The sequence below is a fragment of the Nocardiopsis alborubida genome (assembly GCF_012396365.1).
Classification (GTDB): domain Bacteria; phylum Actinomycetota; class Actinomycetes; order Streptosporangiales; family Streptosporangiaceae; genus Nocardiopsis; species Nocardiopsis alborubida.
Genome location: NZ_JAAXPG010000020.1, coordinates 1 through 115,343, shown reverse-complemented (window position 1 = coordinate 115,343; position 115,343 = coordinate 1). Strand labels below are relative to the sequence as shown.

Below are 115,343 nucleotides of genomic sequence, written 5' to 3'. Positions count from 1 at the left end.
AACACGCTCTTCGAGTTCGTGGTCCCGGTCCCGCTGTTCCACTCCGGGTTCGAACTGTGGAAACTCACCACCTTCCAGCAGATCACCGACCGCTACCCGGTGGTGGTCTCGGCCTCGGAGCTGCACACGACCCTGTTCCAGGGGGCGGAGCCTTCCTCCGACGACGCCGGGAACGCCTTCCACAGAAACGCCGCCCTCAGGGAACGGTGGAACGCCCTCCAGGCCCGGGGCAAGGCCGGCGCGCAGGTCCTCACCTGTGTCGGGACCACCGACCGCATGACGACCAAGCGCAGGCTCAACGCCCGCGCCGACAAGCAGGCGCTGGTCCACTCCACCCGTGCCCGGTTCCCGCAGATCGAGGGCGCCCTGGACGCCGGTGTGCCGATCATGCTCCTGCCGCGCCGGGCCTGCGACCACGACGACCACGACGGCTGCTCCGGCGCACGCCGGGCAGGGCAGCTCAGGCACCTGGTCGAAGGGACTCCGTTCGACAAGCTCGCGGACAGGGTCCGGCACGTGCGCAGGCAGGCACTGGGCGAGGAGGGCGAGGACCACTGCGGCCACGAGCTCTCCCTGATCGTGAACGACCCCGGCCGTATCGGCCGCAACACCGAACCGCCCATGTACATGGGAAGCGAGGATCCGGCATGACGGACTGGAGAATCTTCCGGGGCACCCGGGAACCCCACGAGTTCCGGGGGCTGCCGGATCCTCCTCCGTGGCGCGCCTTCGACGGGGGCCCGCCCCTGCCCCACCCCGAGAACGAGGACGAGCCCCACGCGGCGATCTCCTACCTCGCCTCGGAGGAGGCCGTCGAACAGGTCAACACCGCCCTGTACCTGCGCCGCCCCCTGCTGGTCACCGGCCCGCCCGGGGCGGGCAAGTCGGCCCTGGCCGAGGCGGTCGCCCACGAGCTCCGGCTCGGACCGCTGCTGTACTGGCCCATCACGAGCCGGGTGACCCTGCGCGACGGCCTGTACCGCTACGATCCCCTCGGCCGCCTGTACTCGGCGAGCCGTGCGGGCGGGGTCCGAGAGGGGAGCGGCGGCCACGCGCCGGAGGAGCACATCGGGGACCACATCCGCCTGGGCCCGCTGGGAACGGCGCTGCTGCCCTTCGAGAAGCCGCGGGTGCTTCTCATCGACGAGATCGACAAGAGCGACATCGACCTGCCCAACGACCTGCTCACCGTCTTCGAGAGGGGCTCCTACGAGATTCCCGAGCTGATGCGTGTGCACGCCTCCGGCCCGGGGGCACCCGCGAAGGGGGCGGAGGGCGTACGGGGCTCCGGAGGGAGCGGCCGAAGGCCCGCGGAGGCGGACGGCCCCGCTCCACGGTCCGCCCACGCCTCCGGCGTCGAGGTGCTGACCGCCGACGGTGCCGCGTCCGCGACCATCCGCTCCGGCCGGGTCCAGTGCCGCGCCTTCCCCCTGGTCGTCATGACCAGCAACGGCGAGCGCGCGTTCCCCCCGGCCTTCCTGCGCCGCTGCGTCAAGCTGGAACTGCGCCTTCCCGAGGAAGCCGGGGAACTCGCCGCCATCGTGCACCAACACCTCCAGGACCTCCCCCCACACCTGCACGATCAGATCGACGCGCTGGCCAAGGACTTCCTCGCCGCTCACCGGGGTGGTGGTGTGCTGGCCACCGACCAGCTCCTCAACGCCGCCTACATGCGCTGGCACACGGTCGGGGACCCCTCCATGCCGAGGGAGGCGCTGGCCAGGAAGCTGATGCGGCCCCTCAACGGCCAGGACTGAGCCCGGTGCACCACGACCGGCGCCTGTACTCGCTGCTGCACGAGGCACCGCCCTCCGAACTCGGCGGGCCCACACCTCTGGAGATCGCCGAGGTGCTGTGGCTGGGTGCCCACACCGGTCGACCGGCCGTCTCCCCCACCGGCCCGGAGGAGCCCGTCCCGGCACCGTCCGTCCGACGGTCCCCGGAGGTCACGTCCCGTGCGAGGCACGAGGAACCGGAGCGACCGGACCGAACCGGCACCTCCACGCCCGCGTCGCGGCCGAACGCGCGCGACCTGCCTCCCGTGGAGGTGGGGAAACCCCCGGAAACAGCGGGAGACCACGACGCCTCCCGGGCCCGGGAGGCGCCCGGCGCCCTCCCGGGCGACGACGGGATCGCCGACACAGCCGAACGCCTCCTGGCCCTGCACTTCCCGCCCGCGCCCGGGTCGGGAAGGGGTTTCGCCGCCACCAGCACACGGGTGCCCGTCCCGCCCATGATCGACGAACCCCTGGCGTTGCAGCGCGCACTGCGCCCGCTCAACCTGCGGGTCCCCACGGCCACGGCCGAGGTCCTGGACGAGGAGGCCACCGCCCACCGCATCGCCGACCGGCGTCCGACGGACTCCCGCCCGTGGGCGCCCGTGCTGGTGCCCGGGCAGGAGCGCTGGCTGAACCTGCTCCTCATCGTGGACACCGGGCCGAGCATGGGACTGTGGCGCCCCCTGGCCGAGGAGCTCCACACCCTGCTGCACGGCATGGGGGTGTTCCGAGACGTGCGCGTGGGTTACCTCGTGCACGGCTCCGCGTCCTCGGGCGCGGAGCTGGGCGTGGCGCCGACACCCCACGGCCCGCCCCAGGACGCGGCCACCGCGGTCGACCCCTCCGCCCGCCGGGCCGTCCTGGTCCTGAGCGACTGCTCCGGACCGCACTGGTGGTCCGGGCTGGCGGGAGCCGTGCTGCACCTGCTGGCGCGACACGGTCCCACCGCCATCGTGCAGCCCCTGGCCGAGGCGCAGTGGCGGCGCACCGGCGCTCCGGTCCTGCCCTCCCTGGCCACGAGCGCGCGGCCGGGGGCACCCAACACCGAACTGCGGCTGACTCTCGCCCCCGGGGCCCCCGGGCCCGCGTCCGACAGCGTGCCCGTCCCCGTTCTGCGCTGCGCACCTCGCTGGTTCGGTGACTGGGCCGAGCTCGTGGGCTCGGGGAACCGCGCGGTCCCGGCGGCGGTGACGTATGTGAGCGGGCGGGCTCCGCGCACGGCCCCCGCCCCGGTCTCCTACGAGCAGCCGCTGACGGTGCGCCAGCGGGTCCACCGGTTCCAGGGCGCCGCCTCCCCCGCCGCCGTCGCGCTGGCGGCGCATACGGCGCTGTCCACCCCGGCCCTGCCCGTCATGCGGATGATCCAGCACGAGGTCCTGCACGACGCGGACTCCGGGGTGCTGGCCGAGGTGCTGCTCAGCGGTCTCCTGCGTCCGGTGGACCACGAGCAGGGCCTGTACGCCTTCGTGGAGGGCGCCGCGGAGGCGCTCAGGTCCGTGCTGCCCCGCTCCACCGCCCAACGGACCGCGCGGCTGCTCGACGCGTTGTCGGACGGTGTGCGCAGGCAGGCGGAGGGGAACGGCGGGCGCTTCCCCGCCTACCTCGTCGGCGGGGGCGGGGATCGCTTCACCGGCCCGGCGAGCGCACCGTTCGCGTGGGTCAACCCCGACACCCTGCGCCTGCTGGACCCAAGGGCGGCCAGGTCGGTGGCGGCGGTGGAGAAGCCCCCGCGGAAGGCAGCCGGACACGTCCTGGTCCCACGCCTCGCGCACGGGGACAGGCAGCGGGAGGCGCCGTCGCGGTCGCTGCTCACGTTCTTTCTGGAGCAGACCGTGTCCGAGGGCCGGGGACCGGTCGTTCTCGGAGAGGTACCGCCCAAACCCAGACGCTTCATCCCGCGACCGGACCTCAGAAGCCGCCTGGAGTCGCTGGAGGAGGGCCGCAGCCTGGTTCTGGCGGGCGAGGGGGGAACGGGTAAGACACTGCTCGCCTCCGACCACGCCACCCGGGCGGCACGAGGGGGGGACGTCGACCTGGTGCTGTGGGCGAACGGCGCGGACCTTGAGAAGGTCCTGACCTCCTATGCCAGGTCCGTGCCCGTCCTGGCCCCCGCTCTGTTCTCCCCCGAGGGCGACCTGCGCACGGAGTTCCGGAACGGCCCCCACGCCCTGACCCGCGAGTTCTGCGGCTGGCTCACGGAGACGTCCGTGCGGTGGCTGCTCGTCCTCGACGGCCTGGACCACCCGGGCGACGTCCTCGGCCTCCTCCCGATGAGAAGCCGCCGCGGACGGGTCCTGGCCACCAGCCGCCACCATGACGTCCTCGGCGGGGCTGTCCCGAAGCACGCCGTGGTCGAGGTGGGCGGGTTCGCCCGGGAGGAGGCCGTCGAGTACCTCTCACAGCGCTTCTTCGGCACTCCCGCCTTCAGCTCCTCCGCGGGGATCGGGATACTGGCCGACTACTTCGGCCACCACCCGCTCGCCCTGTCCCTGGCGGCGTCCACCGTCGTCACAGAGGAGCTGGCCCCCCTGGAATACCTGCGGGGAAAGGGGGAGCGCACCGCCGCCCCCGTCCAGGAAGCGGTCCACCTGTCCCTGGTCAGCAACAGCCGGGTACCCTACCTGAGCTCGATGCCCCTGCTCCTCATGATCCGGCTCTTCGGGCACACCGATGTCCCTCTGCGTCTGCTCGCCACGTCCACCGTCCGAAGGCACCTGGACAGGCAGCTGCCCCGGACAGCGAAGGAGACGAGGTCGGTGAAGGGCATCGGAGGCATCCTGCGCAACCTGGAGAGCCTGTCTCTGATCCGGATCGAGGACAGCCCCGACGGTCTCGACAGCACGGTCTGGGTCCACGACAGCGTCCGCCCGCCCGTCCACGACCTCCCGGTGTTCCTCACCGCGTCGAACACCGCGGTCGCGGCCGTGGAATCCCTGTTGGAGGCCTGGCAGACGGCCGGTGACCGCCCCGAGTGGAACGGACGTCTGCGCCGGAGCGCCATCGCCCTGCGCCGCAGCAGCGAGGAGGTCTTCCCTCCCGGGAGAACCCTCCCGGGCGCGATTTCCCGCAGGAGGGAGGCCGCGCATTTCTACGCGCGGCTGGTCCGCGCCCTGGAACGGATACTGGGGCCCGACCACGAGGAGACCCACCTGGCCCGCACCACCGAACGGTTCTGGTGGTGACCAACCGAAACCGACATTTCCCCCCTTAGATTACGAATCACACGTTTCTCTAGCACCACAACACTTCAAAAAGATCCAAAACCCCCAAAAATTACAAACAGAACAAGAAGCAGAAAACAGACGTTCCCCCTTCACGATCCCCGATTCCTCCCTAAGCTGGAAACGTGACCTCCGAAGAACACGCGCAGCACGCCTCCCCCACCCCCCTCACCGACAGCAGGGCGGCTGCCGAACACCTGTGCCGGAGGAGATCCGCGTACGAGGACGCCGCGGTGGATGACGGCCTCCGGGACGACCTGGACGCGCTCGTGGCCCAGGTCGCGGAACGGGGCCGCCTCTCCTACAGAGACCTCCGAGCCCTGGAGGACCGGCTGGGGCCGCTGCTGGACCCCGGGGACGCCTTCTTCCGCAACGGATTCGTCGGCCCGGGTCCGGGCCGCGACCCCCAGGAGCCGGTGGGCGGCCTGCCCGGGGTGGGTCCCGGCCCCGCGCCCGCCGTCCGCGAGGTGTGCCCTCTGTCCGCCCCCTGCTCCCGCGTCAGAGGCGCTGGGGAGTCAGGCGCGGCGGGCGGCCACTGCGCCGTCGCGGACAGGCCCCTGCGGCTGCGCACGAAGGGGTCCTGACCGGTGAATCCCCTGCTGGTCGAGATCGGCAAGAGGGCCGCCGAGCACTGGTGGACGCACCTGGCCCTGCCCGGTGTGCTCTTCCTGGCCGCGTTCACCGCCAGCGCGCTGCTGACCCCGGCGGACCTGACCGATGCCGCGCGCCTGACGGAGCTGGCCGCCGACGCCCGGTCGCTGCTGGGCTCCCCCACCGTGGCCGTCACCGTGGTCCTGCTCGCGGCGGTCCTGCTCCTGGGCCTTCTCCCCGGGCTGGTCGTCCAACTGCTCGGCGCCTGGTGCGGGCGCTGGTGGCTGGGCGAGAGCGTGCTGTCCCCGCTCGTCTTCTGGAACCCCCGGTGGCGCAGGCGCCGCTGGCAGGCGGCCAGGCGCAGAGCCGGGACGAAGAGGGCGCGCGAGGCGGCCGCGGCCAGCGGGCGGGACCCGGACCGCAGCCACCGCATCTCGCTCACCGAGCCCACGCGGCGCACCTGGATGGCCGACAGGATGGCCTCGCTGACAGCGAGGGTGCGTGACGCACACGGGCTGGACGTGTACTGGACCTGGCCCCGTCTGCTCCTGCTCCTGCCCGAGGGCGCCCGGGAGGACGTCGGACGGGCACAGGACTCCTTCGCCCGGGCCCGTGCCCTGGGCGGCTGGGGCGCGCTCTACCTCGCCGCGGCGGGCGTGTGCGCGCTGCACCTGGCCGCCGCGGCCTGGGGCGCGGGACCCCTGTCCCGGCTCCCCGAACCGCCCTGGGACCCCTGGCTGCTCCTGCTGCCCGCGGCTGCCGGGGCCGTGACCGGAGCGGTCGCCCACCAGCGGGCGAGGACCGCGATCGCCTCGCTGGCCGACCTCGTCGAGTCCTGCTACGACCTGCACGCACGCGGGTTGGCTGTGGCCGTGGGGGTCGTCGGTCCCGAGCAGGCCAACGGCCAGGGCAGGGCCCTCTCCCCCGACCTGGGCGAGCAGGTCACCTATCTGCTGAGGAAGTCCGGCCCCTCCTGACGCCCGGCCCGTCACCACCGCCGATAAGGACAAAAGTCCTCAAAGGCCCCAGGGGATATTTCCTCCCCCTCAAGAAACAAATCTCACACAGCACCGCACTCTTTCGCAAAACACCCACAAAGCACCCCGGGTTCCACCCGTGCGAAGCGAAAACACCACTGCGGGTAACCGAGGTCAACGGACATTCAAGAATCCGTTGAAGCACCTTCCGGAAAGCAGTACAGTAAGCCCTCCGTCCGCTTTTCGGACAATGGTCGAATGGTGTACGCAAACCCACCTGCGCACTCTTCTTCCGAAAACAACAAGACACAGGAAGGGCCAGGTGGCGTGGCACTGACCCCATGCGCGACGACGGCGTGGAGGCGAGCGGCGCTCGCCGCGGCCTGTCTCCTCTTCCTCCTCCCGCCCGTCCCGGCCTCGGCCGCGGCGCCCACGCCCCGGGCCGCGGACGAGACGGACCGGCCCGAGGCGGACGCGGCCCCCACCGCCTCCCCCCTCGACATCGTGATCCTGGTGGACGAGTCCGGCTCCCTGAGCGAGGACGACGTCGAACAGGAGACCAGGGCGGCCTCCACCATCGCGCAGAGCGTCCTGGACCCCGGATCCCGGGTGACGGTGGTCGGTTTCGGCAGCAACAACGGGCAGGCCGACCAGATCGCGGCCCGGGAGGTGTGCCGCCCCACCCTGGTGGACGAGGGGTCGGGACGCCAGTACCTGGCCGACTGCGTCTCGGACCTGCACCGGCGGGACTCCTCCGAAGGCGACGACACCGACCACGCCGAGGCTCTGGGCACGGCCCTGCACTACCTGGAGGGGCCCGAGGCCCCGCGGGACGCGACCGGGATCGTCTTCCTGCTCACCGACGGCGAACTGGACGTGCGCGACAGCCCCCACTGGGGCGCGCGCCCCGAGGACCGCGACGACAACGCCGCGGCCAGGATCGACGAGCACCTGGAGACCGCGCGTGAGGACGGCGTGCAGGTCTGGCCGCTGGGTTTCGGCAGCTCCATCGACCGCGACCAGCTCGACGCCTTCGCCGAGGGCGGCTCCCAGGAGACGTGCAACGACCTGGAGGTGGCCACGCCCAACGCGCGCGTGGTCGACGACTCCGCCGACGTGGTGCGCTCCCTGCGCGAGGCACTGGCCGCCGCCTCCTGCTCCGTGGCGGGCGGGCTCGACAGCGACACCCTCTCCGGCGGCGGCAGCACCACCCTGTCGGCCTCGATCCCGGTCATCGCCACCGACGGCGCGCTCGTGGTCACCAAGAACAACCCGGCGATCAGCGTCGAGTACACCGACCCCGAGGGGGACACGGTCGACCCCGACGGCGGCGACCACAAGGACTCCCGGATCAGCCTCAGCGGCGCGAACGGCCCGGTGGAGGTGCTCCACGTCGTCGACCCCCTGCCCGGCACCTGGCAGGTGCGGCTCACCTCCCCCGACGGCACCCCCGAGGAACTGGTGACGGCCACCGTCCAGTGGCAGGGCCGCGTCAACACCTTCCTCACCGTCGAACCCGCCGACCACTCCGGTCAGGAACTGGTGGTCAGGGTGGACATCCGCACCCGCCGCGGCCCCGTCACCGACCCCGAGGCGCTCGCCGAACTCGACTTCTCCGCCGAGGTCGCCGCCCCGGACGAGACCGCCGAGCCCATCGAACTGAACGACGGGGGCGAGGGCCCCGACGCCACCGCCCAGGACGGCCAGTACGCGGGCACGGTCGCCGTCCCCGAGGGAGCCGGCACCCTGCTCTTCACCAGCCGCGTCCAGGGACCCGGCGTCCCCGACGACGTGCGCGAACTGCGCTACACCATCGACCCCGGCGGGGCGGCCCTGCAACCCGGCGTGCGCTTCGACGACCCGCCCGGCGAGGTCTGGGCCGGCAGCCGCATCGACGGCACCCTCGACGTCGACAACCAGGACTCACAGGAGGGACAGGTGGAACTGCTCCTCCAGGCTCCCGAAGGGGTCCTGGCCACCATCGAGCAGGACACCACCGCCTTCAGCCCCGGCACCAGCAGGACCGGCTTCACCGTGCGCTTCGAACAGGGCTCCGCCCTGGGACGGGCGGTCCTGCACGTGCAGGCCGTGGACGCCGAGGGCGCGGTCCTGACCACCTCCGCGCCGCTCACGGTGACCGTGCGCACCCCGCCGGGAGTCCTCGAACGCTACTGGTGGGCCTGGCTCGCGCTGCTCCTGGCCCTGGTCGCCGCCGGACTCCAGGCGTGGCTGGTGTGGCACAGGAGGCGGGCCGCCAGCAACGTGCAGGGCCTGGTCGTCGAACTCCACCGGGACGCGCTCTCCCTCCAACAGGAACTGCGCGCCCCCAGCAGGTGGAGCACCTCCTTCGCCTTCACCGTCCGCGACCCCCAGGGACCGGCGCCGCGCCTCGAACACGGCGGGGCCTCCGGCGCGGGACCGGTCTACCGGGCCTCCCGCGACCCCAGGGGCGGTGTGCGCCTGCGCACTCCCCACGGCACCGAGACCCTGCGCCTCGGCGGCCACAGCCAACCCCTGACCGACGGCCTGACCGTCTCCTTCCGCGACGAGCAGCGCCCCCGCAGGAGCCCGCGCCAGAACCCGGACCCGGCACAGGCCGCGCCCGGACCGGGCACGCGCGAGGAGGGCCCCCCGCTCTCCGGGATCCGTCTCGACTGAACGGCTCCCCGCTCCCCGCCCCCCATACCGCAGAAGAACGACCAGCCTGAAGGGCCTTCGACACCCCATGACGATGAAGCTCTACCAGCCGCTGCTCTACGTCGGCCTCGGCGGTACCGGCTGCCGTATCGGCGCCGAGCTCGAACGCCGCATGCGCGAGGAGCTGTGCGGCCCCGACGGGACCGAGTTCCAGCAGCTGCGCCCCGGCGCGAACCTCCTGCCCTACCAGCTCCCCGCCTGCGTGCAGTTCGTCTACGCCGACGTCAACCGGGGAGAGCTGGACAGCCTGCCCGAGCGGGTGGTGCCCGGACGCCACCACCACGCCGCCGCCGAGCGCACCGCCCACTACGTCCGCGACCTGGTCCCGGAGGTGCACACCTACCCCGAGGCCGCGCGCAGCCTGCGCCTGAGCGCCAGCGAGTCGGTGGACCACTGGCTACCGCCCGCGGTCGGCGAGCCCCGGGTGGCCCCGCTGGACAAGGGCGCCGGACAGTTCCCCACCGTGGGGCGGGCGGCGCTGTTCGAGACCTTCCGCACCGGGACCGGCCCGGCGGTGGCTCCGCTGCACGAGGCCATCAACCGCATCGCCACCTCGGCGGGCGACCTGGCCGCGCTGGGCGGCACGCTGCCCAGGTCCTGCGACGTCTTCGTCTCCTTCTCCGTGGCCGGGGGCACCGGGACCGGGATCTTCTACGACTACCTGCACCTGATCGCGCACACCTTCCAGCGCTCGGGGCTGCGTGTGAAGATCTACCCGCTGGTCCTGATGCCCTCGGCCTTCGACGAGGGCTTCGGCGGCGGACGCAACGCCAAGCTCAACGCCGGGCGCGCCCTGCTGGACATGTTCCGCCTGGTCGACGACCAGAACGGCCGCGAGGCCTCCCTGGAACTGGTCAACGAGGTCCGGCCCGGGCTCCGCCGCAGGGACGACACGGCCGTCTACTACCCGGTGGAGGGCCGCGTCCAGATCATGCCCTCGACCGTGCAGACGGCCTTCCTGTTCAGCCGCCCCACCGGGACCGACCGCGACGACCTGCACCGGTCGGTGGTCTCCCTGATGCTCTCGCTCGCCAGCACCGACATGGACCGGCGCGCCGAGGCCGAGTCCGCCAAGCAGGAGAACCACCAGTCCTTCGCGGACAGCTTCATCAACACCCAGGCCGACCGCGAGTCCTCCGCCGAGACGGGGATCGGCAACCGCGGGGTGTCCACCGCGCTGGTCGCGTCCATGACCGTCCCCGTGGACGAACTCTCCGACATCATCGGCTCCCGCCTGCTGCGCTCGGCGGTCGAGGACATGCAGGCCCCGCTGCACACCAGCGCCGAACAGACCGGGAGCCTGGTCCACGACTTCTTCTCCGCGGCCAACATCCACCCGGTCCTGGCCCGTGCGGGCACCGACTTCGCCGAACCGCAGCCGGTCACGGGCGCCGACGCGATCGCCGCCGCTCTCTACGACCGCAGCGACTCGATGAAGCGCAGCCTCCACGCCCTGCGTGCCAGGCTCGGCCAGGAGATCCCCCAGATGGCCCAGAACTTCGACCACCGGGCTGGCGTGCGCGCGCTGCTGGGCAGGGTGGACCCCTTCCACGCCCTGCGCGTCATCGAGGGCGACCCCCACGACAACGACAGGGTGGGGCGGCTGGGCGTCCTGGGCATCCTCCAACAGCGCCGCAACGCCCCCGCTCCCCCCGAGGGGCTGGCCGCGCCGCCGCCCATACCGCAGATGCGGGACCGTCTGGGCGGCGTGATCAAGGTCAGGTACACCGACCCGGTGCCCGCCCAGGCACGCCAGGACCAGGAGCGGTGGTACGACTGGCAGACCGGCGTGGTCTGGAGCGAGTCCTGGGCTCCGACGGTCCCGCGCTGGAACCGGACCTCGACCCAGCTGCGCAACGACCTGGCCGTGTTCACCCAGCAGCTGGACGAGCACGCCCGCACCGACCGCGCCCGCTTCGAGCGGCTGTCCCGGCAGCTCTACCGCCCGCGCACGGGCATCTCCTACCTCCTGCCCCCTTCGGGCGGGGACCTCGAACCCTTCTTCGTCCGGGTCCGTGACCACCTGGCGCGCTCCCTGCACGAGGCCGGACGCCTGCACGTGTCCCCCACCGACGCCGAACTGGTCCAGGCGGTCGTGGGCGGCCAGGGCTGGCGCACGGCCTACGACGTCTGTCTGGACCGCGGCCCGGCCGAGGCGGTGGGCTTCCTCAGGGAGACCCTCAAGTCCGCGATCAAGCGCTTCCTGCGGGAGACGGGCCCGGCGCAGTCCCCGCTGCTGCCCCGCCTGGCGGACCTGCTCTCGCAGGCCGCCGAGCAGGGCGGCGGAGGCAGCGTCGCCGACGAGGACCTGTCCCAGTTCCGCGCCCAGGTGGCCGCACTGCTGCCGGTCGGCTACGTGCCCCAGGGCAACGGCCCGCTCAAGGTCCTGATCACCTACCACTCCCCCGCCGCCAACCCCCGGATCGAGCAGTACCTGCGGGAGTCGGTCAACCTGCCCAGCGGCGGCGGGCACACCTACGAGTTCCGCGCGGTCAGCGCGGAGAGCCTGAGCGTGGTGCTGTTCCGCAGCTCCATGGGCATCACCGAGGTCCCCGAGGTCAGGGAGGTGATGCGCCTGTGGTCCGACGCGCTGACCAACCAGCAGCCACAGGACTACCTGCTCTGGCGCCAGCGCCTGGGCTACGACTTCAGCTACCTGGCCACCACCGAACGGCACCGCGTCCAGATCCTGCACCGGCTGCTCAACGCCCTGTGGAACGGCCGGGCCACCGTGGTCGGGGACGCCACCTCCCCCGACGAGGTCCGCTTCACCCTCGGCGGCGGCGTCACCATGCCGCTGCGACTGACCCCGCTGGGACGGACCTCCTCCTGGGGCAGCCTGCTCCAGGCCTACGAGCACTGGGCCTTCAACGGCGAGGACGGCATCACCGGCCAGTTCTGCGCCCAGCTCATGGCGGAGCTGCCGCTGGGGGTGGAGAGCAGGCCCGTGGAACCCCACGCGAGCTACCGGGCGCTGTGCCAGTTGGCCGACAAGGAGGTCGAACGCCTGGACCGCATGCTGGAGGACCTGCGCGGCAACTCCCGCAACCGGGCCCTGCAGATCCAGGACTTCTGGGAGAACACCCTGCCCGCCGCCCTGGAGACGGAGTTCCGGGGGGTGGCGGCTCCGCTGAGCGCCAACCTCAACGCCCTGGAACGCGAGGTCGGGTACTACGGCAAGGACGGTGACAGCTTCCGATGAGCGTCCACCACCTCGACCTGCGGGGCGCCGACGCGGACGAGGCCGTGCGCCGGGTCGTGCGGGAGTTCGGGGAGGGCACCCCCCTCACCGGCTCCGACCGGGCCCTGGTCCTGGACGAGACCGGCCTGCTGGTAGACCACGGCCCCGCCTACCTGGAGGTCTTCACCAGCGGGCGCATCCGGTCGCTGGTGTGCGTGGTCTGCGGCCCGCCGTCCGGCGGCGGCGGGCACCGGATCCTGGAGCGGCCCGGCCAGCTGGGCCCCGAACGCGACGTGGCCACCCTGTGGGTCAGCAACGAGACCGGGGTGGACTGGGGTCTGCGCCCCCGCGGGACGGCCCGCCCCCACCCCGAGGCCGCCCCCGGCTCCCGGACCGGGGTGGAGCGCCTGGTCGAGGCCCTGCTCCAGGCCGAGGTCTTCGACCGCGTCGTCGAGCTCAGCCGCCAGCTGCCCGAGGCAGCCGCCTCGCCCGGCCTGTCCTGGACCGGGCCCGAGGGCGGCGACGGCGCCGTCGCCGCGGCCCTGGCCCGGACCGTGCACAGGTTCACCGACGCCGCGGGGGCACCGGCCCCGCCGCCCGCCACGGGCACCGGCGCGCGCGGGGGCATCCTGGTGGAACTGGTGGAGGACACCCACCGGGCGGCCCCCGGGAGCAGCCACCCGGGCTCGGGGGAACTGGCCGCGCACGAACACCGCCTGCGCGACCGCGTGGCCGCCGCCGAGGGCGCGCTGGACGCGGTCTCGGGTCTGGGCGGCGCGTTCTCCCCCGCTTCCCCGGCCCGGGTCCGCGAGGAGGAGCTGTCCCAGGTGGGCGGCGCGCTCCTGTCCTACCGCGACCACGTCGCGTCCCTGCTCTCCCGCCTGGGCTCCCTGAACGGAGGCCAGCTGGCCTCCGAGCTCGCGCGCGCGGGACTGGGCGGCCGCTCGCCGGGGCCGGAGGAGGTCGACGAGGCCGTCGGGGCCCTGGTCCGCCGGGTGGACGGCGAACTGGAACGGGGGGAGCCGGTCACCCGCGTCGCCGCGGGCCTGGACCGGATCGCCGAACGCCTCTCACCCCGGGGAAGCGCCTCCGCCCTGCCCCGGGTCCAGCAGGCCGCCCCCGACCACCTGGTCTCCTCGCTGAGCTCCCCGCCGCCCTTCCCCCTGCCCGGACCGCTCTCCTGGCTGCTGCCCGTGGCCTTCCTGCTCCCGCTGCTGCCGGCCCTGACCGGCGGCTGGCTCGGGCTCGCCGGGGCCACGGCCCTGGCGCTGGGCTGGGTCGCGGCGCTCGCCGCGGGCCTGCGTTCGGCCCGGGGCGCGGAGGCGGGCGCCGGGCTGCCGGTCCTGGCGGTGCACGCGGTGGCGGCCTTCGCGGGGGGCTTCACGGGCATGTGGGCGGGCGGCGTTCTGCGGCTCGACCTGCTCCTGTCCCTGCTGCCCCAACCGCTGCTGCTGGCGACGGCCCTGCTGACCGGCGCGGCGCTGGGCGCGTACGCGCTCCTGCGGACCTGGGCGGGGCTGGCCCGCCGCTGGCGGAGCCAGATCGGCCTGGAACGCGCGGGTTCGGCCGCCTCGGCCCTGACCAGCCTGGTCAACGAGGCGGCTCAGGAGGAGTGGTACCCCGGCACCCAGCGGCGCCACCTCGCCGACGCGGCGCGCGCCGCCGCCAGTGCCGCGCGCGCGGTCGCCGACGCCCTGTCCGGAACCGTCGGCACCGCCGGCACCGCCGCGGGCCCCTCCCTGCCCGAGCTGGAGGCGGTGCTGCGCTCGGACATGGCGGCGCTGACCCGCACCGCCATGGGGGACCTGTGGAACGAGCTGCGGGCGGGAGGCCCGGTCAAGGACCCCTACGAGCACACCCGCGGCACGGCTGACGACCTGATGCAGGAGTACCGGTCGCACCTGGAGCGGATGAGCCCCCACACTCCGCCGCGCTTCGCCGACTCCGGCCTGCCCCGGCGGGTCTACGGCGCCTCCGGCATGGAACAGGCGATGCGTTCCCTGCTCACCGAACCCGGAGGACGCATGCTGCAACTGTGCGACCCCAAGCACCTGCACCTGCTCAGCGACACGGTCTCGGCGGTCGGCACGGTCCGCTTCGCGCCGCGGTCGCTGCGCGAGCAGCTCGACCGCGCGGGCGCGGGCCCGGCCTCCGAGGCCGCGCAGAGCGCGGTGTGGACGCACGGAGGAAGGCTCGCGGGGCTGGTGCGCCTGGTGCCGCTGCGCCCGGGCGTGGTGCGCACCCAGTGGTTCGGCTCCGAGGAGCCCGACGGCGCGAACGGAACCGGGGCGTCCCCGGGCGCCCCGTCCGGCCCCGGGCGGTGCGCGGAGGACACGGAGGAACACGGGACGGGCACCGCGAACGTCGGCGCCCCGCCCTCCGCGTTCGAGGAGGACTACTTCCGTTGAACGAGAACAGCTCCCCGGACGGCGTCTACCTGACCCCGCTCCGGGAGGAGGTGTCGTGCCGTCTGTCGCGGATCCGGACCGAGACCCCGGACCCGCGCACGCACCCGCTGTTGGAACGCGACCTGGTCCGCGACGAGGTGAGCGGGCGCGAACTGCTGCGGATCCGTGTGCGCGCCACGCAGCGGGAACGGCCCCAGGAGCGGGTGCGGGCCTTCGCCGCCCTGGACAACGAGATCCTCGCCGGTGTCCGGCTGGCCCGGATCGCCAACGGCTCCCCTCCCGCGGAGCTGAGCAGGCTGGTGGGCTACCACGACGACCCCGGTACGCCCTTCGCCCTGCTGGAGCCCTACCGCGGTGAACCGCTGGGCTCGCTGCTGCGACGGCGGCAGCTCTTCGAGGCGGAGCAGTCCGCCTTCCGGGAGGGGCTGCTGCGGGCGCTGAGCTGGCTGCACTCCTGCGAGGTGGTCCACCGCGACATCAGGCCCGGCACCGTGCGCTGGGACACCGAGCTCAAGAGCGTGCAGCTGTGCGGCTTCTCCCACGCCACCGTGGCGGGCACACCCCGCGCGGCGGTGGGCAGCGAACCCTGGGCCTCCCACGAGCAGCGGCTGGGCACGGGGACCTGCGACCCCCGCGACGACGTCTGGTCCGCGGGCCTGGTGCTGTTCCAGGCCCTGAGCGGGCACGACGTGGAGAGCGGAGGGGTGCTGCCCCTGGCCGCCTTCCCGGGACTGGCCGCGGACCTCCAGGACGTCTTCGCCACGAACGCGCACGCGCGCCCCGGCGCCGACGACCTGCTGGAGCGGTTCTCCGGGGGCGCGGTCCCCTACCGGCTCAGGATCGACGCCCACCTCAAACCGGGCCGTGCGCGCTTCGAGGAGGGCCGTGCGCGCAAGCGGGCCGCCTCCGGCGAGCCCCCGCCCGAGCGCGGGACGGCGACCGCGACGGTCCCCCCGCCGGGGTCGGAGAGGATCCAACCCGCGCCACCCGCGCCGGTCCCGTCGAACGAACCCCCGTCCCCGAGCCGCTGGGGCGGACTGGTGCTGCTCCTGGTGGTGCTGGTGGGCGCCGCCGTGGCCCTGTTCGCCTACTTCGGGTGAGAACGGCATCCCTGATCGAGAGGCGGTCCCCGCGATGAGCGAAACCGACACCGCACCCACGGGGGTGCGCTGCCCGGTGTGCCTGAGCCGGGTGGTCCTGGACCACGGCGAACTGTGGCTGTGGAAGGACGGCGAGCACCGGAAACTGGACGTTCCGTCCGACGCCACGCCGGAGCAGAGGCGCAGGCTCCTGCTCCACGCCCAGGTGCGGTGCCCCAACCACGTGGGGGAGTTCCCCGAGCACCACCTCCCCTACCAGTACGTCAGCGCGGACAGCGATCCGGTGGTGATCGCCCTGGTCGGCGCGCCCCGGTCGGGCAAGACCCACCTGCTCGCGGCGATGATCGGCTCGATCCAGAACCAGGGCCTGGAGCAGTTCGACCTGTCCGTCTCGCCCCTGGACGTGCGCGGGTACGAGCAGTTCACCAACACCAAGGTCCGCCCCCTGCTGGACCGCGACGAGATGCTCGCCCGCACCAGCCAGGACGTGTGGGACTTCGAGGTCGGCCTGATGGTCAGCGACCTCGGGAGGCCCTCCTCCCCGCCCAGGGCCGTGGCCTTCTTCGACGTCTCCGGAGAGGTCCTGGCGACCACGGGCACCGCCTCCGAACAGGCCTTCCTGGACACGGTGGACGGCTTCCTCTTCGTCTTCTCCCCCGACGACATGGAGGACGACCGCCCCGACAACACGTTCGCCACCGTGCTGGACATGGTCGGCGGCAAACAGGACAAGGCGGCGGTGCTGGTGATGGGCAAGGCGGACCTGTACCGGTTCGAGCACCCCGTGGACCGGTGGCTGCGCGACGGCGTGCGCGCCCCCGACCCGGGCCGGGTCGAGGCCGAGACCGGCGACCTCTACGCCTTCATCAGCCAGTACGACAAGGGGGAGACCTATCTACGCCCCTGGCGCGAGTTCGGCCGGGCGGCCATCCACGTGGCCTCCGCGACCGGCGGGAACCGCTACCCCGACCGTAAGAGGTACGAGCGGCCGGTGCGCCCCCAGCGCGCCCTCCAGCCCTTCCTCACCCTGATGGCCGCCACCGGGGTGCTGGGGACCCCCGGGGCGCGGAAGGTGGGCCGCTGACATGGCGGAGAACTCCGACGAGGTCCTGCACCGGATCTCCTTCGGCTTCCAGGACAGCGGTCTGACGGGCCAGGGACTGGGCCCCGACGGGACCTCCTTTCCCGAACAGGACTACACCCGGGTGACCACCTGGCGGGGTCGGCTCGGCCGGGTGGTCGCTCCGGAGTTCCCGCACGGGCACGTCGCACCCAGCTACTGGTACCGCAGGTTCGCGGACGGCCAGGGGGCGCTGCTGCGCCGCACGCCCGAGGAGAACTCCCTGGACGGCCGCGGCAGCAGGGCTCAGGCTCTGGTCGGCGCCCAGCTGAACGCGCCCCGTGCGCTCCTGGCCGCCCTGGGCGTGTGGCCGGACCTGCACGCCTGGTTGGAGGAACCGGGGACCACCCCTCCTGGTTGGGCCACCGTCGGACCCTTCGTCCCGTCCAGGGTCGGAGAGGCCGCCGTACGGCGGCTGAACCTGGACGCGGCCTCGCAGCCAGGGCTGGTCAACCTGGTCGCGGAGGTGCTGCGGGTCCCGACCGGGCCCGTGGACCTCCTCGCACCCGACTTCGGTCCGTTGCCGGAGGAGCGGGAACGGCTGCTGCTGCTGTGGGGCCTGTACCAGGCCCTGCTCGACGTGGTCGGCACCGAGGAGAGTCCCCAGTACGAGGGGGTCGGCTGGTCCTTCGCCACCCACGAGCCCTGGCCGGTGAGGCGCGGCACCCCCTCCGAGCGACCGCGCATCGCCTTCCGGACCGCGCCCCCGCGCGCCCAGGCCGAGCCCCCGGTGCTCCTGGACGTCCTGGCGCCCGAGCAGGACACCGTGTACCACGAGGTCGCCCGGTGGCTCGTCACCCTGCTGGGCGCGGGCGACGGAAGTCTCGGCGAGCTCGGGAGGGAACTCCGCAGCCTCGACGCCGCCGACCACGGCGAGGTCATCGAGTACCTGGCCCGACGGGCCCGACCGGCGGCGCGAACCCGCGTACCCGCGCCGTCCGCGCCCTTGGGAGCCGGGCCCGGGGCCGCCCGCGCCTGGACGGTCGGGTCGGGGAGGGCCGCTGCCGAGGAGGACGTTCCGGGAACGGCCGGTGACGGGGGCTCCGGCATCCGGGCGGAGGATTCCGAGGCGGCGCCCGCCGCGGCGGACACCGCACGGACGGACGACCCCTTGGCGCATCCGCTCTCAGGCCTGGACGGCGAACCGGAACGCGGTGCGTTTGGGGCCGCCCCGCCGAACGCCGCCGACCGTCCGGGGCGCACCGGAACCGGGACCGGGGAACGTTCCCGGGAGGCCGCGCGGCACCGCTCCCCCGACCAGCGCCCCTGGTCGGCTCCCGGGCAGCACCCCCGACCGGGCTTGCGGGCAGCGCCTCCGGACGGGTATGCCGTGGACGCCGCCGTGGACGCCCGCGGAGTCTTCCCCCCGCCGGACGTCCCCTCCGAAGCCCAGGTCCAGGACCTCCTGGACGCACTGGGCCGCGAGCACGACCCGCACCGGATCGCCGCCATCGCCACCCGGCTCGTCCGGCAGTACCAGCCCTCCTTCAGCCAGCACCTCGTGGTCCGGGGCTACCCGAGGAGGATGGAGCTGCGCACGGAGGTGGTCCTGGTCTTCGCGGCGGGACTGGCGCTGCTGCTCGTGCTCCTGCTGGCGGCGAACCTGCTGCGCTGAGCCGCACCGCGCACGGAAAGGCGCGGACCGCCGGTCGGTTCCACTCGCTCTCCGACCGGCGGTCCGCTGGAGACGGCCCCCGTCCGGGCCGTCCGCTACCCCACCTCGGCGGTGTAGGTCTCACCCAGACCGAGGGGTCCGCCGAACTCCACGCTGGCGGGGGTGAAGGCCCCCTCGGCGGTGACCACGCCCTCCGCCCGCTGGCCGGGGCTCAGGGTCAGGGTGTCGATCTGGTTCTCGTCCTCGCCCAGCCCGCCCGAGGTGTCGTGCTTGGTGCCGTCGTCGGCGACGAGCGCGAAGTAGAGCGGGTTGACGTCGACGTTCTCATCGCTGTTGTTCTCGACGGTGACGTACACACTCGTGAAGTCGCCGCCGTCGTGGAGGATGCTCGGCGTGAACTCGGTGACCTCCGCCGTCAGGACGACGTCCTGCTCCTCCGCGGCCGGTTCCTCGGCAGCGGTCTCCTCGGCGGCCTCCCCGGCCTCCTCGCCACCCGCCTCCTCCTGGGTGGCGGCGGGCTCCGGGGCCCCGCTGTCGAGGTCGTCCCCGCTCAGCGCGGCCATGCACCCGCCGAGCAGAAGCAGGAAGAGGAGGACGCCGAGGCATCCGCCGCAGCCGAGTCCGATCTTCTTCCCGGTGGACATGCCCGGGTTGGCGGGCGGTGGCGGCGGGCCGTAGGGCGGCTGGGGCGAGGTCATGGTGTGCTCCGGTCTGTGTGCAGGGGGCAGCACGGGGCGCTGCCGGAATGTGCGCCGCCCACCGGGCGGATGCGCTCGGCGGGCAGGGGCGGAGACAGAAACGCGCATACACGCCCGTCTTCGCGAGACCCGTTGAGCTTCGCTGTGTTCTCACCATACACAGAACTTGTGAATAGAGCCAACCACTATCGCGTGCGCTTGCGATCACAGCCGGCCATTCGTGCAGTGGCCACTGAGATACGGAGCGTGTTCGACCGCCACAGGCAGTTCACGTCCGCACGAAACCGCAAGGATCCATGGACGGTCCCCGCCCCCGCCAACACCCCCGCGCGGCCCGCCGCGGCAGCACGCGACCCCGGCCAGCCCCACGCCCCACCCGCACCCGCACCCGCACCCGCACCCGCACCCGCACCCGAGCACACCCAGGAGACCGACCGGGTCTTCACCGAGGGGCGGATCCGGCGGAGGCCGGTAACGACGCACCGCCGACAAGGTTCACCTCTCAGCTGGTGCGGGTGTCGGAGAGTCAGGCAGCGGGGTGGTCGGTGACGGGCGCGGTCCGCGCGGTGGCGTCGAGGTTCGCGCGCAGGGCCTCGACCTTGTCGGTGACGAAGGCGTACGCGTCCGAGCCGAGCACCTGGCGCAGCGGGCCCTCGGCGTCGCTCACGACCCGGTCGATGATCGCCGTGGCGCCCTTGACCGGGTCGCCGAGCTGGCTGCCCTGTAGGTTCAGGTGGTTTTCGACCATTTCGCGGATGCCCGGGTAGGCGTCGGTGGTCTGGGCGGGCAGCGCGAGGGAGTCCCGGGTGAGGAAGTCGGTGCGGAAATAGCCGGGCTCGACGATCGTGACCTTGACGCCGAAGTCGGCGACCTCACCGGCGAGGGCCTCGCTGAGGCCTTCCAACGCGAACTTGCCGGCACAGTAGAGCGCCCACCCCGGAAGGGAGACCAGCCCGAGCACCGAGGAGACGTTGACGATGTGACCGCTCTTCTGCTGCCGCAGGACCGGCACGGTGGCACGCAGGACGTTCCACACGCCGACGACCTGGACGTCGAGCATGTCGCGGACGTCGGCGGGGTCGGTTTCCTCGACCGCGGCCAGGTAGCCGTAGCCAGCGTTGTTGACGACGGCGTCGAGGATGCCGAAGCGGGCGACGGTCTGGTCGACGGCCTGCTTGACAGCAGCATCGTCTCGCAGATCGACGGCCAGGGGGAGCAGCCGCGACGTGTCGACGCGATCGCCGATCGCCGACAGCAGCCGGTCGGTGGATCTGGTGGTCGCCGCGACGTTGTCGCCGCGCTCGAGCAACTGGGTGACCAGCTCGAGGCCCAGGCCGCGAGAGGTACCGGTCACGAACCAGGTCGACGGACGATTCGACGGAAAACTCATGGTCATCCTCAATCTCGGAGTTCGGGGAGACGCCGTCGGGTGGTGTCCCGTGCCGGCGTGACTCCAAGACTGGTTCACGACACAAGGCCGCGGGGGCTGATCTCGGGTCCTGTGCGACCTCGCACGCCGGAACCTAGGACTCGGAGGTCCAGGCACAAGCGGCCCAGGCGAATTCTGTCGACCTCGTGGACAATGGGGTTGTGGCACAGACGAATCGCGAACTCGCCGATTTCCTACGCCGTGCTCGGAGCCAGGGCGACCCGTCACGTGCGGGGCTGCCGCCCGACGGGCGCATACGCCGCGTCCCCGGGCTGCGGCGCGAGGAGGTCGCACTGCTGGCCGGGGTGTCCACCGACTACTACGCCCGTCTCGAGCAGGGTCGGCGTATCACGCCCTCCCCGGCCGTGATCGAGGCGATCGGTCACGCGCTCGGACTCGACGCCGCAGGACGGACACACCTGGAAGACCTCATCGGGGTGAGGGTGGCACCGACCCGGCGACGGGCTCCTGGCGTCCAACGCGTGCGTCCAGGGCTCCACCAGCTCCTCGACGCTCTCGACGGCGAACCCGCGCTCATCCTTGGACGTCGCACCGACGTATTGGCGGTCAACAGGATGGGCGCGGCGCTTTTCGCCGACTTCGAAGGCATGCCTCCCGCCCACCGCAACTACGCGCGCTGGATATTCCTCGACGAGGAAGCCCGCGCGCTGTTCGTGGACTGGGACGACCAGGCCCGCGCAGCGGTCGAGAGCCTGCGGTTCGAGGTCGGCCGCGATCCCGACGACCGCGCCACCATCGCGCTCGTCGCCGAGTTGCGCGAACACAGCCGCGAGTTCGACCGGTGGTGGGAGCAGCACCGGGTGCACCAGCGCACCCACGGCTCGAAGCGGCTTCGCCACTCACTCGTCGGTGACCTGACCGTCGAGTACGAGACCCTCAACCCGCCCGGCGACACCGACACCACACTGTTCGTCTACACCACTGAGGCCGACTCGCCGTCACGGCGGGCTATGGACATCCTCGCCAGCTGGACCGCGTCCAGCTCGGGAATCGGGATACGGCGCCAGAACCAGGGCACCGACAGCGTCACCGACCAGGACTGAGCACCGCCTCCCAGAACCCGGAACCGCGCTGCCCTCCTCACAGCGTCCCGACGCTCTCCCAGGTCTCGGGGTCGAGGAGCCGCACACCCGGTTCCTCCGTCTTCACCGCGACGACCTCGTCGGTCCCCCGGATCGGCGCGAACACCCCGTCCGCCACCGGACGGACCGTGTGCAGCCGTTCGCCCGTGCGCACGTCCCAGGCCGTGATGCTCCAGTCCGAGGAGCCCGCGGGGTTCCTCAGGGCCAACCGTCGCTCATCGAGGAAGACGGGGGTTTCCCCGTCGCTGTCGATGGTGTTCACGGCCGGAGGCCGCTCCGCAGGGGTCCCGCTGGTCGAGCCCCCGTTCCCGTACCCGGTGACCGTGCCCGAGACCAGGTCGAACCCCTGCCCCACCGGCGCCGGGTACTCGTTCCCGGGCCGCGGTCGCGGTTCCATGGCGACGGCCGCGATGCCGCATCCCTCGGGCAGGAAACCGAAGCCCGCCAGCCTGTCGAGGGTCGCACTGGGACGGGCGACCTCCCGGCCCTCCCTCCAGTCCCACACGCTCAGTTCGTCCTGGAGGGTGTGCGCCACCAGCAGGTCGCCGTCGGGGGAGAACACCCCCGCGGAAAACGCGGCTGTTTCTCCGGACCCGCACGGAACACCGACGGGAGCTCCGCGCTCCCGCAACCCGTCAAAGGAGACGAGCCCCTGACCGCCGGGCCCGCGGCCCAGAAGGCTCCACACCGTGATCACCTCCGATGTCGGCGACATCGCGCGACCGTCCGCTCATGGTGTCGGCACCGCTCGTTCCCGGCTCAGCGTCTGGGCAGGGCGAAGGCGAAGAGGGCGAAGGCGATCGCGAACACGGCCTGGACGATCATGCAGATCGCGAGTGCCGTCATGTAGGCCTGCCCGAGTGGGGCGGTGGAGCCAGCCATCGCGGTACCCAGAACCCCTCCAGCGACCGCGACCCCGAGCCCCATGGCGGCCTGCTGCGTGGTCTGGATGACCCCGGAGGCCGCTCCAGCCGAGGAGGGCGCGACGTCGGCGATCATCGCTCCGACCAGCGGCCCGAACATGAGCGCCTGACCGACCCCGACGCCGACCAGCAGAGTGCCCAGCATCCACCCGCTCATGCCCGGGCCCTGCACGAGCACCGATGCCGCGGTCGCCACCAGCATCGCCGCCTGGACGAACCCGCCGATCGTCAGCAGACGGCGGAACCCGAAACGGGGTGCCAGCCTTCCCGACCAGATCGACACGGCGAAGAAGCACAGCGCGAACGGCAGCAGCACGAAGGCCGCGCTCATCGGGGACCAGCCCAGACCCGTCTGTGTGGAGAGCGCGTAGAGGAACGTGAACGCACCGAAGGCCGACTGGAGCAGGAGGGCCATGACGAGGCCGAGTCGGTACGACCTCAGACGCAGGAGCGGAGGAGGCACGAGCGGGACCAGGTCACGGCGGTGCAGACGGAGCTGCCGCGTCCAGAACGCCGCGAACGCCACCGGACTGGCCGCCAGCAGTGCCCAGCACCACCCGGGCCAACCGAGCGCACCGCCCTGGGACAACGGGATCATCAGCGCGAGCAGCGATGCCCCCAGCAACACGGTACCGATCAGGTCCAGCGAACGATCGCCCGGCGCGTCGGTACTGGGCATCCAGCGCAGAGCGGCGAGGAACGCGACGGCGCCCATGAGGACACTCATCGCGAAGACCGTGCGCCAGGGGGAACCGAGCAGTGGGACCGACAGCAGGACGCCGCCGAGGACCTGGCCCACCGCCGTCGCGCCGCCCGCGGTCGCCCCGAACAACGCCACCGCCCGGGCACGCTCGCGTCCATGCGTGGAGGCCGTGATCGTCGCGAGCACCTGAGGCACCATCGCCGCCGCCGACACACCGGTGAGCGCGCGGGCGACGATCAGCACGGCAATGGTCGGCGCGAGCGTCGCCATCAGCGAGAACGCGGTGAATCCGGCCATGCCGAACAGGAAGAGCCGCCGCCTGCCGTACAGGTCGCCCAGACGTCCACCGACGACCATCGGCGCTGCGAAGCCCAGGGAGTAGACCGACACCACCAGCGACTGCTCGGAAGCTGAGGCCTGCAGCGAGGTTCCGATACTCGGTACGGCGATGCCCGCCGCAGCGAAGCTCATCACCGACAGCAACAGGGCGGACAGCGCGGTCAGGAGTCCGGCCATGCCCAGTGTCGCGGGCGGCGCCCCTTCCACAGCCGATGACCGGTCCAGCGTGGTGGCACCGCGGGACTCACGGTAACCCTCTGTCTGCGCAGAGGACGTCTCGCTCCGCGGTTTCGATTCTCTAGTCACGTCTCGACCCTGGCAGGGACCTCATCCTGGTACCAGGTGCCTGTTTATGGGGGTACTGAGCGAACCTGGCTACTGGTCCGCATGTGAGGCATGGTGGGAACATGACAGGTTCCCGTCCCCCCTCGATCAGACGCGATCTCGGCGCCTTCCTGCGCACCCGACGCGAACGGCTCACCCCGGACCAGGTGGGGCTTCCCACCACCGGACGCCGTCGCACGCCCGGTCTGCGGCGCGAGGAGGTCGCGGTGCTCGCCGGAGTGGGCGTCACCTGGTACACCTGGCTCGAACAGGGCCGACCGATCAACGTCAGCGCACAGGTCCTGACCGCGGTCGGCAGGGCCCTTCGCCTGGACGACACCGAGAAGCGACACCTGGAACACCTGGCCGGCGCGCGCACCCAGTCGACCGCTCCGCTGGCACTCGACGCGTCGCTGTCGGCGGCGTACCAGCCGGTACTGGACAAACTCGACCCCTACCCCGCCTGCCTGCAGACCAGCGTGTTCGACGTGGTGGCCTACAACCCCTCCTACCGCTTCCTGTTCACGGACATGGACCAGATACCGCCCGCCGAGCGGAACTGTGCGTTGCAGTTCTTCACCAACGCCGACTGGCGCAGCCGTTACGTCGACGACGACATCGTCGCCGCCCGGATGGTCGCGCAGCTGCGCGCGGTCGCCGGCACCGACACAGGCCACACCGCGAGCACCACGGTCAAGGAGCTGCGGCAGCGGTCGGAGGAATTCTCACGGCTGTGGAACCGGCACGACGTCATGCTCCAGCACCTCGAGACCAAACGACTGGACAGTCCACGCGTCGGCTTGCTGCGACTCAATTTCGTCTCGACCAACGTCGCGGAGACCGGTCACCGCCTGACCGTGATGACACCGGCCGACGAGACCACCGCACAGCGGCTCCTCCAGCTGTCGGAACCGAACACCGGTGCCCCCGCGCGTGGATGACGGCCGCGACCGCAGGTGACGTCAGCGGACTGCCCGCAACGTCCGCCAGCAGGCTCCCCGTCCGGGTACGCCCTCGCACAGGGGCCCGGCTCCCTTCGCCACCGCGGGTCAAGACCCCCGCGTCACACCAGCGGCGTCCTCGCCCAGCCCACGTCCAGCACCTACCGGCGGCCGCTCACAGCTCGATGACGGTCTTGACGTGGTCGCCGCCGGGCTCGAACGCCTCGTGTGCGCGCTCCAGCGGCAGCCGCCGGGTGATCACCCGCTCCAGCCAGGAGCGGTCGGCCCGCGCCAGCGCCTTCGCGGCCGTCTCGTAGTGCCGCAGGTTGGCGTTGACCGACCCGAGGAGCACGTCGTTCTCCAGGACCAACCGACGGTTGATCGCCCCGGCGTCGACGTCGATCGTGCGCCCGCCCGACGAGATGCCGGTGAGGCAGACGATCCCGTAGGCCGCGTTGTGGGTCATCGCGTCGAGGATGACGCCGGAGGCGCCGGTGGCCTCGATGACCACGTCCGGCTCGCCCGCGGCCGCCACCTCCGCGACGCCGCCGGTGTGGTAGGTCGCCCCGAGGGCGGCCACCAGCTCGGGCTTGACCCCGTGCTCCACCCGGTCCAGCACGTGCACGTCCAGGCCGCGCTGGACGCCGATCATGGCGGCGAGCAGTCCGATCGGCCCGGCACCGGTGACGAGCAGACGACGCGGCTCGAACCAGGCGCGTCCGCCGATCCGGTCGATCTGCTCCCACGCCTTGGCCACGACCGTGGTCGGCTCCATCAGCACGCCGACGCGCTCCAGCGACGGATCGAGCCGAACCGCGTAGTCGGCCTCCACCGTCCACTGCTGGGAACCGTAGCCGTGGATCTGCTTGATGCCGCGCTCGGTGAACCTGCCGTTGCGGCACATGTCGAACTCGCCGTGCGCACAGGCCCCGCACGGCACGGGGTCGGGCCTGCGCACCACCCCCACCACCAGGTCGCCCGCGGAGAATCCACTGTCCTCCGGGGCCTCGCGCACCCGGCCCAGCGACTCGTGCCCCAGGACCAGACGCTCGTGACCGGGCGGCGCCTCGCCGTACTCCCCGCCCGCGATCTCGCGGTCGGTGCCGCAGATCCCCAGCGCGATGCCGTCGACGAGCAGCTCCCCCGGCCCCGGCACGGGCGCCTCCACCTCGCCGACCCGCACCGAACCGGCCTGTGACGGCACCACTGTCAGAGCGCGCATGGCTCTCCCCCCTCACCTGACGCACGTGTTGGCCCCGGTTCCGCGTTCCGGGGCACCCCGGAACGCGGGACCGGTGGTCGGGAACGGCCCCCGGCGCCCGCCCCGTCCCCGGGGATTCTGCCAAGCGGCTACCCGGACGCCGCGTCCGACACACGAGACGGAGCGCGGACGGAGGCAGGGCGCAACCGGCGCGGGACCTGTACGGGTCGGGACGGGAACAGGCCGAGGCCGCCCCCGCACCGACCCTGTGGTGTACTGGCCGACTGGACAGGACACGACAGGAAGGGGCGCGAGGTGCTGCTGGGTTCGGGCGCGGGCGAGGGGGCCGCGGTGAGCGTCGGCGGAGCGGAGCTGGACCGCGAGGAACTGTGGTCGGCCGCGGCCGCCGTGGCCGAACGGGTGGCGGGCGCCGACGCCGTCGCCGTGCACGGCGAGGCCTCGCTGTCCACGGTCGTCGCGGTGGTCGGCGGCCTGCTGGCCGGGGTGCCCGTGGTCCCGGTCCCCGCGGACTCGGGGACCGCCGAACGCCGCCACATCGTGCGCGACTCCGGCGCCTCGCTGTGGCTGGGCGCCCCGCGGGAGGGCGTCGACCTCCCGGTCGTCCCCGTGGACCCGGCCGAGCGCTCCTCGTTCGCGCTGCCCGAACCGCCGCCCGACTCCACCGCGCTGGTCATGTACACCTCCGGGACCACCGGACCGCCCAAGGGCGCCGTCATCCCGCGCCGGGCCGTGGCCGCCGACCTGGACGCGCTCGCCGACGCCTGGGACTGGACGCCAGACGACGTGCTGGTGCACGGCCTGCCGCTGTTCCACGTGCACGGCCTGATCCTGGGCGTCCTGGGGGCCCTGCGCGTGGGCAGCCCGCTGCTGCACACCGTCCGCCCCACCCCCGCCGCCTACGCCGCCGCGGCGAGGGGGGCCCGACGCGGGACCCTGTTCTTCGGCGTGCCGACCGTGTGGTCGCGGACCGCCCGCGACCCCGACAGCGCACGCGCCCTGTCCGGGGCGCGGCTGCTGGTCTCGGGCAGCGCCCCGCTGCCCGACACGGTGGCCGACGGCCTGCGGGAGGCGTGCGGCCACAGCCCCGTGGAGCGGTACGGGATGACCGAGACGCTGATCACCGTGGCGGCGCGCGCCGACGCGCCGCGGCGCACCGGCTGGGTCGGGACGGCGCTGCCCGGCCTGGAGACGCGGCTGCGCGGAGAGCACGGAGAGCCCGTCGCCTCCGACGGCGAGAGCGTCGGCGAACTCCAGGTCCGCGGCGCCACCCTGTTCGGGGGCTACCTCGGGCTGCCAGAGGCCACGGCCGCGGCGTGGACCGGGGACGGCTGGTTCCGCACCGGCGACGCGGCGGTCCGCGACGGGGACGGCTGGCACCGGATCGTGGGCCGGATGTCGGTGGACATGATCAAGACCGGCGGCTACCGGGTCGGCGCGGGCGAGGTCGAGGCGGTGCTGCTCGGCCATCCCGGGGTGGCGGAGGCCGCCGTGGTGGGCGAGGCCGACGACGACCTCGGGCAGCGGATCGTCGCCTACCTGGTCGGTGAGGGCATCTCCCCCGAGGCCGTCATCGACTTCGTCGCCGAGCGCCTGTCGGTGCACAAGCGCCCGCGCGAGGTGCGCGTGGTGGACACGCTGCCGCGCAACGCGATGGGCAAGATCCAGAAGAAGCTGCTGGGGAACGCGCCCGCCTGAGTGCCGCGGCGAAGCGTGGACGGCCGTGGTTCGGTTTGGGGCGTCTCCCCTCCCGTCGGCGTATTTCACAACGCGCTACTTTTACGACGTAGATCTCAAAATGGGTATTCTGCGAGCGATCGGCGGACACCCCGGGGTGCGCCGGGGCCCGCCGCACGCGGACCGGAGCGGGGTTAGGCACCCCTTTGTTGGAATCATTCCAGAAAAGTGGTTCAATGGGCTCATGCACCAGACGGAGACCGAGGCCCTCCTCCGGGGGGCTTCGCTACGCGTGACCCGGCCCCGAGTGGCGGTCCTGGAGGCGGTCGGGGCTCATCCGCACGCCGATGCCAGCACCGTGCTCCAGGCGGTCCGCGGCCAGCTCGGTGCGGTGTCCACACAAGCGGTGTACGACGTGCTCAAGGCTCTGACGGACGTCGGACTCGTCAGGCGGATCGAACCGGAGGGGTCGCCCGCGCGCTACGAGCGCAGGGTGGGCGACAACCACCACCACGTGGTCTGCCGCAGCTGCGGCACGATCGCGGACGTGGACTGCGCCACCGGAGCCGCGCCCTGCATGACGGGTTCACAGGACCACGGTTTCGCCATAGACGAGGTCGAGGTCACCTACTGGGGCGTCTGCCCCGACTGCCAGAAGGCCTGACACACGCCCGGTGCCCTGACCGCGGCACCGAAAGATCCCACCTTAGGACCGAGGAATTCATGTCTCAGGACAACACGAAGCCGCTGACCACGGCCAACGGCGCCCCGGTAGCCGACAACCAGAACAGCCTGACCGCCGGACCGCGCGGCCCGATGCTGCTTCAGGACCTGTGGTTCCTGGAGAAGCTCGCGCACTTCGACCGCGAGGTCATCCCCGAGCGTCGGATGCACGCCAAGGGCTCCGGGGCCTTCGGTACCTTCACGGTCACCCAGGACATCACCCGGTACAGCAAGGCCGCGATCTTCTCCGAGGTCGGCAAGCAGACCGAGATGTTCGCCCGCTTCTCCACCGTCGCCGGTGAGCGCGGCGCCGCCGACGCCGAGCGCGACATCCGCGGCTTCGCCCTGCGCTTCTACACGGAGGAGGGCAACTGGGACATCGTCGGCAACAACACCCCGGTCTTCTTCTTCCGCGACCCGCTGAAGTTCCCCGACCTCAACCGCGCCGTCAAGCGCGACCCGCGCACCAACATGCGCTCGGCCGAGAACAACTGGGACTTCTGGACCAACCTGCCCGAGGCCCTGCACCAGGTCACCATCGTCATGTCGGACCGCGGCATCCCCGACGGCTACCGCCACATGCACGGCTTCGGCTCGCACACCTTCTCGTTCATCAACGAGGCGGGCGAGCGCTTCTGGGCCAAGTTCCACTTCCGGACCCAGCAGGGCATCAAGAACCTCACGGACCAGGAGGCCGCCCAGGTCGTGGCCGAGGACCGCGAGTCCGCGCAGCGCGACCTGTTCGAGGCCATCGAGCGCGGCGAGAACCCCAAGTGGACCTTCTACGTCCAGATCATGCCCGAGGCCGAGGCGGCGGACTACCGCTTCCACCCCTTCGACCTGACCAAGGTCTGGTCCAAGAAGGACTACCCGCTGATCGAGGTCGGCGAGTTCGAGCTCAACCGCAACCCGGAGAACTACTTCGCGGACGTGGAGCAGGCCGCCTTCACCCCGGCCAACCTCGTCCCGGGCGTCAGCTTCTCGCCCGACCGCATGCTCCAGGGCCGCCTGTTCTCCTACGGTGACGCCGCCCGCTACCGCCTGGGCGTCAACCACCACCAGATCCCGGTGAACTACCCGCGCGGCGCCAAGCTGGTCAACACCTACCACCGCGACGGCACGATGCGCGTGGACGGCAACCAGGGCGGCGTGCCCGGCATCGAGCCCAACTCCTACGGCCGCTGGCAGGAGCAGCCCTCCTACGCCGACCCGGCGCAGGCCATCGGCTCGACCGCCGACCGGTTCGACTACCGCGAGGACGACGCCAACTACTTCGAGCAGCCGGGCAACCTGTTCCGCCTGATGAACGCGGACGAGCAGCAGCGCCTGTTCGAGAACACCGCGCGTGCGATCGACGGCGCCTCCCAGGCCACCATCGAGCGCCACATCGGCAACTGCACCAAGGCCGACCCGGCCTACGGCGAGGGCGTGCGCAAGGCCGTCGAGGCCCTCCAGTCGGGCAAGGTCTCCGCGACCGACCCCAACTCGGACGCCGTCTGAGCAACGCCTGAAGCCCCGAACAGGGCGTGAGGACCCGATCCCGGGTTCGATCCACCGAGCCGACGCGGCCCCGACCGCGTCGGCTCGGCCTGTCGCGGGACCCTGGCACGCGGGTCCCCGGGCGCACTCGGGCCCGGGGGCCGCGACGGCGCGGCCCCCGGGGCGGGATCAGGGCAGCAGGTGGGCGCGGCCGAACATCTCGGCCGCGGCGCGGGCGCTCGGCGTGCCCGCGTCGAGGTCGGCGCCCGCGGCGACGAGCACCGCCACGATCCCTTCCTCCCCCTTGAACAGCGCTCCGGCCACGGGAGTCTGGTCCCGGTCGTTGCGCAGGTCCACGTCGGCGCCTCGGTCGACGAGGGCGCGGACCGCGGCCTCCTGGCCGTGGTAGGCGGCGAGCATCACCAGGGTGTTGCCCTGCTCGTCGCGGGTGTCCACGGGAAGGCCGTGGTCGAGGAACTCCAGCAGCTCCTCCGTGCGCCCCTCCCGGGCGAGGTCCATGGCCAGGGCGATGACCCGGCCCGTCTGCTCTGCGGAGAGTTCGTTCATGGGTTCCATGCTAGAAGCACGCTCCCACCTGGCCGGACGCGCACACGCGGACCCGGCGGGAACGGGACGCGACCGGCCCGGGGCCGTGTCGAGGCCGTGCCGGGGCCGTGTCGAGGCCGTGTCGGGGACGGGTCCGGGCCGTGCCGGGGACGCACGGGGACAACCGGCGACACGAATCGTCGCCCGGAAACCCCTGTGACGCAAGGGTTTCGTGGTTGCGGTGGTACCTACCGGGCCAGGACAATTGCAGCGCTACGCCCACTTCCCCGAAAGGACACCATGACCACCACTCCCCCCATCGACACGTCGGTCCCCCACTCCGCACGCGTGTGGAACTACTGGCTGGAGGGCAAGGACAACTACCCCGTCGACCGGGAGCTGGGCCAGCAGATCGCGCAGGCCTTCCCCGAGATCGTGGAGGTCGCCCGCGCCGACCGGCAGTTCCTCGTCCGGTCGGTCACGCACCTGGTGCAGGAGGAGGGCGTCCGCCAGTTCCTGGACATCGGCACCGGGCTGCCCACCGCCAACAACACCCACGAGGCCGCCCAGGCCGCCGCGCCCGAGTGCAAGGTCGTCTACGTCGACAACGACCCCCTGGTGCTGACCCACGCCCGCGCCCTGCTCACCAGCAGCCCCGAGGGGTCGACCGAGTACGTCGACGCCGACCTGACCGACCCCGGCCCCCTCCTGGAGCAGGCCCGCCAGTACCTGGACTTCTCCCAGCCGATCGGGCTGACGTTCATGGGCACCCTGGGCCACTTCCCCGCGGACGAGGGCACCTACGCCCTGGCCCGCGCCTACGTGGACGCGCTGCCGTCCGGCAGCTTCCTGGCCCTGTGCGACAGCACGAGCACGAGCCCGCAGATCATCGAGGCGTCCAAGGCGTGGAACGAGGGCGCGAGCCAGCCCATCCACCTGCGCACCGTCGAGGAGATCGAGCGCTTCTTCGACGGTCTGGAACTGCTGGAGCCCGGCGTGGTCTCGGCGTCCCTGTGGCGCCCGCTGCCCACCGACCTGGGTACGCCCAAGGAGGTCGCCCAGTACGGCGGCGTGGCCCGCAAGCCCTAGCCGAAGGCGCGTGCGCGGGGCCGCCCGGCCGCCGGAACCCGGAACGGGGGCCCGGGGGCCGGAGCCGGGCGCGCGGTCCCGTACCCGGCGGACGGCACCGGGGAGTGAGCGGTACGCGGCGCGAGCGACCGGTACGCGGCACGGACCGCCTCCCCCGGAGGCCGACCTGCGCACCGTGCGCCCCGCGGACGGCCGCCGAGCGGCTCCCCGCAGAGGAATCCGATCTCCCCGCAGAGGAAACCCGGTCTCCCGCGATCAGGCCTGTGGACAACCCGATCCGGCCGCGTCGGCGCGCGCATACTCAGAGCATGCTCTCCTCACACGCCCACGCCCTGCTGTCCGCCCTTCTCGACGACCTGCCCGGCACGAAGCACCTCCTGACCCTGCACACCCGACGTGTGCTGGTCACCTCCGTCGAACGCCGGGAGGAGGGCTTCGAGGTCGAACACCCCGCGGTGGTGGAGCGGCTGTGCACCGCCGTCACCAGCGGCGGCCTCGCGGCGGTGGTGCTGCGCAGCCCCACCGACCGGATCTCCCACACGCTCCCCGACGGGGTCGACGTCCCCGTCACACTGGTGCGCGGCTGGACGGTCACCGACCGGACCCTGGTGCCCCTCGACGAGGCGCGGATGTTCGACGCCCACTGCACCGACTCCGCTTCGGGCGAGCCCGTCCCGCCCGAGCGGGGCGTGGTGTACACGGACGCGCCCGCGGTCGACCTCACCCTCTTCCACGGCACGTGAGGGTTCCCGGCGCCGCGCGGTGCGGCGCCGGGAACCCTCACGTGCCGCCCCGGGTGGGGGGGGGGGGGGGGGGGGGGCCGCGGCCGCCGCGCCACGGGCGGGGTGCCGGTGGTGTCGGGGGTCAGTTCGCGTTGCAGGAGACCGTCGGCCAGGTCCAGTTGCCGTTGTGGTCGATGGTCACGCCCCAGTTGTTGCCGTTGCCGTTGGGCCTGGCGGTCAGCACCTGGGAGCTGGGGTAGTCGGCGCTGATGTTCCACGTGGAGCTGATCCTGGCCGGGGACGGCACGTTCATCGTCACGGTCCAGTCGCTCGAACCGCTGACCGAGACGTTGAGGTTGTACCGGTCGCTCCACTGCTGGCCCGCGGACAGGGTCGCGGTGCAGCCGCCGCCACCGGGGTTGCCGCCACCGCCGCCGCCACCACCGCTGGAGCCCACCGTGATGTTGGAGCTGCCGCTGCTCTGGTAGCCCTCCGTGGCCATGATCATGTAGTCGTGGTTGCCCAGGTTCATTCCGGCGCGGGCCCACGCGTCGAAGTGGTTCCCGGAGGTGATGGTTCCGCCCGTCCGCCTCGACTGGCGCACGCTCCAGTACTGGGGGAAGGTCTGGATGCCGTCGATGGAGGGGGCGTCGTAGCGCATCGTCCGGTAGATGTCGTACGTGCCGCCGTCGCTGGTGACCGTGCCCATGTGCGTTCCGGTGGGCCGGTAGGTGCCCCAGTTGTCGACGACGTAGTACTCCACGAGCGGGCTCCTCGTCCACCCGTAGAGCGTCAGGTAGGAGTTTCCGGACGGGTTGAAGCTGCCCGAGTAGGTCACGGTCCTGCGTCCGCCGGTGGGCCAGCCCTTACCGGCGACGAAGTTGCCGGTGTTCCTCCATGAGGTGCTGTAGTTGCCGCCGGAGCCCAGCTCCATGGAGACGGTCCCCTGGCTGTCGGTCCAGAAGGAGTAGAAGTAGCCGTTGTGGGTGCCGGTCTGGTTGGTGGTGATGGCCGCGCTGGCGGTGCCGGGCAGCAGTGCCAGGGTCGTGACCAGCGCGACAGCGATGGCGCAGACCCGGCCGACGAGCGTTCTGGCGCGGCCTGGTCCGCGGTCGCGCGGGGGTGCGGGGGAATCGTTCATGAGTGCTTCCTCCTCGTGGTTCGGGGGGTCAGGAGGCGTGCGGAGGACCGGACCGGGGGTGATCCGACCCGACGGGGACCGTGAGCCCCGTCACAGGCTCAGTGTCCGTCCGGCTCCGTTGCGTTGTCAATAATTTCCGGAAGATTCCGGACAAGTTGCAGGGCCCATGTCCTTCCGTGCGGCGTATCCCCTGTTCAGTGACCTGGAGATACGACGTGCTCGCGGTCGACAGCCCTTGGTTCCGGAAGGCTTCCGGATCATGGCGAGGGAGTACGCCTGCCACGAGCGCGTCAAAGGCCCGGCACGTGCGGGCAGGGCCGCCTCGCACCGGCCACGGCAATTCGCTCCGGCCTCCCTCCCGGGCCCGACTCCGTGCCATGCTGGGAGTCATGGAGGTCAAGGAACCGCGGCTGGAGATCGAGTACTGCACCCGGTGCCGGTGGCTCCCGCGGGCCACCTGGATGGCACAGGAACTGCTGACCACGTTCGAGGCCGAACTCGGCGAGGTCGCGCTCATCCCGGGCACCAACGGCGTGTTCGAGGTGCGCCTGGACGGGGAGAGCGTGTGGTCGCGCCGGACCGACGCGGCCTTCACCGACGCCGCCGAGCTCAAGCGCCTCGTCCGGGACCGGATCGCCCCCGAACACCACCTGGGGCACTCCGAACTCCCCTCGGACGGCTAGGGGCCGGGACCACGCCCGTTCGCGCCCGGCGCGAACGGGCCCCTTCGGGAGCGCCGGGAGACCGGAAGCGGGCGGCGGCCGCTGCCGGGCCCGGACCCTTCAGGAGCGCCGGAACGGCCGGCGGCGCCGGAAGCGGCCTCCGAGCCGGGCGCGCACCCGGGGCGCCAGCGGCAGCCACGGCTCACGCGGCGGGTGGGCGACCCGCGTCTGTTCGTCCTCTCCGGCCAGCGCCCGTTCGGCCCCCTCGGGTTCGAGGCCGGCGAACAGCATGATGTCGGTGGCGACCATCCGCACGTACAGGTGGGCGGCCCCGGTCACCGGGTCGTCCGCCGCGTCGTCGAAGGGCCCGACCAGGGCGAGCACCCGGTCCACCGCACGCTGGCGCGCCGCGCGGTCCCCGAGGTCCGCGGCCAGGACGTCGAGCACGGAGGCCATCTCACACACCACCGGCGCCAGGCGTCGGCGCTCGTCGGTCCCGGTGGCGGCGGTGGTCCGTGCGAGCGACAGGGAGCTCTCCCCGAGGATGATGAGCCGGTCGACCCTCTCGTCCTCGTACCGCAGCGGCTCGGGATCGGTCCACCTCGCACTGGACCAGCGCACCGCGCGGTGGCTGTTCTCGCGTGCGCGGCTGAGGTCGGCCATCGGCCTGCTCAGAGCGCCCAGGCGGTCCACCGTCCACAGGGAGGGGTCCTCGTCCTCCTCCAGCGCGCGGCCGGTCGCGCCGAGCAGGCGGACCATCTCCGCCAGCGCGGCCGCCTCGGCCCGGCGCAGCCGCGAGACCACGCGCGCGGGGAACAGGACCTGGCTCACCACGAGCGCCACGCCCGCCCCGATGAGGGCGTCGGTGAGCCTGCCGAACCCGATGTGGCCCTCGGCGAAGGCCACGGTGAGGATCGCTCCGGCCGCCGCCTGGGCGATCACGAGCCGGGCGGCGCCGACGGCGACCGCGATCGCCATCGCCACGCCGGTGGCGGCGGCCAGAGCCCCGTAACCTCCGCCGGTGACGGCCAGGGTCAGTTCACCGACGACGATGCCGATGACCACGCCGAGCAGCATCCGCACGGCGTTGGTCCCCCGCTCCCCGCCCGTGGAGTTGAGCGCGATGACCGCGGCGATCGGCGCGAAGAACGGGGAGTGGTCGCTGACGAGGCCGCCCGCGATGATCCACGCCGCGGTCGCGGCGACCGTGGCCTGCACCACCGACCCCCCGTCCGCGGACAGGCGGTCCAGCGCCGCCGACCCCGCGCGGGCCGCCCACCGCAGCCCGGCGCGGACGAGACCGCTCAGAGACCGCATGCCCCTCCCGACGCCTCCGGGTCCGGCAGGCTCCGCACGCCCGCGTGGACACAGCCACTGTCGCCACAGATACTCATGAGGATCACATGATCACCCTGCGAAAACAAAAGCCCCGCGCGTCACTTGAGTAGAAGCCGACCGCACCATTTCCCTCTCAGCGGCACGGGCTCCCCGCCGGAACCGGTTGGGTCCGCGTGGGAAACGGTCGGCCCCGGACGACGGACCGGCCGTCCAACCGCGCACACCCCTGGCCGAGCGGGCGCATGTTACGTACGCTTACTCTCGGTGAAGGAAAGCGCGCCTCCTCCGGGCCCCGCTCACCGGGCGCCTCTCCCCTCGCCCGCAACCACCCCTGCCACCGGGAGAGACGTGAGCAAGAGGATCGGTATCGTCGGCGCCGGGACGGCGGGCCTGCACCTGGGCCTGCACCTGCTGCGGCACGGTGTGGAGGTCACCCTCTTCACCGAGCGCTCACCGGACGAACAGCGGCGGTCGAAGGTGCTCAACACCGTCGCCCACCATGCCGTGACAGTGGAGCGCGAGCGCGCTCTGGGCGTGGACCACTGGCCGGTGCGGGAGTTCGGCTACCCCGGACACGAGTACCGGGTGGGCCCCGGCCCGGAGCCCACCGCCTTCCGGGGCCGCTTCCGCGCGCCCAGCCGGGCCGTGGACTACCGGATCTACCAGCCCCGGCTGACCGAGGACTTCGCCGAGCGCGGCGGGGAGCTCGTGCTCGGCCGCCTCTCCCCCGACGACCTGCCCTCCCTGGCCTCACGGTTCGACCTGGTCGTGGTGTGCACCGGGCGCGGCCCGTTCGCGGAGGTGTTCGAGCGCGACCCCGCGCACCCGGTCTTCGCCCGCCCCGGGAGGGCGCTGTGCGCCGGTCTGTTCACCGGCGTCGCCCAGCAGCCCGTCCCCCAGGTGACCTTCCACGTCTCCCCGGGCGCGGGCGAGATGATCGAGTTCCCCACCTGGACCGACGGCGGGCTGGTCATGGCCCTGGTCATCGAGAACCACCGCGGCTCCGCCCTGGAGGCCCTGGCGGCCACCCCCTACGAGGAGGACCCCGGGGCTTTCCGCGACCTCGCCCTGGGGCTGCTGCGCGAGCACTACCCGGACTGCTTCGAACGGATCGACCCGGCGGAGTTCGGCCCACTGGACGGGCCGCGCGGCATCGTCCAGGGCGCGGTGACCCCCGTGGTGCGCCGCACGCACACGGTGCTGGACGACGGCACCGTCGTGCTCGCCCTCGGCGACGCGCACGTCACCGTGGACCCCCTGCTCGGCCAGGGAGCCAACATCGCCTCCCACGCCGCGTGGGTGCTCGCCGAGGAGATCGTCCGCCAGGACGTCCTGGACCGCCGCTTCGTCGAGCACGTGAACATGCGCAGGCAGGACCGCGTCCTGTCGGCGTTTCGCACCACCAACCTGCTGATGGAGAACCTGGAGGCGCTGCCCGCGGACTTCGTGGAGTTCCTGGGGGAGCTGAGCCGCAACCGCTCCCTGGCCGACGAGTTCACCGAGTGGTTCAACTACCCCGAGCGCTTCTGGGACGACCTGGCCGACCCCCGGCGCACGGCGGCCTGGATCGCCCGGCACACCGCCGCCTCCGCGTGAGACGCGGCGGCCCTCACACCGGGCCGAGGTCGGCCAGCAGGCCGTCCAGGACCGTCTCCTCCTTGACCCGTACGCCGTGCGCGGCCATCTCCTCGGCGAGGAGCGGATCCCAGCCGGTCGGGGCGGCGGCACCCGATAGCGGCCCCGTGCCCGCTCACCCAGGGAAGGAGCGGTAGTCGGCGGCGGGGAGCCGCCACGAGGAAGCCCATGAAGGCGCGGGCGTTGTCGGCCAGGTCGGTGAAGCGCTCCACGAGGCCGAGCAGGGTCAGGTGGACGACCGCCTCGTCGGAGCCCTCATGCGCGGTCAGTTCCAGCAGGGCGCGCAGCTGGGTGGCGGTCGGCCAGGGCGACGGCCTGGGGCGGGCCCTTCTGCCCCAACGCCTCGTCGTAGACCGCGAGGGCCCGTTGCCGCCTCCCCCTCCCGTGTGAGCTGGTAGATGTGGCGGTGGCGGTAGAGGTCCTCCACGGCCGTGACACGCTCGGTGTCGGGGTCCTGGCGCAGGTTGCCCCACGTGTAGAGGCTCTCCAGGGCCTTGGCGACCGGTTCGACGGCGGCGGGCGCCTCCTCCGGCAGTCCGGTGTGGACCTCCTCGGGACGAAGGTGCACGCGGAACTGCTCCTTGGCCCGGACGAACATCCCCATCACCGCGCGGTAGAGGTCGTTGTTGAACGCGGTGAGGTGGGCGAAGACCACGTAGGGCGTGTGGTCTTCGGGAGGACGGGAGGGAGCGGTCCCCTCCGAGAGCGGCCCGGGTTCAGAGGGAGGAGTCATCTCTTCCAGTACCGGCCTTGTGGGCTGCGCCCGGTGCGCCTTCGTGCGGGTTGTCCGCCCGGCTCCGCGGTGACGGTCCCGCGCACAGACGACGCTGCCGGGAACGACAGCCCTGCGTACAGAAGGCGCGGACGGGGGCGACGGCCCCGCGTACGGGCAGCGCGACCGGGAGCGCCGGGTCACGTGGCCGGAAGCGGACAACCGCCCCGTGGCCAAGGGCCACCCGAGCGGGTCGGCCCCTTCATCGTGATCTTGTACCTATAGCGAGGTTCGACGGCCCAAACTCGCCATAAGTACAAGATCATCGCAGGTCAGAACCCACGAATCGCACCTGCAACATTTCCGGCCAGGCTACCTGGCGGCCCCGAATCCAGCGCGCCCCGACGTCCTACCCGTGACCGGTCAGGTCCCGGGCCAGGGCGAGCAACCGCTCGCGCCGCCCGGGCACGGGCTCACCCCCTCCTCCGCCCGACGCCCTCTCCACGACGGTGTCGCCGGTCGCGTCCTCCGTGACCGGCGCGTACCCCTGGGCGCGCAGCACGGCCAGGGCGGTCTCGGACGGCTCGGCACTGACCAGGACCGTCTCGGCGACGGCGCGCAGCCCCAGTCCGCGTAGGCCCCGGTGTCCGGCGAGCTCCTCGGCCAGGGCGGCGTCCTCGCAGCGCACGACGCACCCCGCGGGCAGAATCCTCATCCTGCCGTGGCCCCGGGCGGTGTCGCGGACCAGGTACTCCATCGTCTGGGGCAGGGAGCCGCCCGAGGCGATGCGCGACAGCCGCTCCACCAGTTCGTCCGCGGTGTGTCCGGCGTCCAGGGCCCGGCGCACCGAGGAGGCGGTCAGACGCCAGGTACTGGCGTACCCTCCGCCCTCCCGGTCGGCGACGGCGGACAGCAGGTGCTCCAGGTCCGCGCCGGGTGTGCCGGTGACCGTGGCGGTCATGTCTCCCTGGAAGCGCGCCTCGCACTCGGTCGGCGGGAGCAGTCCCGCCAGTGCCGGGAGCGTCGCGCCGCCGCCCTCGGCCAGGGCCCTGCCCAGCGGTGTGGCCGCGCCGCGCACGGTCGCCCCCAGCACCTCGGCCTCCTCCAGGGTGTGCGCCATCACAGGGCCGATCTCCTCGACTTGGCGGGCGGCGGGGCGGTGCCAGAGCAGCGCCTGGAGCAGCTCCTCCAGCCGGGGGTCGTGGCCCTCGTCCCGTCCGGTGAGGCTCCGCGGGGTCACGCCGCTTCCCGCGCCGGTCGGCAGGCTGGCCAGGGCCAGAAGGAGGCCCTGGCGCAGTGGAACCGCTCCGGGGACGACGGCCTCTCCCGGCGTTGACGGTTCCTGGCCTACGGGCTGCCATGTGGGGACGTCGGGCAGGGCCACCCAGGCGTCGAGGAGCGGCTCCAGGCGTTCGGCGGGCGCCAGGCCGGTCCACGCAGCTCCCCGCCGCGACACCGCTACCCGTTGGTCCCGCACCTCCAGCAGCTCGGCGGACAGGGCCAGCTCGGTCCACAGCGCGGCGAGCTCCGGCGTGGTGTCGAGAGCACCGGCCAGGCGCCTGCGGTCGCGCACGGTCAGACCTCCGGCCTTGCGCACGGCGGCGGGGCGCTCGGTGAGTTCGGCGACCAGGCGGTCCGCCGCGGCCAGGACGGCGACCAGGGCGGTCTGCGCCTGGCCCGCCACCGTGCCCGCGTCGACGGGCTCACCGGTGAGCGCGGGCGGACGGGCGTCGAAGGGCATCGGTGATCCGGCGCGGACCGCTCGGGCCACCTCGCGCGGCAGGATGGCGCGTTCCGGAGCACAGGGCACCAGCAGTCCGCGTTCGGCCAGCCAGTCGGTGTCGGGGTCCCCCGAGCCCTCCGGCCTGAACCGGTACGTCCCCTCCCCGTGGAAGCCGCCGCCCTCGAAGCAGTACGTGGCCAGCACCCCGCTCTGCCAGGCGAGCCGGTGGGCGTACTCGGCGGCTCCCGGCGGGGCCTGTTCCAGCAGGGCCCGCACATGCGCGGGATCGGTCAGGCGGGCCACCGCATCGGCCTGGACGGAGGCGCGCCTCCTCGTGGGGTCCAGGCCCAGGGCCAGGGCGATCCTGCGCAGCTCGGGCAGGTTGTAGGACTGAGTGAGGGCGTCGTCGACCCCCGGGGCCTCCTCCTCGCCGGCGAAGACCTCGACCAGTCCCGTGGCCAGGTGGTAGCCGCCGCGCCCGTCCGGCCACAGCAGGGCCGCTGCCAGCAGCTGGGACAGGACCTCCCAGGCCGCGCGCCTGCCCTCCCCCTCGGAGACACCGATCCGTGCCAGCAGGGCCTCTCCGTCCACACGCGCGTTCCTCACCGGCCCCATGAACAGAAGCGCCTGGTCCCGGGCGCCGAAGGGGGCCTCGTCGGCGGCCGCGTCGGCGGCGGCCGTGAGCAGGTCCGTCTGTGCGGCGGTGAGGGAGTCCAGGGCCTGCGAGCGCAGCAGGGACAGCAGTTCGACAAGCGCGTCCCGGGGAAGGCCGCCGGGCGGCTCCCCGACGTCCTGGGGCAGACCGGACAGAACCTCGGCGACCTGTTCGGGGGTCAGGGAGCACAGGTGGTGTTCGAGAGCGGTGAGGCGATCCATGGAACCGACGCTATTGGAGTCCGTCGCTCGTGCTGGTCTGTTCCCGTGGAGAAGACCGCACGGTCACGGGCCCGGTCCGGAAACGGTGCTCTGTCCCTTCCCCCGGTACGGAACCGTGCTCCCGTGCACGCCGACGGGTGTGGTCGATGAGGACGGCCGCCAGATCCGCCAGCGCGAGCGCGCCCTCGGGGTGGTCTGCGTGGCGCGGCAGGCGCCGCAGGGGGCCGACCTGGTCGAGGGCCACGCCCGCGCGGGCCAGGACGAAGACCAGCGCGAGGAACGCCGACCGGGCGTTGCCGTCGGCGAAGGGGTGGAAGAAGCAGACGTCGAGGTAGGCGCGTGCCGCGCGTGCGGACAGGGCGGGGTGGGGGCCACCGCTTCGGGCCAGACAGACATCGAGGAGGCCCCGCAGGTCCGGGCCGGTGCCGTAGCGCTCGCGGCCCTGTTTGGCCAAGGCCGGTGCGGTGCGGAACGGGGCGTCGGACACGCCCAGGACCAGCCGCTGCCAGGAGCTGAGCAGGTCGAAGGTCAGCGGTGCGCCGGAGACGGCGTCGGCCCTGGCCCGTGCGAGTGCGGCGAGCATCCCGGCGGCGCGCTCCGGTGAGCGGGCACCGTCGAAGGCGCGGATGTCGTGGGCCGCCCCGTCCCGGACGGGGGTGACCGGGCCGTTGGCGACGGCGCGGGCCCGTTCCCAGGGCACGGTGTCGCGGATGGCGAGCCAGACGCGCAAGTGGTCCGTCACGCCTTGTCCTCGTCCCACAGCACGTCGGCCAGAAGCCCGGCCACCTCCCGCACCACAGGCTCCTCCGGTACGATCCAGCTCTCGAACCGCCCCTCGAGGACTTCCTCCACCTGTTCCTGGACCGTCTTCCACTCCACGCCCCACCTCGTCAGGTACCAGGTGAGGACCAGTTCGCAGTGCGCGTACCAGGCCTCCGTAGCGTGCGTGCGGTCCAGGACACGGGTGGTCAGAAGGACGGCGGCGCGTTCCCAGGCGTGCTCACGACCGGTCTCGTCAAGCGGGTGGCGATCGAAGAGATCGGCCAGTTCCTCCAACCACGTCCGCCACTCGCGCAGCGAGTCCGCCACCCGCTGGAGGGTCTCCTCGGGGGCGGCGATCGAGTGCCCGGGGCAGCACCAGCTGACCACGGGACCGCCTCCCCCATCGCGTGACCAGTGCCAGCCGGTGCTCCACCGTCCGAAGCGCCCGGCCAGCGCCCGCGTCATCTCCAGCGTCCAGGGACCCGCCACCTCACGGCTCCAGGTGATGCGCGCGTTCACCTCCGTGGGCCCGACCGGGACGTCGGCGGCGGGCGGCAGAGCGATGATCTCCGCCAGCGCGGACGCGTGGTCGAAGGCGTGCACGCGCGGGTCGACCTCGCTCCAGAGGAGGGTGCGGGAAGAGAGTTCGTGGCTCACTCATGGAGCGTGCCGCACCGCGGCCCCGTCCTCAAACGGTTTCCGTGCCGGTTACCGTCGGGGCATGGTGATCCCGAGCGACGAAGAGATCCGTGCGCTGCACGAGAGGTACGCGCCCACACGTGAGGCGTTCGACCTCGTCCACACCCACTGCGAGATCGTGTGCGCGGTCGCCGAGCAGCTGCTCGACCGCTCCGGCCTGGAGTTGGACCGCGCCCTGGTCCGGGCGGGGTGCCTGCTGCACGACATCGGGGTCTACCGCCTCTACGACTCCTCCGGTCGGCTCGACCACGCGCGCTACGTGAGCCACGGCGTGCTCGGCCACGAGGTCCTGGCCGGTGAGGGGCTGCCCGAGGCGCTGTGCCGGTTCTGCTCGCACCACACCGGAGTGGGGCTGACCCGCGAGGACATCCGCGACCAGGGGCTTCCCCTTCCGGAGGGGGACTACGTGGCCGAGTCCGCCGAGGAGGAGCTGGTGATGTACGCGGACAAGTTCCACAGCAAGCGCAACCCGCCGGTGTTCTTCTCCGCCGACTCCTACGCCGCGTCCGTCGCCCGCTTCGGCGAGGACAAGGTGACCCGCTTCAAGGAGCTGCGCACGCGCTTCGGGGTCCCCGACCTGGCCCCGCTCGTGGCCGCCCGCGGCCACGCCCTGGTCTGAACCGGGCCTCTCGGCCGCCGGAACGGACGAGGCGCCCGTTCGCGAGGTGGTGACCGTGAACGGGCTTTCCCCTTCCGATGCGCTGTTCCCCGAGGACCGGTATGGGACCGGCGCGGAGACCCGCACGATATTTAATTGACAAGGAAGAAACTTCCCTAGGATGGTGTTGTTCGGGCAAAGGCGCCTCATCCTCCGAGGCCCGGGATCCTTCGAGACGCGAGGGAACCCCTCGGACCTACTGACCTGGGAGACCACCATGTCCGACGCGACCGAGTCGACAACGCAGGCACCGCCCCCGGACGAGCGCAACCTGAGCGACGGCACGGGCATGGACGCCGTGACCCTGCGCGTGGGCGACCTGGAGTCGATGACCTCCTACTACGCGAACGCGCTCGCCCTGGAGCCCGTCGAGGAGCGGGCCCACGGCCGCGAGGTGCACCGCGTGCTCGGTCGCGGCAGGACCCCCATGGTCCGGCTGGTCTCCACTCCGGGGCTGCCCGCCGTCGACGCGCGCCAGGCCGGGCTGTTCCACACCGCGTTCCTGTTCGAGGACCCTGCGTCACTCGCCGCGACCGTCTACCGCGCGGCGCAGGAGCCGCGCAGCCGGTTCGTGGGCTCCTCCGACCACCTGGTCAGCGAGGCCTTCTACTTCACCGACCCCGAGGGCAACGGCATCGAGCTCTACACCGACCGGGACCGGTCGGCCTGGAGATACGACCAGGGGCGGCTGCGGATGGGCACGCTGTACCTGGACCCCAACGACTACCTGCGCACACACCTCGACGAGGCGGTCGTCGCCGAGGGGCCGCGCCGGGCGGGCAGTGTCGGACACGTCCATCTGCAGGTCGGCGACATCGAGACCGCCAGGGCCTTCTACGTCGACGCGATCGGGTTCGAGACCACGGTCGACACCTACCCGGGCGCGCTGTTCGCGTCGGCGGGCGGCTACCACCACCACGTCGCGATGAACACCTGGCAGAGCGCGGGCGCGGGTCCGCGCGCCGCGAGCCTGGGACTGGGCGACGTGGCGATCACCGTTCCCGCGCGGCAGGACCTCGACGCGCTCGTCGCGCGCCTGGGGGAGCACAAGCTGGCCCACGCCGACACCGGCAGGTCGGTGGTGCTCCGCGACCCGTGGGACACGCAGGTGACGGTCGCCCTTCCCGGCACCAGCGCCGAGGAGCTCCTGGAGCGCTGACCGCGCCTGGCCGCCGTCCGGGCCGAACGACCGGCTCCCTGTGACCGGCGGCCGCTTCCGGGATCGTCGCCGTCACTTCCGCCCTCGGGGTGGCACCCGCCGTCACGCGGGCTCCCACAAGCCCGGCAGGCAGGGCGGTGTCACTCCGAAAGCGGAGTGCGCGGAGCACTTTCGTCGGGCGCAGGTCAGTCCGTGTCCGTGGCGGCCAGCACCGCGAGCCGTCGACGCCCGGGGGCGACGGCGACCAGACCGATGTCCCACATCACCTGGTCGAACCAGTCCGTGCTGCCTCCGAAGCTGTACCAGAAGCACTCCGACGCCCTCTGCTCCACTTCGGCGGGCATCGAGTCATGGTCGGCATAGGAGAGTGCGGCCAGCGACCGCCAGGCCGCCAGCCGCCCGTAGGCCCCGTGCTCGCCCGTGTTGTAGGCCCCGCCGGTCGACGCCGCGATGAAGAGCAAGCGCCAGACCAGGTCCGGCCGGAAAGGAGAAAGCGAGAGCCGCGCGCGGGTGCCCGGTCCCTTCAGACAGTCCAGTCCCAGCGCCATCAGCGCGTCCTTGAGGGTGTCGGCGGTGAGCGGTGCGTCGAGGTCGTAGGTTCTGGCCTCGACGCGCCCGTTGGACTCCTCGGCCCAGTTGGCGACGGCTGCGGAGATGGGCACCGCCGTCTCCGCCGTGGTCTCGGTCGCTGGGAAGACACGTGGTGCGGTGCCGGACGAGGTCGGGACTCCCCCCTGGTGTCGGCGCAGTACCGAACGACTGCCTCCGCCGGGAAGGTCTTCGGCCAGCGCGGCCCTCTCCAGGTCGGTCAGCGACAGCGGCAGCCAGCGGAGCGGGTGATACTGCCAGTGCGGTGACCTCGCCCACCGCGCGACCGCCGGCACCTCCCCGACCGCCACCCCGGCGAGCACCATTTCGTGGACGAGGCAGGCCCGAAGCCCCTCCGGGGCGCCCGCGTGCGGGCTGCCGCCGGTGAAGAGGGCGGCCAGGTCCTCGGGGGCCCGGCTGGCGGCGAGCAGGGACGCCGTGTAGCGTGCCCACCTCCGGTCAAGGGACGTGACAGAGGCGGCGAGTCGGAGCGCGTGCCCGGTGTCCCCTTCACCGGGTGACGTGATCAGCAGGCGCAGGAGGTGGGGCAGGACGCTGCGGTACTGCCACGTCTGAGCGGTGAGGGAGCCGTACCGCTTCGCCAGGGCGATCCCGAGGTCGGCCGCGAAGGCGGCATCACCTTCGGCGAGGCTGCGCTCCGCCTCGGCCCATACCTTGGTCACACTCTTCATACGGGGCAGATCGGCCACGATCTCCTGGATACGGTCGCTCACACCGGGAGCCTACAGAGGAGGAAGGGCCCCTCCCCCGCGGGTCGGACAGCCGTGGGGCCCGTCGGCACCTATCCCGCGGCCCACAGAACACAGGATCCGGCACGGGCCGACGGGCGGGGCCGATCCCTTGAGCACCGGGCCGGGCGAAGGACCTGCCCGTGGTCCGGGTCAGGCCCGGACCAGGGACGCCGGGGTCGGCGGGGCGGCCACCAACTCCTCGGGCGCGGTCAGGTACCAGGCCTCCAGGGTGAGCTCGCTGAGCTCGTCCAGGTCGATCCCGTCGAGGTGGACGACCACCCAGCCGAACCCGCCCGCGGTGAACTGCACCTCGAACACCTCGGGCCGCTCGGCCACCAGCGCGGTCTGCTCCAGCAGGGTCTGCTTCAGCCCCACGGTGGCGGTGCGCGGCCACAGGTAGCCGAAGGGCCTGCCGCGCACGCGGAACGTCGTGTACTGGTCCGAGTCCTTGGACTCGCACTCCGGCAGAGCACTCACCAACCGCACGAACCGCTCGATCTCCACACTCATGGGAGGAGCCAACCACACGCCGCCGACAGGTCCGCGCGCGGTGGGTGGTCACCCGTCGGCGCCGGGACCGGGCCCGGCGCCGGTGATCCCCGCTCGGGCGGAAGAATCCGCAGGTCAGGCCAGCGCCGCGACCACCGCCTGCTCGTCGCCCCACCGGGCGAGAAGCCGTGGCCCTCCCTCGGGTTCATCGTCCAGGACCCGCTGGATCAGTACCCGACCGTCCTGGGAGGAGCCGGTGCCGGGCTCCCTGGAGACCACGACCTGCTGAGGCCTGTTCTCCAGACGGCGGCCCTCCTCCCAGACCTCCAGCTCCGCCTGCTCCTGCTCGCCCGTCAGCGCCCGCCGGAAACACGCGACCGCCACCTCGTCCTTGGTGCCGTCGTAGACCCAGCGCGTTCCCAGGACGGAGTGCTCCAGGGTGCCGACGAGGTGGTCCTCGCGGCCGGGAAGGGGCGCGCCCCGGTAGGTCAGCGGCAGGTGGAGCAAGCGGTCCCCGCGCCGGATCAGGAACACCTCCACCCCGACCTCGCCTTCCGGGTCGTCGAACCGGTACGCGCCGAGGATCTCGCCGGGCCCCTGGCCCGCCCACGGCTGGCCGTCCAGCCAGGCGCCGATCAGCTCGGGTTTGCTCGGTGTGAGAGTGGCCTTGTGGATGATCGCCATGGGCACCAGTATCCGGCACCGGCGTTCGGGCGGGAAGCCGGCCTACCGCGAGCCCCTCCCCCGGCCGTCCGGGCGCGGGGACGCACCTGAACGCGGCGGCGTCCCCAGGTCACACCGGCGGGACTCCGAACCGTCACCCCGTTTCCCTAGGGTCATGGCGACCAGCAGGCGAGGAAGGGGAACCGCACGTGACGCACCTACAACCCATCTGTCTCCCGGAAGCGTTCGTCCGTAACCGGGGAGTCGACCCGGCCAACGTGTTCGGGTGGAAACACCACGCGGTGTGCACGGGCCCGGAGGGGGAGCGCTACGTCCTCTCCGAGATCGGTTACAACCCCTACCGGTACGACGACGCCGACCGTGACAAGGAGGAGACCTTCGGACACGTGCTGGCACGGTACGCCCCGGACGGGACCCCGGTCGCCCAGGTCTTCCTGGACTGGGGGAGCTCCGACTCGATCGTCGGTGACGGGGGCTACCACCCGGGTTCGCTGAGCCTCCTCCCGGACGGTCGGGTCCTGTACTCCATGCGGAACGACCGGACGTTCGCCTTCACCCCGGCGCTCGACGCGATGGAGGAGGTCACGGCGCCCGGGGCGAAGCGGTGGGCGTTCAGGACGCGCCTGACACCGTCCGGACGCGCGCTGTGCCTGCTCGGCGACAACACGGTGGCGCTCTCCCCCGAACCGGTCGGAACGAAGCTGCCCGCGCTCACCGCGGTGACCGCGCTGATGCGTGAGCGGCCTCCCCTGGGCCACGCGCCCCGCTACTGCCCGCCGTCCGGTGCGTCAGGGGAGGGAACGCCCCGGACAGAGCTGGTCGAGCAGCTCGGGGCGGCGTACGGGACCGGTCTGGGAGGTCCGGATCCGGAGAACGTGCGGGACGTCGTGCCGATCGACGACTCCACCTTCGTGGTCGTGACGGTCGGCTGGTCGAAGTGGTCCGGTCGACGCGGCGGCGACTTCCTGTTCGCACTGGTGGACGCCGACGGCACACTGCTGGGGCACCTCGACCTCCACACCTACTGGGACTCCGCGGCCCGCGGCACACGCTACGACGTGGTCGCGGACCAGGGACGGCGCCGCGTCTTCCACCTCAACACCTTCGGCCTGTACGCGTTCGACGGCTCCGGAAACAGGACGCTGCACCTGTCCACCGAGGACAAGGAGTACAAGCCCCTCGCCCACTTCCAGCTGCGCGAGTTCGACCCGACCGGGTCACTGGTGCTCGTCCACGAGAAGCAGCACCTCCTGCTGACCGTCCCGGTGCCCGACGACCTGGCCGAGCTGCCCGGCGCCGTCGTCGACGCGCTCGCGCACTTCCGGAAGGCACGGACGCGGCTGAAGAAGGTGCACCAGCCGCAGAACTGGTACTGGAGGACTTCCGGGATCCCGCTTCCCTCCTTCTGAGTCCCGGGACCAGCACCCGGCGCGTGTGGGCCGCCGGACACGGGGGCTCGGTGTCCGCAGCACAGGAGGGGCGGCCGGTTCGGCGGGACCCGCCGGGCCGGGTGCGCCCAGGTCGTGTTCCTTGGACCGTTTCGGGCTCGCGACCGCCGGGCTGCCTCTCGCTGTGCCGGTTCCGCTGGAGAAGCCAACCTGGCTGACCTGCGCGAACCGCCTTGCGAGAGATTGCCCGGACGGCCGCTCGCTGATCCGAAAACCTCCGCGGAACACTCCCTAGCGGGAGAAGTCGTCCGGCCCCCGGGCTGGACCGTGGTAGAACTCGCGCTCCGGCTCGTCGTCGGGCACGGGCGGGTAGGTGGGACCGTCCTCACCCGGTTCCTGGCGGGCGGCGATGGCGATGCCCCGGGCCCGCATCGTCTGGGCGGCCCTGTCGCGCAGCTCGGGAAGCCTCGAATACAGCACGTTGCCGGGGCAGGCGGTGGCGTTGAAGTCCCGGTGGCCCAGGATGGCGCTGTGGGGGTTGAGTCCGTACGCGCCGCACAGCCACGCCAGGGTCTGCACCAGCGCGTCGGTCAGGGCCGTGGTCGGACCCACGCTCGTGTACAGGCCCTCGTTCTCGATGCCGATGCAGGTGCTGTTGTTGTTGGCCACGTGGGCGCCCACGACGTGGTTGCCCGCCGCGATGGCTTCCGGCGTGCGGTCGCGGCCCTCCATGACGTAGCCGCCGCGGCTGATGGTCAGCTGCTGGCCGGTGTCGCTCCACCCGTTGGTGTCCATGTGGTGGTTCTGGATCGACCTGGACAGGTTCAGGGCGTGGTCGAGTGTGTAGTTGGTGCTGTTGGGCGTCGCGGTGTGGTGGACCACGATGTAGCGGGGCGGGGCGGCCAGAACCTGGATGGGACTGCTCGGCGGGCGCGCGCCCCAGGCGCCCCGCCAGTACAGGTACGGCTGGGCCGCCTGGACGGAGGCGCTCGTGTCGGCTGGCCGGGCGAAGGCGCTCGTGGCGCCGACCGCACCGAGGGCGGCGGTGACTGAGGCGATGGTGGCTCCGCGCAGGATGCTGCGCCTGTCCGGACCTGACCTGTGGGTGTTGGTCATGTGGATCCTCGGGGGATAGCGGGGGTTACTTGCCAGTTCATGAAAAAACATGAACCCCACAGTGCGCAAAGGGTCACATCGCGTATTTCTGTGGCCGCTTCCGGCCAGAGAGCCAGCACACAGCCCCTATGGCCAGCTCTCCTTCGATGTTGTACGGGCGACAGAGATGGCGGAAGGGAGAATCCCCGCGATTCCCGCTCCTTTCGGCCCTTCTGTGGCCGAGGGTCGCCTGGTTGGGCGGTCGATGGCTGGCCGCCGCGGGGCGGTGGGACCCCGCCTCAGGTCGCGGAGCGCACACGAACCCGGGCAGGGTCCTCGCTCTCCACGGAAGCGCCCGTGTCCAGCCCGTATGGATCTGAGTCCTGAGGACTCCGGGGTTCTGGCTGATGTGCGGCCGTGGCGTCGATGAGTCCGTCAAGCGCTGCCACGGCCGCCGACAGTTCCTCGATGGTCACACGCAACCGGCCGCGCTCGCGTTCCATCACCGTCTGCGCGCGCTGAGCCACCATCCGCGAGGGGGAGCGCTCCATACACGGAACCAACTCGGCGATCGTCGCACTGGTGAGCTTGGCCGCGTAGAAGGTCTGGATCAGACGGACCCGGCGGACGTGGTCCTCCTCGTAGAGACGCTGACCGCTCGGCGACCGGCGAACCTCGATGAGCCCTTGCTGCTCGTAGTACCGCAACGACCGCCGACTGACGCCCGCCCGTTCCGCGACCTCACCGATCCGCATCGACTCTCCTCTTGCCCATGACACTGATGTCACCGTTTAGCCTACCGATGCGCCCACCGCACATCCGTTCCAGGCGCCTATCACTTTCAAGGACCCCTGTGATCAAGTTCGCTTTCCTCATCAACCGTCTGCCCGGAATGACAGTAGAGGAATTCCAGCGCTATCACCGCGACAGGCATGCGCCCCTGTTCACCTCCATTCCCGAAACGGAGAGGTACGTGCGCAAGTACGCCGTCTCGCATCCGATCGCGGCCGACGGCTACCCGGATCCGGCCTACGATGGACTGACCGAGATCTGGTTCGACTCGTGGGACGACCACGACTCCTTCTTCGCATCCGTGAACTACAAGACCAGGGTCAATCCCGATGAGTCGAAGTTCATCGACTTCTCGAACGTCGGCGTGATGGTCACCAACGAAACCATCGTCAAGTAGCACCCATCCCTCACGCGCGCGGGGTGTCAGTCGGAAGGACTCGACATCCCGCGCGGCGCCGCGGACCGATCGAGCTGCCCCGAGGTTTCCGGACAGGGGCCCAGTAAAATGGGCTCGTGAGGAAACGAGGGGGACGTGGACAGGGAAATCAATGACTCACCAGCGTTTCGCGCGGAACCGATACGCCTGGTGGTCGGAACCCGGGGACCGGTCGTCCGGGTCGTGAAAGACCTCGGCCCCAGCTCCGAAACGCTTCGCAACGGGGTCCGGCGGCTCTGCGACGCGTGCTCGCGCCCGTGCTCCGCCTTGTCGACGGCAGCCTTCAGCAGGTCCCAGGCCTCGGCGGGGGTCGCCACCCGGATGTCCGCCTCCCGGGCCCTGCGGACCTTCGCGTCGTCCGTCCCCGGTTCGGCGATGACCAGACGCACCGTCTTGGTGACGTTCACCCCGACCGTCGCGCCGTGGGACACCGCGAAGTCCACGACCGCGTTGACCGACCCGTCCTCCCCCACGGGAACGACGCGCCAGCCCTTGAGCAGCCCGTTCCTGCGCGCCTTCTCCTGGTCCGCGACGTAGAGCAGGTCCTGGATGACGTGTCCCGCGCCCGGGTTCTTGGCGGCCCTCTCCAGCTCCCTGAGTTCGGTGGAGGTCACCCGCCCGTCGGCCTCGGCGCGGGCGCGGGCCTCCAGGAGCACCTGCTCGTGCACCCGGCGCACCGTGGACCGGGTGAACCCCGCCCGGGTCGCGAGCGGGGAGAGCCGTGCGCCTCGTCGGCGGCGATCTCGTGCAGCAGGTCGGTGGTCGCGGGTTTCTCCCGGTGTACGAACTCGCGGAATTCGAGGAAGAGCCGGTCCGGAGCGACCTCGCGACGCAGCTTCATGGTCAGCCACGCTTAGAGGAATACGTCGACGCGGGGCCGCAGACGCCGCCCCTGGCCCGCCTTGAGGCGCCAGCAGTCGTAGTCGAGCGGTGCCCAGCACTCGCGGTAGAGGCGGTGGATGTCGGCGTCCTGCGCCTCGGCCATCTGGAACGGCAGGTTCTTGACCAGGTCCGCCGCCAGGAGGGGACTGCCCCGGTGGTTGAGGGTCTCGAAGATGACCTGGGCGTTGCCACCGGGCTCCGGGTCGGTGACCACCAGGCGCAGGTGGGGGCGGTATGGCCCTCCCCACCGACCCTCCCGGACTCCCCCGGCCCCAGGGCGAAGCGTGAGGACAGGGCACGGAGTGCGACGACGGACTCCTCATCCGCGAGCACACCGCTCAACTGCCGCAGGGCTTCGGGGCCGCTCAGCCCGCCGTCTTGCACCACGGTGTCACCGAGGTGCCATAGGAAACCTCTATGGCACCGACTCATATTCCGTCTTTGCCTTTCGATCTTTTCCGAACGTACCGTTGAACAGGACGACGAGGCGCCCACCGCGATTCATCCGAGAATTCGCGCCCTGCGCGCCCCGCTCCTTTCCCGCCGAGCGGGCGGACAAGAAATCGAGAGGCACTCTGGCATGACCAAGATCGAGAACGGACCGGGAACGCAGGAATTCTCGGGAAAGAGGGCCCTGGTCACAGGCGGTTCTCGCGGAATCGGAGCGGCCATCGTGCGCCGACTCCTGGATGCGGGTGCCGAGGTGCTCACGACCGCACGGTCGGCGACGGGCACGGTGCCGGAGGGAGCCGCCTTCGTGGAGGCCGACGTGCGGACACGGGCCGGAGCGGAGGCGCTCGCCGCGACCGCGCGGGAGGTGCTGGGCGGGGTGGACGTCCTGGTCCACAACGCGGGCGGGGCGCGACCCCACGAAGGCTCCTCGGTCATCCCCGACGAGGAGTGGCAGGACGCGCTGGACCTGAACTACCTGGCGTCAGTGCGACTGGACTCGCTGCTGGTACCGGGCATGCGGGAACGGCGTTCGGGAGCGATCGTGCACGTCTCCTCGGCCGCGGCCCTCACCCCGTCGGGGCCGTTCCTGCACTACACCGCGGCGAAGGCGGCGCTGGAGAACTACAGCCGGGGACTGGCCCTGGAGTTGGCCCCGTTCGGGGTCCAGGTCAACACGGTGGCCCCCGGCAGGGTCGCCACCCCCGGTGGCGAGGCGACGCGGGAGCAGTGGGCGAAGGTGTCCGCGCGCTTGGGAGGGGCGTCGGCGGAGAGCAACGCCGACGGCGTCCCTCCGCTGGGGCGCAACGGCCGGCCCGACGACATCGCCGGCGCGGTGCTGTTCCTCGTGTCCGAGCGGGCGAACTGGCTGACCGGGAGAAAAATCACCGTGGACGGCAGCGAATTCCCCATGGGCTGACGCCGAAGGAATTCCAGAACTCCGGTTTAGGCGAAAAAAATTCACTGACCTGCCCCGGGGCGCACCACGCCCTTGGGACAAGAAAAGAAGGAATCCTGCAATGGGCGAGTACAGCGGCAAGAACGTGGTGATCACGGGTGGCGGCAGCGGCATGGGGTTCGCGATAGCGAAGCTGCTGGTGGACGGCGGAGCCCGCGTGGTGATCACCGGCCGTTCCCAGGCGACGCTCGACGCCGCGCGGGAGCGGATCGGTGGGAACGCGGTGGCGGTCCGGGGCGATGTGTCCTCACTGCCTGACCTGGATGCTCTGGCTGACCGGGTGAAGGGTGAACTCGGCACGGTCGAGGCCCTGTTCGTCAACGCCGGCATCGCGCCCCCCACGCCCTTCGAGTCGACGACCGAGGAGATGTACGACGAGTTGTTCGCGATCAACGTCAAGGGCGCCTACTTCACCGTGCAAAAGCTCGCCCCGCTGCTGAGCACGGGCGCCGGTGTCGTCCTCACCACCTCGATCGCGAACGTCATCGGCATGTTGGACGCCAGTGTCTACGCGGCCGGCAAGGCGGCGCTGCGCTCGATGGCCCGCAGCCTCTCCCGCGAACTGCTTCCGCGCGGAATCCGGGTCAACGCGATCAGCCCCGGCCCCGTCGACACGGGGGTTCTGGAGAACACGATGTCCGAAGAGGCCGCCGAGCGGTTCAAGGCGGAGCGGGTCGCGGACAATCCCATGCGGCGTTTCGGCACCACCGAGGAGATCGCCGTGGCGGCCGCCTTCCTCGCCTTCGACGCCACCTACACCACCGGTACCGAACTCGCCGTGGACGGTGGCGCCAGCCAGCTCTGAGCCCGCCCCACCTGTTCGGTCATGGACTCAGACCCGGATGCGACCGGCCGGGAGGCACTCGCCACGACCGCCCAGGGGCGTCCGCCGTCGTCCCGCGCACACCGTCAGGACCCGGCCCGGTCACCCGGCCCCGGTGTCCGTCCTCCGGGACGGCGGACCGGTTCACGGCGGCACGGTCGGCGGGGCCGTCGGGGCACGCACCGACGACCCCGCCGGTGGGACCCGCCGTGCCGCACACGCCGGGTCAGCGCGGCGGTCGGCCCCCTCGCGGTGCTTGCGGCGCTCCGGCCGCTCCCCTCCCGGCGGTCAGGGCACCGGTGAGAGGGATGCGGTGCTGTGCCAGGTCTCCTGACGCAGGAGTTCGAGCAGGGCCGTCTCCCCCGGGCCCGCGCCCTGCCACACCACGGCGATGACCGGCTGGAACACGGCGGGGGACACCGGACGCGCGAGGTGCTCGTAACCGTGGGGCACCGCGGAGGCCGGGACGAGCGTCACCCCCAGACCGTGGGCGGCCCAGCGCACGGCCGTCGCCGTCTGGGATACGCGGGCGGCCGTACTCGGGGTCAGCTCGTTGTCCCGCAGCACGTCCAGCAGCACGCCGTCGAGTGCGCTGTCACGGTCGAACCTCACCCACGACTCCCCCTCCAGTTCGCGCAGACCGATCCGGTCCTCGGCGAGCAGCCGGTGCCCCTCACCCAGCACCACGACGAACTCCTCGTCTCCGAGGTGATGGGCGGTGACGGGGCTTCGCCTGCACGCCGCCATCAGGACGAGGTCCACCACGCCCCGGCGGCACAGTCGGTCAAGTTCGGCAGAGCTCGGCTCCTCGAAGACGGTGACCTCCAGACGCGGGAAGCGGCGGCGTAGCGCCTCCAGCGCGCCCGGCAGCTGACGCGTGCCAAAGCCCATCTGCACCACGATCACCAGCTCGCCCACCAGCTCATCGGCGCCGGCCCGCGCCGTCGCCGTCGCCCGCCGTGCCGCGCTCACCGCGACCTCCGCCTCCCGCAGGAACGCGCGGCCCACCACGGTGGGCACCAGTCCGGTCGGTGTGCGGGAGAACAGTTTCACGCCGAGCTCCCGCTCCAGGGCGCGGATCTGCTGGGACAACGAGGGTTGGGCGACGTGCAGCGACTCCGCCGCCGCCGTCACCGAGCCCTCCTCGGCAACGGCCAGGGCGTACTCGTACTGGCGAAGGCTCATCGGCTCCCGTCCTCTCCCCCGCGGTGGACCGTGGTCCACCCTCTCTCATCGCTGCGATGGCGGGTGTCACAACGCGGGAGGCGACGCGTTTACTCCATGCCCGTCACCGGCCGTACGGGGCGGAGGCGGTGGGGGCCGCGCCGGGCCCGAAGGGTTCGGCGGGGCCTCCGTGGCTGGCCTCCTCGTACTCGTCGTGTATGCAGCGGCCGGTGGTCCCCAATCGGACATCCGACCACCGATCCCGATCAGGCTGTGCGCCCACACGGAAGGCACCGCTCGCCTGCCGCCCACTTCTGGTCGTAACCCGCTGACATGATGTCGTCCATGTCTTCCCCTTCCTCCCCCTCTCCCTCCATGTCCCCCGGCTCCCCGCAGGCTCCGCGTAGGCGTCGTCTGCGTGGCGGCTACGTCGCGAGCCTGGTCTGCGCTGTGGTCACGCTGGTGGTCCTGGGGGTCCTGCTGGCGCTGGGTCCCTGGGTTCGCCAACCCGCACCGGACTTCATCAGCGAGGTGGACACGAACCTGTACGTCCGACTGGAGGTCGACCGGGAGGACCTCGACACCATCGGGGTCTACGGCCTGTCGTACAGCGGCTCCTGTTCGTTCACCACTCCCTCCGGCACCTCGGGGGAGCCCCAGAACCACAGCGTGAGCAGCTTCGACTACGGGGCCGAGGAGTGGCACCTGGTCCAGAGCCTGGAGGTCACCGAGAGCGGCACCTACAGCATCAGTTGCAGCAACACGACCTCCGAGTTCGGCGTCGCCTCCACGGACGTGGTCGAGAGCGCCAGAACGCGGCAGTTCATGTGGGCGATGACCTGGATCGCCCTGCCGACCCTGGGACTGGTGGCCACCGTGGCCTTCGCCGTGGTCACCCGGGTGCGCGACCGACGGGAGAGGGCCGCCGCTGCCGCACGTCCCTGATCCACGCGTGGGAGACCCCGGGGCCCGCGGGTGTGCTCCCAGGATGAGGCGCTGCTCCCCGGTTCAGTTCGATACACCAGCCCGTACACGACCGCGTGCTGTGGGGACCGCTGCTGTGTCTGGCCGACCGCTTCCGTGGCCCCGTACTCGCGAACAGAGTGGAGGCGAGGTCGGCGGGGTCCAGGTTCGATCGGCGGGCCGTCGGCGGGCCGGGGGCCGGGGTTGCACCGGTCACGGCAGGTGGCGCGGAACCGGGGAAACCGACCGGGGCAGGCCCTGAACCGCCACACCCGCAGTGACCACACATCGTGATCGGGACGGGACGGGCTGCGGACGTCACAGACCGCTCGATCGACGACTCCCGCCAGCCTCGCCCCTTGAGATGTACAGCCCGGTTCGCTGGCTCCTATCCTTGAGACCATGAACGCCCAGCCCCCGAAACCCTCTCCGCGCCCCGCTCCCTCCGGAGAGCTCCGCGCCTCCCACGACGACCGGGAAGCAGTGGTGACCCAGCTGCGCGACGCGGCAGCCGAGGGGCGCATCGACCTCGACGAGCTGGATTCGCGCCTGGAGCAGGCGCTGAAGTCCAGGACCCACGCCGAGTTGGCCGTCCTGACCGCCGACCTGCCGAAGCCGCAGTCCCCTGAGCCCCAGCCGCCGCTGGTGCTCAAGGGCGGTATGCACGGCGTGTCCCGGGGCCCCGGGCGCTGGGAGGTGCCCGGACACGTGATCGCCCACGGAGGCCTGGCGGGGGCGAAGATCGACTTCTCCCGGGCCGAGTGCCGCCTCACGGAGGTCACGGTGGAGGCGTACGGGGAGGCGGCTGGTGTCACGATCATCATCCCCGACGGCTGGACCGCGGACACCAGCGGCATGGATCCCGGCATCGGCGGCCTGAAGGACAAGACCACTCCCGACCGGCTCGCGGGGACCACGCTGATCCGGCTCACCGGGACCGGCGGCATGGCGGGAGTGGTCATCCGCCACCCCAACCGGTGGGAACGGCGCAAGCTGCACGGCAACCCGGCGCAGGACTAGCCGCCCTCACCCGAGGTCACCGACCTCCTGTCCCCCACGAGGACTTCCCCGAGTCGGCGCCGAAGACCCCGGCGAGGTCACACACGCCCCCGCGCATCCTCCTGCCGCGCGGGGGCGTGCTGGACAGCGGTCTACCTCAAGGCGCAGAAGCACCGTCGCGGGGGTCGGCTGAGCCGTGAACCCCTCCGTTCGCCCCCGCTCATGCTGTCCCGGTCCGCGACCATCACGACCGCCCCGCTCTGCACCGCCATGACCTGTGCGGGGGTGGTGGCACCCTCGGAAATCGGAGCGAACCGGTGCCGTGTGGGCTGGCCAGTGTGCTCATCGACCACCAGGTGCGCACGGGTCAAGACGCTTGTCGGGACTGCCTGACTGTGGACATACCGTCTCCCAGGGCATGTGCGGTCAGGTCTTATGTGGCCACCTGGAACGGAACGCCGCGCTGTTCAAGAAACACCTCGACTCGGGGAAGACGGTCCGCGCAGAGTGCGAAAGCCAGCAGGCGACGAGCACGTGTGGCCGCGATGTAGAGGACGTTGCGGTCCTCCGCGAGCTCCTGAGTGGCAGGGCGCTCCTAGTTCAGCCAGGAGGAGAGCAGTTCTTCACAGAAATTCCTTTCGGTCGGCTTCGGAACGATGACCAGGACGGCGTCGGCCTTCTCACTCTTGACCTGGTGGATACTGGTGACCCGGCTCGCCTCCACCGGCGCGTCAGCCTGAGGACGACTGTGGCTGCCCACCCCGTAGGCGGGGGCGGCCGACTGCGCGTCGACGGGATCGACGCCCCGCCCTTCAAGACGCCCTCCAGTGCGACCCGTGCTCTGTGCGGACACGAGATCAACGGGTGGTGCCAGTGGCAGCGCGACCGCGACGAGGCCCTCCTCAAGGGCCTGAGGTAGGTGCGCCGGGCGACACCCGTGGGCGCCGCCGGTGCGCCATCACCTCTGCGGCGTCCACGGGTCCTTGTCTGAAGACGTCGGGGGAACCCACACCGAACGTCCCGAGACGGCGGTACCCCCATGGGGTGCACCGTGAAGCGACTGGTCGTGTTCACCGGCTTGCCCCATCCGGCGTGGGGAAGACCTCGGGGCTTACCTCCGACGTTTCCCAACGGCCGCATCAACCAGGTCGTGAGCCCGGTTCCAATCCCAACTCTCGAAGCCTGGCCTCGAACCTTCGATCCGCCTCCTCACTCTGTTCCAGAAGTCGACTCAAGGGACAGCCATAACTTTCATCCCACTGGCGAACGGTCTCCACGAGCGATCTCTGACGGTTCCTGACCAGCTCTCTGATCTGTTCTTTCAAGGATCCGCTGAGCCACCGGACAAGGTCTTCCACCAGGTCCTGGCGGTCGCCGTGGAACCGGTCCCGAATCTCCTGGACGTGGTCAGCCCACCCCTGGGCGAACGCGCCGGCGAGCTCGTACTCGTCCAGTACCCCCGCTTCGGTGAGCTTCGCGCAGAAACCGTCGACCAAGCTCTGCCTGAAGGCGTCGAAGGTGGGACGTGACGTGGGCGGATGTGCCCGCCGAACGATCTCCGGCCAAGAGCGGTCGAACTCTTCGGCGAGGTGGTCGGCAACCGGTTCGCACAGTTCGGAGAGCCGTTCCGCCACATCGGCGAAACCTCCCGAACCTGGAGGTACCAGGTAGCCGTCAGTTCGCTGTTCGAGGAACTGCTCAGGGTTCAGCCCGAACGCGGCGAACGACTGCCGAGCGAGCTTCACCTCTCGTGGGGGGACACCTCCGTTCACCATGGCACCGAGGTCGAGGACGGGTACCTGCTCCGCCGAAGGTCCGATGTACCGACCGATGTTCAGGTTGTACGCGTTGTCGGCGATCTCCGCGATCGGGACCACTCGGGAGAAGCCCGGGAGCTCGGCCCGCTGGTGGAAGACACGGGCGATTTTCTCGATGTGGCGAGGTTCCAGCCGGTTCTGGTTTCGGCCCGTCACCACTTCCCGCTCAGCATTGATGAACAGGACATCAGATGTCTCCGCTCGGTTCGGGACAGGGCTCCGGAGCACGAGAAGACACGCCGGGATCGACGTCCCCTGGAAGAGGTTGGGGCCGAACCCGACAACGGCCTCGATCTCGCTCCGCTCCAGGAGCGCACGGCGGATGTGCTCCTCCTGGCCTCCGCGGAAGAGGGGGCCGTGCGCCATCGCCATGATGACCCGACCGCCTGGTCGGACCGAGGCCCGCATCTGCTGGAGCATCATCAGTTCGGACTTGGTACCCGATGTGCGACCGAGGAGGTCCTGTGGCGCCCGGTAATCGCTCTGGTCGTAGCGAAGGGAGAAGGGCGGATTGGACAGGACCCTGTCGAAGCTTCTGCCCTGGTCATCCGTGGGTCGCCATGAGGCGAGCGTGTTCTCGTGCCGAATGAGGCCGGGGTCCGTGTCGTGCAGAAGGAGGTTGACCCGGGCCAGGAACACGGCTGCCTGGTTCAGTTCGGCTCCGCTGATGGGTGTCTCTCCTCTGGCCGGGACGCCCACGTGATCCAACGCGGTGATCAGTGTCCCACCGACTCCGGCGTAGAAGTCGCCCACGACCATCCCGAGCCGGAGATCGGCAAGGCGGATGATGAGTTCGTTCACCGACCGCGGCGTGGAGAACGTGCCTCCCGTCTTTCCCTGGCGCTCGTTCGCCAGACTCAGGAAGCGCTCGAAGACCTCGCCGGTCCGGCTCTTCCTCTTCTCCGCGGGCAGGCGCAGCAACAAGTGGTGGACCGCTTCCGCCGCCTCCGCCAACCTCCCCACCGGAAACTCACGGAAAGGCGTCTCGTCGGGGAACAGGATGCTGCGATTCGCCACACGCAGCCAGTCCTGCCACTCAGCCTGCAAGGTGCTCCTCTCCCGCGAGAAGGAGGATTCGACCACCCTGGCCAGCCTGGTCTCGGGGGTGCCCGCGTTCCACGGCTCTTCGGCGCTCCCCCGGACGGTATCCGAACCCAGGACGAGCATCACGGCCACCACCCGGACGGCATCTCCCCAGCCTTTGCCCGCCAGCCTCTCGGAGATGCGCAGCAGCTCGTCGGCTTCCTTGTCCACCACGCTCGGTTCTCTCACTCGAAACCCCCTTCGAACAACGCCTCGAAAACGGATGGACGCAGCGCTTTCATACGTTCCACCACGGCGAGTCTGGCGGCGATGGCCTCGTCCATGTCCGTGAGCGTCTGCACGATTCTTTCCTGTTGCCGAAGGTTGGGAACGGCGACCTCCAGGTCGCGAAGCGCGTCGGCGTTGAACGAGGGGATGGTGCCGGACAGCGCGGGACCCTTCAAACGTTCCAGAGTGTGTGGCTGCGACAGATAGGCAGCCAGATACACGGGCATCACCTTCGCCGAGGGTTTCATGCGTACTCGCAGACAGGAGGAACCGTAGACCCATCCCTGTTGCCCCGACTCGATGACGGCCAGTCGTCCCAGGGAACCCTGTCTGACGACGAGCAGGTCATCCGTCCTCAGAAAGTACGCCTCCAAAGATCGCCTTTCCTGTTCCGGAACGCTGCGCACGTTCCGGGGATCGACCCGGTGGTTCGCGGTGAAATCGGAGGGGGTGATGACGGGAAGCCCGCGGGGGTGGTCACCGAGTTCCTTGAGGCGGGCCCCGGAGGGACCGGACTTGACCTCCGCGATCTCACCGAGCAAGCCACGCATGGGAACCGTGGGTCCTGTCGGTCGCATGGATTCTCCTCGAACTGGTCTGTGGCGCGGACGGTCGTCGCCCCGGAAGGGCGGGGGTGCCCTGCAAGGCACCCCCGAAGATGATCAAGCCTGGCAGGTGCGGCATCCGAGGAGCGGCTTAAGGGTGTTGGTCAGGAACTTCGCGGCCTTCGCCTTGTCCCCCGCGGAGACGTTGTTCACCAAGTAGAGGGCCAGCGCGCCGACGAAGGTCGCCAGGCCCTCCGGGCCGACGCCAACGAGGAGGCAGAGGGCAGTGACGGCGATGGTGAGGAAAGTGCCCGCTCGCCGAAACGACGGCATTGCCACGCTCACGCGGGACGGGGCATCATGTTCGTCGGGGGTGCTCATCAGGTGATTCCTCCAAATTCCTCCGTGATGATCACGGGGGGTAGGTCCGCACCGCCCTGCGAGGCGCCAACCGTGTGGGGCGGTGCGGTGTTTTCGACTGGACAAGCCCTCGGGCCGAACACCGCGACTCGGAACCGATGACTTCGACTTCGACAACATCCACAGACTAGCACCGAGGAACGTCAAAGCTAGCTTCGCTTGAACAAAGCTTGCGCCCGCACGCCCACAGGCGCGGCCATCTCCCCGCCACCGAGGAACTCAAAAAAGGGACAGAAGATGCTTTAGTTCGCTCTTCTTCCATCACAAAGCCCTCTACGCGAGGACACAAGCAACCTACTCACCTTATTCAGCCATCCCAAGGTGGGGAAAGAGTGACACAGATCACCAAAGGTGTGGAGCAAGCCCTCACCAGGCACTCCCTCCAGCGAAGGTTGACTTCGCCAGGGCAGCGATCACCTTGGGAAGAGCGAAAGCCACCCGGGACTTCACATGCTTCAGACGCCGTGCCGCTCGCCGGGCCAAGGCGACCAAACCGCGACCATGCAAGCTCTCACCGAAGCCGATGCACCCGCACCCCGGGTTTCTGGCGTTGGCGCAGGAAGGGTTGTACGCCACGGGTCCTACGGGGCTCGACGGCTTGCCTTACAGACAGGCCGCTTCAGCTGTCGTCGGTGACCGTGGAACGCGGTATCACACGTGCGGATGGCTTCCTGTCGGCTCCGGGACCCATTGGATGTGGCCCACCGTTCAGACCAGAGGCCTTGAACAGATGGGTACGACGCTCAGCCGGTCAAAAGTGGACGGTGAGGCTGTCCTCGACCGTCCGCCGACCGGGACACCCGTCCTGGTGGGAACCGTCGGCTCCCGCCAGGACGGTCCGCAAAGGTCATGTCCGTGGCGATCGACCCACCACATGCGTCAGGTAGTCCCCCAGATAGGAGGCGAATCGTTTCGCGGCTCCCGGATCCTCGGCCAGTGCCAGGGCCTCCTCGATCCGGGCCCGCAGCAGCGCGCCCTCGTCCGTTTCCACGGCGGCACAGTCGCGACGCAGCGCGGCTGCCAGTTCCTCGTAGGACTCGATGAGCTCCCGCGTCCACTGCTTCGGGTTCGTCGTTCCCCACGCGGGGTCGTGCCGGTCCAGCCACCACACCAATCCCAGCCCTGGAGCCGACAGCCGTTCCCGGAGCACCTCTAGCCTGGCCGTGTGCTCGGTCTCCTCGAGGTGCACCCGTTCTCTGGCGAGGAACCGAGCTCGGGCCTGTGCCTCCGTGGCCACCGGGACGCTCAGGCGTACACGTCCCCTGACGATGAGGCGATCGTCGGTGACGATCGCCTTCGACAGGCGCTCGTTCGCCGACCATTCGGCCTCCCGGACATGCAGTACCGGGTACCGCTCCGTCGCGGCACGGACGGCCCCGACGAGGAGGCTGCGCGCGACCTCGTCGGGGTGCAGGATCCGTTCCTCGGCGCCGACGGCGACCGTCCACTCGTAGAAGAGGAGTGCGTCGAAGTACAGGCCGCTGTCGGCGCTGTCCACGCGCGCCGAACACGTGTGCTCGAAGCGCCGGGCTTCCCCTGCTCGGACGCGCTCTCTCCACCTACGGAACACCAGTGCCTCCCTCCCTTCCTAAGGCCGGTGCAGGAAGTCCTTGCGCAGCATGGCCCCGACCTGGTCCTCTCCACTGAGAATGCGGTCAAGGTCCTCGTCGATCCCGGAGGAGCCGAACACCACGCGAATCACCCGACGGGTGCGGTCCACGGGAAGGCTTCCCGCATGGGCAGCACGCCTCCAGACGACCAAAGCGTGACTGGTGGCGTTGCGGAGTTCGGGGTGGTTCCAGGTGCTCTTCCACGCCCTCCGGAACAGCTCCACGGCCGTCTCACCCTCCGAGCCCGCGGGGGTAAGCAATCCGCGCGCGGGGTCGGCCGGGGCGGTCTCGCCGTCGGCTCCGTCTCCGCCGAACAGGTCGAGGAACAGACGGCCGCCGTCGAGGACGATGCGTTCGTTCTCGACCCAGTCGACCAGGACCTTCAACACGGACAGTCGGTCGCGCCCCGGGGCGAGGTGTTCGGCCAGCGCGGCGATCGCCTCCCCACGCAGGTCGGTGTCCTCGGTGTTCTGCACGACGTAGCGCAGGCGCATCAGTGCCTGTTCGGGGTACTCCTCGGCGAACCCGCCCCGGCACACCCGGATGACGGCCCGCTGCCGTTCCGGGGATCCCGAGCCCCTGGCCCAGTTGCGCAGGTCCACCACACGCACCCGGGGTCCGAGGACCGGGTGCTCGGTGAGCCGTTGGAGGACCTTCACCACGAAGTCCATCCGTCGGCGGGCGTCCTGTTTCAGCCATTCTTCGAGCAGACCGAGGACCGTGGCGCTGCCCTGTGCCACGGCGACCTCCATCAGCACCGTCGAGAGCCGGTCCAGGCACTCTGACGCAGGACCTCCGGGAGAACTGATGTCGCTCAGCCACGTGGTCAGCAGCGCGGAGAGCGACCCCCGCCGGTCCCACAGGTAGCGGATGACTGCGGAGTCGAGGCCGGGACGGTTGTCGGTGATGGAGACGCGTCCGTCCCGGAAGTCCACGCCGGCCGTGCGGCACCGCACCTGGTCGTCGGGGGCGGCCAGGGCCCCTCCCCACAGCTCGAAGCGGTCCCGCACCGGCTTCGAAAGGAGCTCGTCGGCGGCGTTGAGGACCGCGGGGGCCGGGGACCCGTCGAGAAAGGCCGCCGCGATGCGCAACGCCCGCTGCTCTGCGCCCGTGGCGTCCTCCCGACGCACGTCGGTCGCGAACCAGTCCTGGATCTGCTTCTGCCAGTTCGCGAACGCTCCCAGGACGGTGTCATCGTTCTCGTTCTTCGCCTCCAGCACGGCCTGGGCCAGATCGACTCCGCGCGAGGGAGGTGCGTCGGAGGACACCAGGCCGTGGAACGTGCCGCCCTCGATGTCGAGCCACGCCGTCCGTTCGCGGAGAGCAGTCTCGTGGATCCTGCGCCTGGCGACGACGAGGGCGTCCGGACGCTGGTGTTCCCGGACGGCGATCCCGGATCCTTCGTCCGCGGAGGGCAGCCTGTCCCCGACAGCCTCGTCACCGAGGATGACGAGCAGGCTCCCGTGCTCCCGAGCGTTCCTGGCGTAGCGGGCCAGGTCTTCGCCGAAGTCGTCGGGGAGCGCCTCGCCCATGCCGGTGAGATCGAGCAGGTAACCGTGACGGGGATCGTTGGGTACACGACCCATGTCCGGTTCGTCCCAGTCAGGTGTCCGGAACTCGCGGAGTCGGTCCATGTCCGGAAGCGAACTCAGAAGCTGACGACCCTCCGTGCGGCGTCCGGTGTTCGGGGGTCCGATCAGCGCGTACACGCCGCTCCGGACGTCTTCGGCCGGTCCCGTGGAAACGAAGAGGTCCTCGGACAGGATCTCGTCGGGACCGATCTCGTGGGAGCGGAGGAGTGCGGGCCCCTGCTGGTAGCGAAAGTGCACGGGTGCGTTGACGACCTTGGTGACGTTCCCGCCTGCCGCCATCACGTCACCCCCGCTCTCGACCCCGGAGAGCGTCACCAAAGCACGGGGCACCGCCTCGGGGGTGTGGTCCGGCACCGATTCCTCGGGGGTTTCGGTCGGCCCCGACACCACGCCACCCTGGGGACCAGCGATGGGAGCGAAGGCGGAAGCAGCCGAGGGTTCGGGGTCCGGATCGGAGTGCTGTCGAGCGGTGTCGGGGCCGGCCGGGTGTGGTGGCGTGTACCTCACTCCGCCGAGGTGCTCCGCGCCCTGTTCCCGCTCATGGCTAGAGGCGCCGGCGGCCGCCCTCGGGGCGTTCTCCGGCTCAGGGCTGGAACCGGTGTTCTCGTAGGGACGGTTCATCGGGTCTTCTCCACCTTCGAGTCGCGACCGCTCAAGACGATGTCTCCCTTGGCCCTGACGTTTTCGAGTCGGATGCCGCTGACCGTGGACTCCCCCGTGGCCGTGGCGGAGCGCGCCTCCTCCAGGAGTGAGCGCAGGGAATCTGCGGCTTCAGGTGAGCGCTCCAGCACCGCACCCAGGACGCGAGCGGTGTCCTGGGCTACGAAGCCGGTCAACGCCTCGCGCGAGTCAGCGGAGGTGGCGACCAGCGCCTGCTGCTGTTCGTCCAGACGAGTAACGGCGGCCGTCCCGGCCTCGGTGTCGAGATGGCGGCGCAGCAGGGTGACGCATCGTTCCCGGATGTGGGCCCAGGCTCCGGTGGCCATGGCGCCGACGATGCTGCTCGCGGCCGTGGTAGCCAGTTCCAAAGGGATGCTCATTCCGGTCTCCTTCTCTCGGTCAAACCGATCGGGTTTGCGGTAAGCGCACAGGCCGCAACCGATGACAATGTCAACACAGTAAGTAAATTTATATCTGAAAGCTATGTCAACACCCCAACACCTCTGATCATGTGAACGGCCTTTCGGATGCTGGCTCAGTGCGGGCAAGGGCCAGTCCGGTCCACCGCGACCGGGCAGCAGGCATCACAGACCGTCGGCAAGAACCAGAAAGCCCTCGATGGCGCCCTCACGAACCAGGGGCGACCGATACCCTCTGGTCCAGCGGTCGGCCCAGCGTCCGCGCCCCCACCACTCGGAAGGCGTCGCCATGGCTCGGCCTTGGTGCCGCGCTGCGACACCAATTCGTGTGCGACCCGGGAGACGGACCCTTCGCATGGTCCCCGTGTCCTCTTCCGGCCAATCCCGCCAACCGAGAAGGGACAGAATCCCCAAACACGCACGAACGCGCCTTTGGGCTCGACCTGCGAAGTTGTCGATCAGCTTCCACGATCTCGGCCACCCAGACAAAGGTGTCGGGGGCACCGGGGGGTGGGCGCACCTCTCGGCACGGGCTTTCGGCCTACGGCTGGACTTACCCCTGGAGCACGGATGGCTATAGTGACGCTTACTTCCCGTAACGTCCGCATCGCTGATGCACTCATGCAAAGCCCCTTCGGGGGCTGCGCTCTGCCTGGTGAAAGGGTTCTGGTATGTCAGGTGAGTCCGGCGGCAATCCGATCGAGGGCTATAAGGGCGCCGAGCTGGCCGCGGCACTGGCCGAGTCCATGGCGGGACTGGCCGACATGTTCGACCTGATCATGGAGGACGCGGAGACCGTCGCCCACAGGGACGAGGTCTCGTCGGCTCTGCGGGCGTACAAGGAGGAGTACGGTCCGGCCATCGTCGAGGTACAGGAACACGGTCTCCAGCTCGCTGAGAACATCCAGGCGGGCACCTCTGAGATCGCACGGAACGACCAGGAGGCCGCAGAGCACTACGAGACCCCCTGGGACCTCGGCACGGACCTGCAGGTCAACTTCTGACCCTCCAGCTCCGCACCAACCCCTACCCTTCCCGACCACCCTCCTGGCAGCAGAGCACCCGATGACATACTTCGACATCTCCTTCCTGGCCCGTTCCACGTCCGCGAACCCCGAAGCGATCAGAACCCGGGCGGAGGAGCTGGACACCCTCCAGTCCCGACTCCTGGGCAGGGCGGACGACCTCGACGCCGACTTCAACCACACGGCCAGCCAGTTCACCGATCTCATGGCCTGGAACATCCGTGACCTGTCCGCCGAGGAGCTCCAATTGTGGCGGGACGCCGGAACGGCGATCGCCTACGCCTCCTCCATGGTCGAGATGTGGGCGCAGTCAGTGGAGGAGTTCGAGGAGGAGCGCTCGGCACAGATGTCCGAGTGGTGGGAGTTCCTGAGGACGAAGCGTGCCGAGATCCCGGACAAGTACCAAGGCCAGACCATCACCGCGACCTACCCGGAGCGGGAGGGGTTCGGCTGGCTCGGTGACGAGAACAAGTGCCGTTCCGTCTACGACGAGGTCGCGGCGAAGGCGGAGGACCTCAAGGAACGCGAGCGCACCAACTACCAGGCGTTCGAGAACCATGCCGAGGATGTCGGCGACAAGCTGCGGCAGGGCCCCACGAAGGAGAACGTCCAGGCACTCATTGACGCCGGGATCAACTCCTGGGCCTTCTACAACCTCGACCCCAACCACTACACGATGTTGGTCGACAACCAGGAGCTGACAGAGGAGAACGCCGAGGAGTGGTCCGAGGAGTTGGAGGGCTACTGGTCCGGGCACCAGCCCATCGACGCGCGCTACCACGAACTCATGCTCATGATGAGCATGATCACCACCAACGCGATGCAGGCCCAGCAAGGAGGGACCGGTTACCGCAACGAGGAACTGGACTTCCTCCGGGCGTTCTACGACGAGCTGGAGGAAGACCCGAACCCCGAGAGCATGGGTGTGATCGGTATCCCCGCCAAGATGGAAGGCGACCATCTGAGCGAGGAGGAACGCGAACACGCCCTCGGCGTCCTCGGGGACGGTCTGCTCGCCCTGTCCGACGAGAGGGTCGGCGGTGGATACGACGAGCTTCCCGCATCCGTCAGGTCCGTGGTCGACGGACCTGACTTCAGCGGTGTCAGAGCCGGTGGCCAGTACAACCAGACCCACACGGACTGGATGGAGCGGGCGGGTTACCTCGACGACCTCCTCTCGAACTCCCACGAGGACTTCGAAGGCGGCGCCGAGTTCTCGACCCGCATGATGGACACCGTCTCGGCATCGCTCGTACGGATCGACGCTCTGGGAGGCGACGACAGCTCCATGTCCGGCCTCCTCGATGTCGCGACGCGCAACGAGGACGCCAACTACGCGGTTCTCACCGGCGATTACCCCGAAGGAGTCGAGGGAGACCTTCCCTGGACCGAGGAGACCGCGGACAACGTCACGGATCGCATCATCGGTCAGCTCTACACCCACGAGTGGGGAGACGACGGGGAGGCCGCACGCGGTCTCACCGAGTGGATCGAGGACATGTCGTGGAGCGATGACGAGGACGAGCGCCGCATGGCCGCCGGGGCGATGGACGGTCTCATGGAGACGATCACCTCCAAGGAGATGCACGACACCCTCTCCGGCACAGGCATCGAGGTGGAGCTCTCCGACGGGACGAAAGTGCCCAACGCGCCCTTCACCGCGGTCAACGGAGAGGTCGCCGACGGCTTCGCCCACCTCTTCGAGGTGTACATCGAAAGCTTCGCCGACGAGGAGGGCCTCGACGGCGGCCACGTCGACTTCGGGTGGGAGAGGGGGGAGGAGAAACAGTGGGAGGAGGAGCGGTGGGACGACGATTCCAGGATGCTCGCCATGTCGCCCTCCGAGCGTCTGATCTTCCTCGAGTACGTCATGGGCAACGAGGACTCGGCCGTTCGGGCCCATACCGCAGCAGCGGTCTACTCAGCTGCCCAGACCGAGCTCTACCTGGAAAGCGGCAACAAATCGGAGACGGGAGCCAACGCTGGCGTCCTCCAGTCTCTCGTGGACGCGGCCCTGCACAACGAAGCGGTCAACCGCAACCTCGACCTCGAGCAGGAGCAGGCGATGCGGAAGAAGCTCGTCGAGGGTGTGGCCAACTCCGGCAACAACGCTCTGGGCCTGGTCCCGGGGGTCGGTGTGGTCCTCCAGAGCGGCGGCCAGTTCATCGCTCCCGAGCTGATCAACGAAGCGTTCAACGACTACGTGAGCGTCATGTCCCACGAGGACAGCATGACCACGGCAATCGACATCGATTACCACACAAGCGCAAGGGTCCTCGCCGAAGTCATCGAGCGCGGCGGCGGCGAACTCCCCGTCATCGACGGGGACATCCGAATCGAAGACGCGGGAGGCATCACGCCGCAGGAGGTTCTGGAACGCGCGGGGCTGCTCGACGAGCGCGATGGGGGGTACTACATCGACTTCGAAGGCGAACCGGGAGAGGACGCCCCGAGCTCTTCGGAGGTCCAGGAGGCGCTCAACCGGTTCCTGGACTCCAGCGAGGTCGACTGGACTCCCGGGGAGACTCACTCCGGAACCGTTTTCTCGTCAGGCTTCACCGGATACTTCAGTGACTACTACGACCCCATCCAGGACCAGATGCGCTACACCAAGGACAACATCGCAGGCCTTTACGAAGGAGTCCCTGCGAACGCGCCGAGCTCATGACAGGCGTTTCCTGTTTCTGGTTTCGAAGGGAGGGCCGATCTTCCGTGAAAAAGGCTAGGCTGGCGCTGGCCACCGTTTCCGCTGGTGTTCTCATGCTCGTCTCCGCATGCACTTCTCCCGAAGGTTCATCGAGCGGAGGCGGCTCCCCCGCCTCCGAGATGACAGGTGAGCGGGTGACAGAACTCTGGGTGAAGAACGCCGTTGACGCCCACGTCATCCAGGAGATGTTCGCCAGGGACGAGGACGGGTCCGTCATGGAGAACATCGAGGATTACTACGAGGAGCGGAGAGAGGTCGAGGAAGCCAACAGCCTCGAACCTTTCGATGGCATGGCGGTGCTTCTGGACGCCGGCGTCCTTGTGGAAACCGGTGAGGGCTACCGCGTAGTGGCTGACCAGGAGAAGTGGGACACCGGAAGTCCCGGGCCGGGGGAAAGCGAGGTCCGCGAGGCGATGCTGCATGTCCTTGAAGTGAACACGGTGAACTGGTGCGGCGGAGTGAAGGGGTACGAGTTCTCGGACACCTACGTTGACACCTACTGGGGGGACTTCGACACCGAGGAGGAGTACGTCGCGAGCATCGAGGGCTACGTCTCCTGCGGTTCGGGGGAATGAGCCCCAAGACCAGCGCCCCGGCGCACGGCAGGCGCAACGCGCCGCCGCGCCGGATCCGAAGAGGCCGGCTCGGCCTGGTGGTGGGTGTGCATACGGATCGCCACAACAGGTCCGCGGTGAGGTGGTGGGCGGACATGCTCGCAGTGGCAGCGAGTGTGTAACCGGTCAGCTGCCAGCCGATGTGATGCCAGGTTCGAGCCGCTCAAATGAGAGTTCCACCCTTCAAGGTCCCGGACCTGGGACCTCCACAAGTCCATGCTCAGCGGTCGGCTCCTCACCGACCGATGGCCTCGGAACATGCGCGAGGAGGTCTCAGTTGACCACCCGGAACGGAACGCCGCGCTGTTCAAGAAACGCCTCGACCCGGGGGAGATGGTCCACGCAGAGTGCGAAAGCCAGCAGGCGACGAGCACGCGTGGCCGCGACGTAGAGGACGTTACGGTCCTCTAGGAGCTCCTGGGTAGCAGGACGCTCCCGGTCCAGCCAGGAGGAGATCAGCTCTTCACAGCGGTTGTCCGGGGTCGGCTTCGGAATGACGACCAGAACGGCGTCGGCCTCCTCACCCTTGACCTGGTGGATGCTGGTGACCCGTCCCACCTGCACCGGTGTGTCGGCCTGAGGTCGGCTGTGGCCTCCCACCCGGAAGGCAGGCTTGTCGTCCGTGTTCGCCTGCCTGCGCGCCCATCGGGGGTTGCTCTTGGGAACGACGAGGTCCTGGCTGGGACTGTGTCGCCTGAACACCTCCTTGGCCTGCTCCCTCCACTCCCCCATCATCTGGTCCAGGGGCGGAAGGTCGCGCAGCACCAGGGCCTGACTCCGGGCCAGGCCCTGCGCTGTGACCTTGTGCCTCTCCAGTCGGGCCGCCTCCGGAAGGTCGTCCTTTCCGCACCACACGTCCAGGATGCTCGCCCGGATGACCGCTCCGGCCTCCTCACGCTGCTTGGTCGGAGGGGCCCCGGCGTTCAGGACCCCGACCGCCCAGGCCAGCCTGCCGATGTGCGACGTGGGTGGCTTGGCCGCACCGGTGAGGTCCTTGGGCAGGGAGGATCTGCGGTGAGCGATGACGAGGCGCTCCTCCTGCGGGATCCCGATCTGGTCGGCCTCATCGCAGAAGGCCCGGACGTGGCCGGTCCCGCTACTCGGCAAGGCGGTGAGGAGGATCGGAACCCGCTCGTCCCGGTGCGGACCGGTGGCAATGTCAGGCTGCCGCTCACTCGTGCGCAGGGTCGCGGCGAGGTCACAGATGGTCTGGTTGGAGCGCCAGTTGTGCCGCAACCGCAATGGCTGCGCCACGTCGAGGAGCACGGGGGCGTCGCTCGCGGACTCCGTGTTCCGGAAACCGTAGATAGCCTGGTCGGGATCACCGACAAGCATCAGCGGCAGGCCTCGGGCAGCCAGTTCCTGGAGGATTCTGCGGTCCTCGGCCGAGCAGTCCTGAGCCTCGTCGACGACGAGTTCGCTGAATCTGGCGGTGAGCACGGACATCATCACCTCGGACCGCTCCGGGTCGGCGAGCAGAAGCAGCGCGAGGTCCCGAACGAGGTCACCGGTGACGTATCCCTCCTCGAACAGCTCGCCGATCTTCTGCGCAGCCCAAAGCTGGGGGTTATAGGGGCTACGCCCTCCCAGCTTGTAGCGGGACGACTCCATCAGCATGGCCGCCCCCACGCGCATGCCGTTGTTGGTCGCGGCGAAGGTGAAGTCCTCCAGGTTCAGACCGCGGTCGCTGGCCCCCGGGTGGTCCCTCCACGACTCCAACCGGCGCCAGGACCGCCCGCCCTGCGCGGGGACGCGCAGGTAGGGCCGGACCAGATGGAGCCAGATGAAGGTGTCGATCGTGCCGATGAAGTGCGGGAAGGCAGCCAGCTCGGGTTTTCCCGCCTCACGGCAGCGTCTGCGCAGCTCACGTCCCGCCACCTTGGTGAATGACGCGATCGCCCGTCCCTTACGCGCGGGAAGAGCCCGCTCAAGGTGTCGGTCCACGATGACTCGGGTCTTACCGGCCCCGGGGCACGCCACAGCGCTTACGGGTCGCCCCGGCAGAGTCTCAGCCTCGACGACCGCGCGCTGGGCGACCCGAGCATGCTCTCGCAGTTCGCTCCCCTCGTCCGGGAGCTGGAGGTCAGTGCGCATCGGCGAACTCCCCTTGGGTGATCCATGAGAGAGCGTTACGGAAGTACGCGGGAGGGATCAGGTGTCCGTCCGGCCCGAGCTCCGCCGCGACCTCCAGGAGGTCCTGGGCGAAGTCGCCCTTGCGGACGTTGTGCTTGCCGAACAGATCGGCGAACGCTCTGGCCCGTGTCTCCTCCGGTTCGGCGAGCAGGGCATCCCAGTCACCCGCCCATGCCTCGGGACGCTGGTTCCTCCATGCCTCCTGGAGGAGGGGTACGTTGCGCTCGTCGGCCGCCAGCAGTTCGGGTTCGAGCGTCGTCCGATTGGAGAAGACCTGGGCCACGTCATCCGGAGCCTCCAGCTCGGTGAAGAGGTCCCGGAGATTGCCTGGGCGGTCTACCTTCCTCTTCTCGTCCAGGCCGAAGAAGTCCCCGTCGGTGATGACCGCGACCCGCTGGGCGATGCGGTGGCCGCTCTGCCGGTCCTTGGTCAACAGGACTCGGAGGTAGGGCTCGAAGTCCACTCCGTCGATCGGCACCACCGCCGTTCCCCGGAAACGCTGTAGACCGGCACGGTCGAGGAATTGTTCCGCGAAGGCCGGTGCCAGGATGGCCTCGGCGATCCCCTCCAGAAGGAGCACACGGGGGCCGAAGAGCAGGGTGCTGCGTGTGGCGTTGAGATACTGGCGGACCCTGCGCAGACTCGCGTCCTTCAGTCCAAGACCTTGGACGGCGACCGCCTTGGAGCGGTACTCCGGAAGGCGTGCCGTCGTGGCTTCCAGTTCAGCATCCCCTTCCTTTTGAGCGCCTTCCTTCTTCTCCGGTCGCACGTGACGGTGCCGCTGAAGCACCACGAAATTCTCCGGACCGACAGCCGTGGCGATGTGGGGTGAGTGCGTGGTGACCACGACCTGGATGCGTCCCAGCCATGCGTCGCCCACGACTTCGCGCTGTTGGCTCCTGGCCGCCTCATCCGCGAGGTAGTCCATGAGGATCGTCTGGAGCTGGGGGTGCAGGTGGGCTTCGGGCTCCTCGACCAGCAGCAGTGTCAGGTCGGCTTCGGCGGCGTCCTGGAGCTGGGTGAGGACGGTGGCCATGAACAACAGGTTGGCATAGCCCAGGCCGCTCTGAGCGAGGTCGCGTGGATCCAGACCGACCTGTTCCAGGCGCAAACGCAGCGCGCGGGTCACCGACGCGAGAGAGGTCTCGGCGAAGCCGACTCCCACTTGCTGGTGGTGAGCTCCCTCCGTGAGCCTGGTCAGTCCCTTCTGGACGTGCTCGGCAGCGGCGGTCAGAACCGGAAGTTCCTCGATGATCTGGAACTGCTTCTCCACGTCAGCGATGAAACTCTGACGCTTGTCGACATCCTTGAGCAGCCGCTCAACCACGTGCTGGACGCGACTGCCCGCGCTGGAAGCCAGCTCGCGCCGGGCATCGCGCAGAGGTGGCAGGTACAGGTGGCGGATGCGCTTACGAGCGGCGGGCTCGGGGTCGTGGTCGGCCGTGTCCGTCTCACCCGCCTGCCAGGAGAGCTCCCCCCGCTGGCTCCCGGTCGGGGGCGGTGTATAGGTGAGCCGATAGCTGATCGAGGCACGGTCGGGGTTGAGCGCCTGATTGTAGGGGGCGAGGTCGCTGACCTTATCGAAGACGTACCGCCCCGCGAACTCGATATCGAGCGGGCAACCAGCCCGGTGCCCTCCCTCGGGGCATCCGTCGCGGTAGAGGTCGTCGCGCTGTAGGTGGATGTCGCGTTTGCCGTCCAACGGCTCTGTCAGGTGCCGGATGGCGTCCATGACATTGGACTTGCCCGCGTTGTTCTCTCCCACCAACACGGTCACGCCGGGCCGGAGGGTGATGGTTGCGTCAGCGAACGAACGGAAGCTCTTGAGCTGGAGTCTTTCGAGATACACGGGTGCCTTCCGATGCCGTGGACTACTGGGAGAAGCCTCTGCCATCAGAAGCAACGCTCACAGTAGACAATAATACGAAAGCCTTGTCAACATACTTTCATACGGCAAGCGTGAACACAGAAAGATGTGAACCTTCACTGGGCTCTCCGCCGCCGTAGAACCCGGCTCCGTACGGCCGTCGTCGAAGAGCCAGTGGCCCTCTTCGGGTACTTCCCGCCCCTTCGCGACCGTTCGGGGGAAGGCACCAGCGCCCTCCTCCTCGTCGGTATCCGAAAGGCAGGCACAGGACACCTCCAAAGCGGGCTGCTCCGCTCCTGCAGAGGGCGGCCACTACATGCGCGACGACACGACACCGACCAGCAGGCCTCAAGGGGAAGGGTGGCCGGGCCACCGGCTGAGGAACGAGGTGTACTCCCGCCCGTCCCGCAACGGCCGGTCAAGCGCGACGCCCGTCGGCGCCATGCGGTCGAAGGCCGCCAACACCATGTCCTTGGTCCGGTAGGCACCGTAACGAGCAATCTCGTTGTTCTTGAGCCCGCCGCGGTCAGTCTGAAAGGTCTCCAGGATGTAGTCGGCGTCCTCACGACCGATCCCGTAGAGGTGCAAGCAGTAGCCGTCCAGCTCGGCGCGGATAGCGGTCCGGCGCTCCTCGTCCCAGCCGAAGGGTGGCCCGTCGTAGCCGAGGTCCCGGGCCAGCGGTTCCATGTCACGGGCGGTGTAGACGAGTTCGAGCACCCGGGGAACGAGGAAGGCGGTGTGCGGATCCAGATCAACGGGAGCGGGGACCGGCAGCTGTTTCCACGTCGACAGGGCCATGTGGATGCCGCTGATCTTCTGCCTGCTCACGTAGTCGAAGACGAGGGAGCTCTGCACGGCACACAGTGCCGCGACGAGTTCCGGTTCCTTCAGGGACAGCATCAGCGGGAAGGTGTGCCCGACACCTCCCCGGGGCAGGAACGCCGGAATCGCGGTCCGCTCGTCCGTGGCCCGGCAGACGTCCCTCCAGCCGTAGAGCCACGCCCTGTCCCAGCCCGAGTCGGCAAGTCTCGCGGACAGCCCTTCCTGGACGGAGGGCCTCCCCCTGCGGTCCGTTCCGTCGCCCGGTACGTCATGTTCCGGCACCCAGTAGCGGGGCTGGCCGACCGCCTTCGGGTCGTGCTTCTCCGCAGACAGCAGGGGGCGCACGCTGTCGCTTCCCGTCCCGGTGAAGCTGTTCCACCGGTGGTCGAAGTGATGCGCCGTCTTGCCCTCGTACAGAGGCAGCATCCGTTGACCGTCCTGGATGAAGACGTTGCCCTCCAGCTTCCAGCCGTCGGTTTCCAGTTCCTTACGTGTGCGGAACAGGCCCGAGTCGTCGGTCATGTGGAAAAGCGTCGCCTTGAAGCGCAGCGCCCAGTGGTTTCCGGAGCGCTTCGACTCATCCCACAGGGCAGGCAACCGCCGGTAGACGGACGTGGTGAGATCGGCGTCGCGCCGGGAGCGGAAGACCGGAAGAGTCCGGGTGTTGGGATTGAGAAGGGAGATCTCCTCCGGGCTGAGCTCGAACACTCTGCGGGCGTCGTCGATCCCGGCCGCATCGCACAGCAAGAAGGAGAACCTGGCCACGGGCACCGCCGCTTGCCTGCCCACCAGTGTCAGAAGGCAGAACTTGTAACTGGCGTGGACTCCGGGGAAGATCCTGTTGGTGTTGTCGAAGTCGTACAGCGAGGCCAGTGCCTTTCGGTCGATCAGGTCGCGGAGGAGGTGCTGCCCTCCCGCTCCCGTGGCGACCGCCGTGGGAACGACGGCTCCAACCCTCCCCTTCCGATGTGCGATGGCGGTGAAGCGCTCGACGAACAACTGGTCCGTCTGAAGCATCGTCACCCCCTTCACGCTCAGGCCCTTCGCGCACTGCTCGTACGAACCGGACTTGGCCGCGAAGTGGAAGGTGGACTTCACCTCACGCCGCGCCTGCCGGTAGCGCTCCCCCGCCTCCGGGAACTCCTTCCGCCACTCGGCGATGTAGCGCCTGCGTGCCATCCCCGCCATCCGCGCGATGGACGGCTCCGCCACCGCGAAGTACTTCTTGTCCTCGAAGTCGACCTTGTCCCAGGGCGGGTTGGACAGTACGACGTCGAAACCGCCGTCCCACCCCGTCTCCGGGTCCACACCGACGCCGTCCACGGGTACCCGGAACACGTCGGGGAACTCCAGGTGCCAGTGGAAGAAGCGATAGCGCTCGCGCAGGCGGACGACCTCCTCGTGCGCCTGCGCGGATGCCGCGGCACCATGGGGATCGTCCATGGCACGGAACACCTCGTCCGTCACCGGGTGCGGGGCGTCCGCGGTCTCCTCCCACATGAAGTTCGCGCACCAGGTGTCGGCGATGTGCACGTCACGGAGGTAGTCGGGTGATTCACGCCAGACCTGGTACACCTTCTCCTGACGGCGCACGTCGCGCAGGCTTCCCGTGCGGATCGAGTAGAGCTCGTGCAGGCCCTCGGCGAAGGCGGTGTTGGCGACCCGGACCGCGCCGTCACCGGTGTCGAAGAGTGTCGCCTGCCCCTCGCGCTCGCGGGCGTTGGCGCGCATGAGCGCGGTGGCGACCTTGGGGTCGTCTCCCTCCACGGCGGCGAACGCCACATCCGGGACACCCCCGCGCAGCTGCCTGGGGGTCACGCCGAGGAGGGCGTTGCCGTGCTTGAGGTGGGGATCGAGCAGGTCCAGGGGACGGCCGGGCTCCATTCCCTCCAGCCACAGCGCCACCTTCGCCAGGTCGATCGCCATGGGGTTGATGTCGACTCCGTACAGGCAGCGGGCGACGACCTGGTGGATGGCGTGGCGGAAGGACTCCTCGGAGGGTTCGGGGGTGTGCTCACGAACCGAGGCCACCCGTTTGGCGATCCGGTGGGCTGCGGCCACCAGGAAGTGCCCGGATCCGCACGCCGGATCGCACACGGTGATCGACAGCAGTTCCTCTGCGATGGCCTCGCCGGCGTCCATCTCACCCCACTCCGTCGCGTTGGCCTCGCCCCGCTTGACCGCGTCGTCCAGGACGGGGTCGAGGGCGGAGTCAAGAAGGCGTTCGATCAGGGAGGTGGGGGTGTAGTAGGCACCGGTCCTCTTGCGTTCGTTCCCCGCTCGGGAGACGAGGGTGAAGGACTGCTCGGCGGCGTCGTACTCGGGCACGGTCTCCAGGAGAGCCTCGTAGACGCTGCCCAGTTCCCTCGCTGAGAGCGAGGCGTAGTCGACCACCCGCCACCGGCGACTCCGCGGGTCCCAGACCTGGACCAGATGACGTACCGCCTCCAGAAGAGCGCGGTTGGCCAGATGCAGCCCTTCCAGAGGAGCGTCGTCCCGAGTGGGGGTGAACAGTCCTCCGAGGCCGGGAAGGCCGAGTTGGGGACGCCCCTCCTCGTCGCCGAGCGCGTCGAGCACGGTCCGCAGGGTCTCGTACTGGTCGTGGTGGGAGGTGCCCGCCCTGCTCCGGGCACGGCGGCGCAACCGGTTGGAGGAGAAGTAGGCGGTATAGCGCTCGCGGGTCCGTTCGTCGGTGCCGGGCGGATGCAGCAGGTCCCGGTCCTCGACGACGAACCAGAACATCAGGCGGTACGTCAGGCGGAGCAGGGCACGGTGCAGTGCCGCGGCGTCGGTGCGCTGGCGCAGGGCGGCGTTGGCCGGGTGGCGCAGGAAACCGGTGCCCAGGGCGGCCAGGGCCCTTTCGACGTTGTCCCTGAGGGCGTCCAGGGCGCGGACGCCGGACTGGGCCGCCTCAAGGCGCCACTTCTCCATCCAGCAGGAGGAAGGGGGTTCTCCCTCCCGGATTTCGAAACGCGATGCGTGGAGCATGCGGTAGAGGAGGACGAAGTCACTGAATAGTTCACCGTCGAACATGGCTTCGAAATCGAATTCCACGTACGCCGATGTGGAGAAGGAATTGGAGTCCCGCAGCAACCGGATAGTCCGGCCGTTGGTCAGCACTCCCCACTGGTGCGCACGTGTACGGTTGAGCGCCTCCTGGAGCACGGACTGGGGCGAGGGGACCCCTCGCCGCTCAGGCCTGTCCAACCGGCTTCCCCAGTCGACGACGTGGATCAGGACGTGCTGCCACCGGTATCCCACCGGAAAGAGCCGTCCCTCGTCGTCATCAGCACGCACACCCTCGGTCCGCAGTGCGCCGAGGCGTCCGAAGCCCAGCTCGCTCAGAAGGGGAACCACCCACTGGGTGAGGGCCGCTCCCGACGGATCGGAGAGGATCTCCCCCTCCCCGGCGCGGGGCAGGTGGCGGCGGAGTTCTCTCCAGGCACCGAGAAGGTAGTCCCAGTGCCGTTCGGCCTCGTCGGCGACCGAACGGGCGCCGACGACCCCATAGTCGGCCGGGGCACCGCCCGGAACATCCCTCCCCTCTCCCACGCGCACGAGCATGTCCTCGGGAAAGAGGGCACCGACACTTCGGACAGCTGAAAAGGGACGTCGGCGGGGGATAACCGGCATCGAGGGGGCCTCCGGCCAGGTGGCTATCGGGGAGATGAAAATACAACGGAGATTATCGAAGGGACCTCAAAGGAAAGCAATGCTGATCCGAGAATGTGCTTTTCCTCCTTACTCGGAACCCCAAAAAACACAGAAACACTCGCCCCACCAGTCACACCCGAAACACACAAAAGGACGAAGAACCCAACAAGCACCACAAGGGATGACAGATACACCACCCCGGCGAACGTGAGTACGCCATTTATAAACAGCGGCGCCATCCGGTTGGGGTACATCCGTTATCGCCCTGGGCGCTCCACGGGCATCTCCGCTTTCCCTTGCCTGCGCTCACCCCTCCCGACCGTGGCGTGTGTCCGCTGTTCGGCGGGCACACGACACCCCGGCATCAGGTCGCGTCGAAGCACAGATCGGTGATGGCGGACAGGTTGATGCCGTAGCGGGCGTAGATCGGTTCTCTCCCGTCAGAACGGTCTCGGTGTAACACAGCAGGGCCGCGACGCGCACCACTCGCCATGACCGTGACCGCGCACGCCGTCGCTCGCACTCCGCCTGCCTAGACTCTGCACCATGCCGAGAACTCTGTACCTGGTGGTGTCCGGCGCCCCTGCGCCCGAAGGAAGCCCCGAACTCGTCAAGGCTCTCCAAGACCAGGACTGGCATGTGGCGGTGTTGTCCACCCCCACCGGCCTGAGCTTCCACGACCAGACGCGACTGGAGGAGCTGACGGAGGAACCGGTACGGTCCGTGTTCCGCAGGCCCGGCACGGGCAAGGCCCTACCACCCGCCGACGTGGTGCTGGCGTGCCCGCTCACCTTCAACTCGGTGAACAAGTTCGCCCAGGGCCTCGCCGACAACTTCGCCATCGCCCTGCTGTGCGAGATGGCCGGGTACCGGGTGCCCACCGTGGTGGTGCCCCACTGCAAACCCCAGCTCGCCTCCCATCCGGCGTTCACCCGCTCCCTGGACACCCTGCGCGGGATGGAGACGGTCACCCTCCTGTACGACCCCGACGCCCCCTACGAGCACCGCATGCCCACGTGGCGACAGGTCATCGACACCGTGAACTCCCTCTGACCGGAAGGGCCAACGTGGACCCCGCCACCCGAGGCCAAACGATCAAACGCGCTCGCCGACGCCGCGGCTACTCCCCGAGTGTGCTCGCCGGACTGGTCGTGTTTCGTACCGGACTCCCAATCCAGCACGGCCTGGCGGCGGAAGATACGCAAGCGGGCCGTTCCCTTGCTACGGCAGGACCGTGCCCAGGTGGTGGGCCAGCGCCCCGCAGGGCAGCCAAGGTGTAGGCCGTCCGGTTCCACCCCTGGCCACTTACCCGGGATACGGCTCACCGCTCCCCAATGCGTGTTCCACGCGCAGTCGCTGGGTGTGGTGCATGTCCAAGCCCGACACCTCCTCGGGGGTGAACCAGCGGACCTCGTGCGACTCGTCGCTCACCGCCAGGCGGCCGCCCACCACACGGGCGCGGAAGCACACGTTGAACTGCCGGCGTACCTCTCCATCGCTGTAGGCGATCACGTGCCGGGCATCGGTGTAGGTGCCCACCAACCCGGTCACCTCCACCTCATAGCCGGTCTCCTCACGCACCTCCCGCACGGCCGCCTCGGGCAGACTCTCGGTCATCTCCATCGCCCCGCCCGGCATCGCCCACAGGCCGTTGTCCACCCGGCGTTGCAACAACAACCGTCCCTCGCCGTCAACAACCGCCGCGCTGGCCGCGACCACCAGGTTGTTGGGAACGGGTGCGTCCGGATCGTCGTAGTACTCCATACGGGCCACGAGCAGCACCCTTTTCCGTTTGTCGTCCTCGCGCCACTGGTTCGCGCCGTGTGCCTGTTGCTCGGCGGGCACACGGCGCTCTGGTGTCAGTTCTCCTCGAATCGCAGGTCAGTGATGGTGGCCAGGTCGATGCCGTAGCGGGCGTAGACCTTGGTGGTGTTCTCGCCCGTCAGGTCCGCTTCGGCGTAGCCGAGCAGGGCCGCAACGCGCACCACCTCGGCGCGGCTGTCGGCCTCGATCTCCAGGTAGGCGGGGACTCGCGGCCAGGAGTCGATCTCCAGCTGGGCGCCGTCCAGGGTGAAGCTGTGGCGGCGGTTCTCCTGGTAGGCCTTGGGGGTGTAGCCGAGCTTGCCCAGCAGGGCGTTGGCGGTGGCGAAGTCACCGACCTCGGTCTCGGTCTCGCGGGTGCCGCCGATGGCGTCGGAGTCGATCTCCTTGACCGTCAGCGTCACCTGGTTGCCGGTGTCGCGCAGGCGCACCCAGCGGAAGGCATCGCCGGGTTCGATGTCGTAGACGTAGCGGCGCTGGAGCACTTCTCCCAGATCCGTACCGCCCTTGTCGAGAATGCGCTGAGCCACCTGGTCGACGTCGATGTCCAGGACCTTGGCCTCGTACTCGATCGCGCTCATGAGCGGGGCTCCTTTTCTTGGTACGGACCGCGAGCTCAGGACCTCTCCTGACGGGAAGCGACAGCGCCGGTCAGGTCGCCGATGACGCCCTCCACCAAGCGGACGGCAACGGGGCCACGCACCGCCGACCTGGACAGCTGGTCGAACACGCGCCGGTAGGGCTCCACCGCGTCGTCATCGGTCAGACACAGTTCCGCGCCGATGGTCTCCACGATCACCCGGTCATCGTCGAAGATCCAGAAGCCGTGTGAGGGGACCACGTCCATGCTGCACCGCATCGGAATGACGCCGATCTCGGCCCTTCCCGACGTGAGTTCGGCGATGACGCGTTCAAGCTGGTCGGCCATGACCGCGTCCGGAGCCAGGCGGAACCTCAGGGCTGGTTCCCATATGAGGAGGTGGAACGTCTTGTCCGGTGCTTCGAGTACGCGTTGACGCTCGATCCTGGCGTCCACCGCCCGCTTCCCGTCATCAGGCACACCGTGCAGACGCACACCCCGGCGGAACATGAACCGTGCGTAGTCGGCGGTTTGCAGGAAACCCGGGACACAGGCCGACTCGAAGATTCGGAACCGCCGTGTCCGCTCGTCCAGGGGGAAGTAGGAGTGCTGACGCGCCTCGTGTCCGGCCGCGAGCTGGCGCCGCCAGCTCGCGTAGTGGGTCTCCAGGGAGCGAAGCTGCGCGACCAGACCTCCAGCAGCGTCCTGGCGACCGCACAACAGCGCCCATGGGCGCAGATCGTCCGTGCTCGCGGTTTGCTTGCCGTGCTCCAGACGGGACACCTTGGAGGGGTGCCAACCGGCCCGAAAGGCCAGTTCACGGCCGGACAGCCCGGCCTCCTCGCGGAGTTCGCGTAGGCGAACACCGAGGGAGACCCGGGCTGTCTGGTAGTCGGTCATGCGGCGCGTGACGCCATGTACTCGGTGAAGGTGAGCGCATGGTGCCAGGCCGCGTCCCGTGCCTGGAGAGCGGTCAGTACCTGGTCTGGTTCATCGGTCAGGCTCGCTCCGAGGAAACGGTCGTCATCGAACTCCAGGCGGGCCACCATGCGGCTGTCGAACACCCAGAAGTCGTGGTCGGGTAGTTCCGCCACGATCGGATGGGTGCGCCTCAGGTAGCGGATGTCCTCGCCGACGCCGAGATTGTAGGGGGTGCCCCACAGCTCCCAGCGAAGGTAGTCCGAGGGCGGGTCGTCGATGAGCCGGACCCGCTCCATGCGCTTTCCGGTGGCCAGCTCCTCACGCATCATGCTCAACCACGGCCTGAACCATTCCAGACTGGGCTCCTTGCCGGAGAGCCATTCCTGGAACGGCAGGTCCTCGTTCGCCTTGCCGTAGTGCGTGCGTGTCTCCAGACGCCAGGCGGTGTGTCGGTAACGGCGGAAGAGGTCGGTGAAGTCCTCTCCGCTGACGATCTCCGGCATCTCAGTCCTTGGGAGCGAAGCGGGTGAGCAGGGCACGCGGGACCACGACGAACTCCTCTCCCGCGAGCACGTCGCTCAACTGCCGCAGGGCTTCGGGGTCGGTCAGCTTGTCACCTTGCACCACGATGTCACCGGTGTCCGTCTCGTACAACGTGGGGCAGCCACCGTCCTGCGACGTGGTGCCGAGCTTGCGGAGTTTCATGGTCCTCCTCGGTTCAGGGGGTGCCCCACGAGTATCCCGGGAGGAGAACAACCGGGGCAGGGATTGGCGTATCTCGCGAACGCAATCTCGCGCAATCCCCGCGACCCGCGTACCCCTACCTGCCTACGTTCGTGCCGTCCCCGTTCTCCTCCGATACCAAGGCGGTACCGGCCATGTCCCCCGACGCTGTCCACCACGATCCTCTGCGCGTACTCGCCCCCTATGTGCGGGTCGGGATCCAGGACGCGACACTGTTCCTCGGCTTCGGTTCGATACGCCAACCCGTACACGACCGCGCGCTGTGGGAGCCGCTGCTGCTCCTGGCCGACCACTTCCGTCAACCACGCACCCGTGAGGAGGCCTCGGCCTATCTGCGCTCCCGCGGTGTTGGCGCCGCCTCGACCGAGGCGGTGATGCTGCTGTTCGAACACGGCAACTGCCTGATCCCCGCACACGCCTACGACCGCGCCGACCGCTACAGCAGGCACGCACTGTTCTACGAACTCTCCGGAGCCGACGCCGAGCGGGTACAGCGCCGTCTGGGTGAGGCCAGCGTCGTGCTGCTCGGATGCGGCGGGATCGGCGGCCTGGTCGCGGTCACCCTGGCCACGGCCGGGGTCGGGGAACTGGTCCTGGTGGACGGCGACCACGTGGAACTGAGTAACCTGACCCGCCAGTTCCTGTTCGCCGAAGCCGACATCGGCCTGCCCAAGGCGGAGGTGCTCGCCCGGGAACTGAGGCGGCGCAACTCCTCGTGCCGGGTACGGCCGGTGGTTCGCGGCATGGCGGACGCGGCGGACCTGGAGCACCTGCCCGCGTGCGATCTCCTCGTGGTCTCGGCGGACTCCCCCGGCCTGACCGGCCTGGTGAACGCCCACTGCGTCGCGTCGGGAACAGCGTGGCTGAACGCCTGCTACGTCAACGACATCGCGGTGTGGGGTCCGCTGGTGGTGCCGGGAACGACCGGATGCTGGGACTGCCGACCGCTGACCGCGCGCCCTCCCGAGGACGACGCCGAACTGGCCGCCCTCGTCGCGCGGATCAACGGGCGCTACCAGGCGCCCTCCAACGGCCCTGTCAACATGCTGGCCTCCTCCCTGGCCGCGCTGGACGTGCTGCGCCACCTAGGCGGGTTCGGCACACCGGCCTCACTGAACCGCCGCGTGGGAGTGTGGTCGCACGACCTCACCCTCGACCAGCAGGCGGCGGAGCGCGACCCCGCCTGCCCCACCTGTGCCAAGGCCGTCCTGTCCCATGAAGGAGTCCGATGAACACCGACCGAGACCCAGGGTGCGTCTTCTGCCGGATCGTGTCCGGGGACGCACCCGCCCACCGGATCTGGGAGGACACCGGCCACCTGGCGTTCCTGTCGATCTTCCCCAACACCGAGGGGTTCTCCGTCGTCACCCCCAAGGCTCACCGCACCAGCTACGTGGTCGAGATGGAACCGTCGGAGTACGCCGCGCTGCACCTGGCCGCCCGCGAGGTCGCCCGCCGCCTGGACGCCGCCTTCGACGACGTGGCCCGCACCGGCATCATGTACGAGGGCTACGGGGTCGACCACGCCCACGCCAAGCTCTTCCCCATGCACCACACCGCGGGCAACACGGGCGAGAACTGGCGCGAGGTCGCCTCACCGATCGAGGGCTACTTCGACCGCTACCAGGGCTACCTGTCCTCCCACGACCACACCCGCGCCGACGACGCCTGGCTCGCGGACGTGGCCCAGCGCGTCCGGCAGATCGCGCCCTGAATCCAGCGGCTCCCCGGGACGTACAGGGGCGGGGCGGCTCTCCTGAGCCGCCCCGCCATCGTCGTGCCCGTGGTTCTAGTTGTTGCCGTCGTCGTTCATCGCGGCCTCCTCCCCAGTACGGGGGTCTGGTCACAGGCCGTGGACGTCCCGGGTGGTCCAACGGCCCGTGATGACCATGAAAGCCGGTGCTTCGGTGCGGGCCAACGCCCTTGCGTGAGATTGCGCCCAACCATCCGGATGACAGGGGCGTGCCCGAGTGCATCGCTGAGAGGTGACGTCATGGTGACGGCCGCGCCGAGGCCTGAAGGGTCCGGCGCGGCCGTCGTGGTGCGGGCGGGTCGGGGTGGGTCGCTACAGCAGTGCGGTAGCCAGGTGGTGGGCCAGGGCTCCGGTGCTGATGGCGAGGGTGTAGGCGGCCAGCAGCCGGGCCGGGCCGGTGCTGCCGAGGTGGCCGAAGCGGCTGGGCTTGCGGCGGCGGCCCTGCGGACGCTTCGAGCGGCGGCGCGGCAGGGGCGGGCGTTCTCGGCGGGGCGGGAACGGTCCGTCGTCGGGAGCCGGGCGTGGGCGCGGAACCGCGGGTTCCGGCGGGCGCTTCGGCTGTGTGGCGGGCTTGCGCGGGCGTTCTTCCGGGCGTTCGGTGGTTCGGGAGTCGCGCTTGTCCAGCCGGGAGGCGTGGACGTGCATCCAGGGCGGAAGTTCGCCGTGGGCTTGGCGGTAGGCCACGCGGGGATTGCCCTCCATCTGGGCGAGGAGACGCTGTTCCCGGGTGAGCGGAGTCGGATAGCTGGGCTTGGAGAAGCGGCGTCCCCGGGGCGCATCCAGCACCGCACGCACCCCCGAGGACACCATCTCGGCGGTCATCGGTCAGCCTCGACAGTCGCAATGTCGCTGGCGGGAGCGAGGGTGAACTCGGCCCACACGATCGTGCCCAGGCCTCCGCAGAACGGGAAGTCCACCACGGCACGGGTTCCCCAACGGGTGGCCAGGGAGTCAATGAGCAGCAGGCCCCGGCTGCGTTCGGCCTCCTCCCACTCCTGAGCCGTGCGCTGGCGCGGAATCTCCGGGAGGGTCGGGGCCGACTCACGTACGCCGTCGTCGGTGACGCCCAAGTGCAGGACATCGGTGGTGGGCATGGACAGGGTCCGGATGACGCGGCCGTTCGCCTCACCGGAACGGGAGTGGTCGACGCCGTTCGCGAACATCTCGCTGGCACACAGCACGATCGTGTCAGCCAGGTCAGGGCACAGACCCTCCAGACGGAACAGGTCGGCGCGCAGGTCCTCGCGCACCCACGCGGCCTGGGAGAAGTTGCCGGGGTAGACGCGCGAGGCCCAGCGGCGCCCCGCGAACGGCGGGGTGGGCGTGTGGATCGAGGCGCGGGGACGCGGCACAATGGTCATGACGCACTTCTCCTTTGAGCAGGGGTCTGTGTTGTCTGGGGCTCTGGGGGCGCTGCAATCGCCCCCAGAGCCCGTTTTCGTGTCAGCCGCCAACAAGGTCGGCGGCTGTACCGGCGATGAGCTGCTGTCCTCGCCGATGACCAGGACAAATTCCGACACCTGCTGGCTTGTCCCTCGTCCGTGTCAGCCTTCGGAGAACCCGCCTTGCGCAGACCCTGGCTGGGCGCTCACAGCCGTGAGGCGAGAGCGAAGCCTCGGGACTGTGCCGTCTTCTGCCCTGCTGACACTAGGATGGACTCATCAATTGATGTAATCAAGCAGGATTCCTAAATTGATGAGTATGTCTGTTTCGTCTCCCGCTAGCATCTCCCCCATGGTTAAGAGGTCCTCACCGACTGTGCGCCGTCGTCGCCTGGCTCGCGAGCTCCGCAGGCTTCGGGAAGCCGCAGAGATGTCAACCACGCAGGTCACGCGAGAACTCGGGTGGGCCGCCGGGCGGATCAACCACCTCGAAAACGGAAGACACAGAACCGACCCCAGCGCGCTCAGAGACCTCATGCGCCTCTACGGGGTGAAGGACACTGACAAGGTTGACGCCATCCTTACCCTGGGAAGGCAGGCCAGAGAGAAGGGCTGGTGGCACAGCTACAACAACGTTCTGGACGCGGACTACCTTGGGTTCGAAGCTGAGGCTTCCACTGTCAGCGTCTACCAGCCAGCCGTCATTCCCGGCCTGCTGCAAACCGCCGACTACGCGGCGGTTTCAGCGCGGGTAAGCGGAGCAGTCACTGAAGCGGACATCGACCACGTCGTCACAGCGCGATTGGAGCGACAGAAGCTTCTCCACGACGATCTGAACCTCATGGCCATCATTGACGAGTGTGCGCTTCTGCGCCTTGTGCGCTCCCCCGAGGTCGCCGAAGAGCAGATTACGCACCTCATCAAACTTGGTGAAGGCGTCAACCGAGTCACGCTACAAGTGCTACCGCTCAGCGCTGGGCTGCATGCGTCCATGGGATCCGGCTTTGTCATCCTGGACTATGCCGACAAATCAGACCCCTCGCTCGTCTACCTGGAAGGACGCACCAGAGGCACCTTCCTGGAGCAAACCGAGGAAGTCGACGACTACCGTCAGGTTCTCGCTTCCTTGATGCGTTCGGCCCTGAGCGAGAGCGAGTCGATCAAAACACTCAAGCAACTCTTGAAAGAGACCTGACATGGAGTTTCGCAAGTCCTCCTACAGCGCTACGGAGAGCCACTGCGTCGAGGTAGCTGATCTGGGGAAGGAGAGAGCCATCCGAGACACCAAACACCGTGAACTGGGCGCACTCTTCTTCGGCGCTGATGAGTGGCGCGCCTTCATCGGCATCACCCGGGGCGACTTCCGCTAGCGCCACGAAGACACACGTTCGGCCCCGCCTGCTGCGAGCCAGCAAGCGGGGCCGAATGCTTCGTGGTTCAGGCAGGGGCGTGACGGGGACCATGGCCAGGCGGCGGGGTGAGCATGGAGATGAAGTTCTCGCCGTCAATCAGCGGAGTATCGAGCGAGACACCAGCCTTTGCCATCCGGTCGTAGATCTCCAGGATGAGTTCCTTGGTCCGGTAGGTGCCGTACTTCGCCTCGTCCTTGCGCTTCACGATCGGGAAGGTCTCCATGATGTAGTCCACGTCATCACGGTTGATCCCGTAGAGATGGAAGAAAAGCGCGTCCAACTCCGCCCGCATGATGGCTCGGCGCTCCTCATCCCACCGAAACGGCGCCCCCTCGTCACCCAGGTCTAGCGCGAAATCTTTCATGTCACTTGCGGTGTAGGCAAGCTCGACCACTCGCGGACCTATGAAGTTGATGTAAGGCCTCGTCTGCTTGAAACCAAGAACAGGAAGTTGGTGGGAAATGAAGAAGTTAAGATGCGTCCCTCCAACCTTCAAGCGTGCACAGAAATCAAAGACCATGGACGAGAGAGAAGCGATCAAGCCCGCAGCAGATTCAGTAAGATCAGACCACAGGATCGACGCAGGCAAGTTGTTTCCAACAGCAGACCTGGGAAAAGCTCCAATGATCGCTGTCCGCTCATCAGTGGAGCGACAGATATCGCGCCAACCGAGCAACCACCCGCGATCCCACCGGGAGGATTCTAGCTTAGTCTGAACGCCCGGATCCATGATCGGATTACCGTTCTTGTCCACCTCACCGGTGTCAGTCGCGACCTCGGAGACCCAGTAGCGAGGAAGGACTACAGCACTTGAGTTTCGCTTCTCCTCCAAGGTGAAGTCCCGAGTGCTTCCATTCTCGACGTAGGTAGCCCACCGGTGGTCGTAGTGGTGGATCATCTTCGACTCGTACAGGGGGAGCATACGCTTACTACCCTTGGTGAAGATGTTTCCCTCAAGGCGCCAGCCGTCGTCTTCAAGGTCTTCGCGGGTGTGGAATAGGTGCGAGTCGTTCGACATATGGAACATGGTCATGAACGACACACCCCATGGGTTCCCGTCGGGATCACCTTCCTTGACCAGGACTGGAACACGCTTGTAGATGTCCAGGGTGATCTCAGCATCACGACGGGAGCGGAAGACCGGGCATGTTCCCGTGTTGGGATTGAGGAGGGTAATCTCCTCCGGAGTCATGGTAAACGCCTTGTTAGCGTCTTCGAGTTCTGCCGGGTCGTGCACGAAGAACGCGAAGGACGCCTTGGACTCGTGCATGTCACGACCAGTAAGGGACAGGATACAGAACTTGAATGAGCGATGCACGCCAGGGAACAAGGGCGCCGCGTTTTCGAAGTCGTAGAGGGCAGCGATCGAACCGGCCTGCACCAAGTCCTTGAAGAAGTACTGCGTGGTAGCGTCCGTAGCGATACCCGTGGGAACGATCACACCCATACGGCCACGCGGACCCACCAACGTCCGGTCGGTCTCAGAGAACACCGCGTAGGTATTGATGTCCCCGCGCCCAGTCAGCGGGTAGCGACCGCTAATGCGCAGGAAGTGACTTTCGCCTTCTGCCTTGCGTTTGGCCTCCTCGAACTCCTGGTACAGGCCAGAGCGGTCTGGGTTCTTCTTCAGATCGGCGATGAGTGCCTTACGTGCAGCGGCATTAGGCGCAGTAGCGATCTCCACGTCGCGCTGCGCGAAAAATTCCTGTTCCTGGAGCTTGATTCGCTCCCACGGCGGGTTGCCAAGCATGCAGTCGAAGCCGCCTGCCCAACCTGTGGCCTTGTCCACTCCCCCGCCGTCCTCAGGAGCGCTGAACACGTCCGGGAACTCCAGGTGCCAGTGGAAGAATCGGTACTGGCCCCGCAGCCGGTCGATCTCCTCGATCGTGGTGAACGGCGCTCCGTTGCCCTGCGCGTTAGCAATCTTGTGTAGGACCTCCTGGGTCACCGCACGCGGAGCATCCTGTGCCTTCTTCCACACGAACGCCGAGCACCAGGCATCCGCGACACGCCGGTTGCGCACGTACTCGTCGGAGTCGATCCACCCCCGGTAGGCCGCCTCCTGGTTACGCACCTGGTCCAGCGAGTCACCCACCACCGCCGTGATCTGGCGCAGGTTCTCAGCCAAAGCGGTGTTGGTGACACCGGCCGCATCGCTCTGGATGTCGAACAGCCCGAGTTGCCCGCCGCGCTCTGCCTTGTTGGTCTTGGCAAGGAAGCGCGCGTACTTCTTGTCGTCGCCCTCGATCGGCTTGAACGCCTCATCGGGAATACCGCCCTTGAGCAGCGACGGGGTCACGCCAATGAGCGCGTTGCCGTGCTTGACGTGAGCATCAAGGAAGTTCAGCGGCTTACCCGGTTCCAGGGCCTCCAGCCACAGCGACACCTTGACCAACTCCACGGCCATCGGGTTGAGGTCCACCCCGTAGATGCACCGGGCAACGACCTCGTGCATCGCACTGCGCACCGCATCCACGGTCGGTTCGGGGTTTCCCTCGCGCACGGCTGCGACCTTCTTGGCGATACGCCGAGCTGCCGCAACGAGGAAGTGCCCGGACCCACAGGCTGGGTCGCACACGGTCAGCTTCAGCAGCTCAGCCGTGACCGCCTCTGTCGAATCAGGCTCTCCGGCCTTCGACGCCTTCTCGTGGCCTCGCTTGAAAGCATCGTCAATCACCGGGTCCAGGGCCGAATCCAGCAGCGTCTCAATCAGCGAGGACGGCGTGTAGTACGAACCCGTGGTCTTACGGTCGTTTCCGCCGACTTCAAACAGCTGGAACGAGCGGTCAGCGTCGCTGTGCTTGGGCACCAGCTCCAACAAGGACTCGTAGATCGACCCCAGCTCTTCGGCGTCCAGGTTGCGGTAGTCCACCGAACGCCAACGCTTGGAGTCGGGGTCGCGCACCTGGGCCAGGTTGCGCACGGCCCCGCACAGCGCCTCGTTGGACAGCTTCAGCCCACGCAGCGGAGCGTCGGCCTCGGTGTCGGTGAACAGGCCGCCGAGTGCGGGGATGCCCAGCTCAGGACGCCCGTTCACGTCGCCCAGGGCGTCAAGCACGAGCCGCAGCGCCTCGTACTGGTCGCCGTGAGAAGTCCCCCGGCGCCTGCGGGCGTGACGACGCAGCCGCGCCGATGAGAAGTACTTCGCGTACCGCTCCCTGGCCTGCTCATCAGCCGTGGGCGGGTGCAGGGCATCCCGGTCCTCGGCCACGAACAGGAACAGCATCCGGTAGACCAGCCGCAGCAGCGCCCCGTGGAACTCCTTCACGTCCAGGTTCGCGCGCAGCTCGGTGTTCTCGGGGTGGCGCAGGAAGCCGGTACCGAGAACGGTGATGGCCTCGCGGACGTTCCCGCTCAGCTGCTCCAGCGCACGGGTTCCGGAGGTGATCGCGTCGGCACGCCACTTCTCCAGCCAGCACGCCGAGGGCGCCTCGTCCGGCTTGACCTCGAACCTGGACGCATGCAGCAACCGGTACAGCAGCACGAACTCGCTGAACAGCTCGCCGTCGAAGATCGCCTCAAGGTCGAACTCGACGTACGCCGCCGTGGCCAGCGCGCTGGAGTCGCGCAGCAACCGCACCTGGCGCCCGTTGGTCACCACCGCCCACAGGTGCGTCGAGGTGCTGTTGAGCATCTCCTGCACGTGGGACTGCGGCGGCACGGTCCCCGCCCCGCCAGGCCGCTTGTCCAGGTCGGCGTGCCAGTTGACCACGTGAACGGGCACATGCTGCCACAGGTGGGAGACCTTGAACGTCTTGTTCTTGTCGTCGCTGGCGATGCCCTCCCCCGGCCCTGCCGGAAGACGGCCGAAGCCGAGAAGGTTGAACAGCGGCTCCACCCACTGCGACAGGGCGGCGTTCACCGAGTCGACGGCGGGCCGACCCTCGGTGTCTGTGGGCAGCTGCTTGCGCAGCTCACGCCAACCGCCCTTGAGGTAGTCCCAGTGGCGCTCGGCCTCGTCACTGACCGAACGGGCACCGATCACCCCGTAGTCGGCGGGCTTGGAACCGGCAACATCCTTGCCTTCGGCGATCCGCGCCAGCATGTCGGTGGGCAGCAGCCCGCCCACGGTGTGCACGGCGGTCAGCACCTGGTTTCGAGCAATGGCGGACATCAGGCGGAACCTCCGGCGGGAGCGGCGGCGACGGCAGCGGAGCCGTCGGGCAGGTAGACGTAGACACCGAGGATGTCGGCGGGCTTTTGGGCTTCGACCTTCAGACCGCGGCGGATCTCGTCGGAGGCGATCCGCACCCGGCGGTGGGAGTCGGCCAGCTCGACGGCGAGCTCGTCACCGTATGAGGCCAGGTGGTCGGTGGTGGCGGGCAGGGCGTCCAGCACACGCCGCATGGTGTTCTCGCCCATGGTCGGCGCGGTGTTCTCGGTGGCCTGGGCGTCGAGCAGGGCCACCGCCTCGCTCTGTCCGAGCCACTCGGCCTTGTCCGGAGCCCCGGTGAAGGCCAGCAGGCGGGCGTCCTCGGCGACGAGCTGCCGGGTTCCGTGCCGCGAGGGCAGGGTCAGATGGAACCGGTAGCGCACCAGCAGCAGCGTGGTCCGCTTGTCCACAGCATCGGTGCGGACCACCCCGCAGCGGCGGGCCGGGCGGGGCCCTCCGGTTCCGCGGTCCAGGGCCGCATCGAGCACGTGGGAGGCCAGCGCCCCCACCACCGGGTCGGTGCGCACCAGCGCGGCCTCGCCCCGGGGAACGGCGGCGGTGTCGCGGAAGGGCAGCGGCCTGCCCTTCTCGATCACGTCGGCGCCGACCAGGGGCGCGAAGGCGTCGCGCAGCCCGACCGGGGTGGAGGACACGTCGGCGGTGAAACCACCGGCCGCTCCCCCGGCCCCTCCCCTGCCGCCCGAGTCACCCGCTCCCCCGCCGGGCAGGGGGCGCAGCAGCGCGTCGAGTTCGCGCAGGGAGTTCTCGGCGAACGCGCGGACCTCACCACTGCCGCCCAGGGTCTCGCGGATCGCGGCGACCTCGCGGGCCACTTCCTCGGGGTGGATGGCGCGCTGGGCGAACCGGGCGCGGGAGGTCTTCTCCCGGTCGATCGCCGACTTCCACAGCAGTTCGGTCTCGCCGGTGTCGACCCTGATGTCCTCGGCTTCGAACAGGGCCTCCTGCTGGCCTTGGCCGCGCATGAGCAGCCATTCGACGATGGCGTCGGTGACGCCGGTGGAGGTCTCGTCGGGCACGGAGACGGAGATGCCCAGGTCCTTGCGGATCTGCTGGTATTTGCGGATCAGCACCTCCAGGACCTTGCCGTCGATGCCGTTGTCGCTGCCGTACAGGGTGATCACACGGACCTTGTCGCGCTGCTGCCCGTACCGGTCCACGCGCCCCTCGCGCTGGTCGTGGCGGGTGGGGTTCCAGGCCAGGTCGTAGTGGACCACCGCGTCGAAGTAGTGCTGGAGGTTGACGCCCTCGGACAGGCAGTCGGTGGCGACCAGGACCCGTCGGGTACCCGACTGCCCCTCGGCTCCGGCCTCCCCGGCCTCCGCCGCAGCCTGGGCGGCCTCCTCGGCCAGCTCCTCGATACGCTCGATGCGCTGCTGCGGGGACAGCTTGCCGGTGACGGCCTTGACGGTGGTCTTCCAACCGTTCCTGCCGCCCTTGTTGATGGGGCTCTTGCCCTTGGGGGCCTTGGCGCCACTGAGGTGGTCGGCGACGTACTCGGCGGTGTCGATGTAGCGGCAGAAGACGATGGGGTTGTACCCCTCGGCGAGCAGGCCGTTGAGGTAGGCGATCAGCGCCTTGAGCTTGAGGTCGCCCTCGGGGCCCTCCAGCTGCTCGGCGCGCTCGGCCAGCTCCAGCAGGCGGTCCTTCGGAGCGCCGGAGCCGCGGCCCCCGCCCCCGGTTCCGTCCCCGGTTCCGCCCGGGGTCCCGTCCCCGGTTCCGCTCTCGGTCTCGGCGCCGGGGGCGGTGTCCATTCCCTCCAGGGCATCGACGTCGGCGGCGTCGCGGATGAGCGGAGCGCCGAGCGCGTCGGCCTCCTCGGGGGTCTGGGCGGCGGCCGCGGCCGAGCGGGTGGTGAGGGTCTTGGCCGCGGCCCGGGGCGAGGAGACCAGGGAGCGCAGCAGGGCGATCGCCGACCACCAGGCGATGCGGGCGTCGCGGCGGTTCTGCCCCTTGGTCTGCTGGACGCGCTCGCTGGCGTAGGCGATGGCGTCCTCCAACAGCGCCCGGTAGGCCGGGGAGAGCTTGTAGGCCTGCTCGGTGAACTCGCGGTCGGAGGGGAAGGCGGTGGTCTCGGCCAGGGAGTCGTCGACCAGGCCGTCGCTCTCCCGGGTCAGGTACTGGCGCACGTCGGCGCGCTTGCGCTGCACGAAGTGCCGGGCCAGGAGCTTGCGCCCGGCGTCGGAGTCCAGGTCGGTGGTGGCCAGCTCGGGTTTGACCAGTCCGAGCAGGTTGCGGAAGGCCGATTCCTTGCCGCTGTGCGGGGTGGCGGTCACCAGCAGCAGGTGCCGGTTCTCGTCCTTGGCGACCTTCTGGAGGAGCTCGTAGCGCAGCTGGTTCTGCTTGGAGGTGACGTCGTCAGCGGACACGCAGGTGTGCGCCTCGTCCACGATCACCAGGTCGGGGCAGTAACGGACGAAGTCGTCGCGGTGCCGGGTGGACTTGATGAAGTCGGTGGAGATGATGACGTGCCTGTGCTTGTGGAACAGGGACTCTCCGAGGTCCAGGCCGCGCTCCAGGCGGGAGACGGTGGAGGCGAGTACGAGCTCGGCGTCGATGCCGAACTTGGAGCGCAGTTCCTCCTGCCACTGCTCGGCCAGGGCCGGGGAGCACAGCACGGCCAGGCCGCTGGCCTCGCCCTGGGCGAGGAGTTCGGAGGCGATGAGCCCGGCCTCGACGGTCTTGCCGATGCCGACGTCGTCGGAGATGAGCATGCGCACGGTCTGCTGGCGCAGCGCCATGAGCAGGGGGACGAGCTGGTAGGCGCGCGGCTGGACGGCGATCCCGGCCAGGGAGCGGAAGGGGCCCGCGCCGGAGCGGAAGCCGATGCGCAGGGCCGAGCGCAGCAGTCCGGCCGCCTGGGCGTTGCCCAGGTCGTCGGGGGTGGGTGGGGCGAAGCTGGCCGCCGCCACCTTCTCGAATGCGGGGAAGAGCGCGGCCACGTCGTCGTCACCGCCGCCCAGGGGCCGCAGTACCAGCATGTCGTCGGCGCTCTCGGGGAGCACCACCCATTCCCTGCCCCTGGCCGAGACCAGGGAGCCGGGGGCGTACGCGGTGGTCATGTGGAGGGGGTCCTCAATCCTGTGGGGCGTGTGGAAGGCGGTGGGTTCGCGGTGATCTCGTACTTGTAGCGGGGTTCGACGGTCGAGACTCGCTACAAGTACAAGATCATCGAAGTCTGGTGGTCACCTGCCCGGGGCCGCGGGGTCGGGGCGGCTCCGGGCAGGCGGTCCCGTCGGGACCCGGCACGCGGGCGGGTGTGGCCAGCGTGCGGCGACGGGGGCTCGGGAGGTCGTTCAGCGGCGTGATCCTGGGCCGAAGTAGGCCTCGTAGCGGGTGATGACCGCGGACCAGTCGGCGTCGTGGGGAACGCGCACCACGTCCCACCCGGCGTCGTAGAGGCGCTCCTCGGCCTCGGCGTCGCGTTCGGCGATCCGCGCGTCCTCGTGTACGGGCCCGTCCACGAACACCGCGACCCGGGCCCCGGCGATCCGGTAGACGAAGTCGGGCTTGGCCGAGGCCTCGGGGACCAGGACCTGGGCCTCGTCGGGCAGGCGGTGGCCGCGCTCCTTGAGCCAGGTGAGGAAGTCCTGCTCCAGGCTGGTGTCGGACTGGAAGCTGAGCGTCCTCATCTGGTCGGTGCGCGAGACGCCCTGGCCGGTGGGCAGCGTCTCGGAATCGGCCAGGCGCAGCAGGAGGTGGCGCACCAGGCGGCGGTCGATGAGCTGGTGGTGGGTCTGGTTGCCGTAGGTGAGCAGGCAGTCGTAGCAGCCGCGGGCGCACGCCGTGTCGGTGTCGGTGCCGTCGTCGGGGTCGATGTGGCAGATCTCCAGGGCCCTGCGCGCCGCCTTGGCCAGGTTGCCCGGGACCGACTGGAGCTGGCGCAGCACGCCCGCGCCGCCCTCGGCGGCCTCGGTGAACAGCATCCGGTCGCGGGGGCCGTCGTCGGGGGGCAGCAGCTCGCTGGTGAGTTCGGCGTCCTCCAGCTCGAAGGCGGCCTCCACGCCCCGCTCCAGGGCGTACATCAGCGTCAGCGCCTGCTCCTCGGGCAGGGCCTCGCGCAGGTGCAGCACCACGATGTTGCGGCGGTCCTCGACGTAGGGGATGACGCGCTTCTTGTGGCCGCGCTCCTCGCCGCCGTCCTCGATCAGGGGCAGCTCGTCCGCGTCGCCGACCGCCTTCTTGGCGTCCTGCTCGTTGAGCCACTTGCCGGTGGCGGGGTCGAGCCAGAAGCCGTCGAGATCACCGTCCTTGGCGCGCAGGCGGCCCAGGTTGGTGATGCGCACGGTCGCCGAGTCGCCGTAGTGCAGGGTGGCGAGCTTCCCGGCGGGGTCGGTGACCTGGGCGTCCTGGCGGCCCAGGCGCTCACCGTGGTCCTGGAAGCGGTAGGAGGTCACCAGGCGGAAGCCCGCACGGCGGCGCTCCTCCTCGTCGGAGGAGATCTTCTCCCGCTTGGTGGTGTACACGGTGTGCAGCTGGAGCAGGTTGGGGGTGGAGGCGCCCAGCGGGTGGTCGCACAGCTCGCAGCGGTCGGCGAGCCCGTCCGGGCTGTGGTGGTAGCCGCACTGCCCGCAGCGGATGGCCTTGGTGGTGGCCAGGTCGCCGCTGGACTCCGGCGGCAGTTGGACGCGGGTCACCTGGTAGCGGGAGCCCTCGTGGTAGATGAGGGCACCGGGGCCGAACTCGCGGATGGCCACGAACCGGGGCCGCTGGAGGAAGTCGCCCTCGTCGAAGCGGCTGCGGCGGGTGGGGATGTAGGCGGCCAGGGGCAGGCGCGGGAAGGAGTAGCCGGGCAGGAACCCCTCACTGGCCAGGTACCGGTAGGGGTTGAAGTCGCTCAGCAGCGACTTGCTGTCCTGGCTCTCGTTCTTGAGCAGGGCCAGCTGGGTCTCGGCCTCGGTGCGGCGCCGCCCCGCGTTGCGCCGGTCGCGTTCGCTCAGGCCGTTGTGGTCCAGCACACGGCGGTTCTGCTCGGCCTGGTCCACCAGGGCGGCGCGGAACAGGCCGCGCCAGCGGTCGAAGGCCCGGTCGAAGCGCTCGGGCGCGTTGCGCACGATGCGCTCCAGCCAGGAGTCGTCCCACCAGACCATCTTCTCCAGGTCCTCGAAGACGTCGTCGAAGACCTTCCCGGCGGCGGCGACGGCGCGCCTCTGGGCGGCCGGGTCCTCGATGGCGGTCCGCGCGGTGTCGTGCAGGGGCAGCGCGGGGTCGGGGACGCGCTGGTCCCCGTCATAGGCGACGTCGACGACCTCGGGGACGGCCCGGCCCAGTTTCAGGCCGGTCTCGGCCAGCCAGATCGCCTGGAGGTGGGCCACCGCCAGGTCCTCGTTGGCCAGGTCCAGGCGCGGCGGCTGCACCACCCCGGCCACCATCCGGTCCGACCTGCGGAAGTAGTACTGGTCGTGGCTGTTGCCGGTGGCGCAGTAGGTGGTGATGAGGGCGGGCTGGCCGCTGCGTCCGCCGCGTCCGCTGCGCTGGGCGTAGTTGGCGGGGGTGGGCGGGACGTTGCGCATCATCACCGCGTTGAGCTCCTTGATGTCCACCCCCAGCTCCATGGTGGGCGAGCAGTACAGCAGCTTCAGCTCGGCTTCGCTGAACGCCCCCTCGCGCTCCTCGCGGACCTGGGGCGGCACCTGGGCGGTGTGCTCGCGGGCCACCAGGCCGGTCAGGGAGGCCGCGGCTCCCAGGTACAGGTCGCGGAAGAAGATGTTGACGCGGGGACCGTCACCGCTGGCGTAGGTGCGGGTGAGCGGGTCCTGGGCGCCGAACCTGCCCTCCCCGGCCTTCCAGACCAGGCAGGCGGCGTCGACCTGGTAGCCGGTGACGGCCTCGTCGTCGGTGCGGTGGAAGCGGTTGTGGCGGCCCCGCGGGGCCTCCTTGGTGCGGTGGAGCAGTCCGGCCTCGGCCAGCACTTCGAGGAGGTCGGCGATGACCTTCTGGAGTTCGTCGGCGTTCAGGCGCGTGAAGTGGGCGCGCTTGAGGTACTTGGCGTACTTGCCGCGCCCGGACAGGAACAGTCCGGTGCGGTCCATGCCCCGCCCCGAGGAGCGCGGATAGGCGATCCCCACCCGGGGGCGGTCGCCCTTGGACAGTACCCAGGGGTCGACCAGGCGGGTCTCGCTGGCCCCCTGGAGGGATTCGAAGGCCTCGTCCCGGAAGTAGGGCGTGTCGATGGCCAGGCCCCGGCGCATCTCGTCCATGAGGGCCCGCAGGATGACCCTGCGCACGTGGGGTTCGGCGTCGCGCAGCTCGGATGCGGTCTTGGCCCAGCGGTCCTCCTGCTCGGCCACCCAGTCCAGGTCGGCGTAGTCGACCCGAAGCAGGCCGGTCTGCTCCAGGTTGGGCATGGTGACCCGCCAGCCGCGCTCCAGGTCCAGGTAGAGCCGGAAGGCGATGACGTCGCGCAGGGTGCTGGCCGCCTGGCTGGCCAGCCGGGGCGGCAGGCTGGCGTTGCCGGTGTAGTCGGCGGGGGAAAGGGCCAGGGTCTCGGCGACCCGTGAGGCCAGGGTCTCGGAGGTCAACCCCTCTTCCCCCGCCGCCTCCAGAGCCCGGTACAGGCCGCCGCGCAGCTCGGTGACCTGTACGAAGTCGTTGAAGTGTCCAGCCTGGAGGGAGGCGTCCTGGCGGTTGTCCACGAAGGTCAGGAGCTTGCGGGCCTCCTTGGGCAGGGCCTCGGCGGGCACCGCCTTGAGGGCGCGCACGATGGTGCCCGAGATCAGGGAGGTGGCCGAGGAACGGCCCTCCTGGTCGAGCCTGGCGAGCTTGGCGAAGTCCTTGCCGCGCTTGTTCTCGTAGCTGATCCCGCAGTGCAGGCAGAACAGGAACGGGGCGGGGATGAAGGCCGCCTGGAGCTCGCCCTGTCCTTCGTTGCCCCGGGCGTCGACGGTGACCGCCCTGGGGATGTTGCCCCGGTAGTTCTTGTGGACGTTCTCCTGGTGGTTCTCGTCCAGCTCCAGCCAGGACTCCGGCAGTAGGCGCCGGTTCAGGGCCTCCTCGACACTGGAGGGCCAGGGGGTCTCGGAGGAGACGTACAGGTAGCCCTCGGCGGCCGCGTCGGAGGGTGCGTTGGCATCTCGGCGGTGCTGGTAGACCGTGCCCTTGGCCGTCTCGGTGCGCCAGACGGTCATGTACTCCTGGCCGCACTCGCGGCAGAAGGCCAGGGGCAGCAGGATGTGGCCGTCGGACCCGGGCTTCTCCAGCTGGTACTCGCGGGTGAGGTGGCGCTCCTCGGGATCTTCGAGGGTGACGTGGATCGTGTCGCCCTTGGACAGGAACTGGTGCAGGCGGAAGGCGAACAGGGGACGGCGGTTGCCCGGGTGGAAGGCCTCCGCGCCCGCCTCCAGAGTGCGGCGGATGGCTCGGACGCACCGCTCCTCGGACACACCGGTGTCGCGGGCCAGGTCGGCGGCCACGGCCTCCACCTTGGTGGGCTTCTGGCGGACCAGGCGCCCGGTGGGGTCGGTGGTCAGGCCGAAGGTGGACTCGATCCACCGGGCCAGGGGGTCGTGGTACAGGTCGTTGTAGGAGCGAGGGGCGTCGTCCTCGGTCAGGCGCTCGGCCGGGATCCGGACGGGACCGTCCTCGGTGGCGCGGACCAGGGTCTCGGTGATGACGTTGTCGGGGCGCACCGGGGTGCCGAAGACCCTGGTGGCCACGTCGGCAACGACCGCCTTCTGGTCGTCGGCGGTGCCCTCAGAGGACATGGTGGCGGAGGTGCCCACGCACTGCACGTCCGGGGCCTCGCAGGCCTGGCGGACCCGGCGGATGAGCAGGGCCACGTCGGCGCCCTGGCGGCCGCGGTAGGTGTGCAGCTCGTCGAAGACGAGGAAGTCCAGCCCGCGCGCCATCTTGATGAGGGAGGAGCGGTCGCCGGGGCGGGTGAGCATCAGCTCCAGCATCACGTAGTTGGTGAGCAGGATGTCCGGCGGGTTGTCGCGCAGGGCCTTGCGCTTCTCCTCGCTCTCCTGGCCGGTGTAGCGGGCGAAGGTGACCGGTTCACGACCCGCGCCGTAGCCGTTGACGAGGAACTTCTCCAGCTCCTTGAGCTGGCTGTTGGCCAGGGCGTTCATCGGATAGACGATGATGGCGCGGACCCGGTTGGTGCGGCGGCCCTCGGCCCTCTCCCGGTCGCGCTCGCGCAGGACCCGGTCGACGATGGGCACGATGTAGCCCAGGGACTTGCCGGAGCCGGTGCCGGTGGTCAGGACGTAGGACTCGCCCGTCCGGGCGGCTTCGATCGCCTCGCGCTGGTGCCGGTGCAGGGTGAGGGGGCGGCCGTCGCTGACCGTGCTTCCCTCGGTCTTGCCTGACTGGAAGACGCGCGCGGTCTCCTCGTGGAGCAGGCCTTCGCGGACGAGTTCGGGGACGGTGCCGCCGGAGGCGAAGAACGGGTTGAGGGACAGCCAGGGGTCGGGCCACTGGGACTTGGCGTCCAGGTCGTCCTTGAGGAAGTCGGCGATGCGGTCGTCACGGATGATCGTGCCGCCCTCGGTGAAGGCCCGGTACTCGTCAATGAGCTGGCTGTGCAGGGAGAACACGTCCATGACGCCCAGGGGCGCGTCGTGGACGCTGCGGCCGGTGGTGGTGTCGGGCAGGACCGCGGCCGGGGTGAGGACGGGCAGGTGGTCGCGCGGGTCGAAGTCGCCCCAGCCGCTGACCCGGCCGTCGTCGGTGGCCAGCGGCAGGAGGGTCTGGCGGACCTCGGCGGCGTTGACGGGACGCTCGGCGGGCTTTTTCCTGAGCAGTTGCTCGATGAGGTGGGTGAGCGGCGCGGGAAGGTCCGCGCGCAGCAGCCCCAGCGGCGGCACCTCGTCGTTGTTGTGCTTGTAGCCCAACTCGAAGTTGGTGGCGCCGTTGAAGGGCGGGGCGCCGGTGAGGAGTTCGTAGAGGACGCAGCCCAGGGCGTACAGGTCGGCGGCGGCGGTGACCTTGGCTCCCTCGAACTGCTCGGGTGCCATGTAGCGCGCGGTGCCGACGGTGGTGTCGGCGCTGGTGAGCTGGCTGAGGTCGGGGTCGTCGACGATCAGGCCCATGCCGAAGTCCAGGACCTTGACCCGGCCGCCGCGCGTGATCATCACGTTGGCGGGCTTGAGGTCGCGGTGGATGACGCCCTCGGCGTGGGCGGCGTAGAGGGCGTCGGCGGCCTGGGCGCCGATCGCGGCCACCCAGGAGACGGGCAGCTGGGGTTCCTCGTCGCTGAGGTCTCGCAGGGTGCGTCCGTCCAGGAGCTCCATGGCCAGGTAGGGCAGGTGGTCGCCGTCGGTGGTGTCCACTCCGCCGTCGACGATGTGGGGGACGCCGGGGTGGTCGAGGCGGCGCATGATGTCGACCTCGCGGGCGAAGCGACGGACCGACTTGTGTTTGGGGTCGACCGGGGCGCCGGAGCGGCGGCGCAGGATCAGCTTGACCGCGACCTCGCGGTTGGGGGCGTCGGGGGCTGCCTCGGTGTCCTCGGCCCGGTGGACCTCGCCCATGTTGCCGCGGTCGATGATTCCTCTGAGCTGGAAACGCTCCGCCACGCACTGCCGTTCCATCGCTCTTCTCCCGCGCTCTATGGTCAGCTGCCGCACTTCTCGCGCGTATGCCCATGTTCACAGAACAGGCCACGCCACCCGAAGGTACACAGAGGTTCGTCACTCGAACATGGTCATGCTGTTTACATAGCAAACATACAAGCATGCTGAGACAGACAGCAACCCTTGGACGCGGACCAGCGCCGCGCACATGCGAGATGACGTGACGTGCACGGAAAAGGGCCCTGGTAACCGGGGCTGGCCATCGGCCGGAGGTGCTGGTCGGCGCGGCGTTCGTAGCCTCTCGAAGGTAAGGACGTCGCGTCCAGGGAAACGGATGACATGGAAGGCGTTACCGGCACCAAGAGGGTGCGTGTTCCCTAGAAAATCCTTCCCTACGCGGGACCTTGGTCCTGCCCCGTGGGCACTTCGCGCTCTTTCTCGCTCCCCTGCCGCCGAAGAGGAGAGACGAGAGGCAGGGATGAGTCCAAGTCGAACGTCCTCATCTCATGCGGGATGGCGTTAACAGGGCCAACAGCCCATGCCTAGGCCCAGGGGAACACTCCGTGTACTGTGACCGCATGGATGCCCGTGAGCAGAACGCCGCAGAGGGACAGCAGGTCACCGCCGCCGACATCGCGCGCCTGGCCGGTGTCACCCGTGCCGCCGTCTCCAACTGGAGGCGACGCCACGACGACTTCCCCGCTCCCAGCGGCGGCACCTCCTCCAGCCCGCTGTTCGAACTGGCACGGGTCCGGAACTGGTTGAAGAGCCAGAACAAGGTGGCTGAGGAGTCGCGGGAGGTCCGGCTGTGGCGCACCCTGCGCGGTGACTACCCGGGACACATACTCAAGGGTTTGGCCGACGTCGTCGAGTACCTGGGCGGGCGGTCCCCGGAGGCTCTCAGCGGGGAGGCCGCCGAACTTTCCCGCGTCCTGGCCGAGGAGACCTCGCCCGGTCAAGTCAGCGCCGCGCTCGCGGCGAGGTTCCTGGACTCCGGCGCGAGGTCCGGTACCCCCTTCGGTTCCACTCCTCGGCTGGTCCATGCGGTGGCCGCCCTGACCGATCCGGAGGCGCACAGCGTCTTCGACCCCGCCTGCGGGATCGGTTCCCTGCTACTGGCCGCCGGGGGTCCGGACGCACAGCGCACCGGGCAGGAACTGGACGAGGACGCGGCCCGCCTCGCCCGTGTGCGTGCGAACCTGGAACGCGGGGCCGAGGCCGACGTCCGCGTCGGCGACTCACTGCGTTCGGACCAGTGGTCGGGGCACCAGGCCGATCTGGTGGTGTGCGACCCGCCGCCGCCCTCCACGGACTGGGGGCGCGAGGAACTGCTCATGGACCCCCGCTGGGAGCTGGCCCTGCCGCCCAGGGCCGAGGCCGAGCTGGCCTGGCTGCAGCACGCCTACGCGCACACCGCTCCCGGCGGACAGGCCGCCGTGGTGCTGTCCACCTCCTGCGCCTACCGGCGCACCGGCAGGCGCATCCGCGCCGACCTGGTGCGCAGGGGACTGCTCACCGATGTCTTCGCTCTGCCCGCGGGACTGGCCGCCGCGCATTCCCAACCGGTTCACCTGTGGCTGTTGCGCCGGCCCCTGAGCGATTCCGACACCGCGTCCACAGTACGAATGTGGGACCTGACCTCGCTCGGTCCCGACGGGCCGTGGCGGCTGCCGGATGAACTGCGTGCGGAGGTCGCCCTGATCGACCTGCTCGACGAGGAGGTCGACCTCAACCCGGTCCGGCACGTGGGCCCCGACCTGAGCCAGCTGCCCTCGGCCTTCGCGGCCGCACGCGCGGAGCTCGACCGCCTGACGGAGGAGCTGCGGACGACCCTGCCCGAGCTCACGGCCGGGGTCGCCGAGCCCTTCGACGCCCAGGTACGGGTGGCCGACCTGGTCGACGCGGGGATGGCCGAGGTGAACGGGGAAGCCCTGCGGTCGGTCAGCGACCAGGTGGACACCGACTTCCTCCAGGGGTTCCTGCATAGTCCCGCCAACAACCGCCGCTCCACCAGCGCCAGCGGAACCTTCCGCACCGACGCGCGTGCCGCGCGCATCCCCAAGATGGGTGTGGAGGGGCAGCGCCGCTACGGGGAGGCGTTCCGCGCCGTGGCCGAGTTCGAGCGCCGCGCCCGGGAGTTCTCCGCGCTGGCCGCCAAGGCCGCCGAACTGGCCCGCGAGGGCCTGACCAGCGGTGCGCTGGCACCAGGAGGGCCCGTACCGACCGGCCGAAGCGGCTTGGCCCCGACCGACCCCCCGCCCGACGTACACGTGCGGGAACGGGAAGACTGAGGAACGTTCGCTCCCCTCCCTCTGGAGGTTTCCTGCCTGGGAGGGCAGAGGACACAGGCACACTCCACGACTGCTCTCACCTGTCCACCCCGTGTTGTCCGAGACCTCACACCGCCTGTAGCGTGACCATCGCAACAGCATGAACACCCTGCGGGCGGGGAGGCCCACCCTGTCGTTGGAGCGCAACGTCCACCAGGGACACTACGGAGAGCACTTCACCAGTGTCCTGGCTGCGGCGGCTGGTCTACAGGTCTCCAAGCCTTTTCCCGACTTCGGCGGCACCGACCTCACCATCGGTTATCCGGGCAGCTTCGGAGGGCTTCGTCACCCTTCGATCGAGGTCCAGGTCAAGTCCTGGAGCCGCGCCCAGGGGGCCGGCAACCACTGGTCCTACGACGGCCTCAACCAGGTCCAGTTCAACGAGCTGGCAGGACCCGGGTTTCGCTGCCCGCGCTTTCTCGTCCTCGTGATCGTGCCGTCCTCGGCAGAGGATTACGTGTACGCCGACCACGAGTCACTCCGTCTGAGCCACGCGGCATACTGGGCCTCGTTCCGACACCTCGACCCGGTCGAACCGGCGAGCAGGGACAAGAAACAACGGGTCCAGGTTCCCAAGGCCAACCTCCTGACCACCAAGACGCTCCGCGACCTGCTCGTCTCCACCGACGAAGTGGAGGGGCCATGAACCACGGCACCGGTGACCAGTTCCCTGGCGGGATCGACCCCTTGTCAGTCTCCGACTACCTGCGTGCGCGCGGGTGGAGGCGGGATCCCCGGGACTGGCGGGGCGCGCAGGTCTGGACCCCGCCCGACGGTGCCTCGGACCAGGTACTGCTTCCTCCGGAACTCCGTTACCGCGATGACCGTGAACTGCTTCTACGCGCGCTGCACGCGGTGGCCAGAGCCGAGAACGAGGACTACCAGGACCTGCTGAGGCTCGTCAGCAACCCGATGGTGGACACTCAGTACTTCCACACCCACCCGCCGTCTCCCTCGGGTACTGTTCCGCTCCTGTCGGGAATGGATGCGCTCGAAGGGATCCGCGGTGCCTTCACACTGGCTGCCCGTTCGGTTCTCGACGAGAAACCCAGCATGGGAGGAGGCCGCAACTCCAAAGCGGTGGACGACTTCCTGCGCCAAGTGCGGCTGGGGCCGAGCAAAGCGGGCAGCTACATCCTTTCGGCCGAGGTTCCTCTGACTCCGCCCCGCGGTCACCTGTTGTTCGACGACCCTCCAGCGGAACGCACGGTCGTCCGAGCGATGAAAAGGGCCATGAGCGCCGCTGAGAGGGCAACGAAGGCCGCCGAGTCGAACGAGGGCAGTCTGGACCCTTTCGACGAGGCGATGGAAGCTGGCGTGTCGGCGCGGCTGTGCGACTCCCTCGCCCGGTTCGGCGGGCACGACCACGACCAGGAGTTCTCCATCCGGTTCGCGTGGGCTCCGGCTCAACCCGAAGGGAACGGCGAGGAAAGTGATCAGCTCTCCTTCGGACGGCGTGCGGCGTCGATCCTGCAGCAGGCAGGAGAGCGCCTCAGGGAGTTGGAGTACCGAGGAACGGTGCGACTGCACGGAACCGTCATAGCCACCGAACGCCAGTCGCCTCGGCACGACGGTTTCGTCAAGGTGAAGGGGACACTCTCCACCTCTGAGTCACGGCGTGAACGGACCATCCTGGTCCGGCTTGGGCCGGAGGACTATGGCGCCGCCCTGGCCGCACATGTCAGGGGTTCCACCATCGAGGTTGAAGGAAGGTTGAGCTCTGCGGGCCACCGGCGTGAACTTCTGCCTTCCCTCGTACTCATCGACGGTCAGCCGCTCAAGCGGTGACCGTGGCATACCACGCGGGAACATCCGGCCTCTGGCTGTGGACCAGGGCGACCGAATCGTCGGCCCGAGCCCGGGTGCGGTAGCGTCGGGCGAAAACCCCGGCGGGCGGGAGAGCTTGGAGTATGACCGGCGCGGAACGCCTCCTGGACGGGCGCTACAGGCTGGGTCCGGCACCGCTCGCGCGCGGCGGCATGGGCCAGGTCTGGGTGGGGCACGACACCCGTCTGGACCGGGAGGTCGCGGTCAAGTTCCTCCACTTCCCCGACGGTGTGGAGGACCCCGACATGGTGCGCCGCTTCCGTCGGGAGGCGCGGATCACCGCCGGACTCCAGCACCCGGGGGTGCCCGCGGTATTCGACACCGGCACCGAGGACGGACTGCCCTACCTGGTGATGCAGCGCGTCCACGGCATCGGCGTGCACGACCTGATCGCCGAGCAGGAACGGCTCTCCGTGGGCTGGGCCGCGTGCGTGACCGCGCAGGTGTGCTCGGTGCTCAGCGTCGCCCACCGGGCCCGCCTGGTGCACCGCGACCTCAAGCCCTCCAACCTGATCCTGGAGCCCGACGGCGGCGTCAAGGTGCTCGACTTCGGATTGGCCGTAGCGCTGGGGCGCCCCGACATGTCGCAGATCACCCGGACCGGGCACACCCCCGGCACTCCCGCGTACATGGCTCCCGAGCAGTTGCTGAACGGGGAGAGCACAGCACACAGCGACCTGTACGCGCTGGGGTGCGTGCTGTACGAGATGCTCACCGGCCAGCGGCTCTTCTCCGCCTCCACCTCCTTCGGGCTGGCCTCCAAACAGGTCAGCGAAACACCCCGCGACGTGCGATCGCTGCGTCCGGACGTACCGCGGGAGGTCTGCGACGTCGTCACGGCGCTGCTGGAGAAGAAGCCGGAGGCCCGCCCGCGCGACGCCAACGAGGTGTACGGGCGCCTGATCGGCTTCGTCACCGGCCTCGAACCGCTGCCCGGAGTCCTGCACCCGCCCTCGCTGCCCAGCCCGCACCGGATGTACGGCACCGCGCTGGGACGCGTCTTCGGTCAGTCGTGACAGCCGCGTCCCGGTTCCGCGGGGACGGCCGGTCCGTGTAACGACTGGACAACCGGAACTCGAGCCCACGCGTCTTCCAGCGCGGGGGAAACTAGCGTGGAAGGCGCACAACCCCAGTCCCCCGTCCGCCCCCGAGGATGTGTCACCCCCAGCGCACCGCTCCACCGCGACGCCACCGCCCGCTGCGGGCGAGGTGTGTCGGGTGTGTGCCCGTGAGGTCTCCAGCACCCTCGAAGGCGGGCTCGTGACCCTCCCCGACCACACCCCCTGACGACGCTAGGAAAGCAGCAGTGGCACGACTCGCCCTCCACCGGGACTTCCTGCAGGAGTTCGCCGGACTCGAGAAGCCGGTCCGGGAACGCGTGGGAGAGGTGTTCGGCAAGTTCGAGAACGCCACCCACGCAGGTCTGCACCTGGAGAAGATCGCCGGAGCCCGCGACGACCGTTTCCGCACCATCCGCATCGACCAGTTCTGGCGCGGGGTGGTGCTGGCACCGGAGAAGGGCGACACCTACACCCTTCTGCGCGTCCTGGGCCACGACGAGGCCTACGACTGGGCCAAGCGCCGCAAGGCGTCGGTGAACATGGCCACGGGCGGCATCGAGATCCGCGACGTGGCGGCACTCGACGCCAGCATCCCGCACATGAAGCGCATGGCGGCGTCCGCGCCCGAGCGTCTCTTCGACCACGTCGGGGACGCCGATCTGCGCCGCCTGGGCATCGACGAGCACACCCTGCCGCTGGCGCGCGTGCTCACGGCCCCCTTCCAGCTCGACGCCGCCCGGGGCCTGCTGCCGCCGGTGCAGTGGGACGTGCTGTACGGACTGGCGGCGGGGATGTCCCCCGAGGAGGTGTGGGCGGAGCTGGGATCGGCGATCTCAGAGGAGATCGATCCCGACGACCTGGACGCGGCGGTCCGGCGCAGCTCCGACCGGGTGCTCCTGGTCGAGGGCCCCGACGAGCTGATGGCCGCCCTGGAGCACCCCTTCGACCTGTGGCGGATCTACCTGCACCCGGCGCAGCGGGCCGTGGTGGAGGCCTCGCACCGCGGCCCGGCCAGGGTCAGCGGCGGCCCGGGAACGGGCAAGACCGTGGTGGCCCTGCACCGGGCGCACCGGCTGGCCCGCGACGGGGGCCGGGTGCTGCTGACCACCTTCACCTCCACGCTGGCCGACTCGCTGGAGGGCTCCCTGCGCCTGCTCGCGGAGACCGACGGTGCGGGGGACGCACCGACCGTGCTGGAACGGGTGCGTGTGGAGCACGTCGACCGTCTGGCCAACCGTGTCTTCCGGGAGGAGCACGGCCTGCCCGACCTGCTGAGTCCGCAGCGGGAGCGGCGGCTGTGGGAGCAGGTGCTCGGCGGTCTGGGGCTGGACCTGCCGCCCGCCTTCCTGGCCGAGGAGTGGCGGCAGGTGGTTCTGGCCCGCCGGGTGAAGACGGCTGAGGATTACCTGGCGGCCAAGCGCACCGGACGGGGCCGCGGACTCTCGGCGGCGAGGAAGGCCCAGGTGTGGCAGGCGGTACAGGCCTTCCAGGACCAGCTGGCCGCACAGGGCCTGTGGACCTACGAGACGGTCGTCGAGGAGGCGGCGCGGCTGCTGGAACAGCGCGTGGACAGGCCCTTCGACCACGTGGTGGTGGACGAGGCCCAGGACCTCTACCCGGGACAGTGGCGCCTGCTGCGCGCCGCCGCGACGGAGGGGCCCGACGACGTGTTCATCGCCGGCGACACCCACCAGCGCATCTACGGCCCGCAGGTCAGCCTCGCCGAGGTCGGTCTCAACGTACGCGGGCGGTCATCGAGACTGCGTGTCAACTACCGCACCACGGCCCAGATCCTCGGCTGGAGCCTGGGGCTGATGCGCGGGCAGGCCGTGGACGACATGGACGGCGGTTTGGACTCGGTGGCCGGCTGCCGTTCGGAGATGCGCGGTGCCGACCCCGTCCTCTCCGGCTTCGCGACGTGGGAACGGGAGCTCCGGCACGTGGTGGAGTCCGTCCGCTCCTGGACCGAGGCCGGGGTCCTGCCCTCGGAGATCGGGGTCGCCGCCCGCTCCAACCGGAGCGTGGAGCAGGCCGTGGCGGCCCTGACCGATGCCGGTGTCACGGCACGTGCGCTGTCCAAGAACAGTGAGGCGGGTGACGCGGTCGCCGTGGGCACCATGCACCGGATGAAGGGGCTGGAGTTCCGCTGCCTGTCGGTGGTGGGCGTGGGCGGTGACCAGCTTCCGCTCGCCAGGCACGTCACCCCCGCGGACGAGGATCCCGGGGCGCACGCCCGCGACCTGCTGCGCGAGCGCAGTCTGCTGTTCGTGGCGTGCACGCGTGCCAGGGAGCAGTTGCACGTGAGCTGGCACGGGACGCCCAGCCCCTTCGTCGAGGCGCTCCTCGCCCCCTGACTCCCGCTTCCCCCAGACCGCCAAGACGAGAAAGACGACCTTCCATGGCGAAACTGTCCACGCTCCTCGACCAGATCGACAACGGGACGATCCTGCTCCCAGAGTTCCAGCGCGGTTACGTGTGGAACCGCGACCAGGTACGCGGGCTGATGCGCTCGGTCTACCTCGGCCATCCGGTGGGCAGCCTGCTGATGTGGGAGACCACCAACGCCGAGGAGGCGGTGCAGGGCGTGGTGAACGGCGCCGGGGCCCATCTGCTGCTGCTGGACGGTCAGCAGCGGATGACCACCCTGTACGGCGTGATCAGGGGCAAGGCGCCTGCGTTCTTCCAGGGCAACACGCAGGCGTTCACGGACCTGTACTTCAACCTGGAGAGCCAGGCGTTCGAGTTCTACATGCCGAACAAGATGAAGAACGATCCGCTGTGGGTGGACGTCACCGGGTTGTTCCAGCAGGGCCTGGTGCCTTACCTGACGCGCTTCACCAGTGAGCCGGAGAAGGCCAACCGGTATCTTCCCCGGCTCAACGCGTTGAGCCAGATCGTGGACCGGGACTTCCACTACGAGAGCATCACCGACGCCAACCAGACGATCGATGACGTGGTGGAGATCTTCAACCGCGTGAACTCGGGCGGCACCAAGCTGTCCAAGGGCGACCTGGCGCTGGCCCGGCGGTGCGCTGTACAGCCTGGTATCCGCGCGACCATGCGCCAGAGCATCACGGACTGGGAGGAGGCGGGGTTCTCCTTCAGCATGGACTGGCTGCTGCGCAACGCCACGGCAGTGGCCACCGGACGCGCACTGTTCACCTCGCTGGAGAACGTGGAGCCCGACCGGTTCGCCACGGCTTTGAAGAGTTCGGTCGACCACGTGGGAACCTTCCTGGACGCGGTGTCGGGGCGGCTCGGGCTGGACCACGACCGGGTGCTGATGGGCAGGTACGCGGCGCCGGTGGTCTCACGGCTGCTGGAGCTCAACGGCGGCAGGTTCAGTGACGCGGCGCACCGGGACAAGGTGCTCTACTGGTACGTGCACAGCGCGCTGTGGGGCCGCTACGCCGGTTCGACGGAGACCTTCCTCCAGCTCGACTACGACGCGGTGAACGAGTCGGGCGTGGAGGGTCTGCTCCAGCGGATGTCCCGGTGGCGCGGCGGGAACCTGGACGTGCGCCCGCACGACTTCGAGGGCGCGACCCGGGGATCGCGGTTCTATCCCCTGCTGTACATGCTCACCCGCGTACACGGCGCCCGCGACTTCGGCAGCGGCCTGGAGCTGAAGGCGGAGATGCTGGGCAAGCTGTCCTCGCTCCAGGTGCACCACGTCTTCCCCAAGAAGGTGCTGCGGGAGGCCCGCTACGACAATCGCCAGGTCAACGCCATCGCCAACTTCTGCTTCCTGACCCAGGACACGAACCTGGAGATCTCCGCGCGCACTCCGGAGGAGTACTTCCCCGAGGTGGAGGAGCGCCATCCGGGGGCTCTGGCCTCGCAGTGGATCCCGATGGATCCGGCCCTGTGGAAGGTGGAGAACTACCCCGACTTCCTGGCTGCGCGGCGGGAGCTGTTGGCCGGGGCGGCTCAGGACTTCCTGTCGGGTCTGGCTTCGGGCAAGGCGACGACCGGACCGGACGCGGGGCCGCTGCGGCCCATGACGGTGCTCAGCGCCGAACCCGACGACGCACGGTCGGTGCAGGTCCAGGAGATGGTGGACGAGCTGAGGCGTCTGGGGTTCGCGGAGCCGGAGCTGGACGCGGTGATCAGCGACCCCGAACGGGGCAGGGTGATCGCCGAGGCCGAGGCGTTCTGGCCGGACGGGTTCCAGCACGGGGTCGGCAAGCCGGCGGTACTGGAGCTGGACCCCGACCAGGCCGACCTTCCGAGGTTGCAGGAGCTCGGCTACGAGGTGTTCACGTCGGTGGAGGCCCTGTTGGGCTTCGTGGACCGGCTCGGACAGGACGCGGCCGGGGAAGCCGCCGATGAGCCGGTGGAGGAGGTTCCCGCCTCCGGGCCGGAGACCGCCGACTTCGGTCGGGCGATGCTGTCGGTCTACGAGCGCGCCAAGTCCGAGGCCGACTACACGGCGACCTTCTTCCTGGGCATGCTCTCGGAACTGGGGCCGCTGGGCACCGCCCGCAAACTGCTCCACGCCCCGGCGGTCTCGGACGGGTTCGCGAACCTGTGGGAGCGGGGCCGCCTGGACCTGACGGTGGAGGCGCTGGTGCTGCGTCCGGAGTTCTCACCGCTGTTCACCGACGAGGAGCTGACCCGGGCCCGGGCCCGGCTGGAGCAGTTCGGACACCGCTTCCTCGACGCGGTCTGAGCCGGTCGGAACCGCGTGGAGACGACGGGTGCGCCGGACGGGAGGCTCCGTCCGGCGCACCCGGCCGGTGCCCGTGCGCGGACCGTCGGCCCCGGTGAGGTCGCGGGATACCGTACCGGGCGGGGCGCGCCCGTGTCGGGACACCTCCTCCTCGGTACTGACGGAGCTCACGGCGTGGTGGGTTCCCCGTCCGTGACCGGCTCGGCGCTCTCCAGGACGAGCATGTCGACCACCAGGGAGCGGACTCGGCCGTCCTCGGTGCGGCCGATCCAGACCGGGTAGCTGCCGTCTCCCCAGCCGCTCGGGACGACGGTCAGGTCGCCTCCGGTCTTCGGGTCGGGGAGCCGCCGGGACCACGGGCTGGTGTCCCGCGCCTGCTGGACGGGGTCGTCGAGCGCCGCGAGGTCGGGGTCGGTGCTGTTGACCACCGCGTGGGCCAGCCGGAGCAGGTTGTGGTTGCTCCGGTACTGGTCATAGCGCTCATCGTCGGGAGACAGGCCGATCGCCTCCATGAAGGCGTCGCGCACGGCGGGGTGGAACTCAGGCCGGGCGATCAGCGCACGCGCGGTCTCCTGCCACAGCCGTTCCCTGTCCCTGATCGCCTGGAGTTCCTCCTCGTGCAGCCCGTAGAAGATGCGCTCGTAGGCTCGGAAGTCGTCGAAGAGGCCGGTGAAGTAGGGCAGGCAGGCCGCGTCGGTGATACCGATCTGCCCACCGTCCACGCCGACGCCGTAGAAGTGGTCCTCGTCCAGGTCGTGCGGGTCCTGACCCGGACGCAGGGCCATCTCCCAGGAGGCGACCGGGAATGCTTCGAGGCTCCGTACGTCCACGCGCAGGGCCATGACGCACGTGGTCTCCTCGTCGCCGTCCTGCCCGAGGTGGAGCAGGGACAGGCGCGTCGGGTGCTCCCCCGGCGGGAGGGGCACGGTGAAGGCCTCGGTGTCCTTGGCGAACGACAGGGAGCCGGGGTCGTAGACCATGACCCGTCCGGTGGGCAGGTTCACGGTGCCGATGTCGCGGACGGCCACCGTTCCCGTCCCGGGATACCAGGAGCTCGTGAACCGGTTTCCGGGGCGGAAGAGGTCGTCGACGCGCCGGGGTGCGAGGGGACGCGGCGGTGTCCAGGGGGCCGCCACGGGAGCGCCGCCCGGTTCCACCGCGGCCTCGCTGAGCCGGAGTTCCCCCTCGGTGAGGACGGGGTGCGCCCGTAGGAGGGAGACCCAGTCCCCGAACGGCGGGGCGGGCAGCGTGACCACGCGGGCCAGTTCCGGGTCCGGGGCGCGGTTGACCGACATCAGGCCGCCGCCGTGCTGCGTCTGGTACCGGTAGAGGCCGCGCTCGCGGTTGAGCGTCTCGACCTTGACGGTCCAGCCGTCGCGCCGGTCCGGCATCGCTCCCCGTGGGGGCTGGTTCCACTGGAAGCCGTGCGAGAGGAGGAGTTCTCCGTCTCCCTCCGCGCGGGTGTAGCGGTGGTGGGTGTGGCAGCGGCCCTCGGCGTCGAACAGCCAGATCCCGCAGTGCCGGTCGGCCCAGGAGATCTCCAGGAGGACGAGCGGTGCCGCGTCGGGGGTGCGGACCAGGACGGCGTACTGTTCACCGGCCCCGTCCCGGGCGCGTGCCGTCGCCGTGTCCAGGAGGCCGACCGGCGCGGTGGTGGCGGGGTCCCAGCCTTCGCAGTAGACGACTTCGAGCGGGGTGGGGGTGGTCGGCATGGGGGAGTTCCTCGTGTTCGGGGGATGTGCACGAAGAACGTAACGGACACGGATGACGTTTTCTGCACATCTCATCCGCACCTGAACGCGGGCCGACGGGTTCTGTCACTCCGGACGGTCACTATGGGCAGGAGACGACAGCGTTCTCGGAGAGGACACCTGATGACAGAGACGAAGACGCACACCCTGGACGTGCCGGGCGCCGTTCTGCGCTACGACGTTCGGAGCGGCTCGTCAGCCGGATCGCCCGTCCTGCTGCTGATCGGCTCTCCGATGGACGCCAGCGGGTTCACCACCCTGGCCCGGCACTTCACCGACCGCACGGTCGTGACCTACGATCCCCGCGGGGTCGGGCGCAGCGAGCGCGCCGACGGCGGAGCCGGGGGCACACCCGAGGAGCACGCGGACGACCTGCACCGGCTGGTCTCAGCCCTCGGCGCCGGGCCGGTGGACCTCTTCGCCAGCAGCGGCGGCGCCGTCAACGCCCTGGTCCTGGTGGCCCGCTATCCGGAGCAGGTACGCACTCTCGTGGCGCACGAACCGCCCGCTGTCCAAATGCTGCCGGACAGGGAACAGGCGCTGGCCGCGAGCGTGGACATCCGCCGAACGTACGAACGCGACGGTCTGGGCCCCGCGATGGCGAAGTTCCTCGCGCTCATCAACCACAAGGGGCCGCTTCCGGGCGACTTCACCGACCGGCCCGCTCCGAACCCCGCCGATTTCGGGCTGCCCGCCGAGGACGACGGTTCCCGCGACGACCCGATGCTCGGGCAGCTCATCCCGTGCACCCACTTCCAGCACGACGTCGACCGGCTGCGCGCGGCGTCGACGCGCATCGTCGTCGGCGCCGGGGCCGAGAGCGGGGGTGAGCTGTGCAACCGGGCGGCCGAGGCCGTGGCCGAGCGGCTCGGAACGGCGGTCGTCACCTTCCCCAGCCACCACGCCGGTTTCCTCGGCGGCGAGTTCGGCATGAAGGGCGACCCCGACGCCTTCGCCGCCGTCCTGCGCCGTGTCCTGACGGAGGGTGTCTGAGGCCCGGCGCCGGGTCCGGTCCGGCGCGGGGCGGCGTCGGGCCGGGCGGCGCGGGCGTAGAAGCCCTGCGGCGCGGGCGAACCCGCTGCCCGCCCGGAGCGTCCGAAGGGGTGGCCGTGTCCCGGCGGAGCGGAGGCGGCGGGGAGGGGCGCATGGGCTGGCGGAGGGCTTGGTCGGGAGACATCGGACTTCTGTCACCGGGGAAGGCGTTCGTCGTGTTCCTGGCCAGCGCGGCGCTGGCCTGCGCGTTGATCCCGCTGTCGGTGCAGTTCTCAGGCCATGAGCTGCGGGCTCTGGGAGCCGCCTACGGCTGGACCGGGCAGGAGGGCGTCCTTGAGGTCACCGAGTCGGTGCCCCTCTCGGATGGGGGCTCGCTGTGCCTGGGTGTCTTCCGTTCCGCGGACGACGGACCCGTGCGGACCGGTGTCCACCTGTACCTGTCGGGGCCCTGTGAGCCCGGCCGTCTGGAGGCGGCCCGCCTCGTCCCCGGCGAGCCGTCCTGGATACTGACCACGGAGCAGGACCGCGCCTACGCGGACGCGGGACTCGGGAGCGGTGTCACCACGTCGATCCTCGGGTTCGTCCTCGTCAACCTCTTCTGCCTCGGATTCGGTCTGGTGTTCGCCCAGGCCGCGTTGGGCCTGGGCACCGCGCTCCTGAGGAGGGCGTGGTTGCGCCGGAGCGCGCCCCCGGAACCATGAGACCCCTGTGAAAGGGGCGCGTGCGTCAGTCGTAGGAGCAGCGGGGGTGCGGGATGATCCCGCGTTCGGGCCTGCGGGGGTGCGGGCAGCGGCCGCGCACACGATCCCGGAGGGTCTTGCGGCGCGAGTCGGTCTCCGCAGCGGGGGCGGTGACGGGCGTGGTGTGCGCGGGAGGAGTGCACGGCGCGAGGAGGACGTGGGGGTTTCCCAACGCGGCGGTGAGGGCGAGTGCGAGGAGTCCGGAGCAGGGGTGCAGGAACCGACGGTGTCGCTCGGGCATGGGCACCAGCCTGGCATCCGTCGCCTTGTGTGGCGTGATGATCACGTAAAGAGATGTGTCCGGTTCAGGCCAGGGACTGCGCGTGTGAACCGTGTTGCGCCCGGGTAACCAGTTCGATCGGTGAGGCGGGGACACGTTCTCGGGACTAACCGGGGGCGGCGCCCGCCGCCTCCCCCAGCGTGGCCGCGCCCGGAGCGGGCGCGGGCGGCGAGGGGTCCGGTATGGGCGGGAATAGGCCTTGGCGGACGGGTTGGCGCCAACCCGTCCGCCAAGATGGCGGCCCCGGCGCGAGGCGGAATGTCCTCGGCCGGGGCGGGAGCGGACTGGGCGGGAGCGGGCGGAGCCCGGGTTCAGGTCCGGGGCTGGCCCTCCGGGCCGCTCCCGGTCGGCGCGGAGTCAGCCGGGGCGTCCTCGGGCGGGCGGCGGGCCCAGTAGGTGGCCACGAGCGCGCCGGAGATGTTGTGCCAGACCGAGAACAGGGCGCCGGGCAGGGCGGCGAGCGGCGCGAAGTGGGCGGTCGCCAGGGCCGCGGCGAGCCCGGAGTTCTGCATCCCCACCTCGACGCTGACCGCGCGGCGGGCGGCCTCGGGCAGCTTGGTGACCACGCCGACCAGGTAACCGAGCCCCAGTCCCAGGGAGTTGTGCAGCACCACGGCCAGGGCGACCAGGAGGCCGGTGGAGAGCACGGCGTCGGCGTTGGCGCCCACCACCGCGGCGACCACGACGACGATGCCGATGACGGACACCAGCGGCAGGACGGGCAGGACCCTCTCCACGAACCGGCCCGCGGCCATGCGCAGCAGCAGTCCCGCCAGGACCGGGACCAGGACGACCTGGAGGATGGAGACGAACAGGTCGCCGGCGGCGACGGGCAGGGTGGAGCCGGCCAGGCCCAGGACCAGGAGCGGGGTCAGCACGGGGGCGAGCAGGGTGGAGATCGAGGTCATCGCCACCGAGAGGGCCACGTCGCCGCGGGCGAGGTAGACGATGACGTTGGAGGCGGTGCCGCCGGGGGCGGAGCCGACCAGGACCATGCCCACCACCAGCAGCGGCGGCAGACCGAGGGCCTGGGCGATCCCCCAGCCCAGGAGCGGCATGACCGTGTACTGGACCAGGACGCCGAGGATGACGGCCTTGGGGTGCCTGGCGACGATCGCGAAGTCCACGGGGCGCATGGTGAGCCCCATGCCGAACATGATCACCCCGAGCAGCAGGGAGATGTAGGGGGCGAGGAGGGCGGCCTGCCCGGGGGCGGCCAGGCCCACGATCCCTCCGGCGAGGACCAGCAGGGCGAACCACCTGCCGACGAAGTCGGCGACGCGCGTGAGAACTGACATCGAAGGACTACTTCCCGTGGGTGCCCCGGGGCGGCGGGACACCGCTCCCCGGGCGGTCGCCGCCGCGAGGGGTCGGTCGCCGCGCGGCCATGGTAGCCCCCGTGTCCCGGTCGGCTTCCGGCCGGGGAGCGGGGCGTCGCACCGCGGCCCCACCAGGACCGTCGGGAGGAGCGGTCAGAAGCATGCGCACGGAAGCGGAACCCTTCTCCGGGGCTGTCTGAGGCGGGGCCGGACCATGTCCGGTTGTGCGGCCAACCGAGCGGATACATCGGTCATATGACCATAAAAGCCACATACAATCTTTTGACACCTTCCTGAGAAGTTTTTTTCACGCACCACTGACTTTTAATTTGTGGGGTTATATCTCCAAGGACAGTCCAGTTCCGGCCAGACACCCCTTGAGCAGCTCGGGACGGTACTGCATGGGTCTGAGTCGAGCGCGCATCAAAACGGCGAGCTGGTCGA

General features: G+C 69.9%; 87 protein-coding genes and 1 pseudogene (1 of these 88 running past the window's edge). 45 read left to right on the top strand and 43 right to left on the bottom strand.

What is annotated here, in order from left to right:
- The 11 genes from HGB44_RS20695 to HGB44_RS20645 all read left to right on the top strand — a co-directional run.
- A protein-coding gene (locus HGB44_RS20695; RefSeq protein WP_061080208.1) for a VMAP-C domain-containing protein crosses the window boundary here: on the top strand, positions 1–651 show its final stretch. It extends 1,239 nt beyond the left edge of the window; only the last 651 of its 1,890 coding nucleotides appear in the window; the start codon falls outside the window, past its left edge; the stop codon is at positions 649–651.
- A complete protein-coding gene (locus tag HGB44_RS20690; protein WP_061080207.1) occupies positions 648–1,757 on the top strand; it encodes an AAA family ATPase in 1,110 nt (369 codons plus the stop codon). Before HGB44_RS20695 ends, HGB44_RS20690 begins: the two co-directional genes overlap by 4 nt.
- Positions 1,758–1,762: 5 nt before the next feature.
- Positions 1,763–4,960 carry an SAV_2336 N-terminal domain-related protein gene (locus tag HGB44_RS32510; RefSeq protein ID WP_061080206.1) on the top strand — a complete coding sequence of 1,066 codons (3,198 nt, stop codon included), beginning with the start codon at positions 1,763–1,765 and terminating at the stop codon, positions 4,958–4,960.
- Positions 4,961–5,124: 164 nt separating this feature from the next.
- Positions 5,125–5,583 (top strand): hypothetical protein, encoded by a 459-nt coding sequence (locus HGB44_RS20680; protein WP_061080205.1) that lies wholly within the window; start codon positions 5,125–5,127, stop codon positions 5,581–5,583.
- A 3-nt stretch (positions 5,584–5,586) separates the two neighbouring features.
- Positions 5,587–6,567, top strand: a complete 981-nt coding sequence (locus tag HGB44_RS20675; protein WP_061080204.1) for a hypothetical protein — start codon at positions 5,587–5,589, stop codon at positions 6,565–6,567.
- Between the two features lie 327 nt (positions 6,568–6,894).
- The gene (locus HGB44_RS20670; RefSeq protein WP_061080203.1) at positions 6,895–9,225 is read left to right on the top strand and encodes a vWA domain-containing protein; all 2,331 of its coding nucleotides are present in this window, start codon (positions 6,895–6,897) and stop codon (positions 9,223–9,225) included.
- A gap of 67 nt (positions 9,226–9,292) precedes the next feature.
- Entirely contained in the window at positions 9,293–12,466 is a 3,174-nt protein-coding gene (locus HGB44_RS20665) for a tubulin-like doman-containing protein (protein WP_082768314.1), read from the top strand.
- Positions 12,463–14,853 (top strand): hypothetical protein, encoded by a 2,391-nt coding sequence (locus HGB44_RS20660; protein ID WP_061080201.1) that lies wholly within the window; start codon positions 12,463–12,465, stop codon positions 14,851–14,853. The genes HGB44_RS20665 and HGB44_RS20660 overlap by 4 nt, the downstream gene beginning before the upstream one ends.
- On the top strand, positions 14,850–15,953 hold the full coding sequence (locus HGB44_RS20655) for a protein kinase domain-containing protein (RefSeq protein ID WP_061080200.1): 1,104 nt from the start codon (positions 14,850–14,852) through the stop codon (positions 15,951–15,953). Before HGB44_RS20660 ends, HGB44_RS20655 begins: the two co-directional genes overlap by 4 nt.
- Before the next feature lie 34 nt (positions 15,954–15,987).
- Entirely contained in the window at positions 15,988–17,037 is a 1,050-nt protein-coding gene (locus HGB44_RS20650; protein WP_061080199.1) for a TRAFAC clade GTPase domain-containing protein, read from the top strand.
- A gap of 1 nt (position 17,038) precedes the next feature.
- Positions 17,039–18,688, top strand: coding sequence for a hypothetical protein (locus tag HGB44_RS20645; protein WP_061080198.1), 1,650 nt, complete (start codon positions 17,039–17,041; stop codon positions 18,686–18,688).
- A 95-nt stretch (positions 18,689–18,783) separates the two neighbouring features.
- On the opposite strand, the gene HGB44_RS20640 is transcribed toward HGB44_RS20645, so the two are convergent.
- Both HGB44_RS20640 and HGB44_RS20635 read right to left on the bottom strand, forming a co-directional pair.
- Positions 18,784–19,386, bottom strand: a complete 603-nt coding sequence (locus tag HGB44_RS20640; protein WP_061080197.1) for a DUF4352 domain-containing protein — start codon at positions 19,384–19,386, stop codon at positions 18,784–18,786.
- Between the two features lie 526 nt (positions 19,387–19,912).
- Entirely contained in the window at positions 19,913–20,740 is an 828-nt protein-coding gene (locus tag HGB44_RS20635; RefSeq protein ID WP_231972390.1) for an SDR family oxidoreductase, read from the bottom strand.
- A 236-nt stretch (positions 20,741–20,976) separates the two neighbouring features.
- Here HGB44_RS20635 and HGB44_RS20630 point away from each other — a divergent pair, with 236 nt between their 5' ends.
- A complete protein-coding gene (locus HGB44_RS20630) occupies positions 20,977–21,879 on the top strand; it encodes a helix-turn-helix domain-containing protein (RefSeq protein WP_061080195.1) in 903 nt (300 codons plus the stop codon).
- Positions 21,880–21,916: 37 nt separating this feature from the next.
- Here HGB44_RS20630 and HGB44_RS20625 read toward each other — a convergent pair whose 3' ends face one another.
- Both HGB44_RS20625 and HGB44_RS20620 read right to left on the bottom strand, forming a co-directional pair.
- Positions 21,917–22,480, bottom strand: a complete 564-nt coding sequence (locus HGB44_RS20625; RefSeq protein ID WP_061080194.1) for a WD40 repeat domain-containing protein — start codon at positions 22,478–22,480, stop codon at positions 21,917–21,919.
- A 197-nt stretch (positions 22,481–22,677) separates the two neighbouring features.
- Positions 22,678–24,060 carry an MFS transporter gene (locus tag HGB44_RS20620; RefSeq protein ID WP_061080193.1) on the bottom strand — a complete coding sequence of 461 codons (1,383 nt, stop codon included), beginning with the start codon at positions 24,058–24,060 and terminating at the stop codon, positions 22,678–22,680.
- A gap of 230 nt (positions 24,061–24,290) precedes the next feature.
- Here HGB44_RS20620 and HGB44_RS20615 point away from each other — a divergent pair, with 230 nt between their 5' ends.
- Positions 24,291–25,148, top strand: coding sequence for a helix-turn-helix transcriptional regulator (locus tag HGB44_RS20615; protein WP_061080192.1), 858 nt, complete (start codon positions 24,291–24,293; stop codon positions 25,146–25,148).
- Between the two features lie 175 nt (positions 25,149–25,323).
- Here the strand turns inward: HGB44_RS20615 and HGB44_RS20610 are convergent, their stop codons facing one another.
- Positions 25,324–26,370 carry a glucose 1-dehydrogenase gene (locus HGB44_RS20610; protein ID WP_061080191.1) on the bottom strand — a complete coding sequence of 349 codons (1,047 nt, stop codon included), beginning with the start codon at positions 26,368–26,370 and terminating at the stop codon, positions 25,324–25,326.
- A 294-nt stretch (positions 26,371–26,664) separates the two neighbouring features.
- Between HGB44_RS20610 and HGB44_RS20605 the strand changes: the two genes are divergently transcribed.
- From HGB44_RS20605 to HGB44_RS20595, 3 genes are all read left to right on the top strand, one after another.
- Positions 26,665–28,065: an acyl-CoA synthetase gene (locus HGB44_RS20605; RefSeq protein ID WP_061080190.1), complete on the top strand. Its 1,401-nt coding sequence runs from the start codon at positions 26,665–26,667 to the stop codon at positions 28,063–28,065.
- 223 nt (positions 28,066–28,288) lie between these two features.
- Positions 28,289–28,708, top strand: coding sequence for a Fur family transcriptional regulator (locus HGB44_RS20600; protein WP_061080189.1), 420 nt, complete (start codon positions 28,289–28,291; stop codon positions 28,706–28,708).
- 59 nt (positions 28,709–28,767) lie between these two features.
- Positions 28,768–30,267: a catalase gene (locus HGB44_RS20595; protein WP_061080188.1), complete on the top strand. Its 1,500-nt coding sequence runs from the start codon at positions 28,768–28,770 to the stop codon at positions 30,265–30,267.
- 168 nt (positions 30,268–30,435) lie between these two features.
- Here HGB44_RS20595 and HGB44_RS20590 read toward each other — a convergent pair whose 3' ends face one another.
- The gene (locus HGB44_RS20590; RefSeq protein WP_061080187.1) at positions 30,436–30,813 is read right to left on the bottom strand and encodes an ankyrin repeat domain-containing protein; all 378 of its coding nucleotides are present in this window, start codon (positions 30,811–30,813) and stop codon (positions 30,436–30,438) included.
- 279 nt (positions 30,814–31,092) lie between these two features.
- Here HGB44_RS20590 and HGB44_RS20585 point away from each other — a divergent pair, with 279 nt between their 5' ends.
- Together HGB44_RS20585 and HGB44_RS20580 are read left to right on the top strand one after the other, a co-directional pair.
- Positions 31,093–31,881 carry an SAM-dependent methyltransferase gene (locus HGB44_RS20585; protein ID WP_061080186.1) on the top strand — a complete coding sequence of 263 codons (789 nt, stop codon included), beginning with the start codon at positions 31,093–31,095 and terminating at the stop codon, positions 31,879–31,881.
- Positions 31,882–32,189: 308 nt separating this feature from the next.
- On the top strand, positions 32,190–32,624 hold the full coding sequence (locus tag HGB44_RS20580; protein ID WP_061080185.1) for a hypothetical protein: 435 nt from the start codon (positions 32,190–32,192) through the stop codon (positions 32,622–32,624).
- A 121-nt stretch (positions 32,625–32,745) separates the two neighbouring features.
- Here the strand turns inward: HGB44_RS20580 and HGB44_RS20575 are convergent, their stop codons facing one another.
- Entirely contained in the window at positions 32,746–33,744 is a 999-nt protein-coding gene (locus HGB44_RS20575; RefSeq protein ID WP_061080181.1) for a glycoside hydrolase family 11 protein, read from the bottom strand.
- A gap of 377 nt (positions 33,745–34,121) precedes the next feature.
- Between HGB44_RS20575 and HGB44_RS20570 the strand changes: the two genes are divergently transcribed.
- Positions 34,122–34,427 carry a SelT/SelW/SelH family protein gene (locus HGB44_RS20570; protein ID WP_061080180.1) on the top strand — a complete coding sequence of 102 codons (306 nt, stop codon included), beginning with the start codon at positions 34,122–34,124 and terminating at the stop codon, positions 34,425–34,427.
- A 99-nt stretch (positions 34,428–34,526) separates the two neighbouring features.
- Here HGB44_RS20570 and HGB44_RS20565 read toward each other — a convergent pair whose 3' ends face one another.
- Positions 34,527–35,723 carry an FUSC family protein gene (locus tag HGB44_RS20565; RefSeq protein ID WP_061080179.1) on the bottom strand — a complete coding sequence of 399 codons (1,197 nt, stop codon included), beginning with the start codon at positions 35,721–35,723 and terminating at the stop codon, positions 34,527–34,529.
- Positions 35,724–36,092: 369 nt separating this feature from the next.
- On the opposite strand from HGB44_RS20565, the gene styA reads away from it, so the two are divergent.
- Positions 36,093–37,340, top strand: coding sequence for a styrene monooxygenase subunit StyA (gene styA, locus HGB44_RS20560; RefSeq protein ID WP_061080178.1), 1,248 nt, complete (start codon positions 36,093–36,095; stop codon positions 37,338–37,340).
- Positions 37,341–37,353: 13 nt separating this feature from the next.
- Here the strand turns inward: styA and HGB44_RS32860 are convergent.
- The 5 genes and pseudogenes from HGB44_RS32860 to HGB44_RS20535 all read right to left on the bottom strand — a co-directional run.
- A pseudogene (locus tag HGB44_RS32860) lies at positions 37,354–37,473 on the bottom strand (DUF2399 domain-containing protein); the annotation flags it as partial.
- A gap of 171 nt (positions 37,474–37,644) precedes the next feature.
- Complete coding sequence (locus HGB44_RS20550) at positions 37,645–38,112, bottom strand: DUF2397 family protein (RefSeq protein ID WP_061080177.1); 468 nt, start codon at positions 38,110–38,112, stop codon at positions 37,645–37,647.
- Between the two features lie 388 nt (positions 38,113–38,500).
- Entirely contained in the window at positions 38,501–40,690 is a 2,190-nt protein-coding gene (locus HGB44_RS20545; RefSeq protein WP_061080176.1) for a helicase-associated domain-containing protein, read from the bottom strand.
- A 10-nt stretch (positions 40,691–40,700) separates the two neighbouring features.
- Positions 40,701–41,432 (bottom strand): Fic family protein, encoded by a 732-nt coding sequence (locus HGB44_RS20540; protein WP_082768310.1) that lies wholly within the window; start codon positions 41,430–41,432, stop codon positions 40,701–40,703.
- Complete coding sequence (locus tag HGB44_RS20535; RefSeq protein WP_061080175.1) at positions 41,429–42,109, bottom strand: hypothetical protein; 681 nt, start codon at positions 42,107–42,109, stop codon at positions 41,429–41,431. The genes HGB44_RS20540 and HGB44_RS20535 overlap by 4 nt, the downstream gene beginning before the upstream one ends.
- Positions 42,110–42,173: 64 nt before the next feature.
- On the opposite strand from HGB44_RS20535, the gene HGB44_RS20530 reads away from it, so the two are divergent.
- Together HGB44_RS20530 and HGB44_RS20525 are read left to right on the top strand one after the other, a co-directional pair.
- A complete protein-coding gene (locus HGB44_RS20530; protein ID WP_061080174.1) occupies positions 42,174–42,770 on the top strand; it encodes an HD domain-containing protein in 597 nt (198 codons plus the stop codon).
- 256 nt (positions 42,771–43,026) lie between these two features.
- Entirely contained in the window at positions 43,027–43,968 is a 942-nt protein-coding gene (locus HGB44_RS20525) for a VOC family protein (RefSeq protein WP_061080184.1), read from the top strand.
- A 185-nt stretch (positions 43,969–44,153) separates the two neighbouring features.
- On the opposite strand, the gene HGB44_RS20520 is transcribed toward HGB44_RS20525, so the two are convergent.
- From HGB44_RS20520 to HGB44_RS20510, 3 genes are all read right to left on the bottom strand, one after another.
- Complete coding sequence (locus HGB44_RS20520; protein ID WP_061080173.1) at positions 44,154–45,290, bottom strand: DUF6183 family protein; 1,137 nt, start codon at positions 45,288–45,290, stop codon at positions 44,154–44,156.
- 168 nt (positions 45,291–45,458) lie between these two features.
- A complete protein-coding gene (locus HGB44_RS20515; RefSeq protein ID WP_061080172.1) occupies positions 45,459–45,818 on the bottom strand; it encodes an MmcQ/YjbR family DNA-binding protein in 360 nt (119 codons plus the stop codon).
- 114 nt (positions 45,819–45,932) lie between these two features.
- The gene (locus tag HGB44_RS20510) at positions 45,933–46,481 is read right to left on the bottom strand and encodes a CG0192-related protein (protein ID WP_061080171.1); all 549 of its coding nucleotides are present in this window, start codon (positions 46,479–46,481) and stop codon (positions 45,933–45,935) included.
- A 188-nt stretch (positions 46,482–46,669) separates the two neighbouring features.
- Here HGB44_RS20510 and HGB44_RS20505 point away from each other — a divergent pair, with 188 nt between their 5' ends.
- Positions 46,670–47,890: a hypothetical protein gene (locus tag HGB44_RS20505; RefSeq protein WP_168444083.1), complete on the top strand. Its 1,221-nt coding sequence runs from the start codon at positions 46,670–46,672 to the stop codon at positions 47,888–47,890.
- Positions 47,891–48,160: 270 nt separating this feature from the next.
- Here the strand turns inward: HGB44_RS20505 and HGB44_RS20500 are convergent, their stop codons facing one another.
- Together HGB44_RS20500 and HGB44_RS20495 are read right to left on the bottom strand one after the other, a co-directional pair.
- A complete protein-coding gene (locus HGB44_RS20500) occupies positions 48,161–48,985 on the bottom strand; it encodes a peptidoglycan recognition protein family protein (RefSeq protein WP_061080169.1) in 825 nt (274 codons plus the stop codon).
- Between the two features lie 278 nt (positions 48,986–49,263).
- A complete protein-coding gene (locus HGB44_RS20495) occupies positions 49,264–49,719 on the bottom strand; it encodes a MerR family transcriptional regulator (RefSeq protein WP_082768309.1) in 456 nt (151 codons plus the stop codon).
- A 98-nt stretch (positions 49,720–49,817) separates the two neighbouring features.
- On the opposite strand from HGB44_RS20495, the gene HGB44_RS20490 reads away from it, so the two are divergent.
- Entirely contained in the window at positions 49,818–50,153 is a 336-nt protein-coding gene (locus HGB44_RS20490) for an EthD domain-containing protein (RefSeq protein ID WP_061080168.1), read from the top strand.
- A 26-nt stretch (positions 50,154–50,179) separates the two neighbouring features.
- Here the strand turns inward: HGB44_RS20490 and HGB44_RS31630 are convergent, their stop codons facing one another.
- Together HGB44_RS31630 and HGB44_RS20480 are read right to left on the bottom strand one after the other, a co-directional pair.
- Complete coding sequence (locus HGB44_RS31630; RefSeq protein WP_061080167.1) at positions 50,180–50,860, bottom strand: BRCT domain-containing protein; 681 nt, start codon at positions 50,858–50,860, stop codon at positions 50,180–50,182.
- 185 nt (positions 50,861–51,045) lie between these two features.
- Positions 51,046–51,288, bottom strand: coding sequence for a DUF262 domain-containing protein (locus tag HGB44_RS20480; protein WP_061080166.1), 243 nt, complete (start codon positions 51,286–51,288; stop codon positions 51,046–51,048).
- Between the two features lie 366 nt (positions 51,289–51,654).
- Between HGB44_RS20480 and HGB44_RS20475 the strand changes: the two genes are divergently transcribed.
- Together HGB44_RS20475 and HGB44_RS20470 are read left to right on the top strand one after the other, a co-directional pair.
- The gene (locus HGB44_RS20475; RefSeq protein WP_061080165.1) at positions 51,655–52,443 is read left to right on the top strand and encodes an oxidoreductase; all 789 of its coding nucleotides are present in this window, start codon (positions 51,655–51,657) and stop codon (positions 52,441–52,443) included.
- A gap of 100 nt (positions 52,444–52,543) precedes the next feature.
- Complete coding sequence (locus HGB44_RS20470; RefSeq protein WP_061080164.1) at positions 52,544–53,287, top strand: SDR family oxidoreductase; 744 nt, start codon at positions 52,544–52,546, stop codon at positions 53,285–53,287.
- A gap of 306 nt (positions 53,288–53,593) precedes the next feature.
- Here HGB44_RS20470 and HGB44_RS20465 read toward each other — a convergent pair whose 3' ends face one another.
- Positions 53,594–54,490 carry a LysR family transcriptional regulator gene (locus HGB44_RS20465; protein WP_061080163.1) on the bottom strand — a complete coding sequence of 299 codons (897 nt, stop codon included), beginning with the start codon at positions 54,488–54,490 and terminating at the stop codon, positions 53,594–53,596.
- A 324-nt stretch (positions 54,491–54,814) separates the two neighbouring features.
- Between HGB44_RS20465 and HGB44_RS20460 the strand changes: the two genes are divergently transcribed.
- The 3 genes from HGB44_RS20460 to HGB44_RS20450 all read left to right on the top strand — a co-directional run bounded on the left by HGB44_RS20460 (position 54,815) and on the right by HGB44_RS20450 (position 57,350).
- A complete protein-coding gene (locus tag HGB44_RS20460; protein ID WP_231972388.1) occupies positions 54,815–55,414 on the top strand; it encodes a hypothetical protein in 600 nt (199 codons plus the stop codon).
- Positions 55,415–55,834: 420 nt separating this feature from the next.
- Entirely contained in the window at positions 55,835–56,452 is a 618-nt protein-coding gene (locus HGB44_RS20455) for a DUF1707 SHOCT-like domain-containing protein (RefSeq protein ID WP_061080161.1), read from the top strand.
- 727 nt (positions 56,453–57,179) lie between these two features.
- A complete protein-coding gene (locus tag HGB44_RS20450; protein ID WP_168444082.1) occupies positions 57,180–57,350 on the top strand; it encodes a hypothetical protein in 171 nt (56 codons plus the stop codon).
- Between the two features lie 220 nt (positions 57,351–57,570).
- Here HGB44_RS20450 and HGB44_RS20445 read toward each other — a convergent pair whose 3' ends face one another.
- The 6 genes from HGB44_RS20445 to HGB44_RS20420 all read right to left on the bottom strand — a co-directional run bounded on the left by HGB44_RS20445 (position 57,571) and on the right by HGB44_RS20420 (position 64,766).
- Complete coding sequence (locus tag HGB44_RS20445) at positions 57,571–59,505, bottom strand: N-6 DNA methylase (protein WP_168444081.1); 1,935 nt, start codon at positions 59,503–59,505, stop codon at positions 57,571–57,573.
- A gap of 11 nt (positions 59,506–59,516) precedes the next feature.
- The gene (locus HGB44_RS20440; RefSeq protein ID WP_168444080.1) at positions 59,517–60,101 is read right to left on the bottom strand and encodes a restriction endonuclease subunit S; all 585 of its coding nucleotides are present in this window, start codon (positions 60,099–60,101) and stop codon (positions 59,517–59,519) included.
- Between the two features lie 120 nt (positions 60,102–60,221).
- Positions 60,222–60,485 carry a hypothetical protein gene (locus HGB44_RS20435; protein ID WP_061080157.1) on the bottom strand — a complete coding sequence of 88 codons (264 nt, stop codon included), beginning with the start codon at positions 60,483–60,485 and terminating at the stop codon, positions 60,222–60,224.
- 886 nt (positions 60,486–61,371) lie between these two features.
- Entirely contained in the window at positions 61,372–62,094 is a 723-nt protein-coding gene (locus HGB44_RS20430; protein ID WP_168444079.1) for a hypothetical protein, read from the bottom strand.
- Between the two features lie 18 nt (positions 62,095–62,112).
- Positions 62,113–64,080: a hypothetical protein gene (locus tag HGB44_RS20425; protein ID WP_061080155.1), complete on the bottom strand. Its 1,968-nt coding sequence runs from the start codon at positions 64,078–64,080 to the stop codon at positions 62,113–62,115.
- Between the two features lie 263 nt (positions 64,081–64,343).
- Positions 64,344–64,766: a hypothetical protein gene (locus tag HGB44_RS20420; protein ID WP_061080154.1), complete on the bottom strand. Its 423-nt coding sequence runs from the start codon at positions 64,764–64,766 to the stop codon at positions 64,344–64,346.
- A 710-nt stretch (positions 64,767–65,476) separates the two neighbouring features.
- Here HGB44_RS20420 and HGB44_RS20415 point away from each other — a divergent pair.
- The 3 genes from HGB44_RS20415 (at position 65,477) to HGB44_RS20405 (ending at position 69,112) form a co-directional block, all read left to right on the top strand.
- Positions 65,477–65,809, top strand: coding sequence for a hypothetical protein (locus HGB44_RS20415; protein ID WP_061080153.1), 333 nt, complete (start codon positions 65,477–65,479; stop codon positions 65,807–65,809).
- 61 nt (positions 65,810–65,870) lie between these two features.
- Complete coding sequence (locus HGB44_RS20410; protein WP_061080152.1) at positions 65,871–68,498, top strand: TPR repeat region-containing protein; 2,628 nt, start codon at positions 65,871–65,873, stop codon at positions 68,496–68,498.
- A 44-nt stretch (positions 68,499–68,542) separates the two neighbouring features.
- Positions 68,543–69,112 (top strand): hypothetical protein, encoded by a 570-nt coding sequence (locus HGB44_RS20405; RefSeq protein WP_168444078.1) that lies wholly within the window; start codon positions 68,543–68,545, stop codon positions 69,110–69,112.
- A gap of 312 nt (positions 69,113–69,424) precedes the next feature.
- Here HGB44_RS20405 and HGB44_RS20400 read toward each other — a convergent pair whose 3' ends face one another.
- From HGB44_RS20400 to HGB44_RS20390, 3 genes are all read right to left on the bottom strand, one after another.
- Positions 69,425–71,245, bottom strand: a complete 1,821-nt coding sequence (locus tag HGB44_RS20400) for a UvrD-helicase domain-containing protein (protein WP_061080150.1) — start codon at positions 71,243–71,245, stop codon at positions 69,425–69,427.
- Complete coding sequence (locus tag HGB44_RS20395; protein WP_061080149.1) at positions 71,235–73,133, bottom strand: ATP-dependent nuclease; 1,899 nt, start codon at positions 73,131–73,133, stop codon at positions 71,235–71,237. Before HGB44_RS20395 ends, HGB44_RS20400 begins: the two co-directional genes overlap by 11 nt.
- A gap of 366 nt (positions 73,134–73,499) precedes the next feature.
- Positions 73,500–77,525 carry an Eco57I restriction-modification methylase domain-containing protein gene (locus tag HGB44_RS20390; RefSeq protein ID WP_325096994.1) on the bottom strand — a complete coding sequence of 1,342 codons (4,026 nt, stop codon included), beginning with the start codon at positions 77,523–77,525 and terminating at the stop codon, positions 73,500–73,502.
- 648 nt (positions 77,526–78,173) lie between these two features.
- On the opposite strand from HGB44_RS20390, the gene HGB44_RS20385 reads away from it, so the two are divergent.
- On the top strand, positions 78,174–78,680 hold the full coding sequence (locus tag HGB44_RS20385) for a flavoprotein (protein WP_061080147.1): 507 nt from the start codon (positions 78,174–78,176) through the stop codon (positions 78,678–78,680).
- 252 nt (positions 78,681–78,932) lie between these two features.
- Here HGB44_RS20385 and HGB44_RS20380 read toward each other — a convergent pair whose 3' ends face one another.
- The 5 genes from HGB44_RS20380 to HGB44_RS20360 all read right to left on the bottom strand — a co-directional run bounded on the left by HGB44_RS20380 (position 78,933) and on the right by HGB44_RS20360 (position 81,654).
- Positions 78,933–79,400 (bottom strand): NUDIX hydrolase, encoded by a 468-nt coding sequence (locus tag HGB44_RS20380; protein ID WP_231972389.1) that lies wholly within the window; start codon positions 79,398–79,400, stop codon positions 78,933–78,935.
- 86 nt (positions 79,401–79,486) lie between these two features.
- Positions 79,487–80,029, bottom strand: coding sequence for a class IV adenylate cyclase (locus tag HGB44_RS20375; RefSeq protein WP_061080146.1), 543 nt, complete (start codon positions 80,027–80,029; stop codon positions 79,487–79,489).
- 35 nt (positions 80,030–80,064) lie between these two features.
- Positions 80,065–80,928 (bottom strand): helix-turn-helix domain-containing protein, encoded by an 864-nt coding sequence (locus HGB44_RS20370; protein ID WP_061080145.1) that lies wholly within the window; start codon positions 80,926–80,928, stop codon positions 80,065–80,067.
- Positions 80,925–81,452 carry a DUF6879 family protein gene (locus HGB44_RS20365; protein WP_061080144.1) on the bottom strand — a complete coding sequence of 176 codons (528 nt, stop codon included), beginning with the start codon at positions 81,450–81,452 and terminating at the stop codon, positions 80,925–80,927. The genes HGB44_RS20370 and HGB44_RS20365 overlap by 4 nt, the downstream gene beginning before the upstream one ends.
- 1 nt (position 81,453) lies before the next feature.
- A complete protein-coding gene (locus tag HGB44_RS20360) occupies positions 81,454–81,654 on the bottom strand; it encodes a hypothetical protein (protein WP_061080143.1) in 201 nt (66 codons plus the stop codon).
- 173 nt (positions 81,655–81,827) lie between these two features.
- On the opposite strand from HGB44_RS20360, the gene HGB44_RS20355 reads away from it, so the two are divergent.
- Positions 81,828–82,925, top strand: a complete 1,098-nt coding sequence (locus HGB44_RS20355) for a TOMM precursor leader peptide-binding protein (RefSeq protein WP_061080142.1) — start codon at positions 81,828–81,830, stop codon at positions 82,923–82,925.
- Positions 82,922–83,407, top strand: coding sequence for an HIT family protein (locus tag HGB44_RS20350; RefSeq protein ID WP_061080141.1), 486 nt, complete (start codon positions 82,922–82,924; stop codon positions 83,405–83,407). The genes HGB44_RS20355 and HGB44_RS20350 overlap by 4 nt, the downstream gene beginning before the upstream one ends.
- Positions 83,408–83,758: 351 nt before the next feature.
- Here the strand turns inward: HGB44_RS20350 and HGB44_RS20345 are convergent, their stop codons facing one another.
- Positions 83,759–84,268: a hypothetical protein gene (locus tag HGB44_RS20345; protein ID WP_061080140.1), complete on the bottom strand. Its 510-nt coding sequence runs from the start codon at positions 84,266–84,268 to the stop codon at positions 83,759–83,761.
- Positions 84,265–84,807 (bottom strand): ATP-binding protein, encoded by a 543-nt coding sequence (locus HGB44_RS20340; protein ID WP_061080139.1) that lies wholly within the window; start codon positions 84,805–84,807, stop codon positions 84,265–84,267. The genes HGB44_RS20345 and HGB44_RS20340 overlap by 4 nt, the downstream gene beginning before the upstream one ends.
- Before the next feature lie 373 nt (positions 84,808–85,180).
- Here HGB44_RS20340 and HGB44_RS20335 point away from each other — a divergent pair, with 373 nt between their 5' ends.
- Together HGB44_RS20335 and HGB44_RS20330 are read left to right on the top strand one after the other, a co-directional pair.
- Positions 85,181–86,023: a DUF5753 domain-containing protein gene (locus tag HGB44_RS20335; protein ID WP_061080138.1), complete on the top strand. Its 843-nt coding sequence runs from the start codon at positions 85,181–85,183 to the stop codon at positions 86,021–86,023.
- A 1-nt stretch (position 86,024) separates the two neighbouring features.
- On the top strand, positions 86,025–86,198 hold the full coding sequence (locus tag HGB44_RS20330; RefSeq protein ID WP_061080137.1) for a DUF397 domain-containing protein: 174 nt from the start codon (positions 86,025–86,027) through the stop codon (positions 86,196–86,198).
- Positions 86,199–86,265: 67 nt separating this feature from the next.
- Here the strand turns inward: HGB44_RS20330 and HGB44_RS20325 are convergent, their stop codons facing one another.
- From HGB44_RS20325 to HGB44_RS20315, 3 genes are all read right to left on the bottom strand, one after another.
- On the bottom strand, positions 86,266–90,354 hold the full coding sequence (locus tag HGB44_RS20325; protein WP_061080136.1) for an Eco57I restriction-modification methylase domain-containing protein: 4,089 nt from the start codon (positions 90,352–90,354) through the stop codon (positions 86,266–86,268).
- Positions 90,354–93,473 carry a DEAD/DEAH box helicase gene (locus HGB44_RS20320; RefSeq protein WP_061080135.1) on the bottom strand — a complete coding sequence of 1,040 codons (3,120 nt, stop codon included), beginning with the start codon at positions 93,471–93,473 and terminating at the stop codon, positions 90,354–90,356. The genes HGB44_RS20325 and HGB44_RS20320 overlap by 1 nt, the downstream gene beginning before the upstream one ends.
- Positions 93,474–93,707: 234 nt before the next feature.
- Positions 93,708–99,929: a protein kinase domain-containing protein gene (locus HGB44_RS20315; RefSeq protein WP_231972386.1), complete on the bottom strand. Its 6,222-nt coding sequence runs from the start codon at positions 99,927–99,929 to the stop codon at positions 93,708–93,710.
- Positions 99,930–100,504: 575 nt separating this feature from the next.
- Between HGB44_RS20315 and HGB44_RS20310 the strand changes: the two genes are divergently transcribed.
- The 6 genes from HGB44_RS20310 (at position 100,505) to HGB44_RS20285 (ending at position 109,816) form a co-directional block, all read left to right on the top strand.
- Positions 100,505–102,217: an N-6 DNA methylase gene (locus HGB44_RS20310; protein ID WP_082768312.1), complete on the top strand. Its 1,713-nt coding sequence runs from the start codon at positions 100,505–100,507 to the stop codon at positions 102,215–102,217.
- Positions 102,218–102,356: 139 nt separating this feature from the next.
- Positions 102,357–102,902, top strand: coding sequence for a DUF4365 domain-containing protein (locus HGB44_RS20305; RefSeq protein WP_061080133.1), 546 nt, complete (start codon positions 102,357–102,359; stop codon positions 102,900–102,902).
- Positions 102,899–104,044: a hypothetical protein gene (locus HGB44_RS20300; RefSeq protein WP_061080132.1), complete on the top strand. Its 1,146-nt coding sequence runs from the start codon at positions 102,899–102,901 to the stop codon at positions 104,042–104,044. Before HGB44_RS20305 ends, HGB44_RS20300 begins: the two co-directional genes overlap by 4 nt.
- Positions 104,045–104,166: 122 nt before the next feature.
- The gene (locus HGB44_RS20295; RefSeq protein ID WP_061080131.1) at positions 104,167–105,099 is read left to right on the top strand and encodes a serine/threonine-protein kinase; all 933 of its coding nucleotides are present in this window, start codon (positions 104,167–104,169) and stop codon (positions 105,097–105,099) included.
- A 290-nt stretch (positions 105,100–105,389) separates the two neighbouring features.
- Positions 105,390–107,498: a UvrD-helicase domain-containing protein gene (locus HGB44_RS20290; RefSeq protein ID WP_061080130.1), complete on the top strand. Its 2,109-nt coding sequence runs from the start codon at positions 105,390–105,392 to the stop codon at positions 107,496–107,498.
- A gap of 44 nt (positions 107,499–107,542) precedes the next feature.
- Positions 107,543–109,816 carry a GmrSD restriction endonuclease domain-containing protein gene (locus HGB44_RS20285; protein ID WP_061080129.1) on the top strand — a complete coding sequence of 758 codons (2,274 nt, stop codon included), beginning with the start codon at positions 107,543–107,545 and terminating at the stop codon, positions 109,814–109,816.
- Positions 109,817–109,983: 167 nt separating this feature from the next.
- Here the strand turns inward: HGB44_RS20285 and HGB44_RS20280 are convergent, their stop codons facing one another.
- The gene (locus HGB44_RS20280) at positions 109,984–111,528 is read right to left on the bottom strand and encodes a DUF4241 domain-containing protein (RefSeq protein WP_061080128.1); all 1,545 of its coding nucleotides are present in this window, start codon (positions 111,526–111,528) and stop codon (positions 109,984–109,986) included.
- A gap of 162 nt (positions 111,529–111,690) precedes the next feature.
- Between HGB44_RS20280 and HGB44_RS20275 the strand changes: the two genes are divergently transcribed.
- Both HGB44_RS20275 and HGB44_RS20270 read left to right on the top strand, forming a co-directional pair.
- Positions 111,691–112,560, top strand: a complete 870-nt coding sequence (locus HGB44_RS20275) for an alpha/beta fold hydrolase (protein WP_061080127.1) — start codon at positions 111,691–111,693, stop codon at positions 112,558–112,560.
- Between the two features lie 215 nt (positions 112,561–112,775).
- Complete coding sequence (locus HGB44_RS20270) at positions 112,776–113,261, top strand: hypothetical protein (protein WP_061080182.1); 486 nt, start codon at positions 112,776–112,778, stop codon at positions 113,259–113,261.
- 25 nt (positions 113,262–113,286) lie between these two features.
- Here HGB44_RS20270 and HGB44_RS20265 read toward each other — a convergent pair whose 3' ends face one another.
- The gene (locus HGB44_RS20265; RefSeq protein WP_082768311.1) at positions 113,287–113,541 is read right to left on the bottom strand and encodes a hypothetical protein; all 255 of its coding nucleotides are present in this window, start codon (positions 113,539–113,541) and stop codon (positions 113,287–113,289) included.
- A gap of 350 nt (positions 113,542–113,891) precedes the next feature.
- On the bottom strand, positions 113,892–114,878 hold the full coding sequence (locus HGB44_RS20260; RefSeq protein WP_061080126.1) for a bile acid:sodium symporter family protein: 987 nt from the start codon (positions 114,876–114,878) through the stop codon (positions 113,892–113,894).
- Between the last annotated feature and the right edge of the window lie 465 nt (positions 114,879–115,343).

Bases quoted from the DNA above. Each gene is read 5' to 3' on its own strand.
- HGB44_RS20365 (WP_061080144.1), bottom strand. From the start codon at position 81,452: ATGCCGGAGATCGTCAGCGGAGAGGACTTCACCGACCTCTTCCGCCGT.
- HGB44_RS20690 (WP_061080207.1), top strand. From the start codon at position 648: ATGACGGACTGGAGAATCTTCCGGGGCACCCGGGAACCCCACGAGTTC.
- HGB44_RS20285 (WP_061080129.1), top strand. From the start codon at position 107,543: ATGGCGAAACTGTCCACGCTCCTCGACCAGATCGACAACGGGACGATC.
- HGB44_RS20515 (WP_061080172.1), bottom strand. From the start codon at position 45,818: ATGAGTGTGGAGATCGAGCGGTTCGTGCGGTTGGTGAGTGCTCTGCCG.
- HGB44_RS20345 (WP_061080140.1), bottom strand. From the start codon at position 84,268: ATGACCGCCGAGATGGTGTCCTCGGGGGTGCGTGCGGTGCTGGATGCG.
- HGB44_RS20320 (WP_061080135.1), bottom strand. From the start codon at position 93,473: ATGACCACCGCGTACGCCCCCGGCTCCCTGGTCTCGGCCAGGGGCAGG.
- HGB44_RS20385 (WP_061080147.1), top strand. From the start codon at position 78,174: ATGCCGAGAACTCTGTACCTGGTGGTGTCCGGCGCCCCTGCGCCCGAA.
- HGB44_RS20530 (WP_061080174.1), top strand. From the start codon at position 42,174: ATGGTGATCCCGAGCGACGAAGAGATCCGTGCGCTGCACGAGAGGTAC.
- HGB44_RS20510 (WP_061080171.1), bottom strand. From the start codon at position 46,481: ATGGCGATCATCCACAAGGCCACTCTCACACCGAGCAAACCCGAGCTG.
- HGB44_RS20375 (WP_061080146.1), bottom strand. From the start codon at position 80,029: ATGAGCGCGATCGAGTACGAGGCCAAGGTCCTGGACATCGACGTCGAC.
- HGB44_RS20295 (WP_061080131.1), top strand. From the start codon at position 104,167: ATGACCGGCGCGGAACGCCTCCTGGACGGGCGCTACAGGCTGGGTCCG.
- HGB44_RS20400 (WP_061080150.1), bottom strand. From the start codon at position 71,245: ATGCGCACTGACCTCCAGCTCCCGGACGAGGGGAGCGAACTGCGAGAG.
- HGB44_RS20575 (WP_061080181.1), bottom strand. From the start codon at position 33,744: ATGAACGATTCCCCCGCACCCCCGCGCGACCGCGGACCAGGCCGCGCC.
- HGB44_RS20350 (WP_061080141.1), top strand. From the start codon at position 82,922: ATGAACACCGACCGAGACCCAGGGTGCGTCTTCTGCCGGATCGTGTCC.
- HGB44_RS20600 (WP_061080189.1), top strand. From the start codon at position 28,289: ATGCACCAGACGGAGACCGAGGCCCTCCTCCGGGGGGCTTCGCTACGC.
- HGB44_RS20300 (WP_061080132.1), top strand. From the start codon at position 102,899: ATGAACCACGGCACCGGTGACCAGTTCCCTGGCGGGATCGACCCCTTG.
- HGB44_RS20455 (WP_061080161.1), top strand. From the start codon at position 55,835: ATGAACGCCCAGCCCCCGAAACCCTCTCCGCGCCCCGCTCCCTCCGGA.
- HGB44_RS20420 (WP_061080154.1), bottom strand. From the start codon at position 64,766: ATGAGCATCCCTTTGGAACTGGCTACCACGGCCGCGAGCAGCATCGTC.
- HGB44_RS20275 (WP_061080127.1), top strand. From the start codon at position 111,691: ATGACAGAGACGAAGACGCACACCCTGGACGTGCCGGGCGCCGTTCTG.
- HGB44_RS20465 (WP_061080163.1), bottom strand. From the start codon at position 54,490: ATGAGCCTTCGCCAGTACGAGTACGCCCTGGCCGTTGCCGAGGAGGGC.
- HGB44_RS20340 (WP_061080139.1), bottom strand. From the start codon at position 84,807: ATGACCATTGTGCCGCGTCCCCGCGCCTCGATCCACACGCCCACCCCG.
- HGB44_RS20330 (WP_061080137.1), top strand. From the start codon at position 86,025: ATGGAGTTTCGCAAGTCCTCCTACAGCGCTACGGAGAGCCACTGCGTC.
- HGB44_RS20500 (WP_061080169.1), bottom strand. From the start codon at position 48,985: ATGACCAACACCCACAGGTCAGGTCCGGACAGGCGCAGCATCCTGCGC.
- HGB44_RS20325 (WP_061080136.1), bottom strand. From the start codon at position 90,354: ATGTCCGCCATTGCTCGAAACCAGGTGCTGACCGCCGTGCACACCGTG.
- HGB44_RS20370 (WP_061080145.1), bottom strand. From the start codon at position 80,928: ATGACCGACTACCAGACAGCCCGGGTCTCCCTCGGTGTTCGCCTACGC.
- HGB44_RS20590 (WP_061080187.1), bottom strand. From the start codon at position 30,813: ATGAACGAACTCTCCGCAGAGCAGACGGGCCGGGTCATCGCCCTGGCC.
- HGB44_RS20460 (WP_231972388.1), top strand. From the start codon at position 54,815: ATGTCTTCCCCTTCCTCCCCCTCTCCCTCCATGTCCCCCGGCTCCCCG.
- HGB44_RS20620 (WP_061080193.1), bottom strand. From the start codon at position 24,060: ATGGCCGGACTCCTGACCGCGCTGTCCGCCCTGTTGCTGTCGGTGATG.
- HGB44_RS20310 (WP_082768312.1), top strand. From the start codon at position 100,505: ATGGATGCCCGTGAGCAGAACGCCGCAGAGGGACAGCAGGTCACCGCC.
- HGB44_RS20265 (WP_082768311.1), bottom strand. From the start codon at position 113,541: ATGCCCGAGCGACACCGTCGGTTCCTGCACCCCTGCTCCGGACTCCTC.
- HGB44_RS20660 (WP_061080201.1), top strand. From the start codon at position 12,463: ATGAGCGTCCACCACCTCGACCTGCGGGGCGCCGACGCGGACGAGGCC.
- HGB44_RS20260 (WP_061080126.1), bottom strand. From the start codon at position 114,878: ATGTCAGTTCTCACGCGCGTCGCCGACTTCGTCGGCAGGTGGTTCGCC.
- HGB44_RS20570 (WP_061080180.1), top strand. From the start codon at position 34,122: ATGCTGGGAGTCATGGAGGTCAAGGAACCGCGGCTGGAGATCGAGTAC.
- HGB44_RS20550 (WP_061080177.1), bottom strand. From the start codon at position 38,112: ATGACTCCTCCCTCTGAACCCGGGCCGCTCTCGGAGGGGACCGCTCCC.
- HGB44_RS20525 (WP_061080184.1), top strand. From the start codon at position 43,027: ATGTCCGACGCGACCGAGTCGACAACGCAGGCACCGCCCCCGGACGAG.
- HGB44_RS20360 (WP_061080143.1), bottom strand. From the start codon at position 81,654: ATGAAACTCCGCAAGCTCGGCACCACGTCGCAGGACGGTGGCTGCCCC.
- HGB44_RS20475 (WP_061080165.1), top strand. From the start codon at position 51,655: ATGACCAAGATCGAGAACGGACCGGGAACGCAGGAATTCTCGGGAAAG.
- HGB44_RS20470 (WP_061080164.1), top strand. From the start codon at position 52,544: ATGGGCGAGTACAGCGGCAAGAACGTGGTGATCACGGGTGGCGGCAGC.
- HGB44_RS20415 (WP_061080153.1), top strand. From the start codon at position 65,477: ATGTCAGGTGAGTCCGGCGGCAATCCGATCGAGGGCTATAAGGGCGCC.
- HGB44_RS20495 (WP_082768309.1), bottom strand. From the start codon at position 49,719: ATGCGGATCGGTGAGGTCGCGGAACGGGCGGGCGTCAGTCGGCGGTCG.
- HGB44_RS20305 (WP_061080133.1), top strand. From the start codon at position 102,357: ATGAACACCCTGCGGGCGGGGAGGCCCACCCTGTCGTTGGAGCGCAAC.
- HGB44_RS20610 (WP_061080191.1), bottom strand. From the start codon at position 26,370: ATGCGCGCTCTGACAGTGGTGCCGTCACAGGCCGGTTCGGTGCGGGTC.
- HGB44_RS20580 (WP_061080185.1), top strand. From the start codon at position 32,190: ATGCTCTCCTCACACGCCCACGCCCTGCTGTCCGCCCTTCTCGACGAC.
- HGB44_RS20665 (WP_082768314.1), top strand. From the start codon at position 9,293: ATGACGATGAAGCTCTACCAGCCGCTGCTCTACGTCGGCCTCGGCGGT.
- HGB44_RS20650 (WP_061080199.1), top strand. From the start codon at position 15,988: ATGAGCGAAACCGACACCGCACCCACGGGGGTGCGCTGCCCGGTGTGC.
- HGB44_RS20640 (WP_061080197.1), bottom strand. From the start codon at position 19,386: ATGACCTCGCCCCAGCCGCCCTACGGCCCGCCGCCACCGCCCGCCAAC.
- HGB44_RS20335 (WP_061080138.1), top strand. From the start codon at position 85,181: ATGGTTAAGAGGTCCTCACCGACTGTGCGCCGTCGTCGCCTGGCTCGC.
- HGB44_RS20645 (WP_061080198.1), top strand. From the start codon at position 17,039: ATGGCGGAGAACTCCGACGAGGTCCTGCACCGGATCTCCTTCGGCTTC.
- HGB44_RS20565 (WP_061080179.1), bottom strand. From the start codon at position 35,723: ATGCGGTCTCTGAGCGGTCTCGTCCGCGCCGGGCTGCGGTGGGCGGCC.
- HGB44_RS20435 (WP_061080157.1), bottom strand. From the start codon at position 60,485: ATGAGCACCCCCGACGAACATGATGCCCCGTCCCGCGTGAGCGTGGCA.
- HGB44_RS20545 (WP_061080176.1), bottom strand. From the start codon at position 40,690: ATGGATCGCCTCACCGCTCTCGAACACCACCTGTGCTCCCTGACCCCC.
- HGB44_RS20585 (WP_061080186.1), top strand. From the start codon at position 31,093: ATGACCACCACTCCCCCCATCGACACGTCGGTCCCCCACTCCGCACGC.
- HGB44_RS20280 (WP_061080128.1), bottom strand. From the start codon at position 111,528: ATGCCGACCACCCCCACCCCGCTCGAAGTCGTCTACTGCGAAGGCTGG.
- HGB44_RS20410 (WP_061080152.1), top strand. From the start codon at position 65,871: ATGACATACTTCGACATCTCCTTCCTGGCCCGTTCCACGTCCGCGAAC.
- HGB44_RS20355 (WP_061080142.1), top strand. From the start codon at position 81,828: ATGTCCCCCGACGCTGTCCACCACGATCCTCTGCGCGTACTCGCCCCC.
- HGB44_RS20615 (WP_061080192.1), top strand. From the start codon at position 24,291: ATGACAGGTTCCCGTCCCCCCTCGATCAGACGCGATCTCGGCGCCTTC.
- HGB44_RS20595 (WP_061080188.1), top strand. From the start codon at position 28,768: ATGTCTCAGGACAACACGAAGCCGCTGACCACGGCCAACGGCGCCCCG.